Annotated in this window: 66 protein-coding genes, 2 rRNA genes and 2 pseudogenes; 22 read left to right on the top strand and 48 right to left on the bottom strand. The window is 44.5% G+C overall.

Annotated features, from left to right (window positions below; all coding sequences use genetic code 11):
- Nucleotides 1-236 precede the first annotated feature (236 nt).
- A complete protein-coding gene (locus GKR48_RS04930) occupies nucleotides 237-857 on the top strand; it encodes a flavin reductase family protein (protein ID WP_154627258.1) in 621 nt (206 codons plus the stop codon).
- A 46-nt stretch (nucleotides 858-903) separates the two neighbouring features.
- Here the strand turns inward: GKR48_RS04930 and GKR48_RS04925 are convergent, their stop codons facing one another.
- The 12 genes from GKR48_RS04925 to GKR48_RS04865 form a co-directional block, all read right to left on the bottom strand.
- Nucleotides 904-1,461: a class I SAM-dependent methyltransferase gene (locus GKR48_RS04925; protein WP_154627257.1), complete on the bottom strand. Its 558-nt coding sequence runs from the start codon at nucleotides 1,459-1,461 to the stop codon at nucleotides 904-906.
- Nucleotides 1,462-1,934: 473 nt separating this feature from the next.
- Nucleotides 1,935-2,351 (bottom strand): YybH family protein, encoded by a 417-nt coding sequence (locus GKR48_RS04915; RefSeq protein WP_154627255.1) that lies wholly within the window; start codon nucleotides 2,349-2,351, stop codon nucleotides 1,935-1,937.
- Between the two features lie 247 nt (nucleotides 2,352-2,598).
- The gene (locus GKR48_RS04910) at nucleotides 2,599-4,245 is read right to left on the bottom strand and encodes a Na+/H+ antiporter (RefSeq protein WP_154627254.1); all 1,647 of its coding nucleotides are present in this window, start codon (nucleotides 4,243-4,245) and stop codon (nucleotides 2,599-2,601) included.
- Nucleotides 4,246-4,519: 274 nt separating this feature from the next.
- Nucleotides 4,520-4,972, bottom strand: a complete 453-nt coding sequence (locus tag GKR48_RS04905) for a MarR family winged helix-turn-helix transcriptional regulator (RefSeq protein ID WP_036955244.1) — start codon at nucleotides 4,970-4,972, stop codon at nucleotides 4,520-4,522.
- Between the two features lie 85 nt (nucleotides 4,973-5,057).
- A complete protein-coding gene (locus GKR48_RS04900; RefSeq protein WP_154602044.1) occupies nucleotides 5,058-5,813 on the bottom strand; it encodes a maleate cis-trans isomerase family protein in 756 nt (251 codons plus the stop codon).
- On the bottom strand, nucleotides 5,810-6,841 hold the full coding sequence (locus GKR48_RS04895; protein ID WP_154627253.1) for a carbon-nitrogen hydrolase family protein: 1,032 nt from the start codon (nucleotides 6,839-6,841) through the stop codon (nucleotides 5,810-5,812). Before GKR48_RS04895 ends, GKR48_RS04900 begins: the two co-directional genes overlap by 4 nt.
- Nucleotides 6,842-6,859: 18 nt before the next feature.
- Entirely contained in the window at nucleotides 6,860-7,771 is a 912-nt protein-coding gene (locus tag GKR48_RS04890; protein ID WP_154627252.1) for a fumarylacetoacetate hydrolase family protein, read from the bottom strand.
- A 111-nt stretch (nucleotides 7,772-7,882) separates the two neighbouring features.
- Nucleotides 7,883-9,025 (bottom strand): cupin domain-containing protein, encoded by a 1,143-nt coding sequence (locus GKR48_RS04885; protein WP_154627251.1) that lies wholly within the window; start codon nucleotides 9,023-9,025, stop codon nucleotides 7,883-7,885.
- A 28-nt stretch (nucleotides 9,026-9,053) separates the two neighbouring features.
- Entirely contained in the window at nucleotides 9,054-11,369 is a 2,316-nt protein-coding gene (locus tag GKR48_RS04880; RefSeq protein WP_154627250.1) for a bifunctional salicylyl-CoA 5-hydroxylase/oxidoreductase, read from the bottom strand.
- A gap of 28 nt (nucleotides 11,370-11,397) precedes the next feature.
- The gene (locus tag GKR48_RS04875; protein WP_154602039.1) at nucleotides 11,398-11,820 is read right to left on the bottom strand and encodes an acyl-CoA thioesterase; all 423 of its coding nucleotides are present in this window, start codon (nucleotides 11,818-11,820) and stop codon (nucleotides 11,398-11,400) included.
- A 10-nt stretch (nucleotides 11,821-11,830) separates the two neighbouring features.
- The gene (locus tag GKR48_RS04870) at nucleotides 11,831-13,375 is read right to left on the bottom strand and encodes an indolepyruvate oxidoreductase subunit beta family protein (protein WP_230088593.1); all 1,545 of its coding nucleotides are present in this window, start codon (nucleotides 13,373-13,375) and stop codon (nucleotides 11,831-11,833) included.
- Nucleotides 13,376-13,383: 8 nt separating this feature from the next.
- On the bottom strand, nucleotides 13,384-15,582 hold the full coding sequence (locus tag GKR48_RS04865; protein ID WP_154602117.1) for a thiamine pyrophosphate-dependent enzyme: 2,199 nt from the start codon (nucleotides 15,580-15,582) through the stop codon (nucleotides 13,384-13,386).
- 716 nt (nucleotides 15,583-16,298) lie between these two features.
- Between GKR48_RS04865 and GKR48_RS04860 the strand changes: the two genes are divergently transcribed.
- Complete coding sequence (locus GKR48_RS04860) at nucleotides 16,299-17,306, top strand: AraC family transcriptional regulator (RefSeq protein ID WP_154627249.1); 1,008 nt, start codon at nucleotides 16,299-16,301, stop codon at nucleotides 17,304-17,306.
- A 176-nt stretch (nucleotides 17,307-17,482) separates the two neighbouring features.
- Here GKR48_RS04860 and GKR48_RS04855 read toward each other — a convergent pair whose 3' ends face one another.
- From GKR48_RS04855 to soxR, 7 genes are all read right to left on the bottom strand, one after another.
- Nucleotides 17,483-18,379, bottom strand: a complete 897-nt coding sequence (locus tag GKR48_RS04855; RefSeq protein ID WP_154627248.1) for a SphA family protein — start codon at nucleotides 18,377-18,379, stop codon at nucleotides 17,483-17,485.
- A 132-nt stretch (nucleotides 18,380-18,511) separates the two neighbouring features.
- Nucleotides 18,512-20,125, bottom strand: coding sequence for a phytoene desaturase family protein (locus tag GKR48_RS04850; RefSeq protein ID WP_154627247.1), 1,614 nt, complete (start codon nucleotides 20,123-20,125; stop codon nucleotides 18,512-18,514).
- Between the two features lie 3 nt (nucleotides 20,126-20,128).
- Nucleotides 20,129-20,911 (bottom strand): cyclase family protein, encoded by a 783-nt coding sequence (locus tag GKR48_RS04845; protein ID WP_154627246.1) that lies wholly within the window; start codon nucleotides 20,909-20,911, stop codon nucleotides 20,129-20,131.
- Between the two features lie 14 nt (nucleotides 20,912-20,925).
- Nucleotides 20,926-21,462, bottom strand: coding sequence for a flavin reductase family protein (locus GKR48_RS04840; protein WP_230088591.1), 537 nt, complete (start codon nucleotides 21,460-21,462; stop codon nucleotides 20,926-20,928).
- An 11-nt stretch (nucleotides 21,463-21,473) separates the two neighbouring features.
- Nucleotides 21,474-22,721, bottom strand: coding sequence for a styrene monooxygenase/indole monooxygenase family protein (locus GKR48_RS04835; protein WP_154627245.1), 1,248 nt, complete (start codon nucleotides 22,719-22,721; stop codon nucleotides 21,474-21,476).
- Between the two features lie 35 nt (nucleotides 22,722-22,756).
- On the bottom strand, nucleotides 22,757-23,542 hold the full coding sequence (locus tag GKR48_RS04830) for an SDR family oxidoreductase (protein ID WP_154627244.1): 786 nt from the start codon (nucleotides 23,540-23,542) through the stop codon (nucleotides 22,757-22,759).
- Between the two features lie 194 nt (nucleotides 23,543-23,736).
- Nucleotides 23,737-24,219, bottom strand: coding sequence for a redox-sensitive transcriptional activator SoxR (soxR, locus tag GKR48_RS04825; RefSeq protein ID WP_195848221.1), 483 nt, complete (start codon nucleotides 24,217-24,219; stop codon nucleotides 23,737-23,739).
- Nucleotides 24,220-24,402: 183 nt separating this feature from the next.
- On the opposite strand from soxR, the pseudogene GKR48_RS04820 reads away from it, so the two are divergent.
- A pseudogene (locus GKR48_RS04820) lies at nucleotides 24,403-26,202 on the top strand (efflux RND transporter permease subunit); the annotation flags it as partial.
- 288 nt (nucleotides 26,203-26,490) lie between these two features.
- Here GKR48_RS04820 and arnT read toward each other — a convergent pair.
- From arnT to GKR48_RS04790, 6 genes are all read right to left on the bottom strand, one after another.
- Nucleotides 26,491-28,137 (bottom strand): lipid IV(A) 4-amino-4-deoxy-L-arabinosyltransferase, encoded by a 1,647-nt coding sequence (gene arnT, locus GKR48_RS04815; protein ID WP_154627242.1) that lies wholly within the window; start codon nucleotides 28,135-28,137, stop codon nucleotides 26,491-26,493.
- Nucleotides 28,138-28,571: 434 nt separating this feature from the next.
- Nucleotides 28,572-29,846 carry a bifunctional O-acetylhomoserine aminocarboxypropyltransferase/cysteine synthase gene (locus tag GKR48_RS04810; RefSeq protein WP_154627241.1) on the bottom strand — a complete coding sequence of 425 codons (1,275 nt, stop codon included), beginning with the start codon at nucleotides 29,844-29,846 and terminating at the stop codon, nucleotides 28,572-28,574.
- A gap of 382 nt (nucleotides 29,847-30,228) precedes the next feature.
- Nucleotides 30,229-31,488: an aromatic amino acid transport family protein gene (locus GKR48_RS04805; RefSeq protein ID WP_154627240.1), complete on the bottom strand. Its 1,260-nt coding sequence runs from the start codon at nucleotides 31,486-31,488 to the stop codon at nucleotides 30,229-30,231.
- Nucleotides 31,489-31,799: 311 nt separating this feature from the next.
- The gene (gene dcuC, locus GKR48_RS04800) at nucleotides 31,800-33,158 is read right to left on the bottom strand and encodes an anaerobic C4-dicarboxylate transporter DcuC (RefSeq protein ID WP_036955315.1); all 1,359 of its coding nucleotides are present in this window, start codon (nucleotides 33,156-33,158) and stop codon (nucleotides 31,800-31,802) included.
- 281 nt (nucleotides 33,159-33,439) lie between these two features.
- The gene (locus GKR48_RS04795) at nucleotides 33,440-33,898 is read right to left on the bottom strand and encodes a regulatory protein RecX (protein ID WP_154627260.1); all 459 of its coding nucleotides are present in this window, start codon (nucleotides 33,896-33,898) and stop codon (nucleotides 33,440-33,442) included.
- A gap of 231 nt (nucleotides 33,899-34,129) precedes the next feature.
- On the bottom strand, nucleotides 34,130-35,578 hold the full coding sequence (locus GKR48_RS04790) for a DUF4026 domain-containing protein (protein WP_336431117.1): 1,449 nt from the start codon (nucleotides 35,576-35,578) through the stop codon (nucleotides 34,130-34,132).
- Between the two features lie 265 nt (nucleotides 35,579-35,843).
- Between GKR48_RS04790 and GKR48_RS04785 the strand changes: the two genes are divergently transcribed.
- From GKR48_RS04785 to GKR48_RS04750, 8 genes and pseudogenes are all read left to right on the top strand, one after another.
- Nucleotides 35,844-36,026: a hypothetical protein gene (locus GKR48_RS04785; protein WP_154602027.1), complete on the top strand. Its 183-nt coding sequence runs from the start codon at nucleotides 35,844-35,846 to the stop codon at nucleotides 36,024-36,026.
- 256 nt (nucleotides 36,027-36,282) lie between these two features.
- A pseudogene (locus GKR48_RS04780) lies at nucleotides 36,283-37,287 on the top strand (hypothetical protein).
- The gene (locus tag GKR48_RS04775) at nucleotides 37,287-38,432 is read left to right on the top strand and encodes a BamA/TamA family outer membrane protein (RefSeq protein WP_154627239.1); all 1,146 of its coding nucleotides are present in this window, start codon (nucleotides 37,287-37,289) and stop codon (nucleotides 38,430-38,432) included. The pseudogene GKR48_RS04780 and the gene GKR48_RS04775 overlap by 1 nt, the downstream one beginning before the upstream one ends.
- Nucleotides 38,432-39,583 (top strand): DUF4056 domain-containing protein, encoded by a 1,152-nt coding sequence (locus tag GKR48_RS04770; protein ID WP_154627238.1) that lies wholly within the window; start codon nucleotides 38,432-38,434, stop codon nucleotides 39,581-39,583. Before GKR48_RS04775 ends, GKR48_RS04770 begins: the two co-directional genes overlap by 1 nt.
- Before the next feature lie 471 nt (nucleotides 39,584-40,054).
- On the top strand, nucleotides 40,055-40,861 hold the full coding sequence (locus GKR48_RS04765) for a protein bax (RefSeq protein ID WP_154627237.1): 807 nt from the start codon (nucleotides 40,055-40,057) through the stop codon (nucleotides 40,859-40,861).
- A gap of 381 nt (nucleotides 40,862-41,242) precedes the next feature.
- Complete coding sequence (locus GKR48_RS04760; protein WP_154627236.1) at nucleotides 41,243-42,661, top strand: MBOAT family O-acyltransferase; 1,419 nt, start codon at nucleotides 41,243-41,245, stop codon at nucleotides 42,659-42,661.
- Nucleotides 42,648-43,832, top strand: a complete 1,185-nt coding sequence (locus GKR48_RS04755) for an SGNH/GDSL hydrolase family protein (protein ID WP_154627235.1) — start codon at nucleotides 42,648-42,650, stop codon at nucleotides 43,830-43,832. The genes GKR48_RS04760 and GKR48_RS04755 overlap by 14 nt, the downstream gene beginning before the upstream one ends.
- Nucleotides 43,783-45,009, top strand: coding sequence for an SGNH/GDSL hydrolase family protein (locus GKR48_RS04750; protein ID WP_154627234.1), 1,227 nt, complete (start codon nucleotides 43,783-43,785; stop codon nucleotides 45,007-45,009). The genes GKR48_RS04755 and GKR48_RS04750 overlap by 50 nt, the downstream gene beginning before the upstream one ends.
- A 91-nt stretch (nucleotides 45,010-45,100) precedes the next feature.
- Here GKR48_RS04750 and gntU read toward each other — a convergent pair whose 3' ends face one another.
- The 3 genes from gntU to gntR form a co-directional block, all read right to left on the bottom strand.
- Complete coding sequence (gene gntU, locus GKR48_RS04745) at nucleotides 45,101-46,459, bottom strand: gluconate transporter (protein WP_154627233.1); 1,359 nt, start codon at nucleotides 46,457-46,459, stop codon at nucleotides 45,101-45,103.
- Nucleotides 46,456-46,998, bottom strand: coding sequence for a gluconokinase (gene gntK / locus GKR48_RS04740; RefSeq protein ID WP_154627232.1), 543 nt, complete (start codon nucleotides 46,996-46,998; stop codon nucleotides 46,456-46,458). The genes gntU and gntK overlap by 4 nt, the downstream gene beginning before the upstream one ends.
- Nucleotides 46,999-47,213: 215 nt before the next feature.
- Complete coding sequence (gene gntR, locus GKR48_RS04735; protein ID WP_154627231.1) at nucleotides 47,214-48,209, bottom strand: gluconate operon transcriptional repressor GntR; 996 nt, start codon at nucleotides 48,207-48,209, stop codon at nucleotides 47,214-47,216.
- A 194-nt stretch (nucleotides 48,210-48,403) separates the two neighbouring features.
- Between gntR and GKR48_RS04730 the strand changes: the two genes are divergently transcribed.
- From GKR48_RS04730 to modD, 5 genes are read left to right on the top strand one after another with little or no spacing between them, the layout of a single operon-like run.
- Complete coding sequence (locus tag GKR48_RS04730; protein WP_154627230.1) at nucleotides 48,404-49,435, top strand: ABC transporter substrate-binding protein; 1,032 nt, start codon at nucleotides 48,404-48,406, stop codon at nucleotides 49,433-49,435.
- The gene (locus tag GKR48_RS04725) at nucleotides 49,432-50,436 is read left to right on the top strand and encodes a FecCD family ABC transporter permease (RefSeq protein WP_154627229.1); all 1,005 of its coding nucleotides are present in this window, start codon (nucleotides 49,432-49,434) and stop codon (nucleotides 50,434-50,436) included. Before GKR48_RS04730 ends, GKR48_RS04725 begins: the two co-directional genes overlap by 4 nt.
- Nucleotides 50,433-51,200 carry an ABC transporter ATP-binding protein gene (locus GKR48_RS04720; protein WP_154627228.1) on the top strand — a complete coding sequence of 256 codons (768 nt, stop codon included), beginning with the start codon at nucleotides 50,433-50,435 and terminating at the stop codon, nucleotides 51,198-51,200. Before GKR48_RS04725 ends, GKR48_RS04720 begins: the two co-directional genes overlap by 4 nt.
- Nucleotides 51,201-51,211: 11 nt before the next feature.
- A complete protein-coding gene (locus tag GKR48_RS04715; protein ID WP_154627227.1) occupies nucleotides 51,212-52,030 on the top strand; it encodes a class I SAM-dependent methyltransferase in 819 nt (272 codons plus the stop codon).
- Entirely contained in the window at nucleotides 52,027-52,872 is an 846-nt protein-coding gene (modD, locus tag GKR48_RS04710; protein ID WP_154627226.1) for a ModD protein, read from the top strand. Before GKR48_RS04715 ends, modD begins: the two co-directional genes overlap by 4 nt.
- A gap of 227 nt (nucleotides 52,873-53,099) precedes the next feature.
- Here modD and GKR48_RS04705 read toward each other — a convergent pair whose 3' ends face one another.
- Together GKR48_RS04705 and GKR48_RS04700 are read right to left on the bottom strand one after the other, a co-directional pair.
- Nucleotides 53,100-54,542, bottom strand: coding sequence for a fimbria/pilus outer membrane usher protein (locus GKR48_RS04705; protein WP_230088590.1), 1,443 nt, complete (start codon nucleotides 54,540-54,542; stop codon nucleotides 53,100-53,102).
- A gap of 92 nt (nucleotides 54,543-54,634) precedes the next feature.
- Nucleotides 54,635-55,219 carry a fimbrial protein gene (locus GKR48_RS04700; protein WP_154627225.1) on the bottom strand — a complete coding sequence of 195 codons (585 nt, stop codon included), beginning with the start codon at nucleotides 55,217-55,219 and terminating at the stop codon, nucleotides 54,635-54,637.
- 967 nt (nucleotides 55,220-56,186) lie between these two features.
- Here GKR48_RS04700 and zur point away from each other — a divergent pair.
- Nucleotides 56,187-56,702, top strand: coding sequence for a zinc uptake transcriptional repressor Zur (zur, locus tag GKR48_RS04695; protein WP_154627224.1), 516 nt, complete (start codon nucleotides 56,187-56,189; stop codon nucleotides 56,700-56,702).
- A 171-nt stretch (nucleotides 56,703-56,873) separates the two neighbouring features.
- On the opposite strand, the gene lexA is transcribed toward zur, so the two are convergent.
- Entirely contained in the window at nucleotides 56,874-57,491 is a 618-nt protein-coding gene (gene lexA / locus GKR48_RS04690; protein WP_108479281.1) for a transcriptional repressor LexA, read from the bottom strand.
- 137 nt (nucleotides 57,492-57,628) lie between these two features.
- The gene (locus tag GKR48_RS04685; RefSeq protein ID WP_154627223.1) at nucleotides 57,629-58,003 is read right to left on the bottom strand and encodes a diacylglycerol kinase; all 375 of its coding nucleotides are present in this window, start codon (nucleotides 58,001-58,003) and stop codon (nucleotides 57,629-57,631) included.
- 124 nt (nucleotides 58,004-58,127) lie between these two features.
- On the opposite strand from GKR48_RS04685, the gene plsB reads away from it, so the two are divergent.
- Nucleotides 58,128-60,632, top strand: coding sequence for a glycerol-3-phosphate 1-O-acyltransferase PlsB (gene plsB, locus GKR48_RS04680; RefSeq protein ID WP_154627222.1), 2,505 nt, complete (start codon nucleotides 58,128-58,130; stop codon nucleotides 60,630-60,632).
- Between the two features lie 78 nt (nucleotides 60,633-60,710).
- On the opposite strand, the gene ubiA is transcribed toward plsB, so the two are convergent.
- From ubiA to pgi, 3 genes are all read right to left on the bottom strand, one after another.
- Complete coding sequence (gene ubiA / locus GKR48_RS04675) at nucleotides 60,711-61,565, bottom strand: 4-hydroxybenzoate octaprenyltransferase (RefSeq protein WP_036955408.1); 855 nt, start codon at nucleotides 61,563-61,565, stop codon at nucleotides 60,711-60,713.
- Between the two features lie 74 nt (nucleotides 61,566-61,639).
- The gene (gene ubiC, locus GKR48_RS04670; RefSeq protein WP_154601999.1) at nucleotides 61,640-62,143 is read right to left on the bottom strand and encodes a chorismate lyase; all 504 of its coding nucleotides are present in this window, start codon (nucleotides 62,141-62,143) and stop codon (nucleotides 61,640-61,642) included.
- Between the two features lie 305 nt (nucleotides 62,144-62,448).
- The gene (gene pgi, locus GKR48_RS04665; RefSeq protein WP_154627221.1) at nucleotides 62,449-64,095 is read right to left on the bottom strand and encodes a glucose-6-phosphate isomerase; all 1,647 of its coding nucleotides are present in this window, start codon (nucleotides 64,093-64,095) and stop codon (nucleotides 62,449-62,451) included.
- 376 nt (nucleotides 64,096-64,471) lie between these two features.
- Between pgi and lysC the strand changes: the two genes are divergently transcribed.
- Entirely contained in the window at nucleotides 64,472-65,839 is a 1,368-nt protein-coding gene (gene lysC / locus GKR48_RS04660; RefSeq protein ID WP_154627220.1) for a lysine-sensitive aspartokinase 3, read from the top strand.
- A gap of 91 nt (nucleotides 65,840-65,930) precedes the next feature.
- Here the strand turns inward: lysC and GKR48_RS04655 are convergent, their stop codons facing one another.
- From GKR48_RS04655 to metH, 4 genes are all read right to left on the bottom strand, one after another.
- Complete coding sequence (locus GKR48_RS04655) at nucleotides 65,931-66,176, bottom strand: hypothetical protein (protein ID WP_154601996.1); 246 nt, start codon at nucleotides 66,174-66,176, stop codon at nucleotides 65,931-65,933.
- 350 nt (nucleotides 66,177-66,526) lie between these two features.
- Nucleotides 66,527-68,083, bottom strand: coding sequence for an SEL1-like repeat protein (locus GKR48_RS04650; RefSeq protein WP_154627219.1), 1,557 nt, complete (start codon nucleotides 68,081-68,083; stop codon nucleotides 66,527-66,529).
- A gap of 195 nt (nucleotides 68,084-68,278) precedes the next feature.
- The gene (locus tag GKR48_RS04645) at nucleotides 68,279-68,866 is read right to left on the bottom strand and encodes a hypothetical protein (protein ID WP_154601994.1); all 588 of its coding nucleotides are present in this window, start codon (nucleotides 68,864-68,866) and stop codon (nucleotides 68,279-68,281) included.
- 72 nt (nucleotides 68,867-68,938) lie between these two features.
- A complete protein-coding gene (gene metH / locus GKR48_RS04640) occupies nucleotides 68,939-72,622 on the bottom strand; it encodes a methionine synthase (RefSeq protein ID WP_336431116.1) in 3,684 nt (1,227 codons plus the stop codon).
- A gap of 269 nt (nucleotides 72,623-72,891) precedes the next feature.
- On the opposite strand from metH, the gene iclR reads away from it, so the two are divergent.
- On the top strand, nucleotides 72,892-73,722 hold the full coding sequence (gene iclR / locus GKR48_RS04635; protein ID WP_036955435.1) for a glyoxylate bypass operon transcriptional repressor IclR: 831 nt from the start codon (nucleotides 72,892-72,894) through the stop codon (nucleotides 73,720-73,722).
- Between the two features lie 56 nt (nucleotides 73,723-73,778).
- On the opposite strand, the gene GKR48_RS04630 is transcribed toward iclR, so the two are convergent.
- The 3 genes from GKR48_RS04630 to GKR48_RS04620 form a co-directional block, all read right to left on the bottom strand.
- Nucleotides 73,779-74,666 (bottom strand): N-acetylmuramoyl-L-alanine amidase, encoded by an 888-nt coding sequence (locus tag GKR48_RS04630; RefSeq protein ID WP_154627217.1) that lies wholly within the window; start codon nucleotides 74,664-74,666, stop codon nucleotides 73,779-73,781.
- A gap of 327 nt (nucleotides 74,667-74,993) precedes the next feature.
- On the bottom strand, nucleotides 74,994-75,272 hold the full coding sequence (locus tag GKR48_RS04625; RefSeq protein WP_154627216.1) for a helix-turn-helix domain-containing protein: 279 nt from the start codon (nucleotides 75,270-75,272) through the stop codon (nucleotides 74,994-74,996).
- 410 nt (nucleotides 75,273-75,682) lie between these two features.
- A complete protein-coding gene (locus GKR48_RS04620; protein WP_154627215.1) occupies nucleotides 75,683-76,477 on the bottom strand; it encodes an N-acetylmuramoyl-L-alanine amidase-like domain-containing protein in 795 nt (264 codons plus the stop codon).
- A 235-nt stretch (nucleotides 76,478-76,712) separates the two neighbouring features.
- On the opposite strand from GKR48_RS04620, the gene edd reads away from it, so the two are divergent.
- Together edd and GKR48_RS04610 are read left to right on the top strand one after the other, a co-directional pair.
- A complete protein-coding gene (gene edd / locus GKR48_RS04615; RefSeq protein ID WP_154627214.1) occupies nucleotides 76,713-78,563 on the top strand; it encodes a phosphogluconate dehydratase in 1,851 nt (616 codons plus the stop codon).
- Nucleotides 78,564-78,620: 57 nt separating this feature from the next.
- Nucleotides 78,621-79,259 (top strand): bifunctional 4-hydroxy-2-oxoglutarate aldolase/2-dehydro-3-deoxy-phosphogluconate aldolase, encoded by a 639-nt coding sequence (locus GKR48_RS04610; protein ID WP_108479271.1) that lies wholly within the window; start codon nucleotides 78,621-78,623, stop codon nucleotides 79,257-79,259.
- Between the two features lie 62 nt (nucleotides 79,260-79,321).
- Here GKR48_RS04610 and aceK read toward each other — a convergent pair whose 3' ends face one another.
- The 6 genes from aceK to GKR48_RS04580 form a co-directional block, all read right to left on the bottom strand.
- A complete protein-coding gene (gene aceK / locus GKR48_RS04605; RefSeq protein ID WP_154627213.1) occupies nucleotides 79,322-81,064 on the bottom strand; it encodes a bifunctional isocitrate dehydrogenase kinase/phosphatase in 1,743 nt (580 codons plus the stop codon).
- Between the two features lie 109 nt (nucleotides 81,065-81,173).
- A complete protein-coding gene (gene aceA / locus GKR48_RS04600) occupies nucleotides 81,174-82,481 on the bottom strand; it encodes an isocitrate lyase (RefSeq protein ID WP_154627212.1) in 1,308 nt (435 codons plus the stop codon).
- Between the two features lie 68 nt (nucleotides 82,482-82,549).
- Entirely contained in the window at nucleotides 82,550-84,148 is a 1,599-nt protein-coding gene (gene aceB / locus GKR48_RS04595) for a malate synthase A (protein ID WP_154627211.1), read from the bottom strand.
- Nucleotides 84,149-84,512: 364 nt separating this feature from the next.
- A complete protein-coding gene (metA, locus tag GKR48_RS04590; RefSeq protein ID WP_036955456.1) occupies nucleotides 84,513-85,442 on the bottom strand; it encodes a homoserine O-acetyltransferase MetA in 930 nt (309 codons plus the stop codon).
- Nucleotides 85,443-85,809: 367 nt separating this feature from the next.
- A 5S ribosomal RNA gene (gene rrf, locus GKR48_RS04585) occupies nucleotides 85,810-85,925 on the bottom strand.
- Between the two features lie 143 nt (nucleotides 85,926-86,068).
- A 23S ribosomal RNA gene (locus tag GKR48_RS04580) occupies nucleotides 86,069-88,974 on the bottom strand.
- Between the last annotated feature and the right edge of the window lie 17 nt (nucleotides 88,975-88,991).

Below are 88,991 nucleotides of genomic sequence, written 5' to 3'. Positions count from 1 at the left end.
TCTTAATATTTTCATACAGTATAAAAATAAACTTAAATAACTCATTTTTTGTGTTTTATAAATTCAATTAATAAAAATTTAAATATAATTTAAATTTATTAATATCAGCCATGTTCATCATGAAAACTTTTCCATTATCCATATCATGCTTAAACTATGCATATCGTGCACTTTTCATTTACTAATATTAACTAGAATAAATTAATCCGTTAGGATAACGAAAAAAGGAGCCAATAATGAAAACTCAGTTTTACAGTTACCAACCTCAACAAGGCCATGGGCTTCCCCATGATCCTATCCCCTCATTAATTGGTCCGCGCCCTATTGGTTGGATCTCCACATGTGATAGGCAAGGCAACACCAACCTTGCGCCCTATAGCTTCTTCAATATTTTTAACTACTCACCCCCTATTTTGGTCTTTTCAAGTGTTGGAAAAAAAGATTCCGTCACCAATGCTATCGAAACAGGTGAGTTCGTTTATAACCTTGCAACTCTTGAACTTGGACAGCAGGTCAATTCAAGCAGTGCGATGCTACCTCACGGAGAAAGTGAGTTTGATCTGACTGGGCTTTCCACCTTACCGTCCACATTAATTACGCCTCCACGAATCGCCCAAACACCTGTTTCCATGGAGTGTGTGGTCACTGAATATCAGCAATTAAAGCGTGCAGACGGCAGCCTACTGGATACGTGGATGGTCATGGGGGAAGTGGTGATGGTGCATATTGATGAAGCCACCTTAGAGCAAGGCTTATATAACAGTGCTCGCCAAAAGCCCCTGATGCGGGCGGGGGGACCGGCTGATTATTACTGGATTGAAGAGCAACAAAAACTCGAAATGTATCGCCCTAAATAACGTAAAAAGCCTTAGGCCAGTTTCTATCTCGCTGGCCTAAGATGCGTTATTTGGGTACACAGGTATACACCCAAGCAGGTGGAAAATTGCGATATACGCGTTCTTTTGTAAATGAAAAATAACGTGAAAATAGAGGCTCACAACCTTGGGTATACTGAAATAACACCAATTTACCCTGATTCTTTACTAAGCTCTGACGTACCTGTTTTAATATTCGCATGCTGGTTTTTTTATTCAGGGACAGAAAAGGAATTCCTGAAATGATCAAATCATAATCACCCAATAAATATTCTGCAGAGCATGGATTAACCGCCACTCTCGGGTCATCAATCTGATTTAAAATATCAAGAAAATCACGATTAATTTCATAGAGATCTAAACGTGTTTTCGCCGTAATTTTATCCACGATATAGCGAGTCATAACGCCATTACCCGCGCCAATTTCCGCTATCTGGTTGCACTGTGCCCAATTGATATTATCGACCATGGTACTGCATAACCAACGGGATGATGGAAACACCGTCCCCATCGAAGCTGGTGATGCAATAAAATTCTTAACATAGAGTTGGTAATGATTTTTATGAGAAAAAAACGATTCCGCCATACTTCCTCCTGAATCAGAAATACCTTTTCTATTTCCTTAAGTTGATGCTCCACATTCACCGCAAAAATTGGCATTTGGGTCTACGGCTCTTTGGCATTGTCGGCATCTTATCTTTTGAAAATTTTGCCCCTGTGAAAAATAATTATCTTCGCTTCGACCATCATTGTATTGATAACCCCCACCGTGTTTACCTCGAGAGTCATGTTTACTTCTAGAACCATGCTTAGAACTGCTGCCATGTCCTGAATGACCTCGATATTGACTATCGCGTTTCGAGTCATAACGATTTCTACCGAGATTAAATAACCAGCTGAAAATTGACATAATAAATATCCTCCACCGTTATTCTTGTCTCGAGTATAAACCTTAGACTTAACTCTAAAGACAACAGTAAAGCTTAATAATTACAATAAAAAACCATTTATTACGTAAACTGAATTTCGCTGTTTTTTCATGACACAATCGGTGAAGACTTAGGATTTCAGCAATGAAGTTCCATAGGAATTATCAATCACACATAGCCACTTACCATCGATCAGTTTAAAAACGTAGGTAGCATCTCGCACCGTGTTAAATGATGTACCGTCTTGCATTTGCGCACTCAAAATAGTTTCAGCCAAGACTAAGGCACAATCTTCACCAAAAATAACTTTCACCGCACCTTGAGACACTTGCAGGCTGTGATTAAAAAATTCAGCGATGGCTGAAAACGCTTTCTTTAGGCTCTCTTTCCCATGGACATGTAAACCGTCTTTCACCACTAATGCGCCATTCTCAGAATAAAAACTCATTAAATAGCTGAAATTTTCTTCTGTGATGGCACGATCTGCGTTAGCAATTAGGGCTTCAAGTTCTTGCGTATGTTTTTGAGTATTTTCGAAAAGATTCATAGAGGGCTCCTTGTTGAATGCTAACCAGACAAGGACAAAAAACCCGCCTTATCTGGCGGGTTGAGGATGCAGCAAACTCCCACCAGTTAAGTGATGGTCATCATAATAATGAGGTGAGCGACATGCTGTGACATAATTTTTTCCTGAATATAATTAGAGATTACATTATCAATAATAAAATATATTTCAATGATGATGTAAAAATGGCTTAAGTTATCTTAAGCGGTTTGAGTCAACATACCATGAATCAGTGTTTTGAACTCTTATGGTGATTTAATGTTTCTTCTTTTAAATCAAGCTCATCACGTAAGCGATGATACACACGCTCATTGATGTTTTTCCCTTTACGCATTTGGTATAGCGCTTCACGTTTCGCTTTCAGAGCCGAATCTGACATCGAACGTTCCATTTCGATCATTCTATGTAAATCAAATACATCCGATTCCGTTTCATCCGTATTATCCAAACGGCGACCATAGATTTCTAACAGCTGAGCACCCACTTCGGTACGCATCGCGATCTCATCCATGTCGTCAGAAGGGTGATTCATTAATTCACGAATATGCGCCATTGCGGCTTCATTTAATGCCAAACGTGCACGAATTTCATCGTTATCGTAAGGTAAATCTTGCACCAAACCTTTGGTTAAAATCGGCAATGCGATGCTAGCAATTAACAGCGAACACAGGATCACGCCCATTGAGAGGAAGATAGCCACATCACGGTTAGGGAATAATGACCCATCTGGCATTAAAAATGGCAATGTTAAAATACCTGCTAACGTAATTGCCCCGCGAACGCCAGCTGTTGCCATCACCGCCATCATGCGAATGCGCACTTCATCCGCTTGCTTTCCGCGGCGACGATTGTGGAAAACTGTCAGGGTCATTGATACCCATACCCAAGCAAAACGCAGCGCACCTAATGCAAGGGTGATAACCGCAACATACACAAACAACATCCAAGGATGGCTAGCACCTGCGGCTTCGGCTACCTGCGGTAGATTCGTCCACATACCTGGTAGCTGCTCACCCAGCAGAATAAAGATCATGCCGTTTAAGCCTGTCTGTACCGTGTCCCAAACGGCCTTACTTTGCATACGAGTCGCTGCTTGCATGCGCCCTGCGATTTTTTCGTAGTGCATCGCAATACCCGCAACAACGGCGGCAAGGATCCCAGAAACATGCAGATGTTCAGCCAGCAGATACGCTGTAAATGGCATCAATAGGCTAATCATAATTTGGATAGCCGGCTCTTCACCCGTACGCTTGACCAAGAATTGGTTTAACCAGCCGATTGCCCATGCGACTAATAAACCAATCGCTATCCCACCAAATGCCACCAGCACAAATTGACCCGCAGCAGATGTCAGAGAAAACTCCCCTGTCAGCGCAGCCACAACCGCAAAGCTAAAGCACACTAAGCCCGTCGCATCATTGAGTAGAGATTCTCCTTCAAGAATGTGCGCCATACGCGATGGCAGTGGCGAATTCACTGTCATCGCAGATACCGACACAGGGTCAGTTGGGGAAAGGATAGCTGCCAGTGCAAAAGCAACCGCCAGTGAAATCGTTGGGATCAGCCAATGGATAAAGAACCCCATCCCAATAACGGTGACGACCACCAAGCCAATCGCCAATGACATAATTGGCTTAATTTCTTGGAATAAGGCTTCTTTGGGAATTCGCCATCCATCAAGAAATAGCAATGGAGGAATAAATAAAAATAGAAAAAGATGCGGTTCGAATTCCACTGTAAATCCGTATAACGACAAGGCAGCCCCTAGCGCTATCTGGATAATTGGTAATGGAATGATGTCTTTAAGTAATCGAGAAACAAATACGCTCACGATGACTGCAAGTAAAAAAACGAGTACAAGTGTCACTACTGACATTGAGTGCTCCATAATGGTTTATCTTAGTTATCTGCCTTGCAGTAAATAGATAAATCAAATCAATGTAAAGCATCAATTTATTACCGAATAAAAAAACAAAACAAATCAAAAACTACGATAGCAATCATTGTGTTACAGGATATTACTTAATTTCCAATACATTACATTTCTATTCAATACACTAGTGTTTTATAAGGATTTAATCTGTTCTTCTGTTATAAATCCTTATCACTCATCAAAAACGGATAATTCCGAGTATTTCAATGTAACTTATCTATTTGATTTCTGGGCTATGTCTATCAATCAATTCTTGTAAAACTTGCTTGAGCATTTTGCTTTTACGAACACCAAGAGGAGCCAAAACCTGCCTTTCGTGTTCTTCCGCAGCAATCAATAACCCTTCGACTAACTCGACGCCACTCGACGTCACACTCACGAGTGTCACACGGCGGTCACTTCCCGTATGGTTATTGTGGCGGATCACATGCCCTTGCTGCTCTAATCGTTGTAATACCCGCGTGATTGTTGGTTGCTTACTGACAGTTTTTTGCGACAGCTCGGTGATCCCCATCGAACCATTATTAGCTAATGTGGAAAGAACTCGCCACTCCAAAACAGATAGCCCATTAGCTTCCACAACTGCATGAAATTCAGATGAAACTAGCATCCATGCCTGCCCCAAAAGAGCAGGCAGGTAATTATCAACGAAGACTTTCGATTCAGGCATCAATTCCTCTTTTCTCGCTTCTGGTTTTATGACATTAGAAGCTAGCAGAGTAGCAGAAGGAAACCGAACTCTTAACATAATTTAACTAAAATCTTCCGCTAAGTAGCGAGCCAAAACCATCCACTCGCGTATCTAGCCCCAATTTTTTTAGCATCATGTAGGTTGTTGCCACAGACGATGACAACACTGGTAAACCCACTCTATTTTCAATCAGTTGAATCGATGGTAATGATGGCATTTGCACACAAGCCGATGCCACAATCGCATCCACATTGGTGTTCAGCTTTTTGGTGATTTCCACTGGCGCTAATGGGTTTTGTCTGCCCACTTCGAGGTTGTCAGGGATCTCCAACGAAATGCTATCCACCACTTCAATACCTTCATGTTCAATATAGTCGATGACCATTTGCGTTAATGGCTTCATGTACGGCGTCAAAATCGACACTTTTTTTGCGCCAATGGCATGTAACCCTTCGACTAACGCGCCTGCACTGGTGACTACTGGTGCTGGATGCCCGTTATCGATGGTGCATTGATGAAGACGTTTTTGCGAAACACGGTGATAGCCTTTTCCCATGCTCATAATAGCAACCAAGCAGGCATACCCTAATACATCAACATCGGCATCTGACAGCTCAATGGCACAACGGTCACTGTCTGAATCCATCTTTGCTAATTCATCTTTGGTGACTTTCTGCATACGCATACGGCTAGAGTGGAACGTAAAACGCTCGGCAAACATCGCTTCACGGGCGCGCAATATGGCCGGAATTTCAGTTTCCATCGTGGTATTTGATGAAGGCACAATCTGACCAATACGAAATGTACGTGCTAAGCTCATAGTCCTTTCTCCACTGAAGAGTCATCCGATTCAGCAAACTGATTAAGTTCATCAACATCTTGTCCACCATGATGGAAACGAGCCGCCGTTAATGGGCGTCTATTGACCTGTAAGTCAAAGATATCAAAGCGATTATAGTGCCCTGTAATATCATGCATTTGGCGAGGTTGAATACAGCGATTCAAATCAATTTCAGCGTATACAATACCTTCTTTATCAATCAATGGTTCCCCAATCACTCGACCGTCGGGACCGATAATGCCGGAAAACGCGCTATTTTGACGCGCGAGCAACTCACGGGATTCGGGATGCGACACAGCCATAGCTTCAACGATTTCTTCAGAAACTGTTGAACACGAAATGATGGTAAACACTTTACCTTCAAAGCAGTGAGCTGAAGCACGTAAACGAATCGCATCTGCCATATCGTAGTCTTTTGGTGCCACTGGCAGTGCAATATAACTGGCAATATGAACCAATTCGCCTTGAGCCAATAACGAGAAGCGCGCCAACGTATTGGTATTTTCGCCACATGCCAACGCACCTAAAGGACCAATACTGGTTTGGTGAACTTTCAGCGAGGAAGCATCCCCATTTGCCCACGTTAATTTTTCCGCCCACGTTGGGACTAATTTACGGTGACGCCCTAAAATTTTACCTTCATCAGAAATCGTGACTAACGTGTTGTATAGCGTGGCAATCCCGTTCGGATTACGCTCATTCACACCCACCACCACGTTGATATGGTGACGAGCAGCGGCTTGGGCGATTCGTTTAATTTCCGGCCCCGGAACTTCAATGGCAGATTTGCACAGTTTCTCAAACCAAGGGCTGCCATCAATTGGGTTCATCACCCAGCTCCAATACGGGTAGCCAGAGACAAACACTTCAGGAAATGCCACTAATTTGGCACCATTATCAGCCGCTTCTTCAATCAACCGACACACTTTATCAACAGTCGCATCAGTATCGAGGAATACAGGGGCGGCCTGTACTGCCGCCGCCTTAAATTGAGGTAGATTCAACATATTGCTATCTCCCTTGGGTTATACCGCAACCACTGGATGGCGTAATTCACCGATTTTTTCGACATACGCTTCAATCACATCACCCGGCCATACCCACTCTTGTGGAGAACGACCCGCACCAACCCCTTCAGGAGTACCTGTTGCGATAATATCCCCCGGCTCTAAGGTAATGCCTTTGCTGATATCAGCAATTAACGCATTCACGTTAAACAGCATGTGGCGAGTATTGGAGTCTTGCTTGGTTACGCCGTTAACTTTCAAACTCAGATTCAGTGAGTGAGGATCAGGAATTTCATCAGCCGTTACGATGCACGGGCCAAATGGCGCGTAAGTATCCTGACCTTTTGAGTAGATCCATTGACCCGCACGACGGCAATCACGCGCACTCATATCAATCATTAAGCTATAACCGAACACATAATTCAGTGCGTCTGCTTCAGATACCCCTTTAGCACGCGTCCCCATAATCACCGCCAACTCCACTTCCCAATCCAGCTGCTGAGTGATTTTACTGTTGTGCTCAATCGCATCACCTGGGCCAATCACCGTTGTTGGCGGTTTAGAGAAAATAACGGGCTCTTTTGGTAGCTCTTTAGAGGTGTCCAGCGTACGGCTCGATTCCGCAACGTGTTCAACATAGTTCAAACCGATCCCAAAGATATTTTTTCTTGGACGTGGAATTGGCGCTAAAATTTTCACGTTCTGAACAGGCCATGCCGTTCCCGCAGGAAATTGACCTTTATGTGCGTTTAATAATTCAGTACCTGCACGGATCCCTTGAGGGCCTAAATCAATAAAATCCAACATATTATCAGGGAGATATTGGCCGTTCTCTTCAGCTAATCTCGCTAAATCCACGACTTGCTCGTTAACAATCGCCCCTAAACGTGCTGCTGCGGTCACATCTGAACGGTAAGTAATAAGACGCATAATTTTTCTCCTTGAGTCAGGTCTTAAGACCTAACTGAAATCTTCACGTAAATAATTAAAATCAATAATCGGAATAAATAGCTAAAAAAAATAAATAGTTAGAATAAAAACTTAGCTAATCACTTTTTGGTGCCCATCATTGTCCACAAGCGCCTCTTCATAATAGAGACCAAGGGAGTGCATCACTGGCAGGTCGTTAAAGCAGAACAGACACGCGTCTTCACTCTGGGATGTATTCACATGTTCGTGGAACATCCATGATGGCACGCAGAAAATATCTCGCTCTTGCCAGTCAAAGCGCTGCCCATTAATAATCGAATACCCTTTTCCTTTCGCCACTTGGTAAATAAAACTGCCCGTATGGCGATGAGCTTTACCAACAAACCCAGGGCGTAATAACTGCATACTAGCCCCAATAGTTGGCATCACAGGTCCACCCGTTAATGGGTTGGTGTAGTTCATTAAAACATCATCAAACACCGAGCCATCCGTCACTTTTGCAGCGCGTTGCAATGCTTCATAAGTTGGCCCCCACTGATATTTGAATAATGGCGAATACGGCTTATCCCATCCCACATGGTGTGGGCGCAATGCTGTCGCTCCCCACATGCCAACGGGATAATCAATTGGGCGAGTTTGCGCTTGATGTAAATCAGGGTGAACCTTGTAGAAACCCGCTTCCATCGCATTGACTAATGGAATATCGAGACCATCCTGCCAAATACACGGTAGCCCGCCTTCTTCCACCCCATGTTCATGCCAAGTACCGTTAGGCGTTAGTACAAAATCATTGGCTTCTAGAATCATTTTTTGCCCTTCCACAATGGTGTAGGCGCCACGCCCTTCCATAATGAAACGCAATGCTGATGATGAATGAGCATGAGCAGAAGCCGCTTCCCCGGGATGCATCACCTGCAAACCCGAATATAACCAACCCACGGCAGCCGCCACATCTTGGCGCCCCGGGTTATTTAAGTAGATCACGCGGCGACCCGCTTTTTCTGGGGTCACTAAATCTACCGAACGCAAAACATGCTCACGCAAATCTTGGTAGCGCCATAACACAGGCACGGATTGTGATTTTGGCTGCCACGGCTCTATTTTGTTGGCAACCGTCCATAATGCGCCCGTATTGAATTCATCTAACTGTTTGTAATACTTTAACAATTCTGGTGTATCTTCCACATCTGCGCGTCCTGCGACATTTTCTCTGTATTGGTCATGGGACTGAATTTCATGGGAGTGGGCTGTCATGGTGTTTCCTCCTCTCGCATTTACGCCATTAACGGCTTTTCGATTGTTGGATTAATTGTTGGCGACCATATTCATAAGGCGCTGGCCACGTGACTGAATTCCACCCAAAGCGAGCACACTCATGGAGTAACCAAGCAGGGTCGGCAAGGAGTGGTCGAGAGAGCGCACAAAGATCTGCTCGCCCTGACGCGATAATGCTATTCACTTGATCCGCATCAGTGATCGCTCCGACGGCAATCACCGGTACCGATCCTTCATTGCGAATACGATCCGCCATTGGGGTTTGGTACATACGCCCATAAACTGGCTGCTGAAGAGGAGAAACTTCACCCGATGAGCAGTCGATAATATCCGCGCCCGCTTGATGAAGTGCCTGCCCAATTAATACCGCCTCATCGACTGTTGTGCCGCCTTCAACCCAATCTGTCGCAGAGATGCGCACAGACAATGGCTTATCGTCAGACCATACTTTTCTGACTGCGCTCACCACCGCTAACGGAAAACGTAGACGATTTTCTAGCGAGCCGCCGAACCCATCGGTACGCTGGTTAGTTAATGGAGAGATAAAGCTCGATAACAGATAGCCATGCCCAGCTTGCAGCTCTAACCAATCAAAACCAGCTTGATCTGCGCGTTTTGCTGCCGCCACGAACTGATCGATAATCGTCGCCATTTGGGCTTCGGTTAGCTCAGTGGGTGTCTGTGAAATTGAAGGTAAATAAGGTAATGGTGATGCGGAAACTAATGGCCAATTACCTTGTTTCATTGGGTGGTTTTCTTGCTCCCAGCCGCGCTGTGTTGAACCACGACGCCCAGCATGCCCCAATTGGATACCAATTTTCGCATCTGTTTTCTGGTGTACAAATTGCGTCACATTTTTCCATGCCGCCACTTGCGCATCATTCCAAATACCCGGGCAGCCTGTCGTGACTCGTGCTTCAGGAGAAATCGCCGTCATTTCCGTCATAATCAGGCTAGCCCCACCTAATGCGCGGCTACCAATATGCACCAGATGGAAATCACTGACTAACCCATCAGTTGCGCAATACAGCAGCGTTGGAGACGCTATCACGCGGTTTTTCAGTTCCACATTACGCAAGCGAAATGGCGTCAACATCGGGGTGACTTTTTGGTTAGCCACCTGCGTTGGTAAACCCGATTTTTCGGCAAACCAGTTTTCATAATGGGTTAACCAGTTGCTATCACGCACACGTAAATTTTCATGAGAGATGCGCTGAGAACGGGTTAATAAAGAATAAGCAAACTGCTCAGGGTCAAGGTTTTCATAGCGTTGCACGTTTTCAAACCACTCGGTCGAGTTACGCGCCGCATTCTGGATTTTCAGCACTTCGACACTGCGAACTTTTTGGTAGTGCTCAAGCCCCTTGCGCAAATCCCCTTGGGTCTCTTTCAAGCTTTCGCACAGCTCAATCGCATCTTCCAGAGCCAGTTTAGTGCCTGAACCAATAGAGAAGTGGGCGGTATGAGCGGCATCCCCCATCAGCACCACAGGAACTTCCTTGCTGCTTGTTGGCTGTGTCCAGTGCACCCAGTTATCACAAATTACGCGAGGGAAGCGGATCCAAATCGCTGCACCACGTAAGTGCGCTGCATTAGCAATCAGTTTTTCGCCGTCCAGCCACGGGGCGAACAGCTTTTCACAGTAGGCAATCCCATCTTCTTGAGACATTTGGTCAATACCCGCTTTCAGCCAAGTTTCTTCGGTGGTTTCCACGATAAATGTGGATAACCCTTCTTGGAATTGATAAGCGTGAACTTGGAACCAACCGTGTTCATTTTCCGCGAACAAGAAGGTAAATGCGTCGAAAATCTTTTTTGTACCTAACCAAACAAAACGGCAACGACGTTGATCAATATCGGGTTTGAAGATATTTTCATAGCGAGTACGGACTGCGCTGTTGATCCCGTCAGACGCAATCACTAGATCCGCATCATATTGACGTGCAATTTCTTGGTCATCCGCCACTTGGGTCTCAAATACCAATTCCACACCCACTTCAAGGCAGCGATCTTGCAAGATATTGAGAAGCTTTTTACGCCCAATACCAATGAAGCCATGCCCGCCACTACGGTTACAGCTACCTTTAAAATGAATGTCGATATCATCCCAATGGCTAAATTCAGCACTGATCGTTTCTGCTGAGACGGGATCTGCTTTGCGCAAATTACTTAATGTGGCATCAGAAAATACCACGCCCCAACCGAAGGTGTCATAAGGGCGGTTACGTTCAACCACCACCACACGGTTACTTGGGTTTTGCAGTTTCATCAGCAACCCAAAATAAAGCCCAGCGGGACCGCCGCCGATACAAACGATATTCATGGAATTTCTCCTTTATTACGTTGTGCCATTACACCGGTTGCTGCTGGGTTAAGGCGCTATACAGTGCTTCAGGGATTGGAATAGCCTGATGCGTAATCAGTGATGTAGTGACATAAGTTTGCGTCACTTCCATGCGCAACTCGCCATCAAGGCTGATACAGCGTTGACGTAAAGTTAGTGATTTACCGCCTATGCGTTCGACATGCAGCTCAAGCTGAACATCATCTCCCATACGGCTAATCGCTTTAAAATCCGCCTCTAAATGCACCGTGGGCAAACCAAAGCGCTGATCGAGGATGTACCCCGCAAATCCTTCAGGGAGTAATTCATCAAACCAACGCTCAATGAGGTTGTTAAACATCACGAAATATTGCGGGTAAAACACGATCCCAGCGGGATCACACTCTGAAAAATTGATCCGATGGTTTCGAGAAAATGTCAGTAAACTCATGATGCTATCCTTATTCCATCGCCAAACGCTGACGGCATTTTTTCAACTCATTACCATGTTCATCCGCCAGCGCCGCTTCACGTAATTCACGTAAATTAATCGGTGCTAGCTGGCTACCATGACGTTCAACAATCTCCATCAAAACTTGGAAATTGCGCAATCCACGAGCATGGGTGTCGCTATACCCCTTAACCACTCTCTGACATTGCGCAATTTCGGTTGCCAAAGCAGGGTTACTTTTTGCGGCTTGCACGACGGTGGCTAGCCATTTTTCAATGCGATTATTTTCAAGCTGATAACGCAGCGTTGAGCGACGCCCTCTGCGCCATGCGGCTAGCACGTACAACTGTAAGAATCCCCACAAGGAACTGGTAGTGATTGTTCGTCCCCTTTGCGTCAATTTACGAACGGCTTTGTGTACCCAATGTGGTTTCATCAACCAGTTGCCTAAACTTTTGGGAAGCGTTTCGCAAATCTCTTCGATTCTTGGATGCATAAATTCATTGATGTCGAGCAATTGGTTATCTTTCGCTTGGACTTCACTGCGTACTCGGGCAAAACGGCTATCTCGAATTTTTAAGTCCGCGACGCGAATGGTGTCCTCATAAGACATCCATAGCGCTAAGTGGCGCACTAGCGCACGCTGCAAACGCGGATCATCACCGCCTTTTTGCGCAAATAACCCTTGCAGTCGATTGAGGTACGTTTCGGCATACGCAGGGTCTTGATAATCAACCAGTCGGCGAACACCTTCTGTTGCAAGGTAGTGAACATGGTCCGGAAACTGACCTTCAATCCGAGAAAGGAGAGCAGCTACATGTTTGTTTTTTGGCGTTTTTTCTACCGATTTTACGGATTCTGCTTGATAAGCTTCTTCAGGCTGAGCCGCTTTTTCAGCGCCCAATGCAAATGCCCGCAAGCTCGGTTTTACCCCTACGCCACCACGAACGATGGTTTCTTCAAATTGTTCACGGCTAAAGGGCAGTACCCCCGAACCAAACAGTGCACCGAACAATACGGCGCTGATCACGCTGCCACTCTCTTGCGCCGCTTGCGCCATATCAAAATGTACAAACTGACGGGCGGCTTGCCCCGCATGACGGATCAACGCTTGGCTATCCACTCGCCCATCCCCCATAGCCGATTTTTCTGCGATGGAATAAACCCGATGGGTCGAACTAATCAGCGTGGTACGCTCCGCAGTCACAAAACCACGTTGTACAGCGCGCCCAGCCTCCATCAGCTCTGAAGCCAACACCACATCCACATCACCGGGCATTGGCATTAACGCTAAAACAGGTGAAGGCGTTTTCGGGTTATCAGCACCAGGGAATAATTCAACATAATAAATTGTTGCCCCTGTGCGCTGCGCTACTCCCGGCACAGAAGTGGTTTGCGCAAAATAACCGTTATCTTCGCCAAGATTGACAATCCAATCGGCGAGCACGCCACCACCTTCCCCCCCCATCGCGAGGATGGCGATTTTGATCGGCTGCAAAGCCATTAGCGGTTGAGAAGTCATTAACGATTTAGAAGTCATTAAAGATTGAGTCATGTGCCCCCCTAAAAACTCAGTTGTTCACGGCGGCGTGCATCACGACGCTGCAAGAAGCCAATAAACCAGCCGCGAACACGGTGGCGCAGTTTGTCCCAACCATTTGGATTGGTAATAATCTGAGCTTTAAAGAATGAAGGACACAGCACTGCTGCATGGGAGACTTCACCGCACAGCCCACAGCCTACGCAACTATCCATCACTGTCGCGACTGGGTCTGTCCGTAAAGGATCTGGGTTAGGTTTGATTGATAAAGATGGGCAACCCGATAAACGAATACAGGAGTGGTCTCCCGTGCAAGTATCTGAATCAACACCAAAACGTTCACGGACAACTCGCTTTCCTGCTGAAACATCTTCACGGACTTTTTTCTTTTCGCGACGCTGCTTGTTCAACATACATTCGCTTTGCGCAATTAACACTTTAGGGCCGCTTTCTGTCGTCGTCAGTGCCTCACGCAAGGTGTTCGTCATGGCTTTTAAATCGTAGGTACGGGTGATGGTTTTCACCCAGTTCACCCCAACACCTTTAACGGCTTTTTCAATCTCATGGCCAGTACTGCGAGTAGGATTTAGCGCCGTTGACGACAAAATATCTTGTCCACCCGTTGCTGAGGTATAACTGTTATCAACAACAATAGTTAAGTTATCGCTACGGTTAAATACGCTGTTAGCAATACCGCTGGTTAACCCGTTATGCCAAAAACCGCCATCTCCCATCACAGAAATAGCCCGTTTACCCGCTTTCGCATTCAGCGCAGCGGCACCCGCACCACCCAGCCCGTAGCCCATCGTGGTGTTTCCGAGGTTAAATGGCGGCAGAATCGAGAATAAATGGCAGCCAATATCTGCACTCACATGGTGCTCGCCCAGTTCACGCTCAATTAGCTTCATTGCAGTAAAAATCGGACGTTCAGGGCAGCCAGTACAGAACCCTGGTGGACGCGCATGTACCGTTTCATTCAGAGTAGGTTCCGCAGCGTTCACATATTCAGGTAGGTCATCATCGGCTTTCACGGCCGCGACATTAATGGTTGGAATACGAATCTGATTTGCAGCCGCTTTCACTTGTGGCTCGATTTTGCCATAGCGTTCGAAAAACGAGCGCAGCCCCGCCAATACCGTCGCGGTGTTATATTCTCCCGCCATTGGCAGCATATCCTTGCCATGCAACGCCACATCAATATTGCGTTGACGTAAAATGTTCGCCACATTTTGCTCAACAAAGTTGGGTTGCCCTTCCTCTAAAACCAAAATGGCTTTTTTATTGCGGCAAAAGCGTTCAAATTCATCATCAATCAGCGGGTACGCCACATTCATGACATACAACGGGATTTTGCTATTACCAAAAACGTCGGCGAGACCAATCTGGTTTAATGCACGGATCAGTGTGTTGTAGTTGCCACCTTGTAAGGCGATCCCCACATCTTCGGCATCTTCCGCAAAAAATTCGTTGAGTTCACGTTGCTGAATAAATTTGATGGCAGCAGGCCAGCGAGCCTCAATTTTCTCTTTTTCATGTAAAAAACTGGCAGGCGGTAACACGATGCGGCTTACGTCACGAGTTGGGTTTTCTAACGCATCTTTGACCGTAAATTTAGGGTGTTGGTTATCAGAGCATGTGAACTGTCCATGAACATGGCAAGAGCGAATGCGCATTTGCAGCATAACTGGGGTATTACTAGCTTCGGAAAGGTCAAAACCATCTTTAACGGCTTGAACAATACAAGGTAAATTAGGGCGTGGGTCGAGTAGCCACATTTGGGATTTCATAGCAAATGCGTGGCTACGTTCCTGCATGATAGAGGAACCTTCGCCGTAATCTTCACCGACGATAATCAACGCACCACCCAGTACGCCGCCAGAGGCTAAGTTTGCTAATGCATCTGAAGCCACGTTAGTACCAACTGTTGCTTTGAATGTCACTGCGCCACGCAAAGGGTAGTTAACTGATGCAGCTAGTGTTGCAGCCGCAGTAGCTTCACTGGCGCTATTTTCGAAACGAATACCGTAGTCCGATAGGATATCCTGCGCATCTGCCAGCACATCCATCAAGTGGGAAATCGGTGCGCCCTGATAGCCAGCCACATAGGAGACTCCCGATTCGAGTAACGCTTTTGTAACGGCAAGGATCCCTTCACCGCTGAAGACTTCACCTTCACCCTGCCGTAATTTTTGAACTTCTTGAACAAACGAGCGCTCAGCCATTTTAACCTCACCAGTCAACGTCAGCACGTTGTTATCTTTTTTGTGTTTCTTTCTTGTATCTCATTTGTTAAGAAAAGGTCAATCCATGATTAATCATGCATATTATATTTTTGCAGAGAGTGGATAAGGGGTGCATAGAGCGGACAAAATCATTGTAAAATAATGAGAAAATAGAAAAATGAGAGATAGTTGATAAGAAAGTGAGCCAAAGATACTCATGACTAATTTCCCTAATTAATCAACTAATAATCCTAATTACCCCTTACAAATAGAAGGGAATTAGAGTATTCCTCTAATAAAAAATAAAATTCCATAATAGATAACTTTTTGCTTAACTAATAGGTAGATAAATATATAAAACAATATGAATAATCATATATTTAAAACTAAAATCCAATAAAAATAACTTTATTTTTTAGTTTGTTATGGAAATCACAATCAGTGAATTCTCTCTATTTTCTTGCAGTATTCGGATAGTTTTTGCACAAATATGGCTAGGTAAGCAAATTCCTTTATGCTATGTTCGAAGCACAATTGGTTAAAAATTGTTTAATAAAATGTTAATAAAATCGACCCATGTGATGAGTCGAAGATAATAAAAAAATAACAATGAGATATCGGAATATCCCATAGAGACCCTCAAGGATTCTAGCTTATCGCGGCACTCGCTAGTCAACCTATCAAGGGCACAGTGTTTACTTTGGAGGCACCTCCTTATGTTGAGCAATTCATGGCCTTACGCACCTGCACCTCAGATAGAGAACCAACTCTGTTCTTCTGAGCGATTATTATTCAGTTCAGCTGATCCTGAAGAGATCAAATCCATGGTGGGTCGAGTGATGAAGCCCCATCAATTTCAGTTACTTAACCCGCATCAACGTCTTGATGCTCGAATGCATTACATTCCAATGGGGGATATTTCCCTCAGCCGCCTGCGCTATGGGGCAGATGTGGCTATCACTCCCGGGCAATTGGAAGATTTTTTTCTGGTGCAAATGCCATTGTCAGGTAGTGCAATTATCGAAAGCGGCGGGAAAACCTTAGAATCCACACCGCAGATGGCTTCTTTACTTAGCCCAGAAGAGTCTACGGTGATGCGATGGAATGGTGATAATGACCAATTTATGCTGCGAATTTCTCGTTCTTTATTAGAGCGTACATTGGTTGGGCAGCTTGGACATACCTTAGAGAAACCGTTAGTTTTTGAATTAGGGTTTGCTTGGCAGTCTTGCATTGCATGGCGTACGTTGATGAATTATTTGGTTGAGTGCGCAACGCGTACGCCTGATTTACTACAACATAAACTGATAACCACCCAAGTGGAGCAATTGGTTTCTGTCACCCTACTTTCCACCCACCAGCATAATTATTTAGAAAATTCCGGTATGCGCCGAGCCACTATTCGTCCGCGTCATGTACGCCGTGTGCAAGAGTATCTCGAAGCACACGCCCACGAGCCAATTACCGTTGAACAACTCGCCCATATTGCTGGCGTCAGTTTGCGCAGCTTATATGCCGGTTTTAAAGAGTTTTTAGATATTAGTCCGATGCAATATTTACGTGATTTACGTATGGAGCGAGTTAGAGCCGAATTGATGTCTGGGGAAGCCACCAGCGTGACTGGCGTAGCATTGCGTTGGGGGTTCGCCCATATGGGACGGTTTAGCGCAGAATATAAGCAACGCTATGGAGAGAGTCCAAGCCAAAGTATGAAAAAAGCGTAAATTCATGTAGTAAAACCAGTCTAGATAAAAATGACCGTATGGCTGATTAGCGAGTTGTACGGTCATTTTTTCATATATGGAAGACTCGACTATCACCTGAAAATGAAAATAGGTAATAGGAATTATGTACTTCAATATCAGCAGCCTTTCGGCTGCCAATATTGAAGAGGAAGGAATTAAAACGGAATAGACGCTTTGAGGTAAATTTGTGAACCTTCTGGACGATTTTTCACAGAGAAATCCTTCTCCCACTTCGCCGTAAATAGCCAACCTTGTGGGTTTGCATAACGGATTGAAGGACCTACCGCGAAAGCTTGAGCCTTACCTTGTGCTGAATTTGGGCCGCTGTCATTGGTGGTTTGCATAAATCCATATCCCCCAATCCCTGCTACCCAGCCATTACCAAAGCCCCAGCCTAATGCATAATCGGCGTGGAATGCTTGCCCTGAACGTGTGTCCGTATCATTGTTGCGGAAATTAAAGTCATACATCATTTTTAAATCCGCATTCACCCCGACAGGTGGAATGTAGCTGATTGCCCACACCGGCTGTAATACCCAGTAATTTTTCCCTAAACTTGATGGGTCAGTTTTACTGTATTTTCCGGTTGGCGCGTAAGCATCCAGCCCTAAGACATAATGCAAGTCAGCGGAAGGATGGAAACCGAGTGCGGGACCAAAAGTAATATCCCCGAGTCCACGACTGGTTTCTTTATTCCCCGCCGCCTTCGCCGTCACATCCAACAAAGGAAGGATGGTATGAAACGCTAAATCGCCACCAAACACTTTTTGGTCAGTTACCCAGATAAAACGTGGTGCGAGTACGTTCACATTCACACTAAAACCGGGGATTGGAATTTTATCACCTTTGTTGTCACGAACACTGTCATAGTGGGCATTTCCACCATAGACCAGCACATGGACACCTTGCGGTGGCAATGCGCCAGACATAAAGTTTTCTAGCCCATCAGGGTAGATCCCAAGACCGCCCCCTTCTGTTGCGACAGCACCAAATGACAGTGCACCCAAGCACGAGCCGACGAGCAGCTTATTCACCATTTCTTTATTCATCATTTACCTGCCGCTGTAGTGGTTTTATGATATTTTTTATATGTTTACTTTTGTGTTTGCCGTGTTTTTATGATCGACATGTGTTTATGATCGATATGTTTGTCTTGCCTAGAATTGATTCAAGCCCATTCTCTATTACCGCTTTTTCTTCGCTGCTAATTTCTCAGCAACTAAATACCCAGAGCCCCCGCCAAGACCAGGGCCCGGATGGGTTGATGCTCCAATATGGAACAGATTTTTGACTGCCGTTTGGTGTGCTTTGGTCTGCCCTGAAGCGGCAAACGGTCGCAACCAAAAGAATTGATCTGGCGAACAGGTTCCTGAATACGGATCCCCCCCCACCAGATTGCAGTTATAACGTTCGAGATCGGCGGGGGAAATCGCCTTGCGGCCGACGATCAAATCAGACACACCGGGCATCACCATTTCCAAACGCTGCTGAATGCGATCGGCAACGGCTTCACGCACCTCATCATTCCAGCGTCCATCTTCAGGGATCGCAATTTCTCCCGCCGCATCCCCTTTAAGATGGCGAGGTAATTCTTGCATTTGGATCCACAAGATCCACCCGCCTTCAGGAGCACGGCTTGGGTCTAATGTGGTAGGTTGACCGATCCCAAACGTCGGGCGATCCGGCAGATAGCCATTATTGGCTTGGGTGACGGACAAGCACACTTGCTCCATGCTCTCTGTGAAATGAACCAGTGGCACATTGAGTAATTCAGGGTTGCACCATGGCGGCGGCGCGCTTAGCGCAAAGTGGATTTGCATTCCACCACGACCATAACGATAGCCTTTCGCCCGCTGCTTCACTTGTGGCGAAACCTCATCGAGCAAACCGCCATATAGCTGGGTTGGCGTCACATTGCACACCACACTTTCACTCGCGGGAATAAATTGCCCATTCACACGAACCCCTGTGGCACGGCTATTTTTACCGCTACCCTGTGTGATGATCTTCTCCACATGGGCGTTGGTACGTAACTCGCCACCATGTTGTTCAATCACTTTGGTGAACGCGTCAACAATCCGGTAGCTGCCGCCTTTGACAACGGGCATTCCACCCGCCACAACTGCGGCAAACGTCAGTTTACCAATCAGCGCCGAGCTGGCTTCATCAGGCCCTAACCCTGTATGCAGCACCCACGGCGCCATCAGTGCACGGCTAAAGTCATGCTGTAATTCTCGTTCAGACCAGCGACGAAAACTTTCCACGCCGGATTTAGCGAAATCCAGCAAGCCATCAACGCCGCGTTTGCGCCACTCGGAAAACAGTAACTTGAACATGCTACCGCTGTAGGGATTTTGCCCTAATAGACCAAATGTCAGTGCGGCATCTTCGCTAAACAGTTTTTCGGCCATTTGACGAAATGCTAAACCGTCACCGGGGGCGAGAGCATCCAGCTGTTTGGCGGCCTCCGCAATATCCCGCTTTAATGCCACAGATTTGCCATCAGGTTGCACCAATCCAGTGGAATAGTCGCATTGAGCGAATTCCAAACCCTGTTTTTGAAGCAATGGCGCTAACTCTTGGTAACCAGGGCTACCAACGAACAATGAATACCAGCAAGAAAGTAGGTCGTGAGTGTAGCCGTCAAATAACGCTTCGGTACGAATACAACCGCCAAGGCGATCGTTACGTTCTAGAACCAAGACCGATTTCCCACGCACCGCCAATAAGGCGGCGCACATCAGCGAGTTCATCCCGCTGCCGACCACGATCACTTGGGGGTTGGATAAGGTCGCCATACCTCACCCCACCAGCGCAAGCACGCGTAATGGGCTGCCCGAACCGCCTTCAATTTTCAGGGGCGCTGCGACGATCACCACTCCAGTAGCCGGTAGTTGGTCGAGATTTTTCAAGCATTGCAGACCGTATTTATTGTTGCCGTGCATTAGTGTGTGGCACGGGTACGGCACAGGCCAGCTGTAAGATTGCCCTGCATCTGTATTGATGGTTTCAACCCCAAAGCCTTTAACGTCACGTTGGTGGATAAGCCATTCAACCGCTTCTTGAGAAGGCCCTGGCGTATGAGCACCATCTTCGCGCATATTCACATACGCTTCTGGATTATCAGACTTTTTCGACCAATCTGTTCGCAGTAAAACCCATGCGGCTTTTGGAATTTTGCCGTGTTTCTCTTCCCATTTTTGTAGGAAATCGACGGTTAAGATCCAATCGGGGTTTTGAGCCACTTCTTTGCTAGCATCAACAACGACCGCTGGGGCAATAAAGTGGTGGAGCGGGATAGTATCAACGGTGTTTTTTGGCTGATCTTTACCGCTGATCCAGTGAACGGGAGCGTCAAAGTGGGTACCCGTGTGTTCGCCACAGCTAAAATTATTCCAATACCAAGCGGGGCCATTTTCATCATAACGGGAGATTTGCTCCATTTTGAATGACCACACTTGCCCAAACTCAGCTGGCAGTTGCAATGCTGGAAATGAAGGCGATAAGGTTTGTGTCAGGTCGATAATCTGAATATTGCCTTTTTGTAACTCGCTGGCAAATGACATCAAAGTTTGCTGTTCCATACTATCTCCTGCGCCTATTGCGCTTCATGTAGGGCGGTAAATGTGCCGCTGTGGAAAACTAAAGGCTTACCCGTTTCACTACCAATACGGCGCACATGCCCCACCATCAATAAGTGATCGCCAATATGATCCTGCTTGTGGTTTTCACACACTAACGTCACGATCGCGCCGTGTAAGGCGGGGATCCCTTCTGGCGTGATGTGCACGGCGACATCTTCGAATTTATTTTCAACTCGAGGGTTAGCAAAACGCATCGCCAACTCTTGGTGATCTTTGCCTAAGATATTGATCGTGAAATGTTGGCAATCACGAAATACCGCGAGGTTGGGTGAATGATTCACTAAGCTCCACAGTACCAAAGGCGGATCTAACGACAGTGATGCGAATGAATTGATGGTCAATCCAACGTCACGTCCATCAGGGGTGCGAGTGGTCACAACCGCTACCCCTGTGGGGTAGCAGCCTAGTAAATTGCGTAAGGTTTTCGATTCAAACTCGGTATGACCCCATTCGCTGTCGCACATAAGCGTGTCCTCTGCAATCATCGACATACTGATTTCTCCTACGAAGCGCGAACTTCTTCTTGCATCAGCGATTGAATATACGCATCGCAGGCATGGGCATCGTGCCACCATGGTGCAAGAACCGGTGGATAGTTAAAGGCATTCGCGATGGTGTGCGCTAAGGTTGGCAGCTGTTGCGCTGCGCCTAATGCATTAAGAACATGTGGCTGTGGCGGTGCTAATAGAGCGTTAGTCCACTCCACAACATGGCGACCGTATTTCCAGAATTGTTCAAATGTCTCATTCATCCATTCCGCGGTATACGGCTTGTCGCCACGGGCTAAAATGGCATCGTAATAGACTTTGCTGGCTTTCGTGGCGTTATTCGATCCTTGCCCAGTGAGAGGATCGTTGGTGACTAATGCATCCCCTAAACCGAAGACAATTTTGCCTGATGGTAAAGTGAGAACTGGCTTACGGACTGTTGGGGCAAAGCGCCCTGCCAAAATGCCGTTTTCGTCTGTTAACTCCACATGGCGGCAGCGCTCTGCTTCCCACGGTAAATAGGTATCGATGATTTTTTTGCTGTAGGCCAAATGCTCTTGTGGCGTACGCGCTTCTCCCCATTGATCCATCGGCCCACCTGGCACACCTTCAAAAACCATGATGTGGCAGTCGCCGCTGTTGGTAAGGGATGGGAACACAAAATATTCCCCCACACCCGGTATTAGGTTGAAGGAGACTTGTGAAAACTCAGGGGTTGGCAGCATGCCGTGAACGTACGTGAGCGCTAACGCACGCTGAGGTTTATCATACGGAGAACGAATAGGGTCACGTTCTAGCAGCTTAACAATTTCCCCTTTTCCTCCCGCTAAAATCACTAAATCGTGAGTTTCAGCGAGTTTTTCTAACTCTGCGACGCCCACATCTTCAATCATCAAGTTGCCACCGCGAGCGGCAAATAACTCCAGCCAGTAAGGCATTTTGATACGCTGGTCAACGGCTTGAGCGTAATTATCGATACGTGAGCGCCAGCTAATGGCTTTTTCACCCGCTTTTTCAGGATGCGGGACAGTAAAACCAATACCTTCTACTGGCGGACATTTGTCTTCCCAGAAGTTGATCCCTAAATCACGCTCAAATTGCAGCGAAATATCGAACATACATTGGCTAGACATTACACGGCCATTTTTCACATCATCTGGGGTACGGTTGGTGGCAACCGTCACGTCATAACCTTTGTCCAGCAGCCCTAATGCCAATGGCATACCCGCCTGACCACCACCTACGATTGCAATACGACGCATAGTGAATTCCTCGATAAAATTAAAATCAGGGTGTCTTATTCAGCAAGACGGGGAATGGCGGGTTTCGCCTGTTCAGGTCCCATGGCGGAGTATCCACCATCGACCGCGTAATCTGCGCCAGTGACAAAACTCGCCAGCTCAGACAGTAGAAATGCCACAACTTGAGCCACCTCTTCAGGGTCGCCAACACGTTGTAAAAGATGATAATCCGCCGCGACGCGGTCGGTTTTTTGGCGGTCGCCGCCGGTTAATTCGTCCATCACCCGAGACCATGTCCAACCGGGGGAAACAGAATTGACGCGAATACCGTCGGGAGCATAATCCATCGCTTGGCTACGCGTCACTTCTAGCATGGCGGCTTTCGATGCGGGATAGAGCCAGCGACCTGTTTGCGCCACCGAAGAGGAGATACTGGTGAAGTTTACAATTGCCCCTTTACCTGCTTTGGCTAAATGGGGCTTGGCAAATTGCGCAGCCATCACGGCGCTCACCACGTTGATATTTAATGCCGTTAGCCAGTCTGGACGTGAAGAGGCTTGGCCGTCATCCAGATAGGTTGCGGCCAAATTAACCAAAAAATCGAGTTGACCATATTTTTGCGCAACGCGATCAATGCCTTGCTTTAATTGTTGGTCATCGGTGATATCCACGGGCAGAAAGTCAATATTGGGCTCCGATTGCGCCACATTTTCCCCATTGGTTTTGTCGATATCAAAAATGGTGACTTTGACCCCATAGGAACATAAGATTTTTGCCACGGTTGCGCCGATTTTGGTTGCACCACCCGTCACGATGGCAATTTTGTTGTTCAGACCTTTCATCACTGTGCCCTCTTCGCTCTCATTCGTTCACAAAAAATTAACATGACGAATCATTACGCAAAAAAGGCAAAAATCGGTAGCCCATATGCGCAAAGATTATCCACACAGCGCGGCTATTTAGTTAATAACATGATGATAATAATGGATAAATAGCCACATTTTGCAGTGGCTATCCAGATAGTGAAAAGTGTGATTTAAGGACGTTCGAGGATTTGGGCGCCGGAGCCTTGGTTGCCTAAGATATCTTCAGGGTTGCGCAAAGGGCAATCTTTGAGAGACAAACAACCACAACCAATACAGTGATCCAACTCATTGCGCAATCGAGTTAACTGCTTGATTCGTCTATCTAATGAACTTTTCCACTCCGTTGACATCCCTTTCCATTCTTCCGCCGTCAATTTGCTGTTTGCCGGAAACTGGCCAAGTGCATCTTGGATCTCTTTGAGGGGAATACCGGTACTTTGTGCCACTTTGATAATGGCAATGTAGCGTAAAACCACCGGTGGAAAACGCCGCTGATTTCCTTGTGTTCGGGTACTTTGAATCAGCCCTTTCGCTTCATAAAAATGCACTGTAGAGACCGGAACGCCTGCACGTTTCGCCACTTCCCCTACCGTCAGGGTCCGTGAAAAATCTACCTTTTCAGCGGCAATTTCCCGCGTTTTTATCGTATTCATGGTTTTGCCCACCATTTTTGCTCACCCCCTATTGACCTCAACTTAACTTAAGGTTTTATAGTGCCAGCCTCTTTAATTGTCAATTTAAGATGCCAATGATAATGAATAAAAAAACGCTAACGTTGCTATGTGCAGGGCTTCTTTCCGTAGGTGGCGGAGCCGCCATTTACTCGACTTACGCCAGCTCAGACGATTACCCTCGCCGCAGTGTATGCGCCGATTGGCTTAATGTCTGGATTAACAGGGGCATTGTTTAAAGAGTTTGCGCTCACGTTGGCGGGCGCGGTGATTGTATCTGGCATCGTGGCGTTAACCCTCTCCCCTGTCATGAGTTCGTTTATGTTGAACTCGATACAGAATGAAGGGCGTATGGCACGAATGGCAGAAACCTTCTTCGAGACCCTTGCCCATTACTATACAGCGGTACTGAATTTCTCATTGAAGAACCGCTGGATCACTGGAATTTTGGCTGTTGGTGTCGTGATCAGCCTGCCGATGTTGTATCAATCCGCACCGCGAGAGCTGGCACCAGTTGAAGACCAATCTAGCGTCTTAACCGCGATTAAGTCTCCGCAACATGCCAACCTTGAGTATGTGGAGCGTTTCTCCCGTAAATTACACGATGTGTTTATGGAGCTGCCCGAAACCGAAAGTACGTGGATTATTAACGGCACCGATGGCCCTTCCGCCAGCTTCGGGGGGACAAACTTAACGTCTTGGGAGCAACGAGAGCGCCCTGCATCGATGATCCAATCGGATTTACAAAATCGCGTTGGCGATGTGGAAGGTAACAGTATCTTTGTATTTCAGTTACCTGCATTACCGGGTTCGACGGGCGGTTTGCCTATTCAGATGGTACTAAAAAGCCCGCAAGATTATCCGGTGTTATATCGCACCATGGAAGAGATCAAACAGCAAGCTCGTGAAAGCGGCCTGTTTATGGTGGTAGATAGCGACCTCGACTACAACAACCCTGTGGTTGAAGTTCGCATTAATCGTTCGAAAGCTAATAGTTTAGGCATTCGTATGCAGGATATTGGTGAGTCCCTAACGCTGCTGGTGGGTGAGAATTATATCAACCGCTTTGGCATGGATGGGCACTCTTACGATGTGATCCCACAAAGCCTACGCAGCCAGCGACTGACGCCTGAAGCGTTATCCCGCCATTATGTTAAGTCCGAAGATGGCAGCATGATCCCGCTGTCGATGGTGGTGGATATTTCAACACAAGTAGAGCCGAATAAACTGTCTCAGTTTAATCAGCAAAATGCCGCTATTTTCCAAGCGATCCCTGCACCGGGCGTTACCTTAGGGCAAGCGGTGGCGTATCTCGATGAGATAGCCAGCGAGCTGCCAGCCGGTTTTAGCCATGATTGGCAATCCGATTCACGCCAATATAAACAAGAAGGAAACACCCTCGCCTTCGCGTTTATGGCGGCGCTGATCATCATCTATTTAGTGCTCGCGGCTCAGTATGAAAGTTTAGTGGATCCGTTGATTATCTTAATTACCGTTCCGCTGTCTATCTGTGGTGCCTTGATCCCGCTGGCGCTGGGTTATGCCACCCTCAATATTTATACCCAAATTGGCTTAGTCACTTTAATCGGGCTTATCAGTAAACACGGGATCTTAATGGTTGAATTCGCCAATGAGCTACAAGCTAACGAGGGGTTAGATAAACGCCATGCCATCTTAAAAGCAGCACAGATCCGTTTACGCCCAATTTTGATGACGACGGCAGCAATGGTTATTGGTTTAGTTCCCCTTCTGTTCGCAACTGGCGCCGGAGCAAATAGCCGCTTTGGGCTGGGTCTGGTGATTGTCACAGGCATGCTGGTGGGGACGCTATTTACCCTGTTTGTGTTGCCAACTATCTATTCCGTGCTCGCACGTAATCACAGCGCGACAGCGTTAACCCCAAGACGTTATGAGCTGGCTGAAGCTAACCGTTTAATTAAGCACTCTGAGGAGACGGCACCATGAATTTATCATCGTTAAACCATCTTTCGCTTGTTCCCGCTCGCAAGGAAAAGCGAACAGTTCACGACAGCAAATCAACGGATTTTTCGACCAATCCTATGAGCAACAGTGTGGCAATGATGATGATTTATCATCCTTATCCATCAAGGAACACGCACTCCGACGTCACGAACCGATGGCGTAAATAGTGTTCTTAGCCATGTTTTAATCAATAGAAAAAAAGAGCCGCATACTTTCGTAGTGCGGCTCTTTTTCAATAGGTTCTCAAGAATAGATCATCAGGCTATTAATTTACTGACCTTCATAGAAAGCCATCACCAACTTACCTTCTTTAATAATGATTGGCGTACCTGGTAAAGCATCAATGACTTCATTTTGTGAAGCATCAACCACCACCGCGACGTTGCGGTTATTTTGACTCGCCAGCAAGCTTGGTAGCTGCTCTAAACGGTAAAAACGGTTTTCTGCATCAGGGTAATTCAATCCGTAGCCTAGCTCACCCGTTTGATACAACATGGTAATGTCATCGCGTTTTAGTACCCAAGCCAACGCAGTGCCTAATCCCACATTATTGGTTAAGAGTATCGCGCGGTTTTGTAGCTGATCTTGGTATTTAGTTAGCACGCCTTGCGGGGTGTTATTGCTCTCAATGTATTTAGGGATCACATGCCCAATACTGAGGCTGAGTACTAACGTACAGGCAGCGGCCAATGACCAGAATTTACGGTTAAATGACACCACACCCATCACAGCCCAAAATAGAAATGCCCCTGCGGCAATCCACATTTTGTAGCTTTCATCCCCTTGATATAAATTCATTTTAGGGAAGTAAGGTGAGGCAATAAATGCCCCTGCCGCCGCGACACCCAGCGTAATGTTTATCAGCGCATTCAGACGAATGGTAGCCACTTTATTCTGGGTTAAAACCTGCTGCAAATAAGATGCCATCAAAATCGCGATAGGTGCGATGCACGGCAGAATATAGGTGAGTAGCTTCCCTTTAGTGACACTAAAAAATAGGAAAGGTAGCACCGCCCACAATAAGAAATAAAGGTTCATGCCTCTCGCGCGGACTGCGTGTGCAAGGGATGAAAAGAGGTATCCGAGCCACGGAAGCACTGCCGCCAATAAAATCGGCATATAGAACCAGAACGGAGATTTGTTTTGTGCGTTATCCGCCATAAAACGCTGAATATGCTCAACCCAGAAAAAGTAGCTCCAGAAATCTGGCTCTAGGCTGGCAATCGTGAGCGCCCACGGTAAGCAAACTAACACAGCGACAAGAATCGAAATTAATGCGTACAGGCAGACGTCTTTGAGCTTTTTGAAGTAAATTGCGCTAACGGAACACACTAAAACAGGAAGCACTAAGACTAAAAAGCCTTTTGTCATGACCCCTAAGCCGCATGCCACGCCAATCAAAATATAGGCATACAATTTATGAGCGCGTTGTGTCGTGGTTATCCCCCATTGGAAAAAGAAGATAATCATCGTAATAAAAGCGGTCACAATTGGGTCAAGGATATTGTAAGTCCCAATGGTCAAAATCATAAACATGGAAAGATAAATAAGCACCGCATTAAACGCGAGGTCTTTATTTTTCCATGCCATCTTTGCGCTGAGATAAACAAATAACCCGCTGATCAGGGTGCTAAACACCACGCCTAATCGAACCGAGACATTGTTTTCACCAAATAACATTTGGAAGAAAGAACCGACCCAATAACCAAAAATCGGTTTTTCAAAATAGCGGATACCGAGCAGCTCAGGTACACTCCAATGGCTACTTAATATCAGCTCACGGCTGATTTCTGCATAGCGTAGCTCATCGGGCTGCCATAGCATTCGCCCATTGAGAGGAAGAAAATAGGTTATGAGTACAAAACCGAATAATAGGCACCACTTAAAGTAGGCAACTTTATTATTTGCCATCATCATTTAATCTCAACCATTATTGTCATAAATATTTAATAATTATTATGTTCGCCGAAGCTTCAGGCGCTTTTGATTAATCAAATCAGGGTTCTATTATCGTTAGTTCGACTAAACCCAGTATAAACCAATAAACATTTTCGTATTTCATACGCCCATATGAGATAAACAATCAATAAATGAATATTTTATTTCAACATTAAGATAACAGGATGAGCTGCTTGTTAAGACTCGATTAAAAAACAATAGTTCAGCAATTTCCATTTATTTTTAACAGAATGAAAAATAAATTAAAAAACAGTGCTGATTACGAATAGTTATTAATTCTAGAAAGAAGAGTAAACCCCAACAGTTAATCACGCAGGAAACAATAAAGGCAGTTATTGCAATATATTCTTCACAATAACCACCTTTATTTATCGGTCGCTGCTTAACAAGATTTACTTAGCTGCATCCAAGGCTTGGATTAAGTCAGCAAGAATGTCATCGATATGCTCAATACCAATGGATAAACGGATCATATCGCGCGATACCCCTGCACGAGCTAGCTCCGCATCATTTAATTGACGATGGGTGGTAGATGCAGGATGGCACGCTAATGATTTTGCATCTCCAATATTGACCAAACGAACAATCAGGTTCAGTGCGTCAATAAAACGCGCACCGGCTTCCTGCCCGCCTTTGATCCCAAAAGACATGATACTGGCAGGTTTGCCTTGCATATATTTTTGCGCAAGTGCGTGCTCAGGGTTGCTTGGCAGACCCGCATATTTTACCCATGTCACTTGAGGATGGTTTTCAAGGAATTGAGCCACTTTCAATGCGTTTTCAGTATGGCGTTCCATTCTTAATGCGAGTGTTTCCAGACCTTGTAAGATCAAGAAGGCGTTAAATGGCGATAGTGCTGCTCCCGTCCCACGCAGCGGTGCTACGCGGCAACGGGCAATAAAAGCCGCCGCGCCGAAGTGCTCAGTATAACTGACGCCGTGATAGGCGATATCCGGCTCAACCAGCAGAGAAAAACGCTCTGCGTGCTCCGCCCACGGGAATTTACCTGAATCAATCACCATTCCGCCGATTGAGGTGCCGTGACCACCAATATATTTAGTTAACGAGTGCACCACGATGTCCGCACCGTGTTCAAATGGGCGACATAAATACGGGGTTGCTACGGTATTGTCGACAATCAGAGGTACGCCATGGCGATGCGCAACCTCTGCCAGCGCCACAAGGTCAACAATAAAGCCCGCAGGGTTAGAGATAGATTCACAGAAAACGGCTTTTGTTTTCTCATCAATCAGGGCTTCTAGTGCAGTTAAATCATCGTGTTCAGCAAAACGGGTTTCGATACCAAGGCGCGGCAGAGTATGCGCCAGTAAGTTATACGTACCGCCATACAGTTTTGCCACCGAAACAATGTTATCGCCGACTTGGGCAATAGTTTGAATTGCATAGGTGATAGCCGCCATACCCGAAGCCACCGCCAGCCCGGCAATACCGCCTTCAAGAGCAGCAACGCGCTTTTCTAGCACATCGTTGGTCGGGTTCATAATGCGGGTATAGATATTACCTGCAACTTTTAAGTCGAACAGATCCGCGCCGTGTTGTGTATCGTCAAATGCATAAGAGGTGGTTTGATAAATAGGCACCGCGACAGACTTGGTTGTAGGGTCTGGAGAATAGCCTGCGTGGATTGATAATGTTTCTAATTTCATTGCGTTATCCTTGTTATACCCGCACTGCCAATTGAATGGGTTCTTGTTTTTATTTCACGGTAATCCTTTCCAATATCCCCCAAGTAGATCCCTCACACAACCATCTAGACTTGAAATAATTTCATCTATAGTTATTCACAAAATAAATAAGCCCACTTTAGAAACAAAAAAACCCATATTGCCGAAGCAATATGGGTCAGACCATTGACAAAACCATCGGGTTTGGAAATGGTTCTTTTGGGTTGTAAAATTAACAAGAAAAATCAATTTATTGATTTTCGCCTGATAACACAAAGAGGGAAAAACCACGCTTTTATCCCTCTTTGTCATCAACCTTCCCATATTGCCGAAGCAATATGGGTCTCGGTACAACTGAATTTAATTACGCGAACGCGCCATAAATCACAGAGGTAATTGATGCTAAACCGCATAGCAGCGTAAAGATTTGCGCTGGCTTAGAGGTACTGAACGGCTTCATTGCAGGAACAATACGCATCGCCACAACGGGTAGGATGAACAGGATTGCCGCAATCATTGGGGCACCCATGGTTTCAATCATGCCTAAGATACTTGGGTTGATAATCGCGACGATCCACGTGGTGATCACGATGAACAGTAAAGAGATTAATTCAATTTTCTTCACTGAAACTGAAGAGCGTGATTTCACTAATCCAACCAGACCTTCGTGCGCACCTAAGAAGTGACCAAAGTAACTAGAAACGATAGCGGCGAATGCCACGATAGGCCCCAAGTAAGACAGGATTGGTGATGGGTTAATGTTCGCAATATGGGATAACACGCTGATGTTTTCTTTCTTCGCGATTTCTAACTCAGCTGGGCTCAGTGACAGTACTACAGAGAATACGAAGAACATCACGAAGCCAGTTAGCATAAACGCTGCACCGCCAGTGATCATGTCAGTTTTAATCACGGCTTGGTCACCAAATTGCTGACGTTGGTCTTTTGCAAATTGGCTGATGATTGGGCTGTGGTTAAAAGAGAATACGATGATAGGAATTGCCATCCAGACAACAATCGGCATTGTGCTCCAATCTGGTGCGACTTCTAACATCGACGTATTCCACTCAGGGATCAGGTACAGAGACAATGCTAATAAGATGAAGACTAATGGATAAACCATCATAGAAGTGAGTTTCAGCATTAAATCACGACCGAATACCACACCTGCGGTCATTGCTGCAATTAACACACCTGACAGTAACCAACGTGGCAGTGGGTCCATACCAATTTGGTTAATTAAGAATGAGTCTACGGTGTTGGTGATACCCACGCCGTAAATTAATACGATTGGATAAATCGCAAAGAAATAAGCAAAAGTGATGATATTCGCACCTGTTTTACCGAAATGTTCTTCCACAGTATCGGTGATATCAGCATCGTGTTTCTTAGCCGATAAAACAAAACGCGCTAACCCTTTATGAGCTAACCAAATCATTGGTGTTGCAATTAAAGCTAATACAACTAATGGCCAGAAACCACCCGCGCCAGCTTTAATTGGCAGAAAAAGAACCCCCGCACCAACGGCGGTACCAAAAAGAGATAATACCCAAGTGAAGTCTTTATACGTCCACTTACTGACAGGTTTGTCTGTCGTGTTTACTGCGTTTTTTATTGTGCTCATACCGTCACTTCATCGTTTTAAAATGGATAAAAAAAGATGCGCGAATTTTGCATTAAATGCGTTAGAGCAACTAGCTTATTTTGATTAATCTTTCTGGCTTTTTGGTGTAGATCTCATATCTGAATCTAAAAAAATGACAATTTGTTAATAATCGCAAATAAATTTTTATCATTTGATTGAAAATACCCAAACACCACATCAAAAAAGCGTAGAGTTTTTTCTTTTAAACCGAAGTATTAACCGAAATAAATATCGATAAAAAATGGCTAGAATAATTTCTAGCCATTTTGGATGGAGAAATACCTATTTTGTTACAAATAAACAGGCACTAAAATCTCGGTAGCAATCACAACAACGATAAGCCCAACTAATACGGGAACCGAGGTTCTTTTCACCACTTCAAACGGTGAAATCTTCGCCATCCCTGATACCGCAACTACCACCCCAGAAACCGGTGATAATGTACGACCTAAGTTAGATGCCTGTAACATTGGGATGACAAGGTAAGCTGGGTTGACGCCCATTTGCTTCGCTAAATGAGGGATCAATTCAACGAATGCGTAGAATGGTGCGTTACCAGAACCTGTCGTCATCGCCGCTAACATGGTGATCACCACCAGCGCAATCATCATCACAATCGCGCCTGAACCAAAGGATTGTGCTAAGTCTATCAAACCTTTAATAAAGCCGATGGTGCTTAGACCCTGTGCGAAGACGCCGGCTGCCACTAACAGCATCACGACGGTTGCAAACGCATCCGCCATACCTCTATAGCAAACTTCTAATCCGCCATAGACATGTTTTGCACTGAAGCTACGAATAAATTCAATGATTGCAGCCATAATAATACAGCCAACAATAATGGTGACGATATGCAGTTCAGGTGCCCATTTACCATCAAACACTAATACACCGATGATTGGGGTAAACGGTAAAATCGCGTAGAAACCCGGTGCGTGGGTTTTGATTTCATTCACATCCAGCATTTCGGTTTTAACGTGCTCTTTTCTATCCAGAAAACGCTGCCAGAAGAAGTGAGCCACTGACATCGCAACAATTGCAGCGATGGAGATAGGCAGTGTGGTTTTGAATGCGAAATCAATCAGAGGCATTTCCGCTGCTTTCGCCGCTAAGATAACGTCTCCAGACGTTGGTGCCAGAATGATAGCGGCAGGTGACGCACAAATAGCCGCCGCTGCACCGCGGCTGATCCCGACGTTAACCATCACAGGGAACAGAGTTGCCATCAATAACACCCCTAAACCTGTTGCCGATGAAACTGCCAGTGACATCAAGCAAGCAACAATATACGCCGCAACCATCAATAAGTATGGGGAGTTGATCATTTTCAATGGCTTGGAGGCAATTTTAACCACCACGTCATTCGCACCAATGTGAGTCATATAAGACGCAAACCCACATAGCACCATGATCATCATACCGAGGTCACCACCTCGGCTCATTAATAAGAACTTGATGTATTCCAGAATATCAGTAACGCGCCATCCCGTTGCTTTCACTGATTCTGGTAAAATACTTTTACCCATTAACGCGGTAATAATCAGGAGTAAAATACCCCCCGTCATTAATACCCCTGTTGCAGAGTAACCCTTTATTATATAGCGCCCAACTCCAACGGCGACCAATACGCCTATTAAGAGCTCAATCATGTGTTTCTCCTGCCCGTCTCATTTTGTAATTATTGGAGGTACTCTGCCTAAAAAAAAAAGCGAAATACACTGATAATGATCATAGTAGACAATATTTTTAATCTAGAAATAGATAAAAACACAAGTCAAAAAAATATTATTTTTTGACTAAGCAAAAGAAATGAAATTCAGGGGCGTTAATCATTTAAACTAAAGTCAAATAATAGTCATTTGAACGACATTAAATGGCGTGATTATTTACATAATGACAATCATAAATAATGTAGGATTAACTGCAAAAATTAGCGTGAAAATAACTCAAATATCATATCGCCAAAAAAACCACGGTATTGCAGATAACGAATTTGTTTGCCTTTCTCTTTAAAGTCAGTTGGGATTTCATCACCAAATTTTTTACTGCGCACCTCAGATGCCTTTTCAAACCAATCCACATCAAGCTCGGCAAAATGATGTTCGACTAATGTCTCGGCAAATCCTTTTTGGCGCATTTCTTGTTTGATCCGCAAAGGTCCATAACCTTTACGCGCATACCCCTGCAATAACAGCGACACCACGCGGTCATCATCCAGAAAATGCTGCTCACTCAGTTTGTCTAACACCCCTTCAATCAACTGCTCATCGATAATACCTTCATTTGTCTCATACATACGGCGCTTCATACGGGCAAATAACTCCGCTTTGCCATAATCGCGTCTGGAAAGTAAAAATAGGGCGTATTGGTACAGTTCAGGTTGGGTCATTGTCACATTTAGCTCATTAAAAAGGGCACTGAATTCAGTGCCCTCAGACCATTGACAAACCCATCAGGTTTGGAAATGGCTCTTTTGGGTTGTAAAATTAACAAGGAAAATCAATTTATTGATTTTCGGCTGATAACACAAAGCAGGAAAAACAACGCTTTTATCCTGCTTTGTCATCAACCTCAGGGCACTGAATTCAGTGCCCTATTCGCATTAGTCAATCAAGATAGATTAATGCACTTGAGCACCACTAAGAAGTTTATAGATTGTATCAGGAGTATAGCTACCGTCCTGATAATAAATAGTCCAATCCGTGATATGGTCACGCGTTAGAGGATAAACGCCTCCCTCTTCCATGGTTTCTACGTAAAATGGGTGGTTAATCAAGCGGCCTTCAAATTGGTCACCGTTCCATGTCAATGGCTCAAACCACATATGTTCGTGTCCCTCGTCGCCATCTTCATCTTGATAACTAATGCCGCATTTGACCAGGAAGCGCCACTCTGACTCGTCCTCTTCCTCCGATTTTCCGAGTAGCTTCGCAAATAACCCTTTTTTCGGTGCGACCGGTTTTGGACCATAGTTATCTAACATATGGGTGAAATATTCCCAACGCAGTCTGGCTTTGCTAGACATATCTGCCGTTTCTTCATCGGTACGCATAAACATCATCGCATTTTGGTCTTCAAACCCTTCGAAGAAACTTTCCAATGTTGGGTTTTCTTGAGTAACACGGAATAACATTACGGACGGATGCTGGTGAGATTCGTCACGATCGTGCCAATCCCCCATAAAGCGCTCAGAGCTCATATCTCCAAACTCGAAGTTCATCTCTTCCAGTGGTTTTAAATTATCAATCGGTGTGGAAGTACCTACATGAAGGAGACCTTCTTCAAAAGGCACCGCCACTAAATACTCATAGCCGGTTTGTGTTTGCCCAATGAAAATCGGTTCATTAAAATCGATTTTTCCGTTGGTAATGCTGTTGTTCACAAAGCTCCAGAACAACTCAGGGATCCCATAATAAGACGCAATCGGGTGTGGAATAATAATTTCCGCTTCCGATAAACCGCAACGCGCTAAACCATGAGTATGGAACCAATATTTGGTTGGCGCGGAATCTTCTGAGCTTTCATCGTGATCGTAAATGGCATGTACCACATACAGAGAATCAATGCTTGGCATTAAATCGTCGATTAACTGGAAGTTAAGCCATTCACGGGTAAAGACTTTACCTGCGGCAGAAATATCCAAGCCCAATAATAAATCAGGCACTAAAATTTGGATAATTTTAAGCTGCTGTAAGTAGCTCACCAAAGGCTTTTCTTGGAATAGGCATTCAACCACCACCGCTTGTGGCGCATTGCTCGCTTCGGCATACAGCTCTTGGCTAATTGGGTCTGTCGCGAAATACGGGTTAATAGTGTATTCAGGGTCGCTTTCCACAAGCGAAATGTAAAAACGTAACTCTTCTTCGCCACGTTTGCAGGTAAAGAAGAAACCGCCGCCTTCTTCATCAGGCAGGTAGTCGATTTCCCCTTCAGTAAAATAGGTTTGCTCTTCCAGACGCTGTTCAAGTTGTAGGGAGGTCAGCTCTGACGCAGGGATTGCCACCATCATCGAGGCTTCTTTTTCCCCGTTTCCAGCAGCAATATCAAGGTATTGTTGTTTATTGTTCACTATTTTGCCCTGTTATTTATTATCTTATCGGAGGATATCAGCTTATATTCGGTAAGAATATTGTGATTATTCTTAACCCAGTCAGATAGGCGTTTAATCTCTCATAGTTAAACTAGGAGCACCAATCATCATTATTTGATGCGACGTAATTCCACTTTTCATCCCGTATTCACTAGGGCACAATGAGAATCAGCATCACCCATATTGTTGGTGGGTGAAATAATCCTTTCTTATATATAGGTTTTGAAAATAGAGGTTTTACAACATGGCTGATTTATCTGAGAAGCAAAAAGAATATATTGATGACCTCGCGATGCAGCGCGTTTTTGATATGAATAATGATGATGTCTTAATTAATGCGCTGGAACAAAAAATCCACAACATGGAAGCGCATTTAAAAGACTACTTCCATGAGCGTGTTCAGTTTCATCAGAAAAACAGCAAATAATACTGTTCTTATCCTAATGTGTGCTGAAATACCCAGAGTTTCAGCACTCTCTTTAACGCCGCAATAACACCTTCCTAATATTTTAATCACGTCTATTATATTGATAACAATACGCATTCATAGGTAGCGAAATATCATTAAAATAGCATCATGAGCCATATTATCAATTGTCATATATGCTAAACCTTTGTCGATAACTGTAAGTTAATTAATTTATTGTTTCCTTCATTCTATTCTACTAATCATTGAGTCCATTATGACACGCATTCAATACAGCGCAGCGCTGCTACTTTCCTCTTGTCTGGTTGTCCCTGCCAGCTTTGCCGATAGTGACACGCCACTATTTTCATTAAGCATGAGTGAATCTGGAGTCCCTAAAGCGAATAACGAAGGCGGCGTAACGCGTTCATCCACAACTGAATCCCGTGTATTGCCTATTTGAGGTGATGAGGCGCGCGCTCAAGGCTACGACTTACCACAGCCTTTTGGTGCTAGCTATGGCTATATGAATCTGCGTCAGGATATTGTTGTTGATAGCATTGGATTTAAATTTACATCCCCTGATTGGCAAGGAATGCAAGATGCCATCAAAATAGAGCCGGGGCATACTCGCGAAAAAAATGAAACGCATACATTGAAATTAGATGCATGGGTTCTCCCATTTATGAATATGTATGGTGTGTATGGGAAAACAAAAGGCACATCAAAAACAAACTTAAATAATGTCAGTCTCTCTTTATTCCCTGGTTTTCCTGCACAGTCTTTAGGTAAAGATATTCCTTTTGAATTAGATTTTGAAGGTAAAACTTATGGTGGCGGTGTCACGTTCGCTGGGGCGTACAATCAGTTTTTTGGTACACTAGATATGAACTACACTCGTACTAATCTCGATATTCTCGATGGAGATATTACCGCGTTTGTAGTCACGCCTCGCGTTGGTTATTAATTCGTTTTTGAACCTTTAATTGCAGGTCAAGGGAATACCAAAATTCAAGTCTGGACGGGTGCCATGTACCAAGATATTACCCAGCGCTTTAAAGGCGATGTCAGTAAACTGAACATGCCACCTGAACTAGCAGGCATGGTAAATGGTATATCTGAATATACGGATATAAAATTCGACGTTAAACAACACCTTGCCCATAAATGGAACAATACCGTCGGTGCTCGCGTTGAATTAACCCGCAACTTTAATGTCCTTACCGAAGTGGGCTTTAATAACCATAATAGCTTCTTTATTTCAGGCGAGTTCCGTTTTTAATGTTGCCACAGAAATACCTGCGTAGGCTGACACTGCTCAGCCTTATCATTGCCTTCTCCTCGCAAGCGCAAATCCTTCCTGAACGTGAGCAAATTGATGGTTGGCTCAGCGAGCTTGGGGGCGAAAACAACTTTGATGAATCCAAAACTATCGACTGGGGTGTTTTACCGGGGCCTTTTTATACCCCCGAAATGGGGTTAGGTGTCGGAACCGCTTTAGTGGGCTTGTATCGTCTCGACAAACAAGACACCAAAACTCAGCCCTCTTCGATTGGGTTAAGTGGTTTTGCATCATCCACAGGTGCTTTTGGACTAAACTTCACTAACTACAACTTTGTAGATAGTGACCAATGGCGACTGTTTGTCTCCGGCACCATTAATAATGTTCCGACGTATTATTGGGGCAAAGGATACGCTGCGGGTAAAAAAGAGAGTAATAAAGAAAAATATCATTCTCAAGAGTTCAAAATCACCCCAAGGGCTTTATATAAGCTAACCGATGCCACCTATGTGGGACTGGGATGGAATTTTTCGTCGATCAATGCCAGCGACCCCGATGAAGGGGCAAAAGCTTACTTTTCGCAGTCCGTTGGCGGGCGTTCGGTGATCAGTTCAGGTGTTAGCGCCTATTATAGCTATGATACCCGAGACTTTTTGCCCAACGCGCATCATGGGCAAACTCTCGAAGTCATCTATACCTATTTTTCACCGAACCTTGGTAGTGATACCCGTTTTCAAGCGACCCAGTTACAGTATGCCTATTACCATGAGCTCACAGAAAAAACTGTCGTAGCAGTTGATAACTATGCCCGTTTTACCACGGGAGATGTGCCATGGAACCAGCTTTCTTTATTAGGTAACAGTAACCGCATGCGGGGTTACTATGAAGGGCGCTATCGGAACAACAATATTTTTACGAGTCAAATCGAGTTGCGCCATAAATTAGACTGGCGGCACGGGGTTGTTGGCTGGTTAGGCACAGGGACCATGAGCGATTCACCCTCTGAATTAGGTGCTGGACACTGGCTGCCAAGTGCAGGAGTGGGCTATCGTTTTGAATTTAAGCCTCGCATGAATGTGAGACTGGATTTTGGTGTCGGTCGTAACAGTACGGGTGTCTATTTCCAAGTTGGTGAGTCTTTCTAATGTTTAAGCTGCTAATAACTTCATGTTTTTTATTTATGCTCGTCGCCTGCCAAACTCGCGAAGAACTGAACTTACCTGCGGCGAATCTTAATCTAGATACGACTTCTAACGAGGAAGCATCCCAAGCGTGGCCTATTCTGCAAGATCTCAAAGCCCCTCAAGGACTCCGAGCATGCTGCGCTTTTGGCGATGACCTGCAAGCAGAAGTGGCAGGTATCCCCGTTCCTTTCTATACCATCGACAACATTGTGGAAGCCGATAATCTCGGCGAGCACCATTATAATGATAGCTACTTGGCTGCCACCGAAGGTCTAATGGGGATCAGTGACGAAAAAGTGGGGATTATCTACACCACAGATGGTGGGTTTATTGATATTGCCCATGTTCGAGATACCGCCGACTACACGTTATATCTCTTTAGCCAGATTTACCCAAAGCTTGGTGAAGAGTGGACATTGACTCTCAGTGATGAACTCGCGAGCAGACAAATCCATTTTTCCGCCTTTACACCACCCGCATCCCCCGCAGAGCGCTACACCTTAAGTACCTATCTAGCGGCCAAACTCGCATTTCAGTTAGCCGCTTGGCATGAAATTGCACAATGGTATGGTTATCAATCGGTTCCCGGTTTTTCTGAGGGGATATCCGCCTTCTCTCCCGAGGATTTATATTCCAACTTAGTGGGTGCAAGGCTAGCAAGTTCGCTGATTTTACAAGGTCGTGCTGAGTCACTTGCGATATTCTCACAATCGCTCGAAGCACTGCTTCCTATTGCATTACATCAACTTGGGGCTCAAGAAAAACCCTTAACTCGCCATGAATTTAACAAAATTGATGGGCTTTGGTGGAATAGTTCGAAGCGTGTTCCAGATAAATTTTTAGTGCTCACGCGCGATTATGACACCACCGATAATCGCTATCCATTTTTACCTACTCAAGCTGTATCAACTTTAGGGCTAAAACTCAGTTTGCCATCGGAATATGCAGGGTTTACGTTATCCTCTCTCGCACAGTTTCGCTTAGTCCCCACCGATCATATGGCACAACTTCCTATTCCAGAAACATATTGGACAGTTGATGATTTCAAACGGCTCGCTGAGAATGCAAAAATTGAAGATCAGAAACAGCAAACTGTGCCATTCAACGACTAAAAAGGTCGTCGATCAATAGTAATATTTAGCGGAGACAAAAGGTCAAAAAACGGCCTTTTTTTTGACCTTTTCACACATTGAAAGTCGATTTAGATTCTGTATTTTTAACAACCAATACCTCTCATAAAATGCGAAACACCCCATTTTGTTTAAAATTTAGACCATTGATTGATTATTTTTTAAACACAATAACCCTACAATACACCTGATAATTGTTTGAAAACCAATCAAATTTAGCTTAAGTCAGATGATTGCAATGTAAAATCAAAAACAAAAATTGATAAATACAGTATTGAAAATATAAATAATGCAATTATATATAACTTAAAATCATTGAGTTAAAATAAATCAACACTTAATGACATAATAATACAGAAATTTAGTTAATGTGAGTCGGATAAAGGTAGCTCGTGAAAAATTATTCTGCTACCATTCGCTCGATTTTTGTTCAGAGAAACATAGGAGAAGCAAATGCCCTCTCGAACGATGAGGACAAACGCCGTCTTCGCTTTCTTATTTTTACTTTTGTTTTCGGGCCTCAGTTTTGGCTCCACCAGTACCAGTACGATGCTTAAAAAAGACTTCACACTGAAGTCGGCACAAAACTCAAATCAAGCAGAAACACCACTGCCTGATATGCGTAAATACCCGTCTGGTACTCCACGTAAGAAAGCGTTTTTGAAAACGATTGTCCCGGTGATTGAAAAAGTCAATCAACAGATTATGGAAGAGCGTAACTGGCTGCTTTCCGTGCGCACAAACACCAAATGGAGCGCCCAAGAGCTACGTCGCCTAACCCAAATCTGCGATAGTTATGGCATCAGTTGCAGCAACCCAAAACGTATTAATTGGGATAAGCTGTTAAGTCGTGTAGACATCATGCCAACACATTTAGTTGCGACACAAGCGGCTACAGAGTCTGGTTGGGGTACTTCTCAGCTTGCTCTACAAAACGGAAATTTATTTGGTATGCGCTGTGGTAGCGGTTGCCAAGTTAGCAAAGGAAAGATCAAAGGCTACTCAGCTTACGCTTCTGTTGAAGCAACAGTGACTGCCTATATGAAGAACATGAATACCCATAACGCGTATGAGTCTTTACGTCACTCGCGTGCTAAACAGCGTCAATCACAAGATGAGTTAGACTCCGTCAAGCTGATTAACGATATGAAAGGGTACTCAGAGTTAGGTTCATCATATAACCGCTATTTGAAAGAGATGTACGCGAGCAACGAAGAATTGATTACACAAGCTCAACAAAGAGCAGCGACTCGCAGCTAATTTTAGTATCTACACACCAGGTACACAGTATAAAAATCCACTTTTTCGAAAGTGGATTTTTTTTTGCACTTATTCCCATCCACTCGAAATATGACAACCCACCCCACCGCGGCTATACTTCTTAGACTTTGAGTCTTACATAACTCATTTTTCCCTATCCCCGATTTACTCTAAATAATTTGGATTTTAGGTAGGCGGCAAGAGAAGATATCTCTAGGAGCATACATAAGTATGTGACTAGGGTAGCTGAGCGTAGCCTACACCCCTAAAATTCGAAGTATGACGAGTAAATTGAAATATGATGAAATTCCGATTGCATAGGGAAAAAGAATAAATATTATGGTCACCCATAACAAATAACAAATAACACCTGAGTCTAATATGAATTTCTTCTCATTTGAGTTTCTTGGCTCTTTTTTAGTTTTTTTTCTTATTTATTGGGGCTGCCAACCCAGCTCTAAATTGCAAAATGGGTTGCTCATCACAGCAAGTTATTTCTTTGTCTACTCATTTAGCCCTGACTTTGCCTATATTCTGTTTGGCTACACGTTATTTATCTATTTGCTCACCAACTGGGCAACGGTTTGGTTATCTAACCGATGGGTATATTCGTTATTAGCTGTCGGGATCATTGGCTGCTTTACTGCATTTAAATATTATTCTTTCTTCCAAGAAACTATTCAGCAAACCCTCGATAAGTTTGGATTTAGCGTTGGACTGCCTGTGCTGGAACTGCTGGCACCGTTGGGGCTCTCTTTCTACGCCTTCCACTCCGTTAGCTATACCGTTTCGGTGTGTCGCAAAGAAATTGAAAAAGCCGACTTTTTTGACGTTGTATTATATTTGGCTTTTTTCCCAAGTATCGTGGCGGGTCCAATTAACCGTGCGAAAAACTTTTTACCGCAAATCCAAGCGGAAAGCCGCGTTATTCTCGACTCTCGCCGCGCCATTTTGTTAATTAGCTTAGCACTGGTAAAACTGTTTCTATTCAGCTCTTACCTTGCTGAAAACTACGTTAATCCGGTATTTGATGCTCCCGCAGGCTTTAGTGCAGGGGAAATATTAATTGCCACCTACGCTTACGCGTGGAATATCTATTTTAACTTCTCCGGTTATACCAACTTAGTCACGGGAATTGCATTGCTATTAGGTTTTAGAGTGCCACTTAACTTTAATGCCCCATATTTAGCCACCAACTTGCAAGATTTCTGGAAACGTTGGCATATCAGTTTATCGACCTTCATCATGGACTATATCTATATTCCATTAGGCGGCAGTCGCAAAGGATTTGTGCGCAAAAATATCAACGTATTAACCGCAATGTTAATTTCAGGTCTGTGGCACGGCGCGGCAATGACGTTTGTTATCTGGGGCGCTATCCATGGTTTAGGAACGGTAATTTTTAATATTAAAACTGAGCTAATGAAAAAACTGGGGAGAACCCATTTAATTCCCAATGCACACGTTTCAAAATTACTTGCACGAATTCTGACTTTCCATTTTGTCTGCTTTGCATGGATTTTCTTCCGTAGCCCGTCGTTTGATGATGCGCTGGTGATGCTTAATCAATTTATTGAACCTGGATTTATCGCCTCAATTAGCGCGAACCTCGGATTGCTGATCGCATTCTGGTTACTGTTCCTCGCCTACCCTTATTTTGTTCAAGGCTATCAGTATGTAGCCAAGAAATATCAAGATATCGCTTGGTACTATTACCCAATCCCATTAGCCATCGTGTTGACGATTATGTTTATGCTTTCACCTTCGGGAATGCCAGGATTTATCTATGCTAACTTCTGAGTTTAAAAATAACCTGAAAAAAACCGGGCAAGTGGTGCTGATTGTCATCATCACAGGCTTGCTACTGATTTGGTTAAACCAAAGCTCCTTAGAGCGGTTCTGGCAGCAAAAGTATCACCAAGATACCCCATGGGCGAAAATCAGCGGAAACCCTGTCTGGGATTACGGGAGCGCGTTACATGATGGTGTCCAAGAAGCGGGGGCAACTTTTGCCTATCACGCGTCTGGGCAAAAGGCTGCCGAAGATAAACTTGCTGCCCAAATGGCCGCTAACCACGAAGCGTTAGTTTTCCCGCAAGATTTCCGTGTCGGGCTACACTTTGTTAATGGTTATATTCATCCCGCAGAGAGCTTATCGGTCACGTTCCCTGAGTTATTAAAACGCCCTCAAGCTCGCGCTAAAATTCCGGGACGAACGTTTGCTGGCGTGACTATTGCACAACCTGAAGGGCCTGTCGTTCAAAAACAGATAGCCAATATTGCTGCGGGGGATCAGGTATTATTTGCAGGGGACTCCATGATGCAGGGCGTCGCTCCCCATGTTAAAAATATGCTGTTGAAAAAGTATAATATTGAGAGTATTAACTTAAGTAAGCAGAGTACGGGTCTCGCGTACCCTAAGTTTTTTAACTGGCCAGATACCATTGCCAAAGCATTGAACGATAACCCGAACATTAAAGTCTTAGTGGTATTTTTAGGACCTAATGACCCGTGGGATATGCCACCACAATCGGGCTATAAGTATGTGAAATTCAAGAGTGAAGAGTGGGAACAAACCTATCGCTCGCGTATCAGTGAAATTCTCACCACCGCACGCCAACATAATGTCGATGTGATTTGGGTGGGTCCACCGAATATGCGTAAAAATACCCTTTCCGATGGTATGAAATTCCTTCGTGGTCTTTACCAGACTGAAGTCGCGAAATATGGCGAAATGTACATTTCTGCCAATGACGTCTTTAAATATAAAAATGACGACTATTCCGACTATATTGGGGATGGTAGCAATGCTATAAAATTGCGCAGTGGTGATGGGATCCATTTCAGTGGAAAAGGGCAGCAAATGATTGCCGAAAGCGTATTTTCACTGATCCATTTCGAAGAGGAAGACAAGGAACCTCATGAAACTGAACAACCAGAATCAGGTCAAGAGCAAGCTACTCACAGCTAGTGTCATTACACTGCTGTCATTAGGCTTAGTCTCTTGTCAAACCCCTGATACTAAACGCGGCAAAACGTCGCAAACTCAGTGGCAAGCGCCTACAGAGCAAGGGCAGTTAGTCAATAACAGCGAACCAAACTTAAGCCAATTGGCATCTAAGCTGCGCCAAGGTGGTCAACAAGTCCATATCGTCCAGATAGGGGATTCACATACGGCTGCAGATTTTTTCACGGGTGAATTAAGAGCATTGCTCCAACAACGCTATGGAGATGCAGGCCCTGGTTTTGTACCGCCAATTTCGGTACCGGGTCAACGCACTGCCACCATTAATCGCGTCAGTGATAAGTCGGATTGGTCACTTTCCAGTAGCCGTAAAGACGAGCGTTTTGACTACCCGTTAGGTGGATTGATAGCTGAGCCACAAGGTAGCAAGAGCAATGTTTTATTAAAGCCATTGCAACCTGTTAAAAATAGTTATCGCTTACAAGCACTGTACCAAAGCTCGAATGGTGCCCAGATGCAGGTTTCGCCATCATCATCTTCGACGGTTGCCTTACCTGCCACGGGAAATAGCTGGCAATTTTCAGCACCAGTGAGCACTCAGTTGCCATCAACCGTGTCAGTTGGTGCGGCAAGTAACCTCAAAGTGGGTGGATGGTTAGTCCGTTCGAATAAACCTGGCGTGATGTTATCCGCCATCGGTTTGAACGGCGCGACCATCAACATGCTGGATAAGTGGCAACCACAGTGGAGCGCCACGCTGGCACAAATGTCGCCGGATATGGTGATTTTAGCCTTCGGCACTAACGAAGCATTTAATGACACCCTGAATTTGGCGGCTTACGAGCAAAACCTACGGGATAAAATTCGCCAGATCCGCCAGCAGTCGCCTAATGCGGTGATTATGCTAGTGGGACCAAGCGACTCAATTAAATTCAGTAATGCGGCGGGTTGTAGCGCACAGATGCCGGTAAATTTGATGGATGTGATCCGCATTCAGAAAAACATTGCTGCTCAGGAACATACGCTGTTTTGGGATTGGCAAGCTAACATGGGCGGGCCTTGTTCTATCCGCGCATGGGCATCACAAGGTTTAGCCCGTCCTGATAATGTGCATTTCTCTGCGGATGGTTATAAGAAAAGCGCCCAAGCTCTGTATAGCCAGTTTAATCAGATGCTGAAATAAACCTATTTCATTATCTTCACATACAAAAAAGTCAGCTTACCGAAGTAAGCTGACTTTTGTTTTTTACAGGAGAGATAGAGAAAAATCAGTTTTACAGGAAGGTAAAGAAAATCATCCCAACAATCGCGCCCGTCGTGCCTAAAATCGTTTCCATGATAGTCCACGTTTTTAAGGTTTGAGCTTCAGTTGCGCCAGTAAATTTACCGAATAACCAGAAACCAGAGTCATTCACATGGCTCAGAATTAATGAACCACCAGAGATACAAATCGCTAATGCCGCCAGTTGAGCTCCAGAGTAACCTAGCTCACCGATAACAGGCAGGACTAAACCAACCGTCGTTAAACAAGCAACAGTCGCAGAGCCTTGGATAACACGCACCGCACCCGCTAAGACGAAACATGCGACAGCAATCGGTAAACCTGCACCAATCAGCGAGTCACCTAATGCAGGACCCACACCAGAATCCACCAGCACTTGTTTGAACACGCCACCCGCACCGGTCACTAACAGGATGATACCCGCAGGTTGGATTGCCGCAGAACAGACCGCCATCACGCGCTCTTTATCCATACCGTAACGGAAGCCTAAGCCGTAGATTGCCAGCAAACATGCCAGTAATAATGCAGTAAATGGGTGACCAATAAATTCTAACCAATTTTCTAGATTGGAGCCTTTTTCCACAAAGTGAGTTCCGATGGTTTTTAAACCGACCAGTAATAGTGGGAACAACACAAGGCTTAAACTGAATCCAAAGCTTGGCATTTTGCCGTTTGATGTTTGTGGTGCTTGGTAGTCAGCAGGAATATCAATGTGAACAAACTTGCTGATAAAGCTACCAAACAGTGGACCCGCTAAAATCATGCTTGGGATAGCCGCACACAGACCAATTAAGATCATCCAGCCGTAATCTGCTCCCATTTGTGACGCCACCAGCATAGGAGTGGGCCCCGGCAATAGGAAAGCTGCCGCTGCTGCTACACCGGCAAACAGAGGAATAGCTAAGCGAACCACGTTGTGACCAGTACGGTTAGCGACGGCAAATACCACGCCGATTAACAGCACGATAGCCACGTCAAAGAATAATGGCAGTGCACAGATTAAACCGGCGATCCCTACCGCATAGTGCGCGCGTTTTTCACCAAAAAGGTCTAATAACTTATGAGCGACCTGATCCAATGCACCTGTTTCATGCAGGATTTTACCGAACATCGCACCTAAGGCCACGACGATAGCGAGGAATCCAAGGGTTCCCGCCATCCCTTTTTGCATGGTTGCCGTAATATCTTGCACTGGCATACCAGAAAATAGACCCGCGCCAATCGACACAATCATTAACGCCACAAAAGCGTGTAAACGCGCGTACATCACTAAAAATAGCAATAACACCACCGAGCCAACGGCGGTCAATACCAATGTTAAAGTACTTAATGTTTCTACTGGTGCGTTCATGCTTTATCTCCCGTCATGATTTGACGAATGGTTGCACAGGTATTGTCGATAACCTCATTGAGCGCAGGACGGATATCAATCGCATAAGCGTCGGCTTCTTGGGTATCTGGTTCTTGCAGTGTATCGAATTGTGATTTCAACATTTCGGGTTTAAAGAAATGACCACGACGCGCTCTTAAGCGCTCTTCAATGACTGCTGCATCGCCTTTCAGATAGATAAAATAGAGATTTTTATTATCTTCACGAAGAATATCGCGATAACTCTTTTTCAAAGCAGAGCACACAACCAGAGAAACTTGATTGGTTCTTTGCATTGCAAAAATGGCACCATTCAGCGCTTCTAACCACGGACGACGGTCGTCGTCATTCAACGCTTGTCCGGATGCCATTTTCATAATATTGGATTTCGGGTGCAAAAAGTCCCCGTCTAAAAAGGCAGCTTGTAACTGCTGAGCAACGCCACTCGCCACTGCGGATTTGCCGCTACCCGATACCCCCATTAAGACAAATGTGTAGTTTTGATTTTGGGTATCACTCATAGGAAACTCCTCGGGTGTTGAAAAGAGGTTATTTAATTCTAGATTTGAAATTTAATTTAGGTTGTTATTCCGGTACCTTGGCAGGATGTTACCGGTAACAGGTTACGGGTAACATTATTGCTAGTAGATATTTATTTAGCAATTAGATAGGTGAAGAAAACAGCGGAATTGTGATGGTAATCGCAATAATCTTTTGCTGACTCGATGCAACCTTACTAGATACTTTCACCTGTTAATAACTTAAAACCAACATCGAACTTTTTCTGCGATAATTTTTCGCCTCGCATCCTTGCCAGCAGCACTTCTGCCGCCTTGCGCCCCATAAGGTCACGAGGGGTTAAGATACTGGCTAATTTCGGTGTCATCACCTGCCCCACATCATGACCGTGGAAGCCCGAAATAGCCAAATCGTTGGGGACATTAATCCCTAAACGCTGGCATTCAAAAATCGCGCCTATGGCTAAGTCATCGTTGGTACAAAATAGCCCATCCGTATCGGGATATCTTACGCGGCATTCTTGAAGTAATTGCGCACCAAGAGAATAAGAGGAGCTCTCTTGAGTCATTAAATTACGTGGAGTCAGTTTGGCATCGAGCATGGCTTTTTCATAGCCTTCCAAACGGATGATTGTCCGCTCGTCCTGCCTTGCCCCTAAATAGACGACTTTTCGGCAGCCACGGTCGATCATCGCCTGCGTCATTTGGCGAGACGCTTCAAAGTTATCAATACCGACTGCGGAATCAAAACAGGGAGTGATGCTATCCATGATTTCAACCACGGGAATACCTGCGGTTTTAAGCATGCGTAACGTGCGCTCGGTATGGGTACGTTCCGCTAAAATCACGCCGTCGATATTGTAAGAAAGCAGCGAAGTGAGGCGCTCTTCCTCCTTTTCTGCACGATAACCATAGTGCGCCAACATGGTTTGATAACCATGTTTGTCGGTCACGGCTTCAATACCGCGGATCACTTCCGCAAAAACTTGGTTGGTTAATGATGGCAATAGAACGCCGATGGCGTGGCTTGTGGCATTCGACAAAATATCAGGTGCTTTATTTGGGATATAGCCTAATTCCTCCACTGCACTGGCAATCTTCCCGCGCAAGGATTCTGAAACTTGCTCAGGATTACGCAGAAAACGGCTCACCGTCATTTTTGTGATACCGACTCGGTCGGCTACATCTTGCAAAGAAGGTCTTTTATTCTTCATATATCCCAGATTATCTATAATACGCCGTTATATTTCGCTATGTTCTGCGATCTGCCAGTGGATATCAATCCTTGATATTGCTTTAAATCACAGAAACATCGACTTTTCAGTGCTATCTCGTTTTTACTGTTGACTCTGTTGCCTGACTTCGCTAATTTTCGCGCTATATAAATATAAGTATAACGATATTAATTATGGCAATGAACAGAAGACATTTTATCCAATCCTGCGCTGTCCTTGCGGCATTCTACAGTTTACCTGCATTTAGTCGCAGCCCTGTCGCAGAGGCATTATTCGGTACTTTACCTGCAAACGGTAATATTCAAAAAGTGATCACGGCGGGCCCGCCCGCAGACTTACTGATGTTTGCCCTCGCCCCAGAAAAAATGGTGGGTTTTGCCTCAATTAACTTGAAAAAAGGGAATAGTGAACTGTTTGCGCCACAATGGATGAATTTGCCTGTTTATGGTCGTCTTGCGGGACGAGGTAGCACGTTATCCCTTGAACAATTATTGGCTTACCATCCTGATTTGATCCTCGATACTGGCAATATCGATGAAACCTACCGTTCCCAAGCGGAAAAAGTGGCTAAACAAACCGGCATCCCGTATTTGCTGATGGACGGCAAGCTGATTGATGCTCCGCAACAGCTGCGTCAACTTGGTCGTCTATTGAATGTTAATCAGCAAGCTGAAAAACTGAGTATGATAGCAGAACGCTATCTTAGCAATGCGCAACAATTTGCACTAACTCAACAACAAAAACCTCTCAGTTTTTACCTCGCCAGAGGTGCAAAAGGGCTACAAACTGGAACAAAAGGCTCTATTCATACTGAAGCCATCGAAATGCTCGGTTTTCGCAATGTGGTGGACATCGATGGCTTCCACGGTTTGACCGATGTTTCCATGGAACAGCTGTACCAGTGGGAACCCGATATCATCATCACCCAATATGATGAATCAGTTGAATTAATCACTCGCTCGCCATTATGGGCAGGACTCAAAGCTGTCTCATCGAATAATCTTTTCGTCTTCAGTGGTATGCCATTTGGTTGGTTAGATGGCCCTCCGGGGATCAACCGTTTATTGGGCATGCGCCGCCTACAAAGCCACTTTGATAAAGCAGTTGAAGAGACGATGACTCACGATCTCAGGCAATTTTTTGAGCTGTTCTATCACTCATCGCTCACTCAAGAGCAGGTCGACTTGCTAATGGAAAGGTCATGACGGCGAGCTGGCTCAACACCAAAACTAAACCATTATTATTGATGGCTATTTTGCTACTCTGTTTTCTGATGGCATTAATCAGTGGTAAATACTCACTAACCTTGGAAGAGCTCTATCGCTTGTTTATCCAAGCGCCTGTGGACGACCCTCGCAGCAACACGGTATTTTGGCAAATTCGCTTTCCGCGCGTCTTAGCCGCCATTTTAATCGGTGGAGGGCTGGCGATTGCCGGCGCGGCTTACCAAGGCATGTTCCGTAACCCGCTAGTATCCCCCGATATTTTAGGGGTTTCCGCAGGGGCGGGCGTCGGGGCTGTTTTAGGGATATTTCTCGGGCAATCTCTGGTTTCCATCCAACTGTTTGCTTTTGTGGGTGGGTTAATCACCGTTGCCGTAGTCTATTTTATCGCCCGTTTGGCACACCAGCACGACCCGATTCTGTCCCTTGTGCTGGTTGGCGTTGCCATCAGTGCGATTTGCGGCTCAGCCATCTCATTAATGAAAATATTAGCCGACCCCTACACGCAGCTTCCCTCTATCACGTTCTGGCTACTGGGTGGTTTGTCTTCCATTACTCAGCAAGATTTATGGTCAGTCCTGCCCATCATGATAGTGGGTTTTATCCCCTTATTAATGCTGCGTTGGCGCATGAATTTGCTAAGTTTATCCGATGAAGAAGCCAAAAGCTTAGGGGTGAATGTTACGCTCAATCGCACCATTTTGATTGTTAGCGCAACACTGATTACCGCCAGCACCGTGTCAATTGCCGGCATTATTGGCTGGGTGGGGCTGATTGTTCCCCATATTACGCGAATGATAGTGGGTGCTAACTTCCGCTATCAGCTCCCTGCGGCAGTGGCCATCGGCGCTATTTTACTGCTGATCACCGATACGCTAGCTCGCACCATTGCCGCCATTGAGCTACCTCTTGGGATCTTAACCTCCGCCGTGGGCGCGCCTTTTTTCTTAGCCATTTTGCTGCAAACAAGGCGGGTTAAATGAGTATTTTAACCTTAGACAATGTGGCGATTGGCTACCACCGCCAAGCCATTATTGAAGGCATTAACCTGCATTTACCTGAAGGTGAGATGACCTGCTTGCTGGGCGCGAACGGGTGTGGAAAAACGACCTTAATGAAAACCTTATTAGGTTTGCTTCCTGCCATTGCTGGGGACATCTGCTTACAAGGGCAATCCATCAACCAGCTGAAACAGCGAGATATCGCGAAAGTGATTGCTTACGTACCCCAAGCTCACGATACGCCCTTTACGTTTTCAGTGGTCGATATGGTGATGATGGGACTGACCCCCTCTCTCTCTGCGTTCAGCCTACCGGGAGAAAAAGAAAAAGCCAGTGCCATGGAGCAATTGACCCAATTTGGCATTGAACACCTTGCAGAGCGCTTGTATAGCACTCTCAGTGGGGGAGAAAAGCAGCTCGTTTTAATTGCCAGAGCCTTAGTCCAAAAACCCAAATTATTGATTATGGATGAACCTGCGGCAAGCCTCGATTTTGGCAATCAAATTCGGCTGTTACAGCATATCGAAACGCTGAAGCAGCATGGGATCACGGTGTTGATGTCCACCCATCATCCCCAACATGCCGCCGCCATTGCCGACCATGTGATTTTACTCAACAAACAACAGCAGGCACGGCAAGGCTCGACTCAAAGTATGTTAACGCTCACTAACTTGGCAGAACTCTATAATATCGATGCACCGAGTATTACGGCGCATTTTCAGCTTCCACTCAATTTTACTTGTTAAGGTCAGGGATCATGCTTATTCACCAACTCGATTTTGCCTCGATGTATCAGCAGCATATGCAACAAGCCCAACGCACACGCAAAGAACCAGAACATTGGGATAAAAAAGCCCACCAAATGGCGCAAAACTGTGCCAATCCGAACGATCCATACTTAATTCGCTTTCGCCAATTAATGGATTTTACGGGTGCAAAAACTTTGCTGGATGTGGGATGTGGGCCCGGCTCTATTAGCCTTTATCTCGCTAACCAATTTCAATCTGTCACCGGCATTGACTACAGCGCAGGTATGCTCGAAATGGCCAATATTCGTGCCAAAGAGATGAATATCACCAATGCACAATTTAAAACCCTTGCGTGGGAAGATAGCTGGGACGATTTACCAAAAGCCGATATTTCGGTGGCTTCTCGCTCTACTCTCGTGGATGACTTAAAAGCCGCAATGTTAAAACTCAACCGCCAAACTAACCTGCGCGTATATACCACCCACACCGTTAACCCGACATTTATTGATGAAAGAATTATCCGCGAAATTGGGCGTGAAGTGGTTAGCTTGCCAACCTATATCTATGCCGTGAATGTCCTGCATCAAATGGGGATCCACGCCCGTGTCGACTTTATTAAAAGTCCGAACCGAGGTGGATTCGATAACGTGGATGCGTTTATCGATAGCGTAAATTGGTCTCTCAAAGATCTCACCGAAGAAGAAATTGAAAAACTGCGTGCTTACTACCAAAAACAAACCGCAGACGGCAAAACCCTACCGTTCCCATCCCGCGATTGGGCGATGGTCTCATGGGATGTGGTAGATGAAGCGGAACTGACATTATGATCTACGTGCCTGACGCCCTGATTGACCAGTTGCTGCTCGACGATATCCAATACGGGGATCTCACCAGCCGTGCCCTTGGCTTACACACCCAGCAAGGCACCATGACCTTTACCTCTAAGCTTGGCGGCTGTGTCAGCGGGTTGGATATCGCCCAACGTATGCTCACAAAGCTGGGCATACGCAGCGAATGCCTATTTCGTGACGGAGATATTGTGGAGCCACAAAGCCGCTTGATTAGCGCGTCTGGCTCGGTTGAAGCACTGCATCAAGGATGGAAGGCAGTCCAGAATATCTTGGAATGGTGCGGTGGCGTCAGTCACTACACCCATCAAATGGTTATGATATTAAAAAAATATCACCCTAATGGGCAGCTCGCTTGCACGCGAAAAACGATTCCCACGACCAAGCCCCTTGCATTAACCGCGATCCTCGCCGGCGGTGGCATTATCCATCGTGCGGGTAGCGCAGAAACTATCTTGCTGTTTACCAACCATCGCAACTGCCTCGCCAACCCCGATGATTGGCAGTCACATGTCGATACGTTACGAGCGGCCGCCCCAGAGAAGCAAATCATTGTTGAAGCCGATGACTATCAGCAAGCCCTGCTTGCCATTGCTGCTAACGCCGATATTGTGCAGCTAGATAAACTTCCTGTGGAGCAGATTCAGCAATTACAACGCTTGGTGAATGAGAAAAAATCCTGCTGCCGATTATCTATTGCCGGTGGCGTTAACCTGCAAACTATCGAAAGCTTTGCGCAAACAGGGATTCCTCTGTTGGTGACTTCAGCGCCCTATTACGCAAACCCGAGAGACATCAAAGTACAGATATTTAAATCTTAACGACCCAAATACATAGATTTAAAACCTTATCCTGCGGCTAACCGCGGGATGGTGTTTTATGGCAAAAGCGACGCCCATCATTATATAAAAATAAATATATCGATATAAATCGCAGGAAAAACTAACTGGAAATTATTAATAATGAAAATAAAACAAATTACCTATTTGATAGGAATGGCGTTATTCGCAGCACAGGGGCAAGCAGCAACGACCTCTCCAGAGAATAATCAGGCACAAGCTGATGCTAGCCGCGATGTGATGTCCGTCTGGAGCACCCCACTCGCCGCTGATGCTAACGTGATCTGACTGTTAATTTCATCAAACTGCTTAGAATACGTTAGGTTATAAGAGTTACCGGTTAACGTTTCATTGTCATCCAGTCGACCCATTTGCGCGCGAGAAATGTTGATGTTTCCAGATAAAACACCAAATGGCGCAAAGTCACGACCTAAACCAAATGCAACGTTTTGATATTCAGAGGATGCCTGTAAACCACCATAAACCGTGATATTGTTTGTCGCCCCCCAAGAGAGCGACCCCATGCCAAATGCAGGGCCTTGAGTATCATGATCATCTTTCGTCGGTTTACCCATCACAAATTGATAAATTAGCTGTCCCGGGCGTGTCAACGTACCTAGTCGAGAGGTTTCCACTCGATAGCTGCTTGTTGTGCCATCTTGTTCTTGGATCACCACATCCAGCGTACCGCCACCGAATGAGTTCACATCCTGAATACGGAATGGACCTGGGCTAACTTCTGTTTGATAAATAATACGACCATCTTGTTTTACCATGACTGTCGCATTCGTTTTTGCAACACCCGCAATTTCAGGCGCATAGCCTTGTAAGCGAGGTGGCAACATGGATTCGTTGGTTTCTATGCTTGCCCCAACATAACGAATACTATCAAACAGGTTTGATGCTAAATATTGCTCCCCGAGTGTCAAACGCGCACTCAGTGAACGAATCGCTCTATAGGCGTATAATTGGTTCCAAGACCATGATTTGCTGCCTTTATTCAACTCACCATTTTGAGTCTGCCAATCTGCACGCAAACGCCATGCACCGAAGTTTGCCCCCATTGTCCCTGTGGCCGTCAGACCTGATTTCGTTCCTTTATCGCCGGTTTGTTTATTAACAACGCGTCCTGTCGCGTTATAGTCAATAAATGCACCCATGATCCCGTCATCCCAACGAGATGGTGGGTCCCAATCAGGGTCTGAGTACTCCATGTAGGCCTGAGGAATATTGAACTGTACAATGTTCTTTGCCAAATCTCCTTGAATGGTCATATCCGGAACTGAGCGAATATCCAAACATTTTCCATCATCTAGCCATTTGACTTGGCTATTCCACTCCTTTTTTAATCCCAATAATGCATAAATTTCAGGCGTGATACATGCCAATGAAACTTTGTCATCGTAATTAGGATTAAAAAAGGTAATAGGTTGTTCCATAGAAACTTTAGCGCGGTTAACTTCAATCGCTAAAGAGTAATCACCAGGAGGGACATAGTTGGCGTGAGAGAACTTACTGAAGTCGACGTTTTCTTTACCTTCAGAATCAATGAAGTCGGTGTTAAAATCAACGGCCTCTTCAGAGAATGCAACCATTGGCGTTAACATTAAAAGCATTAATTTTGTAATTAGATTTAGCTTCATGCTTTTCATTAACTATGCGCCTATACAAACAAATACAGTGAAGACGATATAAGAAATATGGCGTATGACTACGCCATATTATTCTCTATAGAAACTGACTATTATTGGTAAATAATTTTGAAGTTAGCTACAGTGTCAAAACGACCTGTTGTTGCTTTCTTAGTTGGGTCTTCGTTACCTTTAACGTATGCAGCAAAATGCAGAGTAGTTTCTGAACCGTCACCGTTGCTTAACGCGTAGCCATCACCAGTGCCTGGGAATGCTTTACCAAATTCAATAGGTGTGTCAGCACCATCACGTGTAGAAATTACGATGCCCGCGTTTTTAACTTTACCGCCTAAGCCCAGTAAGTCACCAGTGAAGCCTTGGAAACCGTTTACTGTAGAACCAGTAAATGTGATTTTTGCGTTTTTGTAAGTTTCAGTAGAGCAGTTTTTCAGAACGATATCGAACGCTTTGCTGTCTGAACGGAATTGGTTAGAAGTCAGTTCGTGTAACGCGATTTCGCCGAATTCAACTAATTGCTTCAGGTTGTCAGCATCGATTGAACATGGAACGTCGTTAATGAAACCAGTAAAACGGATTTCACCTTGTGAGCTTTCTACTGGATCAGCAGCTAAAGCAGCACCAGAAACGCCAACACCTAAACCTAAAGCTAGAGTTAATGCTAATTTATTCAGTTTCATAAAAGTTTTCCTTTAAATGAGTAGGAACTGCTATTTCTCTTTTTCTCTGTCCTGTTTTCACTGATGCAAAATCAAGTCTATTTACTTAAACAGTGCATCCTTGAAAATTCCTCTAGCTTTCCTACTTGATGAATTTCATTCAGGTTAGAGATTTTTTTTATATAAACGAGATCCATCTCATTTATGTGATTTAAAAAACAGAACTCATTAAGCCAACATTCTCACTTCTAAATTAATTACTGAGTCATTCATTAATTAATTAAAATTGATATAGAACACTAAATGAATTCTGATAACTACCTTGTGATATTTTCTGACGCCAATTCTATATACGTGACATATGTTATCAAAAATCACCAAAATAAAGCGTTAACTTGGTTTTTTATATCGACAAAGTGCAGATAAACAACTTTTATCCACTGAATGAGTGCTTAAACCTGAAGAAATGATGAATTACTTAGAAAGATTTATATAAAGGCTTCATTTTGCATTTATAAAAATGTCTAAATATTGCAAAAAATCTATAAATATAAAAATCTATATTTATATTTATATGCAATTTAATAAACCGTACATATGCAAATTTATTAGATTTAACATCTGTTGCATGTCTTTTTTACACCAGTAATCGCTACATAAAAAAAAAGAGGTAAGATAAGTCTTAATTAAAATAAACGTCAAATAGTAACAATGAATTTCAATAATTGTTTTTATTTAGTTAAAATTAACACTCAATGATTAACTAAAATGCAGCAATTAATGATTTATTTAAAATAAAAAAAGCCACCTTTTAAATAAGGTATTCATTCTTTATTAACGTTACCTTTATTAAAGTTAAAATTGCGTATTCAATTTAGTAAAAAAACTGTTTATTTCATCACCACTATTTCAAACACAACAGAAATGGAAGTTATGGTAAACTAAACAGTAATAAAAACTTGAAGCTATCTAGGTGGGGCCAAACAAGATGAAAACAATCAGTGAAGACAAGCTGCTTACAACGGCCGAACGTATTTGTCAGGCTCGAGGCGTGCGTTTAACCCCACAAAGAGAGACTGTTCTGCGGTTAATTGCGCAGCAACACGGTGCGATCAGTGCTTATGATTTGCTAGATTTACTGCGTGAAATAGAGCCTCAGGCTAAACCACCTACCGTTTATCGCGGTTTAGAGTTCCTCATGGAACAAGGGTTTATTCATAAAATTGAATCCACAAACAGCTATGTGGTTTGTCACCATGTCGATAATCCAAGCCATATTTCAGTGATGTTAATTTGTGATAATTGTGGCAATGTGACCGAAAGTGACTGCACAACCATCGAAAAAGCGATTAGCACACTAGCCGAAGAAAATCATTTTCATCTCAGACATACAGTGGTAGAAAACCATGGTTTATGCCAAAAATGTTTTGAGGTTTCCAATTGCCAAGATCACGAACACTGTGACCATGACCATCACAATACAGTCAGTTCAAAAAAGAAGTGATATAGAAGAAGAGATATACAGGAAGTAAAAGAAAGGGATCTATATAGCAACATGAAAAATGGCTATATAAAGAAGGTCTATATAAAGAAGTAAAAAGTGAAAATAACTCTATAAAGAAAGACTATTCGGAAAAGAGATATTGAGTCTGCTGCCAGACTCAATCACTCATCATCAATGCCAATCACTGTTACGGATAACCCCAACAGCCAGACCTTCAATGGTAAAATTCTGTTCGCGCAAATCAACCACGATTGGTGCAAAATCAGCGTTTTCAGCAATAAGTTCAACGCGATTACCTTGTTGCTTAAAGCGTTTAACCGTGACTTCATCTTCGATACGTGCCACAACAATTTGCCCATTATGGACATTCTGTGTTTTATGTACCGCAAGTAGATCACCATCCATAATACCGATATCTTTCATCGACATACCATTTACGCGTAATAAAAAATCCGCGTGTGGTTTAAATAACTCTGGGTCGACTTGGTAATGGCTTTCAATATGTTCTTGTGCAAGCAATGGTTCGCCGGCAGCAACACGTCCAATCAGAGGAAGTCCTAAATCTTCGGATTCTTCTTCTAACAACAGACGAATGCCTCTGGAAGCTCCAGAAACAATTTCAATTACCCCTTTACGAGCTAAGGCTTTTAAATGTTCTTCTGCCGCATTAGGCGAACGAAAACCCAAACTTGCTGCTATCTCAGCGCGTGTTGGTGGCATGCCCGTTTGCGAAATGTGGTCACGCACCAGATCGTAAACTTGCTGTTGTCGAGCTGTCAGTGCTTTCATCCCGTTCCCCTGTTTGTTTATACAGTCAGACTGTGAGTATATACAGGTAAATGGGTATTGGGAACTGTTAAATTAGCCAAAATCTGCATTTGTTGATGAATTTCTGGCTTTTTATCGCTTTTACTGTTTTTAGCCCACTAAACCGCAAAATAACGCGCCCATAAAACGGTTCCCCAGATAAACAGTGCCAATCCTATCGTGACGAACACGGCTGCGGAGCCGATATCTTTCGCTCGTCCAGATAATTCATGGTATTCACTGCCAATACGGTCAACAACCGCCTCAATCGCACTGTTAATTAACTCAACAATAGCGACTAAAACCACTGATCCAATCAATAAAATCCTGTCAATTTGGCTAACATCCAAGTAAAAAGCTATAATTATCGCAATGATAGCAGCAACCGCTTCTTGACGAAATGCAGCTTCATTTACCCATGCTGCTTTTAAACCTTTAAGGGAGTATCCAGCCGCTTTGATGACCCGAGTGAGTCCCTTAGTTTGACTTGCCATATTTTTTCCTTAATTTCTAAACAATAATCAACTTTTGCAGTCAAAGTGAATTATCGATAACAGATCTAAACATTGCTTTCTGATATGATTGCGCAGCATTACTAACAAGAGGCTATAATCATTTATGTCACTATGGCGTAAAATATATTACAACACGTTGAATTTACCACTGAAATTATTGGTAAAAAGTAAACTAATCCCAACGGACCCGATAACAGAGTTGCAGCTTGACCCAAACAAGCCAACGCTGTACGTCTTGCCATATCACTCAAAGTCCGACCTTCTCACGCTTCGCCAACAATGCTTAGCGATTGGTTTACCTGATCCACTCGTGGATAACGACATCAATGGCACCAAGCTCCCAGCCTATGTGTTTATTGATGATGGCCCGCGCGTGTTCCGTTACTACTCCCCAGATCCACGTAAAGAGTCAGTAAAAATATTCCATGCGTATCTGGATTTGCATAAAAACAACCCAAATCTTGATATTCAAATGCTACCTGCATCCGTCATGTTTGGACGTGCGCCAGGTCGCGAAGGGCATAAGCCTGCCCCACTGAAACTCTTAAACGGTGTGCAAAAATTCTTTGCAGTCCTGTGGTTAGGGCGCGATAGCTTTGTGCGTTTTTCTCCGAGCATTTCTCTTGGCCAGATGGCACAAGAGCATGGCACTGATACCATCATTGCCAATAAACTCGCTCGCGTAGCACGTATTCATTACTCTCGTCAGCGTTTGGCGGCTGTAGGGCCTAGATTACCAGCACGCTATGAGCTGTTTAATAAGCTGCTGTCCTCTAAAGCCATTGAAAAAGCCGTTGAAGACGAAGCTCGCAGTAAAAAAATCCCATTACAGAAAGCCCAGCAAAATGCCGTGGCGATGATGGAAGAGATTGCCGCCAACTTCTCTTATGAAGCTGTGCGACTGACTGACCGCGTACTAGGCTGGACATGGAACCGCTTATACCAAGGGATCAACGTTCAACACGCTGAGCGCGTTCGCCAGCTGGCGCAAGATGGCCACGAAATTGTGTATGTGCCCTCTCACCGTAGCCATATGGACTACCTGCTGCTTTCTTATGTGCTTTATCACCAAGGTTTGGTGCCACCACACATTGCGGCGGGTATTAACCTGAACTTTTGGCCAGCCGGCCCGATTTTCCGTCGTTTAGGCGCATTCTTTATTCGCCGTACGTTCAAGGGCAATAAACTCTATTCTACCGTATTCCGAGAATACCTCAGTGAGCTATTTGCTCGCGGCTATTCCATTGAATACTTTGTGGAAGGAGGTCGTTCACGTACAGGTCGCTTACTGGAACCGAAAACCGGTACCTTGTCGATGACCCTACAAGCGATGCTACGCGGAGACTCCCGCCCTATCACCATCGTCCCTATCTATATTGGTTACGAGCATGTGATGGAAGTAGGCACTTACGCGAAAGAGCTGCGCGGTGCTGAGAAAGAGAAAGAAGGCTTCTTCTCCATGGTGCGTGGTCTGCGTAAACTGCGTAATTTAGGTCAAGGCTATGTGAACTTTGGGCAACCAATTTCACTGACCCAATACTTAAATAACCGCGTACCAAATTGGCGTGAATCTATTGACCCAATTGAGCCACAGCGCCCAAGCTGGTTAAACCCAACCGTCAGCAGCTTAGCCGATAACATTATGGTGAATATCAATAATGCGGCGGCGGCCAACGCAATTAACTTGTGTTCTACGGCACTGTTGGCTTCACGTCAGCGCTCTCTCACTCGTGAACAACTGCTTGAGCAAATCGAGTGCTATCTGCAGCTACTGCGCAATGTGCCTTACACTGCCGATGCAACCACGCCGAACAAAACGGCTGAAGAGCTGCTTGAACACGCTTTGCAGATGAATAAGTTTGAAGTCGAAAAAGACAGCATAGGGGATATTATTATTCTGCCACGCGAAAATGCCGTCTTAATGACCTATTACCGTAACAATATTCATCACTTACTGGTTCTGCCTTCGCTTATCGCCAGCATTGTGCTGCACCATGAGCGCATTAGCCGTGACGCAATTCACCAGCAAGTTGCGCTGATTTATCCATTCCTGAAAGCTGAGCTGTTTATGCGTTATGACGCAAATGCGCTCACGGAAACGGTGGATACATTGATTGATGAGCTGAACAGCCAACAGCTGATCTGCGTGAAAGATGATAATATGGTGGTGTTAAAACCTCGCCGTATCCGTCCTTTACAGCTACTGGCCGCGGGTGTTCGTGAGACACTGCAACGCTACGCCATCACGCTGTCATTGCTCAATGCAAGACCAGAAGTCAGCCGCAATACGCTGGAGAAAGAAAGTCGTATGCTCGCTCAGCGTCTGTCCGTTCTTCACGGTATTAACGCCCCTGAATTCTTTGATAAAGCCGTGTTCTCAACACTGGTCGCCACACTCAAAGAAGAAGGCTACATCGATAATAACGAGAACGATATTTTCTCGACGAATGCGAAGAACTTGTACGCTGTGCTTGCACGCTTGATGTCACCGGAAATCCGTTTGACCATTGAGAGCGTTAGCCAAACTGAAGAACTTTCTGCACCAAAACCGGCACCGAAAAATACGCCGGAGAATGCTGATGTAGACTCAGAAACGCCTCAAGAGTAATCTCGCAAATCAGTGATATGCACCAACAAAAAAGGGTAATGCATCTGCATTACCCTTTTTCTTATCCCGTTTTAATGGTTAAAAATAGCTAATCACCATACCGATAAACAGAATAAAACCGACATAGTTATTATTCATAAACGCTTTAAAGCACGGCGCTCGTTCCCGGTTCACCATCAATTGCTGCTGATAAACAAACAGCGCAGCAGCTAGCACTAACGAACCATAATAAACCATGCCTAAGTTAGCCAATGAGCCAATCACCACCAGCAAGCCAACCATGACAATTTGTAGTAAACCAATAATCAGCTTGTCATATTGACCGAACAAAATCGCCGTCGATTTCACGCCAATTTTTAAATCATCGTTGCGGTCAACCATCGCATACTGGGTGTCATAAATCACTGACCAGATAATATTCACTAAAAACAGTAACCAACAAACTAATGGTAAGGACTCACTAACGGCTGAGAATCCCATCGGGATTGACCAGCCAAATGCAGCCCCCAATACGACTTGAGGTAAATGGCTCACGCGTTTTACAAACGGGTAGATCCACGCTAGCGCTAAGCCTGCGACCGATAACCAGATAGTCATGGTATTCAAACTCAATACCAATAAGAAAGAGAGCCCCACCAGCGCAGCAAATAGGATTTTTGCTTCTTTTTCCGTGACATCACCGCTAGGCAGTGGTCGGTGTTTGGTTCTTTCTACGTGCCCATCGAAATTACGATCAGCAAAATCATTGATAACACAGCCTGCGGCACGCATTAAAAATACACCTGCCGTAAAGACAATCAGAATATGCAAACTTGGCGTGCCTTGGGCGGCAATCCACAGCGCCCAATAGGTTGGCCACAGTAATAACAGTGAGCCAATAGGTCTATCAATACGCATTAAACGGCTGTATGCATGCCATTTACTTAGCGCCATACTTCCCTCCACGTTGTCGTGCTCCTTTATGCTTCTATTTTACCCATAAACGTTATTTGAATTATGTTAGATAGTTATCTATATGCAGGTGATTCAGGTAAAAATATTTCGGTTAATAATAATGGTTTTTCGGACAATCTTAGTAAGGAGCGGCGTACCCAGCGGTCAGCGCTGGATCCCATTTCAATATAATCTCGGGTTAGGTTTTCATGACTAAAGAGGTAGCGCCCTAATGGGACTCGCCCAATATCCACTAATTGTTTGTCATTATCGGTGAGCGTCTCTTCTGGGATCAGCGTTCTGCCAATCAACCAAGGGATATTATCCCCATACATAATCACTTCCCGTAGCCAATAACGCTCACTAATTGGTAAGCATTTTTGTTCGTCGGCGGTGAGCATATCCAGTGAGATATAGCGTTCTAAATAAGGTATTACCGTCACTTTCTGACTATGCTGCTCAAACCGCTTGGTCATCGAGCCCTGCTCTTGCAACCAATCTAATACACTTTCAGGAACACTCTCGTCGCCCTCTTCTAACCAGTTTATCGGGTGAGAGGTAAAAATCGTTTCAGGCATTCAATCAAATTCCACCATAGTAATTATGGTTATCCCCTGATTGCTACTCCAGCGTGTTAACGTCTAGCGCGTTAAAGCCACAACCAGCATCGTTCATCTAAATTATTGGGCGATAGGATAGCACGTTGTTATTGTGCAAGGTTAAAGATAGATAACAATTTATATAAAAAGTCGCTAATTCAACACAAATTGTAAAAGTTTTGTGAAAAATATTTGATTTATAATGAGTTAGCTTAAAAATCGTATTTTATTAGGATACTAATAGCCTGCCAATCACAGGCTATTAGTCGCTTAAAAAAACGCCATTAACGCCAGTTTTTATAGCAATTAATCAGCCCGTTGGTGGAGCTATCATGGCTCGCCACCGCTTGACTATTTTCCAATTCAGGCAGAATACGGCTCGCTAATTGCTTACCTAACTCTACACCCCATTGGTCAAAGGTGAAAATATTCAAAATTGCACCTTGGGTGAAGATTTTATGCTCATACATTGCGATCAACGCCCCTAATGAATACGGCGTGATCTCTTTAAGCAGAATAGAGTTAGTTGGGCGATTACCTTCAAATACTTTGTAAGGTGCTACATACTCCATCTCTTCAACGGTTTTACCTTGCGCGGCAAATTCTGCATCCACCACTTCGCGGGTTTTACCGAAGGCTAGCGCTTCAGTCTGTGCGAAGAAGTTAGACAGCAATTTAGCGTGGTGATCGCCCAGCGGGTTGTGTGTCACTGCCGGCGCAATAAAGTCACATGGGATCATTTTTGTCCCTTGGTGAATCAACTGGTAAAACGCATGTTGCCCGTTAGTTCCCGGTTCACCCCAAATAATTGGACCTGTTTGGTAAGTGACTGCATTGCCATTACGGTCAATATATTTTCCGTTTGATTCCATATTGCCTTGTTGGAAATAGGCAGCAAAGCGATGCATGTATTGGTCGTATGGAAGAATCGCTTCAGTTTCTGAGCCAAAAAAGTTGTTGTACCAGATGCCGATCAGCGCTAATAAAACGGGGATATTGCTTTCTAGAGGCGCTTGCGTGAAGTGCTTATCCATTGCATGAGCACCGCTCAGTAATTGAACGAAATTCTCATAACCGATGGATAAAATGATAGACAAACCAATCGCTGACCACAGAGAGTAACGACCGCCAACCCAATCCCAGAACTCGAACATATTATTGGTATCAATACCAAATTTTGCGACTTGCTCACTGTTCGTTGAGAGCGCCACAAAATGCTTCGCGATATGTTTTTCATCTTTGGCAAACGTCAATAACCACTCACGCGCTGAATGCGCATTGGTCATGGTTTCTTGCGTTGTGAAAGTTTTCGATGCAATCAGGAATAACGTAGTTTCAGGATTGAGATCCTTCAATGTTTCTGCAATTTGAGTACCATCAACGTTAGAAACAAAGTGCATATTTAAATGGTTTTTATAAGGACGCAGCGCCTCAGTCACCATAAATGGCCCCAGATCTGAGCCACCAATCCCAATGTTCACCACATCAGTAATGGCTTTACCTGTGTATCCTTTCCACTCGCCACTAATAATACGCGCGCTGAACTGCTGCATTTTTTCCAGCACAGCGTTCACTTCTGGCATCACATCTTTGCCATCCACCAGCACTGGGGTATTGTCGCGGTTACGTAATGCGGTATGCAGTACGGCACGGTCTTCAGTACGGTTGATTTTCTCACCACTGAACAGACTTTTGATTGCATCTTCCAGTTGCGTTTCTTTGGCTAATGCCAAAAGTTTGTCCAATGTCTCTTGTGTAATACGGTTTTTGGAGAAATCCACTAAGATTTGGTCATCAAAAGTGGCTGAAAACTTCGTAAAGCGCTGTTCATCTTGTGCAAATAAGTCACGCATATGCACATTTTTCATGTCTGCAAAATGCTGCTCTAGCGCTCGCCATGCCGCCGTCTGGCTTGGATTGATACTTTTCATGTATAACACCTCCAAAACAATTTCAAATAATAATAGATTGTAACTCGCCGAGGACACGAAGCTTATCGGTTTTCTGCGTTCTCATAATCTGCTGTTGTTAGGTCTATTCTCCCAAACCTAACGCCAACTGTCATCTCATCCCCAAAAGGATTAAAAAAAGAAAAGGTATTGGGAAAACCGATAATCATTTGCCCATCATTAGAATTACTGATTTGCCTCGATTCATTATTGACGATACGTGCCAAAGTCGATAAATCTATTACTCCAACGTATTTCAAGCTGTTGATGTAGTGCCTCATTCGGCCAGCGCCGCAGGAATTATTTTGGGTTCATGCATTATTTAAAGATAGGCGGTTTAATTAAAGGGATTGGAAAAATGAATACAGTAGCTGGCAGTAATCAGTTTGTTATCGCAAAATTCGGTGGCACAAGCGTCGCTAACTTCGACGCCATGAATAAAAGTGCAGACATCGTACTGGCAAATGATCACGTTCGTGTGGTTGTGCTTTCCGCAAGTGCGGGGATCACCAACTTGCTCATTGAACTCGCTGAAGGCTGCGACACTGATAAACGCAACGAGCTACTGCAAAGAGTTAAACAGACTCAATATGACATTATCGAACACTTGCAAACGGCGAACGTGATCCGCGAAGAAATCGACCGTCTACTTGAGAATATCGCCCATTTAGCTGATTCCGCCTCTCTGGCCACTTCCGATGCCCTAACGGATGAAATGGTCAGCCACGGCGAGATTATGTCTACATTACTGTTTGTGGAAGTGTTGCGTCAGCGTGGGGCATCCTCACAGTGGTTTGATGTCCGTAAAGTGATGAGAACCAATGAAAGCTTTGGGCGCGCTGAGCCGGATCTTGAACAGCTACAACTGCTCGCACAGCAGCAGTTACTTCCACGCTTAGCCGAGTCAATTGTTATCACTCAAGGGTTTATTGGTCGTGATGCCAAAGGGCGCACCACCACACTAGGGCGCGGAGGAAGTGACTATACCGCGGCCTTACTGGCTGAAGTATTAAACCTATCCCGCGTGGATATTTGGACCGATGTACCTGGCATTTACACCACCGACCCTCGCGTAGTGCCGAATGCCCAAAAAATCGATGAAATCGCCTTTGATGAAGCGGCTGAAATGGCGACTTTCGGCGCCAAAATTCTGCACCCAGCCACTTTATTACCGGCGGTGCGTGCGGGGATCCCTGTATTCGTCGGCTCTAGTAAAGCCCCAGAAGCGGGTGGGACTATTGTCAACGATCAAACGGAAAACCCACCGCAATTTAGAGCGCTCGCACTACGCCGCAAACAAACGTTACTGACGCTGCACAGTTTGAAAATGCTGCATGCACGTGGTTTCCTTGCAGAGATTTTTACTATCTTGCTGCGCCATAATATTTCCGTGGATTTGATCACCACATCGGAAGTGAGTGTTGCATTGACATTAGATACAACTGGCTCAACAGGCACTAATGGTAGCTTACTGACCAATGCCTTAATGACCGAATTATCCGCGCTGTGCCGCGTAGAAGTGGAAGAAAACCTTGCTCTAGTGGCGATTATTGGCAACCAACTTTCGCAAGTGAACGGACTCGGCAAACAGATTTTCGGCGCCCTGGAATCCTTTAATATTCGCATGATCAGTTACGGTGCTAGCAGCCATAATATTTGTCTGCTTGTGCCGGGTAAGGACGCGGAAGAGATTGTTCGCACGCTGCACAATAATCTTTTTGAGTGATAGCGAATAGCTATCCATTAATAACAACGCGCCATGAAACGATAACGGGCAATCTTTTGATTGCCCGTTTGACTTGCTAATAAAAATAAATTTAACGACTTAGGAAAGAAGTAATCAGCCCACTAAACGTCGACTCACCCGCAAAAGCATAGGTGCTTTTTAGCTCTTCTCCGCGAATATCCGCAAAGCGCGCTAACGCTAATTCTTTGCTATTCGCCTCTATTTCTTCAAACTGCTTCTGATAACCCGCACTCAGCAACTCTGACGCTTTTTGGGTTTCCTTCATCTCTAACGCAACAACTTCGTCGGATTTAATAAAAAAACAATAAGTGCTCATTTGACACCTCATTTTTTCATACTCAAAAAACAACTAAACTCGTTCTAATCTAATGGAGAGATTTACAACAAAGACTCAACAAAGAACCAGTTAATAAAACTATACTTCATTATTTAGCTAAATAAAAATAGCTTCCTAATTCACAAAGATTGATAAATTTTATGGTGTAGATATACGTAGTTTCTATTCAAAAATAGATAAGAAAAAGTGTAATTAAAGTAATTCCTAAGAATATCAAAATGATATTTGTAAATATGATAAGAATTGAAATAGACATTGATGATTGAAAGCCAATAGTATTTATAAGGTTATTGGCTTTCAAATAAAATAGAATGGATCTTTTTATTAACTCATTTTTTAGAAGGTAATGAATCTTTTACACTTTCTGTATATTGCAGCATATTCGCTTTTGCATTATGGTCTTTTTGCAATAATGCTAAGTTATTTTTCGCGGTCACATTACCCAGTTTATCTGCACGCTCAAACCACATAATGGCACGGAAAATATTTTGACTGCCACCTTCTCCTCGAGCATACATAACACCGAGGTTATTTTGCGCATCACTGTTTTCTTTGAATGCCGCAGACTCCAAAAGCTCTCGTGCTTTTTGGCTATCTTGCTGAACTCCAGTTCCAGTCAGGTAGAAAATCGCTAACTGGTTTTTTGCTTCCATATTGTCTTCTTTAGTGGCTTCCAGCCATTTCACAATCTGCTGGATCTCAACATCCTTCAACTGACCCGCCAAGTATAAATTCGCTAACTTTAATTGTGCGTCAACAATATCTGAATCGGCTAATTCGATATACCACTGGGTCGCTTTGGCCATATCAGGCTTAACGCCGCCAAGACCTTTTTCATAATACTCGGCCACTTTCATGGCAGCTTCAGCCGACTCATTATCCGCTGCCATTTGGTACCATTTGAAGGCTTCGCTCAGGTCTTGCCCAACGCCATCGCCTGTCTCATACGCTTGCGCTAACGCATATTGAGCGGAAAACTCACCTTGGTTCGCCGCACGTTTATACCAGTACACGGCTTGGTAATTATTCTGCTCAACGAGCGGATGACCTTTGCTGTAAAAGTCCCCCATGTTTTTTTGTGCAACTGGGGAGCCCATATTCGCGGCTTGGCGGTACAGGTAAATCGCCGTGTCCTCATCTTTTTCCATGCCTTCGCCATTCTCATACATCACGGCTAAGTTGTTCACGGCAGAGGCTACGCCATTACGTGCACTGCGCTCATACCATGTAAAAGCTTTATTGTAGTCAATATCACCACCAAGCCCATCATGGTAAAACAGCCCAATGGCAAACTGTGCATATTCTTGCTCTTGCTCTGCAGCCTCATAATACCAAGCACGTGCTTGTTTATAGTCTTTTTCGACGCCTAAACCACGCTCAAATAAATAGCCCATCGCATATTGGCAATATGCATCACCTTTTTCAGCGCATTTACGGTACCAGTTACCCGCTTGCTCATAATCCTTTTTGCGCTGCGCCAGCATACCGATGTAGTAATCACCATCATTACTATTTAGATCAGAAGCTTTCTTAAACCAGTAATAGGCTTTATTTTCATCAGCATCGAGAAAATCTGTGCCATCCAAATACGCGACACCCACGTCAATCATGGCATCAACTTTGCCCGCATTAGCCTCTTTAATGCTACTTTGGAAATCAGTTGGAAGGTTGCTTGGCTCAGTCACTTCAAGGGCTTTAGGTAAAGGTTCAACTAAAGCAGAATCCGCCTGAGGCGTTAAAACCACAGGGGCGATAATTGGGGTAGATGATTGGTTAGCAGCCGCTTTGGTTGGCTGATTATGAAACGAACCCGACTCTATTGGCTCTGCTTGCACATAAGGGGCACAGATAATGCAGAAACTAAATAAGAGAGAGGGTAATTTCATGACATTTACTCACAGCTTGGCATTGACCACTGCTATATAAGATATCATTCCCATACAAAAATCATAAGGACTATAAGCAGAAAATAACCAAATGAAGTGAATTTTTAAGAAAATAATTTGGGTGATTATCGTAATTGATTATAAAACGAGCTAATCACCCTCTAATTAATAATTAAATTGTCTTAATGCGGAAAATTAATTAACGCGATATCCACCATGCTTACTGGCAAATAAATTAAACTTACCCCACTCAATTAAAATCAATTCCAATTTTTGATGACTAATTTTGCATAGCGTCGATATTTGGGAAACCACAAAATGGTTTTCACCCACTAACTCTTCTGAAAATACCTCGGCAATTAATTCACTCTCTTTCGCTGTAATTAACCAACCATCATTGGTCGCAAATTTATGAACCGGAACCATACCTTCTTTGGTACTTTCTTTAGAGAGTAACTTATCTTCCGCTTGTTGGGCTTGATAAAACGCGTCGATTTCTTCTTGTGAAGGGATCGGCTCAACCCGCTCTTGGTTTTCCAAGAACAGATAAATTTCTTCTGCTCTTGCTGGCGTTAACTCGCTTCTTAACCAAATTTGGTTAAAGCAATGTTCCGTCAATGAATCTTCAGTATCCAATTTGTCCATGATTTGCAAAATACTCATCATGGCACTCACCGCATCTTCGCTCATCATAAACGTGTCTGGTGCGGCGCTATTTTGGATCTGATAAGGATAAACTACCGAGGACGGCAGTTTTCCTTCAATTATAAATTCATAGCTCATCATTTGCTCCCAATAGATTTCCTACCTATAAGATGGAGGCGAATAACTGAAAAATCAATCTTCTGGATCAAATCAATCTTCTGGATCATAGCCGAGGTTCGGTGCTAACCAGCGTTCTAATTCTGCGACCGTCATTCCTTTGCGTTTAGCATAATCTTCAATTTGATCTTTTTGCACCTGCGCCACCGCAAAATATTTACTATCAGGGTGACTAAAGTACCAACCCGACACCGAGGCTCCCGGCCACATAGCGTAAGAGCTGGTCAGTTTCATACCAATTTTGTCTTCCACATTCAGGAGTTGCCAGATTTTTTCCTTTTCTGTGTGTTCAGGACAAGCGGCATAACCCGGCGCAGGGCGAATGCCTTGATAATTTTCACGGATCAACTCTTCGTTGCTCAGCGCTTCATCCGGTGCATAGCCCCAATACTGGGTTCTCACTTGTTGATGCAGATATTCCGCAAAAGCTTCGGCCAAGCGATCAGCCAAGGCTTTCACCATGATTTTATTATAATCATCGTGGGCATCCTCATACTGCTGTGCCAGAGCATCCTCTTCTAACCCACCGGTCACTGCAAACGCACCGATATAGTCCGCTTGGCCACTCTCTTTCGGTGCCACAAAATCGGATAAACAGTAGTTAGGAAAATCGGTTTTCAACGTTTGTTGGCGTAAATTCAGTGCAACCGCTTGGACTTCATCCCGAGCAGAGGAGCGATAGATTTCCACATCATCCACTACGCTGTTTGCAGGGAAAATGCCAAAAATCCCTTTTGGCGTCAGTAATTTTTGGCTATCCAGCGTGTCGAGCATCGCATTGGCATCCGCCAACAATTTGCGCGCCTCTTCCCCGACGACTTCATCTTCCAGAATTCGCGGATATTTACCTGCCAATGACCATGTCATAAAGAATGGCGTCCAGTCGATATAGTCACGCAATGTTTTAATCGATGCCGTCACTTCTTGAACGCCTAGGAATTTAGGAACCGGAGGCTGGTACTGTTGCCAGTCAATATTCACCCCATTAGCGCGAGCGGCTTCTAATGTGACGGGTGGCGTTCTTGGTTTTTTGCGCCCATGTTGCAGGCGAACCGTGTCATATTCACGACGCGTTCGGGCTACAAACTCGGCTTTTTGGGTTGCTGAAAGTAATGCGGCAACGACACCCACTGTACGGGATGCGTTCTGCACATAGACCGTGGGCCCTGAATAGTTTTGCTCGATTTTCACGGCAGTATGGGCTTTCGAGGTGGTTGCGCCACCAATCAATAGCGGTAAGGTAAACCCTTGTCGCTCCATCTCTTTTGCCACATGCACCATCTCATCTAACGACGGTGTAATCAGCCCCGATAAACCAATAATATCGACGTTTTGTTCACGAGCGGTTTTCAGGATCGTTTCACATGGCACCATAACGCCTAAATCAATGATTTCATAGTTATTACACTGCAGAACGACGCCCACGATATTTTTACCAATGTCGTGCACATCCCCTTTCACCGTCGCTAATAATACTTTACCAGCACTGCTGCCCGACTGTTTTAGCTCTTGAATATACGGCTCTAAGTACGCCACGGCTTGCTTCATCACTCGAGCGGATTTCACCACTTGAGGCAGGAACATTTTTCCTTCCCCAAACAGGTCGCCCACCACATTCATGCCGTTCATTAACGGGCCTTCGATCACCTCGATTGGGCTTGATGCGCGTTGGCGAGTTTCTTCCGTATCTTGGATAATAAATTCCGTGATCCCTTTCACTAGCGAGTATTCCAGTCGTTTTTCGACCTCCCAACTGCGCCATTCCGCTTGTTGAACTTGCTGCTCTTGTCCCCCTGTTCTACGGTATTTTTCAGCCAGTTCCAGTAATTTTTCAGTACCGTCTTCTCGGCGATTGAGGATCACATCTTCTACTGCGTTTTTAAGCTCGGCAGGAAGATCGTCATAAATGGCCAGTTGCCCCGCATTGACGATCCCCATATCCATCCCATTGCGGATCGCGTGGTACAAGAAAACCGCGTGAATGGCTTCACGTACCGGATCATTGCCTCGGAATGAGAAAGAGACGTTTGATACCCCACCGGAGATCAATGCATGGGGCAGCTGATCTTTAATATCTTTACAGACTTCAATAAAATCAACGGCATAGTTATTGTGTTCTTCAATCCCCGTAGCAACCGCAAAAATATTCGGGTCAAAAATAATATCTTCAGGCGGGAAACCGACCGTTTCCGTCAATATTTGGTATGCGCGGCGGCAAATTTCGATTTTGCGCTCGCGGGTATCTGCTTGCCCCACTTCATCGAACGCCATCACCACCATCGCCGCACCATATTTGCGGACTAATTTGGCATGTTCAATAAAGGTATCAACCCCCTCTTTCATGGAGATGGAGTTCACGATCCCTTTACCCTGAATGCACTTCAGGCCTTTTTCGATCACATCCCATTTTGAGGAATCGATCATAATAGGCACCCGTGCAATATCCGGCTCCCCCGCGATCAAATTCAGAAAACGCACCATCGCCGCGTGAGAATCTAGCATTCCCTCATCCATATTAATGTCGATGATCTGCGCGCCGTTTTCCACTTGTTGGCGAGCGATATCCAGGGCTTCTTGGTAATTTTCTTCTTTAATTAAACGCTTGAATTTTGCCGAGCCTGTGACATTAGTACGCTCTCCCACGTTCACAAACAGAGACTGCGCACCAATATTCAGCGGCTCTAAACCGGATAAACGACATTCCACTGGCAATTTTGGCAACTGGCGAGGTTTAAGCCCCTCAACGGCTTGCGCCATTTTTTGGATATGAAGTGGCGTGGTACCACAGCATCCACCGACAATATTTAAAAAGCCAGCTTCCGCCCATTCGCGGATCTGCTGCGCCATATTTTTGGCATCAAGATCGTATTCACCGAATGCATTCGGTAATCCTGCATTGGGGTGGGCGCTAACATAGCACTCTGAAATACGCGATAATTCAGCGATATATTGACGAAGCTCATCAGGCCCCAGTGCACAGTTAAGCCCGAATGATAGCGGCTGAGAGTGACGCAATGAGTTATAAAATGCTTCCGTGGTTTGCCCTGATAAGGTGCGCCCCGAGGCATCAGTGATAGTCCCTGAAATCATCACCGGCAAGTGGATCCCAAGGGCTTCAAATTCAGTTTCTACAGCAAAAATCGCCGCTTTTGCATTTAATGTGTCAAAGATAGTTTCGATCATGATCAGATCGACACCGCCCGTAATCAGCGATCGTGTGGATTCGCGATAGGCATCCACCAGCTGATCAAACGTCACGTTGCGATAGGCCGGATCATTCACATCAGGGGAGATCGATGCCGTACGGTTTGTTGGTCCCAGAACCCCAGCCACATAGCGTGGTTTTTCTGGGGTTTTACGTGTCCACTCATCGGCACATTCACGCGCAAGGCGAGCTGCGGTTTCGTTGATTTCCGCAGAAAGGGCTTCCATTTTATAATCCGCCATCGCAATGGTGGTGGAGTTAAATGTATTGGTTTCAACAATATCCGCTCCTGCCGCAAAATATTGGCTATGGATATCGCGAATAATCTCGGGCTGGGTGAGCACAAGTAAATCATTATTGCCTTTCAAATCACTTGGCCAATCGGCAAAACGTGCGCCGCGAAACTGCTCTTCAGAGAGTTTATGGCGTTGGATCATCGTTCCCATCGCACCATCTAGGACGAGAATTCTATTTTTTAGTTGTTGTTCTAATTGGTTTTTCTTGCTGGACACTGCACTGTCCTCCTGAAAATGATAATCCCTCGGCTTAATCTGCCCCATGCTGTGACTTCGCACAGCTAACTTGCTAAAACGTCAATGAATTGAAAATAAACTAAATTTGTATAAATCACATCCTACCATAACTTCAGAAGAGAAAATTCTTCGTTATGATGAGAGTTTTTCAGGTTGCCAAAGATCGACTTTTTGCTGATCCGATGAGTATTTTTGAATGAAATCATTCATAATAGAAACGAATATTCATTCCTGTCAGGAGACACTTGATGGCGGCTACACCCATTACTAAAAAAATAAAGAAGGCAAAAGGACCTGCGAGTGGCGCTACGGCTGCCGGACAAGTTCAATCCTTAAGCCGTGGACTGACGCTTTTGGAATACATTTCTGAATCAACTGGGGGGATCGCTCTCACCGATTTAGCCCTTCAAGCCGGCTTACCTAATTCCACGACTCACCGCTTATTAATGACCCTCGAACAGCACGGTTTTGTGCGCCAGACAGGGGATCTCGGGCTGTGGGTCATCGCTTCTCATGCCTTTATCATTGGCAGTAGCTTCCTTGAAAGTCGTAATTTATTAGCCCTTGTCCATCCGATATTACGCCGTTTGATGGAAGAATCTGGTGAAACCGTCAATTTAGCGATTTTAGATCACACGGAATATGACGCTGTGATTGTTGACCAAGTACAATGTAATGCACTAATGCGTATGTCTGCCCCGATTGGCGGAAAACTGCCGTTACATGCATCAGGTGCAGGAAAAGCGTTTATTGCCAATTTGCCTGAAGAACAGCTAATTCCATTACTGGGTAAAAAAGGCTTACATGCCTATACACCGCATACATTAACTAACCCCTCCGCATTGAAAGAAAATCTGCAACAAGCTAAAAAACAAGGATTTTCTTATGATGATGAAGAACATGCGCTGGGGTTAAGATGTATTGGTGCCTGTATTTATGATGAACATAAAGAGGCATTTGCCGCGATCTCAATTTCTGGACCACTTTCGCGGATCACTGATGATCGGGTAACCGAGCTAGGAGCGATGGTGATCAAAGCTGCTAAAGAAATCAGCCATGAATATGGCGCTAATCGCTAGTAAGTAAAAGTGCGGGATCTCCCCGCACTTCTTCAATTAATCATGTTACTGACGGGTTAATCACCCTGTTGACCGGATGCGCTTTCCGATTTATTCGATTTCAAAGATTGTTTGAATTTCGGCATATTGCGATATTTTTCAATCAAAGCTAAAGCGATAGCTTCCGTTTCCGCATCTGCCCGCCCATCAATATCCCGTGAACGATAATGCATTTGGAATGCACGCAACGTCTGCTTCGTTTCTTTATCTAATTTTCCTGTCAGTGGGATCCCCGCATAGCCATAAAACTTCAATGCTTTTTGTAGGTTTAATACACTGACAGGAGCATTAATTTGTCGCCCAGCTAAATACTTATTGACGGTTTGAGGGTCAGGCCAAGCACCAATCCCATGCAACGCTAATGATTGCCACGGAAATGCACGCCCCGGATCTTGTTTACGCAGCGGTGCGATATCACTATGGCCAATGACATTTTCTGGAGGAATGTCATAACGTTGCATGATGTCTTTCAATAGTGGGATCAATGCATCTATCTGTGAGTCATTAAAAGGCGGCCAGATATCTTGACCATTTTTTCTCACCAAACCTTCATTAACGATTTCAATACCAATCGAGCTATCATTAAGTCCATGATGATATTGCCAGCGGCTATCCCCTGCGTGCCACGCTTTCAAACGCTCAGGAACGAGTTGTAAAATAACAGGCTGACCATTTTTTTGTGCAGGCTGACTAGGAATGAGGTAGTGGGAACTCACCTTTCCTTTCGTTAATATTTTAATTGAGTGGGCATCATCAGAAACAGTGTAATGCAGAACAATAAATTGAATGCGCTCACTGGTATTCTGTGACGGGTAACTCTGATCGAGATAGTAACCCGTTTTTGAAGGTGTCGTTGAACAACCGACAAGTAGGAATATGACAAATATCCATATTGCCCTAGCCATTTAAAACTGCCCTTTTTCCATGTTGAATTGTCGCACATTTAAGCACACCGCCCTCGATAAAACCATGAGAACTTTTCACAAAGAATCGTCTTAAATATGAGCAAATATAAAAAAAAGAGTAAACTAAATGAATCAAAAAAAGCAAAACATGAATACTTTTATAAAAAAGCTAATCGAATTTAATCGTTATCTGCTTTTATCATTTAAAAGCAGAATCATCAGATTCATGATATTTAATTATTAACTTTAAGATAGAATTAACAATTAAAATCATTTAATCATTATAATTTTTTTAATCTATAAAACTTTAAGGGAAGTGAAAATAAATTAAAAACTAGCCAGAGCCACCTCACTAGAATTATCTTTCTCTTTCTCAAATTGACGTGCAATCATAGTGGTAATTTCATGAATATCAATTTCAAGTAAAATAGCAATCTCGATTAATTTATCTAAACTCAGCTTATTCACACCCAGTTCATATCGAGATACCTGCTGCTGACTTAGCTGAATAATAGCCGCTAACTCCTGACCTGATAACCCTTTACTTACTCTAGCCTTACGAAGATGATTGCCAAGCAAAGCATAAATATTTTGTTTTTCTGACATGTACATGCTCACCCCAATATAAAGAACCCAATCAAACATTAACGGGCATTATAAAAACAATCTGTTTTTTTTAAAATAGATAAAAACAATAAAATTAACTATTATTGATAGGAATTTAAGGTGCCATTATGATTTTAATTTTTAATCCTTACTACTCCTAGTTGTAATTCATTGCTTTATAAAAAATTTTTTAATGTCACTCGTTGCTTTAACCTTGTGAAACTATTATTAAAACATCTCTAATTTAATAATGTTTTACAATTTAAATAGTTATGGCAATAATTAGTAACTAAAAATCACTTGTACTTACGTTTTAAGTTTATTTTAAAAATTAAAATTTATTTAAAATAATGTCATACGTCATCAGCATTAAAAAATAAGTCATTAGCGGGCTTAACTTTCAAACCAACTTATCTAAATACCATAATTCCACTTTTTCCTTGAAGATAAGAAAATAGTTCGACATCCATTACCCGTAAATTTTTTCGTTGCGAAGAAGCATGGCGAAATATCACTTTTTCGCCATCTCTAATAACAACACCCACATGGGTGACATCCAATCCTGATGCAGGGGAATAAATACCAATGTAATCCCCTGTTTTTAACTGCTTCAGTAATTTTCTATCAATAAATCGAGTTGGGATATAACCAATCACTCTTGGTGTTATTTTAACCGTAGCAATAATAGGATCACCGTTACTTTTTTTATTAAGTTGTTTATTAACAAAAATAGTGTGGGGGCTCAATTGAGCCGTTATATCAGAGACCACTTTATGATCCCCTTCTGCCCAATCCGAAAAGAAATGACGACGTTGATTAAATGCGACTTTTGCATCGACATAGCGTACTTTCTCTAAATATGAGGCAAATTGTTCAGCATCCTCTGCATACTTAAAGGCTTCGCTATACTCAATGAATGTCATGCAATCAACGGCTTTTAAGTCAATGATTAACCGTTCCGTTGAGAATGCATCCCTATTTAAAGTGCGATTATTGTAGGGAGTGCCCAACAAAGTGGCGGTTGCATTTGCCATTTTTTGCTCAGCATAACTACCTTGGCTAGCTGAAATCGCCTTCTCTAATACACCGTAAGAACCTGTGGTTAAAACCACTTCAGGCACTTCTGTCGCTTGAACGCTGCTTGAGCACAACCAAAAAACGCCTAACAGCCACCCAAGCGAACTCCGTTTTTTCAACCCAGCCATGTTTCCCTACTTGATTTTTATCTCAATGCCATTGACCAACTCATTATAGTTATTATTTATCATTCTGTTAGGCTGAAATGGTCACGATTACTCCCAAATTACTCCCCGATCCTCTTCTTGATTCAGATCACAGATATGTCGAAATCTTCATTTTGATCATTGCAACAATTGTTTTTTCATTGAACAATGTTACCGGTAACATAAAGAGTACTGTTTGTATAATGGAGCCATTATCATGAGCAAAAATATTTCTGACGTCACTCCTTCAACGAAGGTCAATGACCCTATTTTACAGATCACCCAACGTATCATCGCGCGCTCGAAAGAGAGTCGAAAAGCGTATCTCGAAAAAATTGAACAGGCTCGTAGCAGTACTGTACATCGCGCTGAATTAGCGTGTGGGAATCTGGCTCATGGTTTTGCTGCCTGCCAAAGCGAAGAAAAAAGTATTCTCAAAAGTATGACTCGTTCCGATATCGCTATCATTAACTCCTATAACGACATGCTTTCCGCTCATCGCCCCTATGACCGCTACCCTGACCAATTGAAACAAGCGCTACTAGAAAATGGTGCGATTGGGCAAGTAGCTGCGGGTGTTCCTGCCATGTGCGATGGTGTTACCCAAGGGCAAGATGGTATGGAACTCTCATTACTGAGCCGCGATGTTATCGCGATGTCCACTGCCATCGGGCTTTCCCACAATATGTTCGATGGCGCGCTCTATTTAGGGATCTGCGATAAAATTGTTCCGGGGCTGATGATGGGCGCGCTCTCTTTTGGGCACCTACCCGCGGTTTTTGTCCCCGCAGGCCCCATGAGCACTGGCTTACCCAACAAAGAAAAAGTGAGAATTCGTCAGCTATACGTTGAAGGGAAAGTTGACCGCAATGCATTACTTGATGCTGAAGCCGCGTCCTATCACAGCATTGGTACCTGCACATTTTACGGAACCGCAAACTCTAACCAAATGGTGATGGAAGTGATGGGGTTACACTTACCTGGCTCTTCCTTTGTTCCACCAGATTCCCCATTACGAGATGAACTCACTCGTGCTGCGGCTCGCCAAATTACACGCCTTACTGAGCAATCAGGAAATTATTTACCGATTGGTAAACTGGTTGATGAAAAAGTGATTGTAAATGGTATTGTGGCGCTTCTGGCAACAGGGGGATCCACCAATCTCACCATGCATCTGGTGGCGATTGCACGCGCCGCCGGCATCATTATCAATTGGGATGATTTTTCTGATCTTTCTGCTGTCGTTCCTCTGATTTGCCGAATTTATCCAAATGGCCAAGCTGATATTAACCAATTCCAAGCGGCCGGTGGCGTTCAGTTGTTGATCCGCCAGCTCCTTGCTAAAGGTTTACTCCATGATGACGTTCACACCGTCGCCGGATTTGGGTTATCACGTTATACCCTCGAACCTTGGTTGGACAACGGTCAATTATCTTGGCGCGAAGGGGCAAAAAATTCTTATGATCTTGAAGTGATTGCTGATATTGATCATCCTTTCTCCCATCACGGTGGGACTAAACTACTGTCTGGAAACCTTGGTCGCGCTGTGATGAAAACGTCAGCCGTTCCCGTTGAAAACCAAGTGATTGAAGCCCCAGCCATCGTGTTCAATAATCAAAATGATATTGCACCGCGTTTTGAAGCAGGCGAATTAGACAGAGACTGCGTCATTGTGGTTCGTTTCCAAGGACCATCTGCGAATGGCATGCCTGAATTACATAAATTAATGCCGCCACTCGGGGTATTATTGGATAAAGGCTATAAAGTGGCATTAGTCACTGACGGGCGATTGTCGGGAGCATCGGGTAAAGTACCTTCTGCTATTCATGTCACCCCAGAAGCTTACAATGGCGGCTTACTCGCCAAAGTCCAAGATGGTGATTTAATTCGCGTTAATGCATTAACGGGAGAAATTGAGCTTCTCGTCGACGAACAAATTTTATCCGCTCGTCAACCTTATCAAGCCGACCTGAGTGCAGAACGAGTGGGTTGTGGTCGAGAGCTGTTTGGTGCATTAAGACAACATTTATCCGGCGCCGAAGAAGGTGCTTGTAGTATTAATGACTGACTGTATTAATGACTGACTGTATTAATTTTTAATTTATACCGCTTACTAGGATTTATTATGAATAATTGGAAAATGACCGCTGAAGATGTTCTAAAACAAGGTCCTGTTGTTCCTGTCATTGTGATCAAGAAACTCGAGCAAGCCGTTCCTTTAGCAAAAGCCTTACTCAAAGGCGGTATCAAAGTATTGGAAGTCACGTTAAGAACGGAATGCGCCATCGAAGCCATCCGACTTATTGCTGAAGAAGTCCCTGAAGCGATTGTGGGTGCTGGTACCGTTATCAATGCAAAACAGCTGGCTGAAGTGACCCAAGCTGGCGCACAATTTGCTATCAGCCCAGGCTTAACGGACGAGTTATTAGCGGCGGCAAACCAAGGCAGCATTCCATTAATTCCCGGAATTTCCACCGTATCGGAATTAATGGCGGGCATGAACTACGGACTTAAAGAATTCAAATTCTTCCCAGCCGAAGCCAATGGTGGCGTGAAAGCGCTCAAAGCGATTGCAGGGCCTTTCTCCCAAGTTCGCTTCTGCCCAACGGGCGGGATCTCCCTCGCAAATTACCGTGATTATCTCGCTCTAGATAGCGTGCTGTGTATTGGTGGCTCATGGTTAGTGCCAGAAGATGCGCTGGAAAATGGCAACTACGATAAAATCACCGAATTAGCACAGCAAGCGGTGCAAGGTGCGCTGTAATTGCTAAGTTATGATGTGAGTGGTTGAGTTATAAAGTGGGTCATTGACCCACTTTCAATCAACTAAGCCGCAGAGATAGCGTGAAGAAATCGACGACAAAAGCGCTGATCTTCCGAGTAAGCAAACACATCTTCGACATACCCATCCAAAATACGTTTTTGCAGTTTTTGCCAATAATCTGCGTTAAATAAATCTTGATGATGCTGCTGTAAATAATCTCTAACTTTCGGGTCTTGGCATAAGAATTGCGCAAATTCTTCGGGGAAAACATCTTGCTCCCGCACACTGTACCAAGGTTCACCGGAGAGCTCTTGCTCAGGGTAAAGCGGCTCAGGAATATGACGGAAATTCACCTCGGTCATATAGCAAATTTCATCATAATCATAAAATACCACCCGACCATGGCGCGTTACCCCAAAGTTTTTAAATAGCATATCCCCTGGGAAAATATTGGCGGCAGCCAGCTGTTTGATGGCGCAGCCATATTCTTCTATTGCGTGATAAAGCTGCTCATCCGACGCTTCATCCATAAAAATATTCAGCGGGATCATCTTTCGTTCCATATAGAGATGACGAATTAATATTTTATCCCCCAGATCTTCAACCTGAGACGGCGCCTCCGTCAGTAACTCAGTCATTAGCTCATCACTCACAAAACGCTTTTCAATAATAAAGTTTTCAAACTCTTGAGTATCCGCCATGCGACCCACTCGGTCGTGCTCTTTGACCATTTGATAACACTCAAGCACTCGAGCTTTAGTCACTTCTTTTTGTGGCGCAAATTTATCTTTAATAATCTTAAATACCCGATCAAATGATGGCGCCGTAAACACCAACATCACCATTCCTTTCACACCAGGCGCGAGTGTAAATTGTTCTCGTGAAAAATTTAAATACGCCAAATATTCTCGGTAATATTCTGTTTTACCGTGTTTTTGGCAACCAATCGCCATATACAATTCAGCGATTGATTTACTGGGTAAGATTTCACGTAACCAGAAAACTAACCCAGCCGGAAATGGCGCATACACCATAAAATAGGAACGAGCGAAGCCAAACACGATGCTCGCGTCATCAAACCCAGTTAAACACGCGTCTACATACATTTTGCCGTCTTCATCATGGTGAATAGGCAATAAGAATGGGTAAACTTGGTGATTGATATATAGCTTCCCAACTAACCATGCGGCTTTATTCCGGTAAAACAGCTCATTCGCCACATGCAATTGAGCACCCTGTTCAACAATCTCAGGAAAGCGCTGCCTTAGCGTTTCCATAATACAGTCAATATCAAAGGCTAAATTTCGCCACGTTAAGCGAATGGGCAACCCACTTAAGATCCCATTAAATACCGTTTCCATGTTCCCATTGAGCTTATATTCGCGAGCTAATGGTCTTGGTAAGGTGCAAAAGCGCCGTGCTGGTTGTGAAGTAAAGATAAACAGATTTTCTTGAGTCAGCTCTCGATGTTGAAACAGCCGGCAATATACTGAATTAAAAAAACTTTCAGCAATTTCAAAACGCGGATAATCCGGCAGTAATGTCGCATAGACCTGTTTGATTCGAGCCAAATTATAAGGGCTGAGCGATTGCACTAGCCCCATACATTGCAGCTGAGCAACGACAAGCCCCACATGATGGTCATACAGCTTTATCCTTTGTTTCATCGCGTGTTGAACCGCATGCCAATCCCCGCGTTCAAAGCGTTCTTGAGCGCCCGAGGTGATTTCAAGAAATCGCCCATATTGCGCATCAAAGCCCTGCAAAATGGTTTGAGCGATGATCTGTTCAGTTTCAAGGGTCATCTTCACTCTCCCAATAAAAAAACAGGCACTTGCGTGCCTGAAAAGTCAAAAGATACACTTATGTCAACACACATACACCGAGCAATAGGAACCGTAAATTTCTCCCCGATTAGAATTGCTCTTCTTCAGTCGAACCCGTTAATGCCGTAACTGAAGAACTCCCCCCTTGAATCACCGTCGTCACCTTATCAAAATAGCCAGTTCCCACTTCTTGCTGATGAGAAGAGAAGGTATAGCCTTTATTGATAGCGGCAAATTCACATTCCTGAACTTTATCAACATAGTGTTTCATTCCTTCGCCTTGTGCGTAAGCGTGAGCAAGGTCGAACATGTTGAACCACATGCTGTGAATTCCCGCCAAGGTAATAAACTGGAAGCGATAGCCCATGTCTGACAACTCTTGTTGGAAACGAGCAATGGTGCTGTCGTCCAAATTTTTCTTCCAGTTAAATGAAGGTGAACAGTTATAAGCTAATAATTTACCTGGGAATTTGGCGTGAATTGCCTCAGCAAATTGACGCGCAGCTTCCAGATCTGGCTTGGAGGTTTCACACCAAACCAAATCGGCATAAGGGGCATAGGCTAAGCCTCGGCTAATCGCTTGCTCTATCCCTGCAGTGGTACGGAAGAAACCTTCAGCCGTACGCTCACCCGTGATAAATGGCTTATCATAAGGGTCGCAATCTGACGTTAATAAATCAGCAGCGTCCGCATCCGTTCTAGCAATTAAGATAGTAGGAACACCTGAAACATCCGCCGCTAAGCGTGCTGCAACTAATTTTTGGACTGCTTCTTGGGTTGGAACTAAAACTTTCCCGCCCATATGGCCACATTTTTTCACCGCCGCCAATTGATCCTCAAAGTGTACCGCCGCTGCGCCCGCTTCAATCATGTGCTTCATCAGCTCAAACGCATTCAGTACTCCACCAAAGCCAGCTTCCGCATCCGCAACGATAGGTAAAAAGAAATCGATGTATTCTTTATTATCGGGGCCAATGCCATTTGCCCACTGAATTTGATCCGCGCGACGGAATGTGTTGTTGATCCGCTGAACCACGTTAGGGACTGAGTCCACAGGGTAGAGTGATTGGTCTGGGTACATGCTGGATGCTGAGTTCGCATCTGCCGCAACCTGCCAACCAGAAAGATACACAGCTTCAATTCCCGCTTTTGCTTGTTGCAATGCTTGCCCGCCCGTTAATGCACCTAATGCATTTACATAGCCTTTCTTCGCGCCGCCATTCAGCTGTGCCCAAAAGCGTTCAGCTCCTTTACGAGCTAATGTATGCTCAGGATTGACCGAGCCGCGTAATTTGATCACTTCTTCGGCTGCATAAGGGCGAGTAATGCCTTTCCAGCGTGGTTTTTTCCACTCATTTTCCAATTGAGCAATCTGTTCTAAGCGCGATGTTGTCATGATTTACATCCTTTCTTGTTATCTGTCTTTGTAGGGTAATTGAGTGATATCTGCATTCTTCAAGTTGGCTAATCTAGTAATTGATAGCCCGGTATCGTTAAGAACTCGATCAACTCATCTTGGGTTGTGATTCGGCGCATCAGCTCGCTAGCTTCTTTGAATCGCCCACTTTGAAAACGATGGTCGCCAAGCTCTTTTTGGATGACTTGCAACTCTTCATCCAGCATCTCTTCAAATAACGCTTTCGTGACTTTCATGCCGTTCGATAATGATTTTCCATGACGGATCCACTGCCAAATTGATGTCCGCGAAATTTCAGCGGTCGCCGCATCCTCCATCAAACCGTAGATAGGCACGCAGCCATTTCCTGAAATCCATGCTTCAATGTATTGCACCGCCACGCGAATATTGGCGCGCATACCCGCTTCGGTTCTTTCACCCTCACAAGGTTTTAGTAACTGTTGCGCGGTGATTTCATCATCATTTTCACGTCGGATATTCAGCTGGTTTTTTCGCTCGCCTAATGCTTCGTTGAAAACCGCCATGACGGTATCAGCCAAACCTGGGTGTGCAATCCATGAACCATCATGACCATTGCGCGCTTCCAGCTCTTTGTCCGCTTTCACTTTGGCGAGAATCGCTTGATTTTCCTGTGCATCTTTACTTGGAATAAAGGCAGACATTCCCCCCATTGCAAACGCACCACGGCGATGACAAGTTTTGATCAGCAAACGTGAATAGGCGCTTAAAAACTCCTGCGTCATTGTCACCGACTGTCTATCTGGTAAAACTCGGTCAGCGTGCTCTTTCAATGTTTTGATGTAGCTGAAAATGTAGTCCCAACGCCCACAGTTAAGCCCAACAATGTGGTGTCGCATGTGGTACAAAATTTCATCCATCTGGAAAACCGCAGGGAGTGTTTCAATTAACACTGTGGCTTTGATAGTCCCGCGTGGTAAGCCTACATAATCTTCTGCGGCGCTAAACACATCACTCCACCATTGAGCCTCCTGCCACGATTCCAGCTTCGGAATATAGAAATAAGGGCCACTTCCCTTCGCCAGTAATGCCTGATAGTTATTGAAAAAGTAGAGTGCGAAATCAAACAACCCACCGGGTATCGGTTGGTTATCAACAAGCACATGTTTTTCGTCTAAATGCAGTCCACGCACTCGGGCGATCAACACAGCGGGATTAGATTTCAGCTGATAAACTTTGCCATTTTCATTGGTGTAAGAGATTTCGCCGGTGATCGCATCGCGTAAGTTGATTTGCCCATCAATCAACCTTTCCCATGATGGCGATAAAGAGTCCTCAAAATCAGCCATAAATACTTTTACGTTAGCATTCAATGCGTTGATCACCATTTTCCGATCAACTGGCCCAGTAATTTCTATACGACGATCTTGTAAATCGTCAGGAATATTTTGAATCTTCCAATCTGCATTTTTAATGGAATTAGATTCCATAATAAAGTCAGGTAAACTTCCTGCATCAATCTCTTTTTGGCGATGCACTCTATCTTTGAGTAGCTGCTCTCTTCTTGGCAAGAAACCTTCAACGAGATAAGAGAGAAAGCCAATAGAATCAGCATTTAATATCTGTTTTGCTTGCTGAGAAAATGCTTTCTTGAAGGTTAAATCTGAAATAGATAACTGCTGATCCATTGTTTTTTCCTCACTCATGGCTGGCTATGAATTAAGAGTAAACTCAAAAAACAAATAAATCAAAAACGGTTTCCATTTTAATTTAAATTAATTTTATCTACTTGATATAAAAAGAGATATTTACTATTTTTATTTTGCTTTTAATTTCTATTACAAAAAACAAAGTGTTAAATATTAGTTAAATCATAGGGTTGTATATTGGTGGGATTTTTATTGTTAAAAATAAAAAATGAACAAATAGGCAAAAAACGGTTATTTATTCATCTAAATAAAGAAGGGAATCTTGATTTAAAGACCAAATAATTTTGATTATTCAGCCTTATATTCTGAGATATGACCAGTTAACTGGCATTAAGTGAGGTTTTTAATCTAAAGTCGGTTCCATGTGAGTAAGATCAAATGGTGTGATCTGATACACATAATAATTGAGCCAATTGGAGAATAACAAGTGGCCATGACTACGCCAACGAACTTCCGGTGAATTATTCGGATCATCATTTTTGAAATAATTACACGGCAGTTCAGGTGTGATCCCTGCATCCACATCACGCCAATATTCTTGGGATAATGTCTCTGCATCGTACTCAGGATGTCCCGTGACAAATGCCAAACGCTTATCTTTTGATGCAAATAAGTACGCTCCTGCTTCCGGTGAACTGGCTAAAATATCAAGGTCTGTGTTCTGGCGAATATAGTCTTCAGGGAAATCGGCATAACGGGAGTGCGGTGCATAAAAAGAAGCATCAAATCCCCGAGTTAATAACGCGTAAGGCTCTAATGTTTCGTGTGAATATACCCCAGAAAGTTTCTCTTTACGGGTTAATTTAGGTAAATCATACAATACGTTAAGTGCAGCTTGAACAGCCCAGCAAACAAACAATGTTGAAGTCACATGCTCTTTTGCCCATGCAATCACGCGCTCTATTTGTTCCCAATAACACACGTCAGCAAATTCAACTAAGCCGAGCGGAGCACCTGTGACAATTAATCCATCAAAATTTTGGTGTTTAATATCTTCAAAATCACAGTAAAAATTGTTCAAGTGTTCCGTTGGTGTATTCTTAGATTCTCGCTGATCAATGCGTAGAAGCTGGATGTCGACTTGTAATGGCGTGTTTGATAGCAACCGTAAAAATTGGTTTTCAGTCTCAATTTTTTTAGGCATTAAGTTCAGTATCAGTACTTTCAAGGGACGGATCTCCTGAAGGCTGGCTCTTGTCGTGGTCATGACAAAAACATTTTCTTCACGCAAGAAATTAACTGCTGGTAGCTCATCAGGCAGGCGAATTGGCATGGTTCATCCCCTTAAATATACTTTATACGTTTAGACTTCTAGAATGCTAAACAATCTAACCAATGTAACTCTACTTGTCGAGCGTTTCAAAGCAAGTTGAAATAATTTCAAGCGATAGTCGGTGTTATAGGAATATTGAGAGTCTATCAAACTGATAACTCGATGATATCCAGACTTTTTATTACAGCGTGATAGCTAAAATGGCTTAGACTTTTTTGATCTGAAATAGAGAGGATTTTAAGATTTATTGTTTCTGGAATAATGATTTTCGGGTGGTAGGTTTTACATAGTAGCCTTTAAATGCAGGTATTCAAGTACCCCAAACGCAAAAAAGCCACCCAATGGGTGGCTTCTCGGCTAATTTAATGTCTGGCAGTTCCCTACTCTCACATGGGGAGACCCCACACTACCATCGGCGCTACGGCGTTTCACTACTGAGTTCGGCATGGGGTCAGGTGGGACCACCGCGCTATTGCCGCCAGACAAATTCTGTTTATTCCCGTTTAGCCTTTCATTCACTAAACCAGAATATCAATCCTGAACAAGCTGTTGTGTCCACCTCTCGGCGTCTCACACTTTATTGAATCAACGTTAATCTCTCATCTCGAAAACACCTTCGGTGTTGTCAGGTTAAGCCTCACGGTTCATTAGTATTGGTTAGCTCAACGTATCGCTACGCTTACACACCCAACCTATCAACGTCTTAGTCTTAAACGTTCCTTTAGGACCCTTAAAGAGTCAGGGAAGACTCATCTCAAGGCAAGTTTCCCGCTTAGATGCTTTCAGCGGTTATCTCTTCCGCACTTAGCTACCGGGCAATGCCATTGGCATGACAACCCGAACACCAGTGGTGCGTCCACTCCGGTCCTCTCGTACTAGGAGCAGCCCCTTTCAATCTTCCAACGCCCACGGCAGATAGGGACCGAACTGTCTCACGACGTTCTAAACCCAGCTCGCGTACCACTTTAAACGGCGAACAGCCGTACCCTTGGGACCTACTTCAGCCCCAGGATGTGATGAGCCGACATCGAGGTGCCAAACACCGCCGTCGATATGAACTCTTGGGCGGTATCAGCCTGTTATCCCCGGAGTACCTTTTATCCGTTGAGCGATGGCCCTTCCATACAGAACCACCGGATCACTAAGACCTACTTTCGTACCTGCTCGAGCCGTCACTCTCGCAGTCAAGCTGGCTTATGCCTTTGCACTAACCGCATGATGTCCGACCATGCTTAGCCAACCTTCGTGCTCCTCCGTTACTCTTTGGGAGGAGACCGCCCCAGTCAAACTACCCACCAGACACTGTCCGCACCCCGGATAACGGGGCTACGTTAGAACATCAAACATTAAAGGGTGGTATTTCAAGGTTGGCTCCACGCAGACTGGCGTCCACGCTTCAAAGCCTCCCACCTATCCTACACATCAAGGCTCAATGTTCAGTGTCAAGCTATAGTAAAGGTTCACGGGGTCTTTCCGTCTTGCCGCGGGTACACTGCATCTTCACAGCGAGTTCAATTTCACTGAGTCTCGGGTGGAGACAGCCTGGCCATCATTACGCCATTCGTGCAGGTCGGAACTTACCCGACAAGGAATTTCGCTACCTTAGGACCGTTATAGTTACGGCCGCCGTTTACTGGGGCTTCGATCAAGAGCTTCTCCTTACGGATAACCCCATCAATTAACCTTCCAGCACCGGGCAGGCGTCACACCGTATACGTCCACTTTCGTGTTTGCACAGTGCTGTGTTTTTAATAAACAGTTGCAGCCAGCTGGTATCTGCGACTGGCTTCAGCTCCATGGGTAAACCACTTCACCTAATGCCAGCGTGCCTTCTCCCGAAGTTACGGCACCATTTTGCCTAGTTCCTTCACCCGAGTTCTCTCAAGCGCCTGAGTATTCTCTACCTGACCACCTGTGTCGGTTTGGGGTACGATTAATGATAATCTAGAGCTTAGAGGCTTTTCCTGGAAGCGGGGTATCAGCTACTTCGCCACCGTAGTGACTCGTCATCAGACCTCAGCATATAGTGAACCGGATTTGCCTAATTCACCTGCCTACATCCTTAAACCGGGACAACCGTCGCCCGGCCAGCCTAACCTTCTCCGTCCCCCCATCGCAATTATCACCAGTACGGGAATATTAACCCGTTTCCCATCGACTACGCATTTCTGCCTCGCCTTAGGGGTCGACTCACCCTGCCCCGATTAACGTTGGACAGGAACCCTTGGTCTTCCGGCGTGCGGGTTTTTCACCCGCATTATCGTTACTTATGTCAGCATTCGCACTTCTGATACCTCCAGCATGCCTCACAGCACACCTTCACAGGCTTACAGAACGCTCCCCTACCCAACAATATTTACATATCGCTGCCGCAGCTTCGGTGCATAGTTTAGCCCCGTTACATCTTCCGCGCAGGCCGACTCGACCAGTGAGCTATTACGCTTTCTTTAAATGATGGCTGCTTCTAAGCCAACATCCTGGCTGTCTGAGCCTTCCCACTTCGTTTCCCACTTAACTATGACTTTGGGACCTTAGCTGGCGGTCTGGGTTGTTTCCCTCTTCACGACGAACGTTAGCACCCGCCGTGTGTCTCCCGTGATAACATTCTTCGGTATTCGTAGTTTGCATCGAGTTGGTAAGTCGGGATGACCCCCTAGTCGAAACAGTGCTCTACCCCCGAAGATGAGTTCACGAGGCGCTACCTAAATAGCTTTCGGGGAGAACCAGCTATCTCCCGGTTTGATTGGCCTTTCACCCCCAGCCACAAGTCATCCGCTAATTTTTCAACATTAGTCGGTTCGGTCCTCCAGTTAGTGTTACCCAACCTTCAACCTGCCCATGGCTAGATCACCGGGTTTCGGGTCTATACCCTGCAACTCATTCGCCCAGTTAAGACTCGGTTTCCCTACGGCTCCCCTATACGGTTAACCTTGCTACAGAATATAAGTCGCTGACCCATTATACAAAAGGTACGCAGTCACACCACAAGGGTGCTCCCACTGCTTGTACGTACACGGTTTCAGGTTCTATTTCACTCCCCTCGCCGGGGTTCTTTTCGCCTTTCCCTCACGGTACTGGTTCACTATCGGTCAATCAGGAGTATTTAGCCTTGGAGGATGGTCCCCCCATATTCAGACAGGATAACACGTGTCCCGCCCTACTCGTCGAGTTCACAACACTAACACCTTCGGATACGGGGCTATCACCCTTTACTGCCGGCCTTTCCAGACCGTTCTCCTGATGCTAATGCTGATTAAGACTCTGGGCTGCTCCCCGTTCGCTCGCCGCTACTAGGGGAATCTCGGTTGATTTCTTTTCCTCGAGGTACTGAGATGTTTCAGTTCCCTCGGTTCGCTTCGTTTGACTATGTATTCATCAAACGATAGTGCAACGAATTGCACTGGGTTTCCCCATTCGGAAATCGTCGGTTATAACGGTTCATATCACCTTACCGACGCTTATCGCAGATTAGCACGTCCTTCATCGCCTCTGATTGCCTAGGCATCCACCGTGTACGCTTAGTCGCTTAACCTCACAACCCGAAGGTGT

Origin of the sequence: Providencia sp. wls1943 (genome assembly GCF_009706275.1) — a bacterium.
GTDB lineage: Bacteria > Pseudomonadota > Gammaproteobacteria > Enterobacterales > Enterobacteriaceae > Providencia > Providencia zhijiangensis.
Note: the sequence above shows the minus strand (reverse complement) of the source record. Positions and strands in the feature narration are given on the sequence as shown.

Excerpts from the sequence above, each read along its gene's own strand:
- GKR48_RS04880 (WP_154627250.1), bottom strand. The coding sequence starts at position 11,369 with ATGAATATCGTTTGTATCGGCGGCGGTCCCGCTGGGCTTTATTTTGGG.
- GKR48_RS04715 (WP_154627227.1), top strand. The coding sequence starts at position 51,212 with ATGCTTATTCACCAACTCGATTTTGCCTCGATGTATCAGCAGCATATG.
- GKR48_RS04810 (WP_154627241.1), bottom strand. The coding sequence starts at position 29,846 with ATGAAATTAGAAACATTATCAATCCACGCAGGCTATTCTCCAGACCCT.
- GKR48_RS04750 (WP_154627234.1), top strand. The coding sequence starts at position 43,783 with ATGAAACTGAACAACCAGAATCAGGTCAAGAGCAAGCTACTCACAGCT.
- gntR (WP_154627231.1), bottom strand. The coding sequence starts at position 48,209 with ATGAAGAATAAAAGACCTTCTTTGCAAGATGTAGCCGACCGAGTCGGT.
- pgi (WP_154627221.1), bottom strand. The coding sequence starts at position 64,095 with ATGAAAAGTATCAATCCAAGCCAGACGGCGGCATGGCGAGCGCTAGAG.
- GKR48_RS04755 (WP_154627235.1), top strand. The coding sequence starts at position 42,648 with ATGCTAACTTCTGAGTTTAAAAATAACCTGAAAAAAACCGGGCAAGTG.
- arnT (WP_154627242.1), bottom strand. The coding sequence starts at position 28,137 with ATGATGATGGCAAATAATAAAGTTGCCTACTTTAAGTGGTGCCTATTA.
- GKR48_RS04730 (WP_154627230.1), top strand. The coding sequence starts at position 48,404 with ATGGCAATGAACAGAAGACATTTTATCCAATCCTGCGCTGTCCTTGCG.
- GKR48_RS04835 (WP_154627245.1), bottom strand. The coding sequence starts at position 22,721 with ATGCGTCGTATTGCAATCGTAGGTGGTGGTCAGGCGGGTATGCCATTG.
- GKR48_RS04895 (WP_154627253.1), bottom strand. The coding sequence starts at position 6,841 with ATGTTGAATCTACCTCAATTTAAGGCGGCGGCAGTACAGGCCGCCCCT.
- edd (WP_154627214.1), top strand. The coding sequence starts at position 76,713 with ATGAGCAAAAATATTTCTGACGTCACTCCTTCAACGAAGGTCAATGAC.
- GKR48_RS04890 (WP_154627252.1), bottom strand. The coding sequence starts at position 7,771 with ATGCGTCTTATTACTTACCGTTCAGATGTGACCGCAGCAGCACGTTTA.
- GKR48_RS04930 (WP_154627258.1), top strand. The coding sequence starts at position 237 with ATGAAAACTCAGTTTTACAGTTACCAACCTCAACAAGGCCATGGGCTT.
- GKR48_RS04855 (WP_154627248.1), bottom strand. The coding sequence starts at position 18,379 with ATGATGAATAAAGAAATGGTGAATAAGCTGCTCGTCGGCTCGTGCTTG.
- aceA (WP_154627212.1), bottom strand. The coding sequence starts at position 82,481 with ATGACAACATCGCGCTTAGAACAGATTGCTCAATTGGAAAATGAGTGG.
- GKR48_RS04915 (WP_154627255.1), bottom strand. The coding sequence starts at position 2,351 with ATGAATCTTTTCGAAAATACTCAAAAACATACGCAAGAACTTGAAGCC.
- plsB (WP_154627222.1), top strand. The coding sequence starts at position 58,128 with ATGTCACTATGGCGTAAAATATATTACAACACGTTGAATTTACCACTG.
- zur (WP_154627224.1), top strand. The coding sequence starts at position 56,187 with ATGAAAACAATCAGTGAAGACAAGCTGCTTACAACGGCCGAACGTATT.
- GKR48_RS04655 (WP_154601996.1), bottom strand. The coding sequence starts at position 66,176 with ATGAGCACTTATTGTTTTTTTATTAAATCCGACGAAGTTGTTGCGTTA.
- GKR48_RS04845 (WP_154627246.1), bottom strand. The coding sequence starts at position 20,911 with ATGGAACAGCAAACTTTGATGTCATTTGCCAGCGAGTTACAAAAAGGC.
- GKR48_RS04910 (WP_154627254.1), bottom strand. The coding sequence starts at position 4,245 with ATGTCAGTAGTGACACTTGTACTCGTTTTTTTACTTGCAGTCATCGTG.
- GKR48_RS04760 (WP_154627236.1), top strand. The coding sequence starts at position 41,243 with ATGAATTTCTTCTCATTTGAGTTTCTTGGCTCTTTTTTAGTTTTTTTT.
- GKR48_RS04925 (WP_154627257.1), bottom strand. The coding sequence starts at position 1,461 with ATGGCGGAATCGTTTTTTTCTCATAAAAATCATTACCAACTCTATGTT.
- GKR48_RS04905 (WP_036955244.1), bottom strand. The coding sequence starts at position 4,972 with ATGCCTGAATCGAAAGTCTTCGTTGATAATTACCTGCCTGCTCTTTTG.
- GKR48_RS04725 (WP_154627229.1), top strand. The coding sequence starts at position 49,432 with ATGACGGCGAGCTGGCTCAACACCAAAACTAAACCATTATTATTGATG.
- gntU (WP_154627233.1), bottom strand. The coding sequence starts at position 46,459 with ATGAACGCACCAGTAGAAACATTAAGTACTTTAACATTGGTATTGACC.
- ubiA (WP_036955408.1), bottom strand. The coding sequence starts at position 61,565 with ATGGCGCTAAGTAAATGGCATGCATACAGCCGTTTAATGCGTATTGAT.
- GKR48_RS04885 (WP_154627251.1), bottom strand. The coding sequence starts at position 9,025 with ATGACAGCCCACTCCCATGAAATTCAGTCCCATGACCAATACAGAGAA.
- soxR (WP_195848221.1), bottom strand. The coding sequence starts at position 24,219 with ATGAATACGATAAAAACGCGGGAAATTGCCGCTGAAAAGGTAGATTTT.
- GKR48_RS04850 (WP_154627247.1), bottom strand. The coding sequence starts at position 20,125 with ATGGCGACCTTATCCAACCCCCAAGTGATCGTGGTCGGCAGCGGGATG.
- GKR48_RS04645 (WP_154601994.1), bottom strand. The coding sequence starts at position 68,866 with ATGAGCTATGAATTTATAATTGAAGGAAAACTGCCGTCCTCGGTAGTT.
- GKR48_RS04840 (WP_230088591.1), bottom strand. The coding sequence starts at position 21,462 with ATGTCGATGATTGCAGAGGACACGCTTATGTGCGACAGCGAATGGGGT.
- GKR48_RS04620 (WP_154627215.1), bottom strand. The coding sequence starts at position 76,477 with ATGGCTGGGTTGAAAAAACGGAGTTCGCTTGGGTGGCTGTTAGGCGTT.
- GKR48_RS04765 (WP_154627237.1), top strand. The coding sequence starts at position 40,055 with ATGCCCTCTCGAACGATGAGGACAAACGCCGTCTTCGCTTTCTTATTT.
- GKR48_RS04700 (WP_154627225.1), bottom strand. The coding sequence starts at position 55,219 with ATGAAACTGAATAAATTAGCATTAACTCTAGCTTTAGGTTTAGGTGTT.
- GKR48_RS04630 (WP_154627217.1), bottom strand. The coding sequence starts at position 74,666 with ATGGCTAGGGCAATATGGATATTTGTCATATTCCTACTTGTCGGTTGT.
- gntK (WP_154627232.1), bottom strand. The coding sequence starts at position 46,998 with ATGAGTGATACCCAAAATCAAAACTACACATTTGTCTTAATGGGGGTA.
- GKR48_RS04875 (WP_154602039.1), bottom strand. The coding sequence starts at position 11,820 with ATGAGTTTACTGACATTTTCTCGAAACCATCGGATCAATTTTTCAGAG.
- modD (WP_154627226.1), top strand. The coding sequence starts at position 52,027 with ATGATCTACGTGCCTGACGCCCTGATTGACCAGTTGCTGCTCGACGAT.
- GKR48_RS04795 (WP_154627260.1), bottom strand. The coding sequence starts at position 33,898 with ATGACCCAACCTGAACTGTACCAATACGCCCTATTTTTACTTTCCAGA.
- GKR48_RS04610 (WP_108479271.1), top strand. The coding sequence starts at position 78,621 with ATGAATAATTGGAAAATGACCGCTGAAGATGTTCTAAAACAAGGTCCT.
- GKR48_RS04720 (WP_154627228.1), top strand. The coding sequence starts at position 50,433 with ATGAGTATTTTAACCTTAGACAATGTGGCGATTGGCTACCACCGCCAA.
- GKR48_RS04705 (WP_230088590.1), bottom strand. The coding sequence starts at position 54,542 with ATGAAAAGCATGAAGCTAAATCTAATTACAAAATTAATGCTTTTAATG.
- GKR48_RS04770 (WP_154627238.1), top strand. The coding sequence starts at position 38,432 with ATGTTTAAGCTGCTAATAACTTCATGTTTTTTATTTATGCTCGTCGCC.
- GKR48_RS04830 (WP_154627244.1), bottom strand. The coding sequence starts at position 23,542 with ATGAAAGGTCTGAACAACAAAATTGCCATCGTGACGGGTGGTGCAACC.
- dcuC (WP_036955315.1), bottom strand. The coding sequence starts at position 33,158 with ATGATTGAGCTCTTAATAGGCGTATTGGTCGCCGTTGGAGTTGGGCGC.
- GKR48_RS04775 (WP_154627239.1), top strand. The coding sequence starts at position 37,287 with ATGTTGCCACAGAAATACCTGCGTAGGCTGACACTGCTCAGCCTTATC.
- GKR48_RS04870 (WP_230088593.1), bottom strand. The coding sequence starts at position 13,375 with ATGACTCAATCTTTAATGACTTCTAAATCGTTAATGACTTCTCAACCG.
- GKR48_RS04625 (WP_154627216.1), bottom strand. The coding sequence starts at position 75,272 with ATGTCAGAAAAACAAAATATTTATGCTTTGCTTGGCAATCATCTTCGT.
- lysC (WP_154627220.1), top strand. The coding sequence starts at position 64,472 with ATGAATACAGTAGCTGGCAGTAATCAGTTTGTTATCGCAAAATTCGGT.
- aceK (WP_154627213.1), bottom strand. The coding sequence starts at position 81,064 with ATGACCCTTGAAACTGAACAGATCATCGCTCAAACCATTTTGCAGGGC.
- GKR48_RS04900 (WP_154602044.1), bottom strand. The coding sequence starts at position 5,813 with ATGAGCTTAGCACGTACATTTCGTATTGGTCAGATTGTGCCTTCATCA.
- GKR48_RS04785 (WP_154602027.1), top strand. The coding sequence starts at position 35,844 with ATGGCTGATTTATCTGAGAAGCAAAAAGAATATATTGATGACCTCGCG.
- GKR48_RS04650 (WP_154627219.1), bottom strand. The coding sequence starts at position 68,083 with ATGAAATTACCCTCTCTCTTATTTAGTTTCTGCATTATCTGTGCCCCT.
- metA (WP_036955456.1), bottom strand. The coding sequence starts at position 85,442 with ATGCCAATTCGCCTGCCTGATGAGCTACCAGCAGTTAATTTCTTGCGT.
- ubiC (WP_154601999.1), bottom strand. The coding sequence starts at position 62,143 with ATGCCTGAAACGATTTTTACCTCTCACCCGATAAACTGGTTAGAAGAG.
- GKR48_RS04685 (WP_154627223.1), bottom strand. The coding sequence starts at position 58,003 with ATGGCAAGTCAAACTAAGGGACTCACTCGGGTCATCAAAGCGGCTGGA.
- GKR48_RS04865 (WP_154602117.1), bottom strand. The coding sequence starts at position 15,582 with ATGGCTGAGCGCTCGTTTGTTCAAGAAGTTCAAAAATTACGGCAGGGT.
- GKR48_RS04805 (WP_154627240.1), bottom strand. The coding sequence starts at position 31,488 with ATGAGCACAATAAAAAACGCAGTAAACACGACAGACAAACCTGTCAGT.
- aceB (WP_154627211.1), bottom strand. The coding sequence starts at position 84,148 with ATGGATCAGCAGTTATCTATTTCAGATTTAACCTTCAAGAAAGCATTT.
- GKR48_RS04860 (WP_154627249.1), top strand. The coding sequence starts at position 16,299 with ATGTTGAGCAATTCATGGCCTTACGCACCTGCACCTCAGATAGAGAAC.
- lexA (WP_108479281.1), bottom strand. The coding sequence starts at position 57,491 with ATGAAAGCACTGACAGCTCGACAACAGCAAGTTTACGATCTGGTGCGT.
- iclR (WP_036955435.1), top strand. The coding sequence starts at position 72,892 with ATGGCGGCTACACCCATTACTAAAAAAATAAAGAAGGCAAAAGGACCT.